This window comes from Pseudomonas sp. S34 (assembly GCF_009866745.1).
Classification (GTDB): domain Bacteria; phylum Pseudomonadota; class Gammaproteobacteria; order Pseudomonadales; family Pseudomonadaceae; genus Aquipseudomonas; species Aquipseudomonas jessenii.
Genome location: NZ_CP019398.1, coordinates 4,902,930 through 5,018,272, shown reverse-complemented (window position 1 = coordinate 5,018,272; position 115,343 = coordinate 4,902,930). Strand labels below are relative to the sequence as shown.

General features: G+C 60.0%; 102 protein-coding genes and 1 tRNA gene (1 of these 103 only partly in view). 56 read left to right on the top strand and 47 right to left on the bottom strand.

Going from position 1 to position 115,343, the window contains the following annotated elements; all coding sequences use genetic code 11:
• Positions 1-1,315, bottom strand: partial view of an ATP-binding protein gene (locus tag PspS34_RS22360; RefSeq protein WP_154860444.1) — the 5' portion only. It extends 452 nt beyond the left edge of the window; only the first 1,315 of its 1,767 coding nucleotides appear in the window; it begins with the start codon at positions 1,313-1,315; its stop codon lies off the left edge, out of view.
• A 228-nt stretch (positions 1,316-1,543) separates the two neighbouring features.
• Positions 1,544-3,067 (bottom strand): fumarate hydratase, encoded by a 1,524-nt coding sequence (locus tag PspS34_RS22355; protein WP_090457475.1) that lies wholly within the window; start codon positions 3,065-3,067, stop codon positions 1,544-1,546.
• A gap of 494 nt (positions 3,068-3,561) precedes the next feature.
• Between PspS34_RS22355 and PspS34_RS22350 the strand changes: the two genes are divergently transcribed.
• The 3 genes from PspS34_RS22350 to PspS34_RS22340 are packed head-to-tail and all read left to right on the top strand — an operon-like array spanning position 3,562 to position 6,375.
• A complete protein-coding gene (locus tag PspS34_RS22350; protein ID WP_057713488.1) occupies positions 3,562-4,668 on the top strand; it encodes a GGDEF domain-containing protein in 1,107 nt (368 codons plus the stop codon).
• Entirely contained in the window at positions 4,661-5,596 is a 936-nt protein-coding gene (locus PspS34_RS22345) for an iron-sulfur-binding ferredoxin reductase (RefSeq protein ID WP_154860442.1), read from the top strand. The genes PspS34_RS22350 and PspS34_RS22345 overlap by 8 nt, the downstream gene beginning before the upstream one ends.
• 29 nt (positions 5,597-5,625) lie before the next feature.
• The gene (locus PspS34_RS22340; RefSeq protein WP_150813325.1) at positions 5,626-6,375 is read left to right on the top strand and encodes an enoyl-CoA hydratase-related protein; all 750 of its coding nucleotides are present in this window, start codon (positions 5,626-5,628) and stop codon (positions 6,373-6,375) included.
• Positions 6,376-6,583: 208 nt separating this feature from the next.
• Here PspS34_RS22340 and pyk read toward each other — a convergent pair whose 3' ends face one another.
• The gene (gene pyk / locus PspS34_RS22335; RefSeq protein WP_007978464.1) at positions 6,584-8,035 is read right to left on the bottom strand and encodes a pyruvate kinase; all 1,452 of its coding nucleotides are present in this window, start codon (positions 8,033-8,035) and stop codon (positions 6,584-6,586) included.
• A 208-nt stretch (positions 8,036-8,243) separates the two neighbouring features.
• Between pyk and PspS34_RS22330 the strand changes: the two genes are divergently transcribed.
• Both PspS34_RS22330 and PspS34_RS22325 read left to right on the top strand, forming a co-directional pair.
• The gene (locus tag PspS34_RS22330) at positions 8,244-8,627 is read left to right on the top strand and encodes a hypothetical protein (RefSeq protein ID WP_057713491.1); all 384 of its coding nucleotides are present in this window, start codon (positions 8,244-8,246) and stop codon (positions 8,625-8,627) included.
• Positions 8,628-8,862: 235 nt separating this feature from the next.
• Positions 8,863-9,222: a PilZ domain-containing protein gene (locus tag PspS34_RS22325; RefSeq protein WP_154860441.1), complete on the top strand. Its 360-nt coding sequence runs from the start codon at positions 8,863-8,865 to the stop codon at positions 9,220-9,222.
• Between the two features lie 37 nt (positions 9,223-9,259).
• Here PspS34_RS22325 and PspS34_RS22320 read toward each other — a convergent pair whose 3' ends face one another.
• Together PspS34_RS22320 and PspS34_RS22315 are read right to left on the bottom strand one after the other, a co-directional pair.
• Entirely contained in the window at positions 9,260-10,588 is a 1,329-nt protein-coding gene (locus PspS34_RS22320) for a DUF58 domain-containing protein (RefSeq protein WP_154860440.1), read from the bottom strand.
• On the bottom strand, positions 10,585-11,586 hold the full coding sequence (locus PspS34_RS22315; RefSeq protein ID WP_154860439.1) for a MoxR family ATPase: 1,002 nt from the start codon (positions 11,584-11,586) through the stop codon (positions 10,585-10,587). Before PspS34_RS22315 ends, PspS34_RS22320 begins: the two co-directional genes overlap by 4 nt.
• 237 nt (positions 11,587-11,823) lie before the next feature.
• Here PspS34_RS22315 and PspS34_RS22310 point away from each other — a divergent pair, with 237 nt between their 5' ends.
• Together PspS34_RS22310 and PspS34_RS22305 are read left to right on the top strand one after the other, a co-directional pair.
• Positions 11,824-12,024, top strand: coding sequence for a DUF6602 domain-containing protein (locus PspS34_RS22310; protein ID WP_202982162.1), 201 nt, complete (start codon positions 11,824-11,826; stop codon positions 12,022-12,024).
• A 460-nt stretch (positions 12,025-12,484) separates the two neighbouring features.
• Positions 12,485-14,995 (top strand): EAL domain-containing protein, encoded by a 2,511-nt coding sequence (locus tag PspS34_RS22305; protein ID WP_150813321.1) that lies wholly within the window; start codon positions 12,485-12,487, stop codon positions 14,993-14,995.
• 172 nt (positions 14,996-15,167) lie between these two features.
• Here PspS34_RS22305 and PspS34_RS22300 read toward each other — a convergent pair whose 3' ends face one another.
• The 4 genes from PspS34_RS22300 to PspS34_RS22285 are packed head-to-tail and all read right to left on the bottom strand — an operon-like array spanning position 15,168 to position 19,558.
• Positions 15,168-16,295, bottom strand: coding sequence for a DUF4350 domain-containing protein (locus PspS34_RS22300; protein WP_174245555.1), 1,128 nt, complete (start codon positions 16,293-16,295; stop codon positions 15,168-15,170).
• A gap of 32 nt (positions 16,296-16,327) precedes the next feature.
• Positions 16,328-17,872 (bottom strand): DUF4129 domain-containing protein, encoded by a 1,545-nt coding sequence (locus PspS34_RS22295; RefSeq protein WP_154860437.1) that lies wholly within the window; start codon positions 17,870-17,872, stop codon positions 16,328-16,330.
• Positions 17,859-18,836, bottom strand: coding sequence for a stage II sporulation protein M (locus PspS34_RS22290; RefSeq protein WP_154860436.1), 978 nt, complete (start codon positions 18,834-18,836; stop codon positions 17,859-17,861). Before PspS34_RS22290 ends, PspS34_RS22295 begins: the two co-directional genes overlap by 14 nt.
• On the bottom strand, positions 18,833-19,558 hold the full coding sequence (locus PspS34_RS22285; RefSeq protein WP_154860435.1) for an RDD family protein: 726 nt from the start codon (positions 19,556-19,558) through the stop codon (positions 18,833-18,835). The genes PspS34_RS22290 and PspS34_RS22285 overlap by 4 nt, the downstream gene beginning before the upstream one ends.
• A 200-nt stretch (positions 19,559-19,758) precedes the next feature.
• Here PspS34_RS22285 and sbcB point away from each other — a divergent pair, with 200 nt between their 5' ends.
• The gene (sbcB, locus tag PspS34_RS22280; RefSeq protein ID WP_159390334.1) at positions 19,759-21,189 is read left to right on the top strand and encodes an exodeoxyribonuclease I; all 1,431 of its coding nucleotides are present in this window, start codon (positions 19,759-19,761) and stop codon (positions 21,187-21,189) included.
• Between the two features lie 99 nt (positions 21,190-21,288).
• Here the strand turns inward: sbcB and mvaT are convergent, their stop codons facing one another.
• Complete coding sequence (mvaT, locus tag PspS34_RS22275) at positions 21,289-21,666, bottom strand: histone-like nucleoid-structuring protein MvaT (RefSeq protein WP_007933316.1); 378 nt, start codon at positions 21,664-21,666, stop codon at positions 21,289-21,291.
• A gap of 336 nt (positions 21,667-22,002) precedes the next feature.
• Here mvaT and purU point away from each other — a divergent pair, with 336 nt between their 5' ends.
• On the top strand, positions 22,003-22,851 hold the full coding sequence (gene purU / locus PspS34_RS22270) for a formyltetrahydrofolate deformylase (protein ID WP_057713501.1): 849 nt from the start codon (positions 22,003-22,005) through the stop codon (positions 22,849-22,851).
• 86 nt (positions 22,852-22,937) lie between these two features.
• A complete protein-coding gene (locus tag PspS34_RS28340) occupies positions 22,938-23,114 on the top strand; it encodes a hypothetical protein (protein ID WP_173677941.1) in 177 nt (58 codons plus the stop codon).
• Here PspS34_RS28340 and PspS34_RS22265 read toward each other — a convergent pair.
• From PspS34_RS22265 to PspS34_RS22250, 4 genes are all read right to left on the bottom strand, one after another.
• On the bottom strand, positions 23,101-24,096 hold the full coding sequence (locus PspS34_RS22265) for a lysylphosphatidylglycerol synthase transmembrane domain-containing protein (protein WP_154860433.1): 996 nt from the start codon (positions 24,094-24,096) through the stop codon (positions 23,101-23,103). The genes PspS34_RS28340 and PspS34_RS22265 overlap by 14 nt on opposite strands.
• Entirely contained in the window at positions 24,093-24,869 is a 777-nt protein-coding gene (locus PspS34_RS22260; RefSeq protein ID WP_154860432.1) for a polysaccharide deacetylase family protein, read from the bottom strand. The genes PspS34_RS22265 and PspS34_RS22260 overlap by 4 nt, the downstream gene beginning before the upstream one ends.
• Positions 24,862-25,974 carry a glycosyltransferase family 1 protein gene (locus PspS34_RS22255; protein ID WP_154860431.1) on the bottom strand — a complete coding sequence of 371 codons (1,113 nt, stop codon included), beginning with the start codon at positions 25,972-25,974 and terminating at the stop codon, positions 24,862-24,864. The genes PspS34_RS22260 and PspS34_RS22255 overlap by 8 nt, the downstream gene beginning before the upstream one ends.
• 210 nt (positions 25,975-26,184) lie before the next feature.
• Positions 26,185-28,074 (bottom strand): methyl-accepting chemotaxis protein, encoded by a 1,890-nt coding sequence (locus PspS34_RS22250; RefSeq protein WP_150813312.1) that lies wholly within the window; start codon positions 28,072-28,074, stop codon positions 26,185-26,187.
• A gap of 188 nt (positions 28,075-28,262) precedes the next feature.
• Here PspS34_RS22250 and PspS34_RS22245 point away from each other — a divergent pair, with 188 nt between their 5' ends.
• Positions 28,263-29,741: a helicase HerA-like domain-containing protein gene (locus PspS34_RS22245; RefSeq protein WP_154860430.1), complete on the top strand. Its 1,479-nt coding sequence runs from the start codon at positions 28,263-28,265 to the stop codon at positions 29,739-29,741.
• Positions 29,742-29,862: 121 nt separating this feature from the next.
• On the opposite strand, the gene PspS34_RS22240 is transcribed toward PspS34_RS22245, so the two are convergent.
• Positions 29,863-30,318, bottom strand: coding sequence for a DciA family protein (locus tag PspS34_RS22240; RefSeq protein WP_154860429.1), 456 nt, complete (start codon positions 30,316-30,318; stop codon positions 29,863-29,865).
• A gap of 307 nt (positions 30,319-30,625) precedes the next feature.
• On the opposite strand from PspS34_RS22240, the gene secA reads away from it, so the two are divergent.
• The 4 genes from secA (at position 30,626) to PspS34_RS22220 (ending at position 36,455) form a co-directional block, all read left to right on the top strand.
• Entirely contained in the window at positions 30,626-33,361 is a 2,736-nt protein-coding gene (gene secA / locus PspS34_RS22235) for a preprotein translocase subunit SecA (RefSeq protein ID WP_150813309.1), read from the top strand.
• 120 nt (positions 33,362-33,481) lie between these two features.
• Positions 33,482-34,699: a bifunctional glutamate N-acetyltransferase/amino-acid acetyltransferase ArgJ gene (gene argJ, locus PspS34_RS22230; RefSeq protein ID WP_056726069.1), complete on the top strand. Its 1,218-nt coding sequence runs from the start codon at positions 33,482-33,484 to the stop codon at positions 34,697-34,699.
• 179 nt (positions 34,700-34,878) lie between these two features.
• Positions 34,879-35,511 carry a glutathione S-transferase family protein gene (locus tag PspS34_RS22225; protein ID WP_154860428.1) on the top strand — a complete coding sequence of 211 codons (633 nt, stop codon included), beginning with the start codon at positions 34,879-34,881 and terminating at the stop codon, positions 35,509-35,511.
• Positions 35,508-36,455, top strand: coding sequence for a Nudix family hydrolase (locus PspS34_RS22220; RefSeq protein WP_150813306.1), 948 nt, complete (start codon positions 35,508-35,510; stop codon positions 36,453-36,455). The genes PspS34_RS22225 and PspS34_RS22220 overlap by 4 nt, the downstream gene beginning before the upstream one ends.
• A 106-nt stretch (positions 36,456-36,561) precedes the next feature.
• On the opposite strand, the gene PspS34_RS22215 is transcribed toward PspS34_RS22220, so the two are convergent.
• From PspS34_RS22215 to PspS34_RS22205, 3 genes are read right to left on the bottom strand one after another with little or no spacing between them, the layout of a single operon-like run.
• Positions 36,562-37,143: a cob(I)yrinic acid a,c-diamide adenosyltransferase gene (locus PspS34_RS22215; protein WP_057713510.1), complete on the bottom strand. Its 582-nt coding sequence runs from the start codon at positions 37,141-37,143 to the stop codon at positions 36,562-36,564.
• Between the two features lie 2 nt (positions 37,144-37,145).
• On the bottom strand, positions 37,146-39,182 hold the full coding sequence (locus PspS34_RS22210; RefSeq protein WP_150813357.1) for an ATP-binding protein: 2,037 nt from the start codon (positions 39,180-39,182) through the stop codon (positions 37,146-37,148).
• A gap of 45 nt (positions 39,183-39,227) precedes the next feature.
• A complete protein-coding gene (locus PspS34_RS22205; protein ID WP_150813305.1) occupies positions 39,228-40,145 on the bottom strand; it encodes a putative 2-dehydropantoate 2-reductase in 918 nt (305 codons plus the stop codon).
• Between the two features lie 135 nt (positions 40,146-40,280).
• Between PspS34_RS22205 and PspS34_RS22200 the strand changes: the two genes are divergently transcribed.
• Entirely contained in the window at positions 40,281-40,766 is a 486-nt protein-coding gene (locus PspS34_RS22200) for a YajQ family cyclic di-GMP-binding protein (protein WP_007990750.1), read from the top strand.
• A 137-nt stretch (positions 40,767-40,903) separates the two neighbouring features.
• On the top strand, positions 40,904-41,746 hold the full coding sequence (locus tag PspS34_RS22195; protein WP_057713512.1) for a mechanosensitive ion channel family protein: 843 nt from the start codon (positions 40,904-40,906) through the stop codon (positions 41,744-41,746).
• A 144-nt stretch (positions 41,747-41,890) separates the two neighbouring features.
• On the opposite strand, the gene PspS34_RS22190 is transcribed toward PspS34_RS22195, so the two are convergent.
• A complete protein-coding gene (locus PspS34_RS22190; RefSeq protein ID WP_154860427.1) occupies positions 41,891-43,219 on the bottom strand; it encodes an OprD family porin in 1,329 nt (442 codons plus the stop codon).
• A 908-nt stretch (positions 43,220-44,127) separates the two neighbouring features.
• Here PspS34_RS22190 and PspS34_RS22185 point away from each other — a divergent pair.
• Both PspS34_RS22185 and PspS34_RS22180 read left to right on the top strand, forming a co-directional pair.
• A complete protein-coding gene (locus tag PspS34_RS22185) occupies positions 44,128-44,553 on the top strand; it encodes an HIT domain-containing protein (protein WP_150813356.1) in 426 nt (141 codons plus the stop codon).
• Positions 44,554-44,556: 3 nt separating this feature from the next.
• The gene (locus PspS34_RS22180) at positions 44,557-44,760 is read left to right on the top strand and encodes a SlyX family protein (protein ID WP_154860426.1); all 204 of its coding nucleotides are present in this window, start codon (positions 44,557-44,559) and stop codon (positions 44,758-44,760) included.
• A 64-nt stretch (positions 44,761-44,824) separates the two neighbouring features.
• Here PspS34_RS22180 and PspS34_RS28835 read toward each other — a convergent pair whose 3' ends face one another.
• Positions 44,825-45,427 carry a cold-shock protein gene (locus PspS34_RS28835; RefSeq protein WP_057713515.1) on the bottom strand — a complete coding sequence of 201 codons (603 nt, stop codon included), beginning with the start codon at positions 45,425-45,427 and terminating at the stop codon, positions 44,825-44,827.
• A gap of 512 nt (positions 45,428-45,939) precedes the next feature.
• On the opposite strand from PspS34_RS28835, the gene PspS34_RS22170 reads away from it, so the two are divergent.
• From PspS34_RS22170 to PspS34_RS22090, 17 genes are all read left to right on the top strand, one after another.
• Positions 45,940-46,275 (top strand): ribbon-helix-helix domain-containing protein, encoded by a 336-nt coding sequence (locus tag PspS34_RS22170; protein ID WP_057713516.1) that lies wholly within the window; start codon positions 45,940-45,942, stop codon positions 46,273-46,275.
• 136 nt (positions 46,276-46,411) lie between these two features.
• A complete protein-coding gene (locus PspS34_RS22165; protein ID WP_032829812.1) occupies positions 46,412-46,633 on the top strand; it encodes a zinc ribbon domain-containing protein in 222 nt (73 codons plus the stop codon).
• A 119-nt stretch (positions 46,634-46,752) separates the two neighbouring features.
• The gene (gene aspS, locus PspS34_RS22160; RefSeq protein ID WP_150813302.1) at positions 46,753-48,528 is read left to right on the top strand and encodes an aspartate--tRNA ligase; all 1,776 of its coding nucleotides are present in this window, start codon (positions 46,753-46,755) and stop codon (positions 48,526-48,528) included.
• 129 nt (positions 48,529-48,657) lie between these two features.
• On the top strand, positions 48,658-49,404 hold the full coding sequence (locus PspS34_RS22155) for a YebC/PmpR family DNA-binding transcriptional regulator (RefSeq protein WP_007995641.1): 747 nt from the start codon (positions 48,658-48,660) through the stop codon (positions 49,402-49,404).
• Positions 49,405-49,562: 158 nt separating this feature from the next.
• Positions 49,563-50,087, top strand: coding sequence for a crossover junction endodeoxyribonuclease RuvC (gene ruvC, locus PspS34_RS22150; protein ID WP_008015799.1), 525 nt, complete (start codon positions 49,563-49,565; stop codon positions 50,085-50,087).
• Between the two features lie 113 nt (positions 50,088-50,200).
• Complete coding sequence (gene ruvA / locus PspS34_RS22145; RefSeq protein WP_008052450.1) at positions 50,201-50,809, top strand: Holliday junction branch migration protein RuvA; 609 nt, start codon at positions 50,201-50,203, stop codon at positions 50,807-50,809.
• The gene (gene ruvB, locus PspS34_RS22140) at positions 50,810-51,871 is read left to right on the top strand and encodes a Holliday junction branch migration DNA helicase RuvB (RefSeq protein WP_057713517.1); all 1,062 of its coding nucleotides are present in this window, start codon (positions 50,810-50,812) and stop codon (positions 51,869-51,871) included.
• A 127-nt stretch (positions 51,872-51,998) separates the two neighbouring features.
• A complete protein-coding gene (gene ybgC, locus PspS34_RS22135) occupies positions 51,999-52,466 on the top strand; it encodes a tol-pal system-associated acyl-CoA thioesterase (protein WP_057713518.1) in 468 nt (155 codons plus the stop codon).
• Positions 52,456-53,151: a protein TolQ gene (gene tolQ, locus PspS34_RS22130; RefSeq protein ID WP_007897030.1), complete on the top strand. Its 696-nt coding sequence runs from the start codon at positions 52,456-52,458 to the stop codon at positions 53,149-53,151. The genes ybgC and tolQ overlap by 11 nt, the downstream gene beginning before the upstream one ends.
• A 23-nt stretch (positions 53,152-53,174) precedes the next feature.
• The gene (tolR, locus tag PspS34_RS22125; protein ID WP_162135951.1) at positions 53,175-53,627 is read left to right on the top strand and encodes a protein TolR; all 453 of its coding nucleotides are present in this window, start codon (positions 53,175-53,177) and stop codon (positions 53,625-53,627) included.
• On the top strand, positions 53,627-54,706 hold the full coding sequence (gene tolA, locus PspS34_RS22120; protein WP_056726036.1) for a cell envelope integrity protein TolA: 1,080 nt from the start codon (positions 53,627-53,629) through the stop codon (positions 54,704-54,706). The genes tolR and tolA overlap by 1 nt, the downstream gene beginning before the upstream one ends.
• Before the next feature lie 17 nt (positions 54,707-54,723).
• Entirely contained in the window at positions 54,724-56,004 is a 1,281-nt protein-coding gene (tolB, locus tag PspS34_RS22115; RefSeq protein ID WP_167362903.1) for a Tol-Pal system beta propeller repeat protein TolB, read from the top strand.
• A 52-nt stretch (positions 56,005-56,056) separates the two neighbouring features.
• On the top strand, positions 56,057-56,554 hold the full coding sequence (gene pal / locus PspS34_RS22110; RefSeq protein ID WP_003178634.1) for a peptidoglycan-associated lipoprotein Pal: 498 nt from the start codon (positions 56,057-56,059) through the stop codon (positions 56,552-56,554).
• Between the two features lie 6 nt (positions 56,555-56,560).
• Positions 56,561-57,394, top strand: coding sequence for a tol-pal system protein YbgF (ybgF, locus tag PspS34_RS22105; RefSeq protein WP_057713519.1), 834 nt, complete (start codon positions 56,561-56,563; stop codon positions 57,392-57,394).
• A 166-nt stretch (positions 57,395-57,560) separates the two neighbouring features.
• On the top strand, positions 57,561-58,208 hold the full coding sequence (queE, locus tag PspS34_RS22100; RefSeq protein ID WP_053155342.1) for a 7-carboxy-7-deazaguanine synthase QueE: 648 nt from the start codon (positions 57,561-57,563) through the stop codon (positions 58,206-58,208).
• A gap of 1 nt (position 58,209) precedes the next feature.
• Entirely contained in the window at positions 58,210-58,902 is a 693-nt protein-coding gene (queC, locus tag PspS34_RS22095; RefSeq protein WP_090457445.1) for a 7-cyano-7-deazaguanine synthase QueC, read from the top strand.
• Positions 58,903-58,965: 63 nt separating this feature from the next.
• Positions 58,966-59,041 (top strand) — tRNA-Lys (locus tag PspS34_RS22090).
• Positions 59,042-59,139: 98 nt separating this feature from the next.
• Here the strand turns inward: PspS34_RS22090 and PspS34_RS22085 are convergent.
• Entirely contained in the window at positions 59,140-60,096 is a 957-nt protein-coding gene (locus tag PspS34_RS22085; RefSeq protein ID WP_154860425.1) for an alpha/beta hydrolase, read from the bottom strand.
• A 352-nt stretch (positions 60,097-60,448) separates the two neighbouring features.
• Here PspS34_RS22085 and nadA point away from each other — a divergent pair, with 352 nt between their 5' ends.
• The gene (gene nadA / locus PspS34_RS22080) at positions 60,449-61,507 is read left to right on the top strand and encodes a quinolinate synthase NadA (protein ID WP_007995624.1); all 1,059 of its coding nucleotides are present in this window, start codon (positions 60,449-60,451) and stop codon (positions 61,505-61,507) included.
• Positions 61,508-61,644: 137 nt separating this feature from the next.
• Here the strand turns inward: nadA and PspS34_RS22075 are convergent, their stop codons facing one another.
• From PspS34_RS22075 to arcD (PspS34_RS22020), 12 genes are all read right to left on the bottom strand, one after another.
• Positions 61,645-62,133, bottom strand: a complete 489-nt coding sequence (locus PspS34_RS22075; protein WP_057713522.1) for an RDD family protein — start codon at positions 62,131-62,133, stop codon at positions 61,645-61,647.
• A gap of 94 nt (positions 62,134-62,227) precedes the next feature.
• Positions 62,228-62,440: a cold-shock protein gene (locus PspS34_RS22070; RefSeq protein WP_007977299.1), complete on the bottom strand. Its 213-nt coding sequence runs from the start codon at positions 62,438-62,440 to the stop codon at positions 62,228-62,230.
• Positions 62,441-62,842: 402 nt separating this feature from the next.
• Positions 62,843-63,967 carry a glycine cleavage system aminomethyltransferase GcvT gene (gene gcvT / locus PspS34_RS22065; protein ID WP_154860424.1) on the bottom strand — a complete coding sequence of 375 codons (1,125 nt, stop codon included), beginning with the start codon at positions 63,965-63,967 and terminating at the stop codon, positions 62,843-62,845.
• Between the two features lie 36 nt (positions 63,968-64,003).
• Positions 64,004-65,380 carry an L-serine ammonia-lyase gene (locus PspS34_RS22060; RefSeq protein ID WP_102670349.1) on the bottom strand — a complete coding sequence of 459 codons (1,377 nt, stop codon included), beginning with the start codon at positions 65,378-65,380 and terminating at the stop codon, positions 64,004-64,006.
• Positions 65,381-65,584: 204 nt separating this feature from the next.
• A complete protein-coding gene (gene gcvP, locus PspS34_RS22055; RefSeq protein WP_150813297.1) occupies positions 65,585-68,437 on the bottom strand; it encodes an aminomethyl-transferring glycine dehydrogenase in 2,853 nt (950 codons plus the stop codon).
• Between the two features lie 11 nt (positions 68,438-68,448).
• The gene (gene gcvH / locus PspS34_RS22050; RefSeq protein ID WP_007996035.1) at positions 68,449-68,832 is read right to left on the bottom strand and encodes a glycine cleavage system protein GcvH; all 384 of its coding nucleotides are present in this window, start codon (positions 68,830-68,832) and stop codon (positions 68,449-68,451) included.
• Between the two features lie 427 nt (positions 68,833-69,259).
• Positions 69,260-70,768: a sigma-54-dependent transcriptional regulator gene (locus PspS34_RS22045; protein ID WP_150813296.1), complete on the bottom strand. Its 1,509-nt coding sequence runs from the start codon at positions 70,766-70,768 to the stop codon at positions 69,260-69,262.
• Between the two features lie 210 nt (positions 70,769-70,978).
• Complete coding sequence (locus PspS34_RS22040) at positions 70,979-71,341, bottom strand: DUF5064 family protein (protein ID WP_090457435.1); 363 nt, start codon at positions 71,339-71,341, stop codon at positions 70,979-70,981.
• 63 nt (positions 71,342-71,404) lie between these two features.
• On the bottom strand, positions 71,405-72,334 hold the full coding sequence (gene arcC / locus PspS34_RS22035; protein WP_154860423.1) for a carbamate kinase: 930 nt from the start codon (positions 72,332-72,334) through the stop codon (positions 71,405-71,407).
• 184 nt (positions 72,335-72,518) lie between these two features.
• Positions 72,519-73,529 (bottom strand): ornithine carbamoyltransferase, encoded by a 1,011-nt coding sequence (locus PspS34_RS22030; RefSeq protein ID WP_057713529.1) that lies wholly within the window; start codon positions 73,527-73,529, stop codon positions 72,519-72,521.
• 81 nt (positions 73,530-73,610) lie between these two features.
• Positions 73,611-74,867: an arginine deiminase gene (arcA, locus tag PspS34_RS22025; RefSeq protein ID WP_159390333.1), complete on the bottom strand. Its 1,257-nt coding sequence runs from the start codon at positions 74,865-74,867 to the stop codon at positions 73,611-73,613.
• A 34-nt stretch (positions 74,868-74,901) separates the two neighbouring features.
• The gene (arcD, locus tag PspS34_RS22020; RefSeq protein ID WP_154860422.1) at positions 74,902-76,329 is read right to left on the bottom strand and encodes an arginine-ornithine antiporter; all 1,428 of its coding nucleotides are present in this window, start codon (positions 76,327-76,329) and stop codon (positions 74,902-74,904) included.
• Between the two features lie 446 nt (positions 76,330-76,775).
• Between arcD (PspS34_RS22020) and arcD (PspS34_RS22015) the strand changes: the two genes are divergently transcribed.
• Both arcD (PspS34_RS22015) and PspS34_RS22010 read left to right on the top strand, forming a co-directional pair.
• Positions 76,776-78,203: an arginine-ornithine antiporter gene (arcD, locus tag PspS34_RS22015; protein ID WP_154860421.1), complete on the top strand. Its 1,428-nt coding sequence runs from the start codon at positions 76,776-76,778 to the stop codon at positions 78,201-78,203.
• On the top strand, positions 78,200-79,063 hold the full coding sequence (locus tag PspS34_RS22010) for a DNA-3-methyladenine glycosylase (RefSeq protein ID WP_154860420.1): 864 nt from the start codon (positions 78,200-78,202) through the stop codon (positions 79,061-79,063). The genes arcD (PspS34_RS22015) and PspS34_RS22010 overlap by 4 nt, the downstream gene beginning before the upstream one ends.
• Before the next feature lie 129 nt (positions 79,064-79,192).
• Here the strand turns inward: PspS34_RS22010 and PspS34_RS22005 are convergent, their stop codons facing one another.
• The 9 genes from PspS34_RS22005 to gap form a co-directional block, all read right to left on the bottom strand.
• A complete protein-coding gene (locus PspS34_RS22005; RefSeq protein ID WP_154860419.1) occupies positions 79,193-80,542 on the bottom strand; it encodes a CoA transferase in 1,350 nt (449 codons plus the stop codon).
• 171 nt (positions 80,543-80,713) lie between these two features.
• Positions 80,714-82,852 (bottom strand): methyl-accepting chemotaxis protein, encoded by a 2,139-nt coding sequence (locus tag PspS34_RS22000; RefSeq protein ID WP_154860418.1) that lies wholly within the window; start codon positions 82,850-82,852, stop codon positions 80,714-80,716.
• 200 nt (positions 82,853-83,052) lie between these two features.
• Positions 83,053-83,442, bottom strand: coding sequence for a YbaN family protein (locus tag PspS34_RS21995; protein ID WP_154860417.1), 390 nt, complete (start codon positions 83,440-83,442; stop codon positions 83,053-83,055).
• A 161-nt stretch (positions 83,443-83,603) separates the two neighbouring features.
• On the bottom strand, positions 83,604-84,206 hold the full coding sequence (locus PspS34_RS21990; RefSeq protein WP_154860416.1) for a biliverdin-producing heme oxygenase: 603 nt from the start codon (positions 84,204-84,206) through the stop codon (positions 83,604-83,606).
• Positions 84,207-84,319: 113 nt separating this feature from the next.
• Positions 84,320-86,887 (bottom strand): TonB-dependent receptor, encoded by a 2,568-nt coding sequence (locus PspS34_RS21985; protein ID WP_057713540.1) that lies wholly within the window; start codon positions 86,885-86,887, stop codon positions 84,320-84,322.
• Between the two features lie 122 nt (positions 86,888-87,009).
• On the bottom strand, positions 87,010-87,975 hold the full coding sequence (locus tag PspS34_RS21980) for a FecR domain-containing protein (protein WP_154860415.1): 966 nt from the start codon (positions 87,973-87,975) through the stop codon (positions 87,010-87,012).
• Positions 87,976-88,096: 121 nt separating this feature from the next.
• Entirely contained in the window at positions 88,097-88,615 is a 519-nt protein-coding gene (locus tag PspS34_RS21975) for a sigma-70 family RNA polymerase sigma factor (RefSeq protein ID WP_057713542.1), read from the bottom strand.
• Between the two features lie 77 nt (positions 88,616-88,692).
• Positions 88,693-89,157 carry a methylglyoxal synthase gene (locus tag PspS34_RS21970; RefSeq protein ID WP_057713543.1) on the bottom strand — a complete coding sequence of 155 codons (465 nt, stop codon included), beginning with the start codon at positions 89,155-89,157 and terminating at the stop codon, positions 88,693-88,695.
• 150 nt (positions 89,158-89,307) lie between these two features.
• Entirely contained in the window at positions 89,308-90,309 is a 1,002-nt protein-coding gene (gene gap, locus PspS34_RS21965; RefSeq protein ID WP_007974423.1) for a type I glyceraldehyde-3-phosphate dehydrogenase, read from the bottom strand.
• A gap of 220 nt (positions 90,310-90,529) precedes the next feature.
• Between gap and edd the strand changes: the two genes are divergently transcribed.
• The 11 genes from edd to PspS34_RS21910 all read left to right on the top strand — a co-directional run bounded on the left by edd (position 90,530) and on the right by PspS34_RS21910 (position 104,285).
• Positions 90,530-92,356, top strand: a complete 1,827-nt coding sequence (gene edd, locus PspS34_RS21960; RefSeq protein WP_057713545.1) for a phosphogluconate dehydratase — start codon at positions 90,530-90,532, stop codon at positions 92,354-92,356.
• Positions 92,353-93,312, top strand: coding sequence for a glucokinase (locus PspS34_RS21955; protein ID WP_154860414.1), 960 nt, complete (start codon positions 92,353-92,355; stop codon positions 93,310-93,312). Before edd ends, PspS34_RS21955 begins: the two co-directional genes overlap by 4 nt.
• Positions 93,313-93,489: 177 nt before the next feature.
• A complete protein-coding gene (locus PspS34_RS21950) occupies positions 93,490-94,221 on the top strand; it encodes a response regulator transcription factor (RefSeq protein WP_008050538.1) in 732 nt (243 codons plus the stop codon).
• Entirely contained in the window at positions 94,211-95,680 is a 1,470-nt protein-coding gene (locus PspS34_RS21945; protein WP_008050539.1) for an ATP-binding protein, read from the top strand. Before PspS34_RS21950 ends, PspS34_RS21945 begins: the two co-directional genes overlap by 11 nt.
• Positions 95,681-95,907: 227 nt before the next feature.
• Entirely contained in the window at positions 95,908-97,167 is a 1,260-nt protein-coding gene (locus tag PspS34_RS21940; RefSeq protein WP_154860413.1) for an AGE family epimerase/isomerase, read from the top strand.
• Positions 97,168-97,284: 117 nt separating this feature from the next.
• A complete protein-coding gene (locus PspS34_RS21935; RefSeq protein WP_057713549.1) occupies positions 97,285-98,583 on the top strand; it encodes an ABC transporter substrate-binding protein in 1,299 nt (432 codons plus the stop codon).
• A 157-nt stretch (positions 98,584-98,740) separates the two neighbouring features.
• Positions 98,741-99,649: a sugar ABC transporter permease gene (locus PspS34_RS21930; RefSeq protein ID WP_007974433.1), complete on the top strand. Its 909-nt coding sequence runs from the start codon at positions 98,741-98,743 to the stop codon at positions 99,647-99,649.
• On the top strand, positions 99,642-100,487 hold the full coding sequence (locus PspS34_RS21925; protein ID WP_007974434.1) for a carbohydrate ABC transporter permease: 846 nt from the start codon (positions 99,642-99,644) through the stop codon (positions 100,485-100,487). Before PspS34_RS21930 ends, PspS34_RS21925 begins: the two co-directional genes overlap by 8 nt.
• 3 nt (positions 100,488-100,490) lie before the next feature.
• Entirely contained in the window at positions 100,491-101,651 is a 1,161-nt protein-coding gene (locus tag PspS34_RS21920) for an ABC transporter ATP-binding protein (protein WP_057713551.1), read from the top strand.
• A gap of 195 nt (positions 101,652-101,846) precedes the next feature.
• Positions 101,847-103,193 carry a carbohydrate porin gene (locus PspS34_RS21915; protein WP_090457408.1) on the top strand — a complete coding sequence of 449 codons (1,347 nt, stop codon included), beginning with the start codon at positions 101,847-101,849 and terminating at the stop codon, positions 103,191-103,193.
• Positions 103,194-103,430: 237 nt separating this feature from the next.
• Positions 103,431-104,285, top strand: coding sequence for a D-hexose-6-phosphate mutarotase (locus tag PspS34_RS21910; protein ID WP_154860411.1), 855 nt, complete (start codon positions 103,431-103,433; stop codon positions 104,283-104,285).
• 141 nt (positions 104,286-104,426) lie between these two features.
• On the opposite strand, the gene PspS34_RS21905 is transcribed toward PspS34_RS21910, so the two are convergent.
• Complete coding sequence (locus PspS34_RS21905) at positions 104,427-105,287, bottom strand: MurR/RpiR family transcriptional regulator (protein ID WP_170948639.1); 861 nt, start codon at positions 105,285-105,287, stop codon at positions 104,427-104,429.
• Between the two features lie 226 nt (positions 105,288-105,513).
• On the opposite strand from PspS34_RS21905, the gene zwf reads away from it, so the two are divergent.
• The 4 genes from zwf to PspS34_RS21885 all read left to right on the top strand — a co-directional run bounded on the left by zwf (position 105,514) and on the right by PspS34_RS21885 (position 109,373).
• Positions 105,514-106,983, top strand: coding sequence for a glucose-6-phosphate dehydrogenase (gene zwf, locus PspS34_RS21900; RefSeq protein ID WP_057713554.1), 1,470 nt, complete (start codon positions 105,514-105,516; stop codon positions 106,981-106,983).
• Positions 106,970-107,683, top strand: coding sequence for a 6-phosphogluconolactonase (gene pgl / locus PspS34_RS21895; RefSeq protein ID WP_102670323.1), 714 nt, complete (start codon positions 106,970-106,972; stop codon positions 107,681-107,683). Before zwf ends, pgl begins: the two co-directional genes overlap by 14 nt.
• Positions 107,684-107,700: 17 nt before the next feature.
• A complete protein-coding gene (locus PspS34_RS21890; protein WP_008050561.1) occupies positions 107,701-108,366 on the top strand; it encodes a bifunctional 4-hydroxy-2-oxoglutarate aldolase/2-dehydro-3-deoxy-phosphogluconate aldolase in 666 nt (221 codons plus the stop codon).
• A gap of 281 nt (positions 108,367-108,647) precedes the next feature.
• Positions 108,648-109,373: an intradiol ring-cleavage dioxygenase gene (locus tag PspS34_RS21885; protein WP_154860410.1), complete on the top strand. Its 726-nt coding sequence runs from the start codon at positions 108,648-108,650 to the stop codon at positions 109,371-109,373.
• Between the two features lie 2 nt (positions 109,374-109,375).
• On the opposite strand, the gene PspS34_RS21880 is transcribed toward PspS34_RS21885, so the two are convergent.
• Both PspS34_RS21880 and PspS34_RS21875 read right to left on the bottom strand, forming a co-directional pair.
• On the bottom strand, positions 109,376-110,557 hold the full coding sequence (locus tag PspS34_RS21880) for an aminotransferase class V-fold PLP-dependent enzyme (protein WP_150813277.1): 1,182 nt from the start codon (positions 110,555-110,557) through the stop codon (positions 109,376-109,378).
• 19 nt (positions 110,558-110,576) lie between these two features.
• A complete protein-coding gene (locus PspS34_RS21875; RefSeq protein WP_003227425.1) occupies positions 110,577-110,813 on the bottom strand; it encodes a DUF3820 family protein in 237 nt (78 codons plus the stop codon).
• A gap of 203 nt (positions 110,814-111,016) precedes the next feature.
• Between PspS34_RS21875 and PspS34_RS21870 the strand changes: the two genes are divergently transcribed.
• On the top strand, positions 111,017-111,484 hold the full coding sequence (locus tag PspS34_RS21870; protein ID WP_057713558.1) for a PA2169 family four-helix-bundle protein: 468 nt from the start codon (positions 111,017-111,019) through the stop codon (positions 111,482-111,484).
• A gap of 123 nt (positions 111,485-111,607) precedes the next feature.
• On the opposite strand, the gene PspS34_RS21865 is transcribed toward PspS34_RS21870, so the two are convergent.
• Together PspS34_RS21865 and PspS34_RS21860 are read right to left on the bottom strand one after the other, a co-directional pair.
• Entirely contained in the window at positions 111,608-112,078 is a 471-nt protein-coding gene (locus PspS34_RS21865) for a MaoC family dehydratase (RefSeq protein ID WP_007995982.1), read from the bottom strand.
• A gap of 44 nt (positions 112,079-112,122) precedes the next feature.
• Complete coding sequence (locus tag PspS34_RS21860) at positions 112,123-113,067, bottom strand: alpha/beta hydrolase (protein ID WP_057713559.1); 945 nt, start codon at positions 113,065-113,067, stop codon at positions 112,123-112,125.
• Positions 113,068-113,313: 246 nt separating this feature from the next.
• On the opposite strand from PspS34_RS21860, the gene fadD2 reads away from it, so the two are divergent.
• Positions 113,314-115,002 carry a long-chain-fatty-acid--CoA ligase FadD2 gene (gene fadD2, locus PspS34_RS21855; RefSeq protein ID WP_154860409.1) on the top strand — a complete coding sequence of 563 codons (1,689 nt, stop codon included), beginning with the start codon at positions 113,314-113,316 and terminating at the stop codon, positions 115,000-115,002.
• Positions 115,003-115,343: the final 341 nt, after the last annotated feature.

The following is a 115,343-nucleotide window of genomic DNA, read 5'->3' as shown; positions in this document are numbered from 1 at the left end:
GGTCCAGGCGTTCGCGCAAACCGCTGGGGCTCTTGCGGGCGAAGGTTTTCAGGTGGCCGGTGAGGGCCGCCATGCGGGTGAGCATTTCATCCACCGGCTTGAGCGCCTTGTAGGCGTCGTCGACGCGGCCGTTGTCGAGCAGCAGGCGCAAGGTCGCCAGCTGCATGCGCTGGGCGGTGAGCGGCTGGTTGATCTCATGGGCCAGGGCGGCGGACATCTGCCCCAGCGCCGCGAGTTTGGCCGACTGCACCAGACCTTCCTGGGCGGTGCGCAGGTCGCGGGTACGCTCTTCTACAAGCTGTTCGAGTTCTTCGCGACTGCGCTGACGCAGTTTGGCCAGGCGCCAGCGCTGGTTGAGAAACAGCAGCAGGAACACCAGGGTCAGCCATAGCCCGGCCGCGGCGAGGGCAGCATTGCGGCTGTCTTCGAAGGCGACTCGTGGGCGCCGCAGCAGGTGCAGGGTCCAGCCCTCGGTATTCAGCGGCAGGGATTCCCACAGGTAATCCGCCTTGCCGTCGGGGCCGTCGACCCGAGCCAGGTCGCTGTTATCGTCGAAGCGCCGCAACGATTGAAACTCAAGCGGCGTCAGCGGCTGCTTGTCGTACTGGCGGGTGGTCTTGAGTTCGGCATGATCGCTGTCGCTCAGCGGCTTGAGCAAGCGATAGCGCCAGCCCGGCTGGTTGGCGATGAAGATTATTCCACGTGCGTCGCTGACCAGCAGTGTGTCGCTGCCCTGGCGCCACTCGCGTTCCAGTTCGGGGAATTCCAGTTTCACCACCATGGCGCCGAGGAACCGGCCATCGTCATCGCTGACCGCGCTGGAGAGGAAGTAGCCGGGAATTCCGCTGGTCACCCCCACGGCGTAAAAGCGCCCGGTGCCCTGGGTGCGGGTCTGGTTGAAATAGGGACGGAAACCGTAGTTGTGGCCGACATAACTGCTGGGCAAACGCCAGTTGCTCGCCGCCACGGCGAGGCCGGTGTGATCGAGCAGTTCCAGGGTCGATGATTGGGCGGCGCCGTTGATTTTTTCCAGTTTGCGGTTCAATGCGTCCTGCTGTTCGGAACTGACCTTGCCCTTGAGCGCCGAGCGCAGCTCCGGGTCCAGCGCCAGCACCGCGGGCAGGGCGCGGTAACGTTCGATCAGGGTATGCAGGGACGTGGCATACAGTGCCAGTTGCTGATTGGCGCGAGCCGCGTCTTCGACCATTGACTGGCGCACGGTGTGGCGCATGGCCAGAGTGGCCGCGATGGCAGCACCGGCAATGATCAATACGGTATAGAGCGCCAGGCGCAGGGATCGAGATAACTCAAACATGCAGGGCTTACACAAGGAATACGGAGGGGGCGCACGATAACATGAGCGACTTGGCCCTTGTAGGAGCGAGCCTGCTCGCGATGGAAGTCAACGATAACGCGGGGCACCAGACAGCCCGTGTCGTCCATGCGTCCTTCGCGAGCGGGCTCGCTTCTGCAGGGGGATGGCCTGGCAATAAAAAAGGCGACAGGGATAACCCTGTCGCCTTTTCTGGAACAGTCCAAGCGCTTACTGCACTTCTACCGCCAGGCTTTCACTGATCTTTTTCTGCCAGATGGCAGGACCGGTGATGTGTACCGACTCACCTTTGCTGTCGACGGCAACAGTCACAGGCATGTCTTTCACGTCGAACTCGTAGATCGCTTCCATGCCCAGTTCGGCGAAAGCCACCACGCGGGATTTCTTGATCGCTTGCGCTACAAGGTAAGCCGCGCCGCCGACTGCCATCAGGTAGACGGCCTTGTGGTCCTTGATCGCGTCGATTGCGGTCGGGCCGCGCTCGGATTTGCCGATCATGCCCAGCAGGCCGGTTTGGTCGAGGATCTGACGGGTGAACTTGTCCATCCGCGTGGCGGTGGTAGGACCGGCCGGGCCAACCACTTCGTCACCGACCGGATCGACCGGGCCGACGTAGTAGATGAAGCGACCCTTGAGGTCCACCGGCAGGGTTTCTCCCTTGTTCAGCATCTCGACCATGCGCTTGTGCGCAGCGTCGCGGCCGGTGAGCATCTTGCCGTTGAGCAGGACGGTTTCGCCCGGCTTCCAGCTCTGCACTTCTTCCGGGGTCAGGGTGTCGAGGTTGACGCGACGGGCCGACGGGCCGGCTTCCCAGACGATTTCCGGGTAGGCGTCCAGCGGTGGCGCTTCCAGCGAAGCAGGGCCGGAACCGTCGAGCACGAAGTGTGCGTGACGGGTGGCGGCGCAGTTCGGGATCATGCACACCGGCAGCGAAGCGGCGTGAGTCGGGTAGTCCATGATCTTCACGTCGAGCACGGTGGTCAGGCCACCCAGGCCCTGGGCGCCGATGCCCAGCTGGTTGACCTTCTCGAACAGTTCCAGGCGCATTTCTTCAATGCGGTTCTGTGGGCCACGGGCCTTCAGTTCGTGGATGTCGATGGATTCCATCAACACTTCCTTGGCCATGACGGCAGCTTTCTCGGCGGTGCCGCCGATGCCGATGCCGAGCATGCCCGGTGGGCACCAGCCGGCGCCCATTTCCGGAACTGTCTTGAGCACCCAGTCGACGATCGAGTCGGACGGGTTGAGCATGGCCATCTTCGACTTGTTCTCGGAGCCGCCGCCCTTGGCTGCCACGTCCACTTCCACGGTGTTACCCGGAACGATGGAGTAGTGGATGACCGCCGGGGTGTTGTCCTTGGTGTTCTTGCGAGCGCCCGCCGGGTCGGCGAGGATCGAAGCGCGCAGGACGTTTTCCGGCAGGTTGTAGGCGCGACGTACGCCTTCGTTGATCATGTCGTCCAGGCCCATGGTGGCGCCATCCCAGCGCACGTCCATGCCGACACGCACGAACACGGTGACGATACCGGTGTCCTGGCAGATCGGGCGGTGGCCGGTAGCGCACATGCGCGAGTTGATCAGGATCTGTGCCATCGAGTCGCGGGCCGCTGGCGATTCTTCGCGCAGGTAGGCCTCGTGCATCGCCTGGATGAAATCCACGGGGTGGTAGTAGGAAATGAACTGCAGGGCGTCGGCAACGCTCTGAATCAGGTCGTCTTGCTTGATCACGGTCATGAGTCGCGCTCCTCTAAAAGACGGGAACATTCAATAAGGTGCTTGCAGCTTGGGTGCATCGGTCGGTTGCAAGCACCTTTCAAGGCACGCCGGGCAAGCTGGCGCGACGCTAAAAAGGCGCGGCAGTATACCGCGCCTCGCGGACAGGCACACGCGCCGGCAGTCAATCGTTGGTCGCATAGAAGCAGCTGCAAGCGGCAAGATTGAAGCTGCAAGAGGAGTGCGTGGCTTTTGTGGCGAGGGGGCTTGCCCCCGTTGGACTGCGGAGCAGGCCCGGTAACAGACAGGTCGTTGTGTCAGGCGGATTGTTTTCACCGTTTTTGCGGCTGCTTCGCAACCGAACGGGGGCAAGCCCCCTCGCCACAGGGCCGCGCAAGGCGCGGACCGTCGATCCCGAAAATTGAATGGTCATTTATCGGCCACGCCACTAAAGTGACATTCGGTCTGTAGAGTAGGACGCTCTGTCAGTCTCCTTTCATTTGGTGAATCAACGATTGACCCAAAACGCCATCCAGCGCCTGTTGCTCAAACGTTTCGCCCTCGCGGCCGGCACCTATGCCCTGGCATTGCTGTTGCTGTGGCTGGCGTTTTTTACCGGTCACTACAACGCGCCGCTTTCCAGTGTCGCCATCGGCAGCGCACTGGTAGTGATCAGTCAGGCCATCCTGTTCGCGGTGTTCTACAGCGGCTGCAACCTGCGCTTCGCCGACCCCAGCCTGACCGAGGCACAAGTGTTGCTGGGGCTGGGTTGGCAAACCTGGCTGATTGCCCATCTGGACGAAGCCCGGGGCGCGTTTCTGGTGTTTTACGTGCTGATCCTGCTGTTCGGCCTGTTCCATCTGTCTCGCCGGTCTTTAGTACGATGCGCGCTGCTGGTGTTTTTGAGTTTCAGTGCGATCACGCTGTGGGAGGGCTACCACTTCCAGCTGCCTGACCCGGCCATGGCGGTGTTGCAGGTCTGTGTGCTGTTCATCGTGCTGGTGTGGCTGGTGCTGTATGCCCGCTATGTCCAGGCCTCGCGACAACGCATGCGCCAGCGGCGTTTTGCCTTGCAGGCGCACCAGGACACGTTGCGCGGGATGATGCGTCAGCTCGAAGACCTGGTGGCCACCGACGAGCTCACGGGCCTGTTCAATCGTCGGCATTTCCTGCGCCTGGCGTCACGCGAGCTGAACGCCATGGACGCCGGTGTCGTGCATGGCCTGGCGCTGATCGACCTCGACCATTTCAAACGCATCAACGACCTGCACGGTCATGCCGCCGGCGATCAGGTGCTGCAAGCCTTTGCCGGCGTTGCCAGCGCGTGCCTGCGTGACGGTGACGTACTGGCTCGCTACGGTGGCGAAGAGTTCGTGGTGCTGCTGCCCGATTGCGATGCCGACAGTCTGACTTCGTGCTGCGAACGGCTGCGCATCGCGTTCACCGATGTCGAGCTGATTGGTCTGAATGTACGCAACCTCAGCCTGTCCGCCGGCATGACCCTGCTGGAATTGGGTGACGACCTCGATGATGCGTTGCAGCAGGCCGATCAGGCGCTCTATCGCGCCAAGCGTGACGGCCGCAACCGATGCGCGGCAGCGTGGGAGAACGTCGATGCCTGAGCTGCGGGTCGGCGAGCGCCATTGGTCGGTGGCGGCGGGCAGCAATCTGCTCGATGCGCTGAATCAGAACGGCGTGCCAGTGCCTTACAGTTGCCGCGCCGGCAGTTGTCATGCGTGCCTGGTGCAGTGTGTGCGGGGCCTGCCGAACGACAGCCGCCCCGATGCCTTGAGTGCACCGCAGCGTGAACAAGGCTGGCGGCTGGCGTGCCAGTGCCAGGTGGTCGAGGACTTGCAGGTGCACGCCTTCGACCCGCAAACCGATGGTCATCCGGCCGAAGTCGCGGCGGTCGATTGGCTGACTACCACGGTGCTGCGCTTGCGGGTAATCCCCCAGCGACCGTTGCGTTATAGCGCCGGGCAGCACCTGGTATTGTGGGCGGGTAGCGTGGCGCGGCCGTATTCCCTCGCCAGCCTGCCGCAGGAAGACCGTTTTCTGGAGTTTCATCTCGATTGCCGCACGCCCGGGGAATTCAGCGATGCCGCCAGGCAAATGCGCATCGGCGATCCGATCCGTCTCGGTGAACTGCGCGGCGGTGCCTTGCATTATGACCCTGACTGGCACGCCCGGCCGTTGTGGTTGATGGCGGCCGGCACCGGATTGGGGCCATTGTTTGGTGTCTTGCGCGAAGCATTGCGCCAGGATCACCAGGGCGCCATTCGCGTCATTCACCTGGCCCATGATGCCAATGAGCACTACCTGGCCAAACCCCTGCAAGCCATGGCAACCAGCCGTCCGAACCTGAGTGTCGAACTGTGGACCCCGGCCGAGTTGCCAGCGGCTTTGGCGCAACTGCGGCTTGTTTCCCGGCAAACCCTGGCCTTACTCTGCGGAGGCCCCGACAGTGTCGACGCCTTTGCCCGGCGTCTGTATTTGGCGGGATTGCCGCGCAATCAACTGCTGGCCGATGTGTTCCTGCCCCGTGGTTGAGCGCTGATTTTTCAGACGCGAGACCTGCCATGACCGATGCCATCCAAGTTGAACGCGAACGCGGCCTGTTGACCCTGCGCCTGAATCGCCCGGACAAGAAAAACGCCCTGACCCGCGCCATGTACAGCCACTTGGCCGAGGCGCTGAAACAGGCCGACAGCGACCCGAATGTCAACGCCGTGTTGATCACCGGCTCTGCCGAATGCTTCACCGCCGGCAACGACATCGCCGATTTCATCCAGCAACCGCCGAACAGTCTCGACAGCCCGGTGTTCCATTTCATGCTCAACTTGCTCGAATGCCGCAAACCGGTGGTCGCCGCCGTGGCCGGAGCGGCGGTGGGCATTGGTACGACCATGCTGCTGCATTGCGACCTGGTGTACGTCAGCCGCGACGCCCGCCTGCGCATGCCGTTCGTCAACCTTGGTCTTTGCCCGGAGTTCGGCTCCAGCCTGATCCTGCCGCGTCTGCTCGGGCAGGCCAAGGCGGCGGAGTTGTTGCTGCTCGGTGAAGGTTTCAATGGGGAGCAGGCTGCGGCGTGGGGCATTGCGTCCGAAGCGCTGGGCAGTGGCGAAGAAGCCTTGGCCAAGGCGCGGGAGATGGCCCTGCGATTCGAGTCGCTGCCGCCGGAAGCGGTGCGCATCAGCAAGCAATTGATGAAGGCGCCGGACCGGGAGCTGTTGCGCAAGGTGATTGAAGAGGAGGGGGCGTTGTTCACTCAGCGGCTGCGGTCGCCGGAGGCGTTGGCGGCGTTGACGGGGTTTATCAAGCGGCATTGAATCTTTCGCTGACTGTACCGGCCTCTTCGCGGGCAAGCCCGCTCCCACAGGGTTTTGTGTTGGTCACATGATTTGTGAACAATCCCGGTCAATGTGGGAGCGGGCTTGCCCGCGAAGGGGCCGGATCAGACAACTCAAAAAATGGATCAGAATGCAAAAAGCCCCGCCATTCACATGGCGGGGCTTTCGTTTTTCAGCAAACGGTCACTCAGACCATCGGATCGCCAACGTGCAGGATCTTCATGCCGTTGGTGCCACCGGTAGTGTGGTAGCTGTCGCCTTTGGTCAGGATGACCCAGTCGCCTTTCTGTACCACGCCGCGCTTGACCAGCTCGTCGATAGCCTTCTGGCTGACTTCGTTCGGCGCCAGCGAAGCCGGGTCGAACGGGATGGTGTACACGCCACGGAACATTGCCGCACGAGCCTGGGCTTCGCGGTGTGGGGTGAACGCGTAGATCGGCACCGAGGAGCGGATGCGCGACATGATCAGCGGGGTGTAGCCACTTTCGGTCAAGGCGATGATCGCCTTCACGCCCGGGAAGTGGTTGGCGGTGTACATGGTCGCCAGCGCGATGCTTTCGTCGCAGCGCTGGAATTCCTTGCCGATGCGGTGGCTGGAGGTCTTGCTGGTCGGGTGCTTTTCGGCACCGACGCAGATACGCGCCATGGCCTGAACGGCTTCCAGCGGGTACAGGCCAGCGGCGCTTTCGGCCGAGAGCATCACGGCATCGGTGTAGTCGAGCACGGCGTTGGCTACGTCGGACACTTCGGCGCGGGTCGGCATCGGGTTCTGGATCATCGACTCCATCATCTGGGTCGCCACGATCACCGCCTTGTTGTGGCGGCGTGCGTGCAGAATGATTTTCTTCTGGATGCCCACCAGCTCGGCGTCGCCGATTTCCACACCCAGGTCACCACGGGCAACCATCACCGCGTCGGACGCCTTGATCAGGCCGTCGAGGGTTTCGTCGTCGGCCACGGCTTCGGCGCGTTCGATCTTCGCCACCAGCCAGGCAGTGCCGCCGGCTTCGTCGCGCAGTTGACGGGCGTACTCCATGTCGGCGGCGTCACGCGGGAAGGATACCGCGAGGTAGTCGACTTCCATTTCCGCGGCGAGCTTGATGTCGGCCTTGTCTTTTTCAGTCAGGGCCGGAGCGGTCAGGCCGCCACCGCGACGGTTGATGCCTTTGTGGTCGGACAGCGGGCCGCCGATGGTCACGGTGCAGTTCAGCTCGGTGGCGGTGGCGGTATCGACGCGCATCACCACGCGACCGTCGTCGAGCAGCAGCTCGTCGCCCACGCCGCAGTCCTTGACCAGGTCCGGGTAGTCGATGCCGACCACTTGCTGGTTGCCTTCGGTCAGAGGATGGCTGGTGGAGAAGGTGAATTGATCACCGATCTTCAGCTCGATCTTCTTGTTGGCGAATTTGGCGATACGGATTTTCGGGCCTTGCAGGTCACCCAGCAGGGCGACGAAGCGGCCGTGCTTGGCAGCGAGGTCACGCACCAGCTTCGCGCGAGCCTTGTGCTCGTCGGGGGTGCCGTGGGAGAAGTTCAGGCGGGCGACGTCCAGGCCAGCCAGAATCAGCTGTTCGAGAACTTCCGGCGAGTTACTGGCCGGGCCAAGGGTGGCGACGATTTTGGTACGACGGACGGACATGCAAAGACTCCTGAGTTCAAGCGCTGAGTGAGGCTACTATGCTCCGAAGGTGTAGTCATTGTTCGTTTGCACTACTTTTCGTGAAGAGCTTGGTTTTTTCGAAGAGCCTGGTTATTGCCGTCTTTATAGAACCGCGCAACTTTGCATCCGGCAGCCTGAAGATTTCCGACCATGGGTCGATACAGCGTTCATGACAGGAGATTTTCCCATGCGTTGCGTACTCATTGCCGCCCTTGCCATCAGCGCCCTCAGCGTCACGGGCTGCACCCGTTGGTCGATGAACCATCATTTGAACAATGCCTACAAAGCCTATGACCGGGGCAATTGCGAGCAAGTCATGCTTGAACTGTCCAAAGTCGAGCGCGAAAGCCGGGCGCGACCTTATGTGTGGCCGGAAGCATCGATGATGCGCGGCCTTTGCCTGGAACGGCAGAAGATGTTTGTCGATGCGGCGCAGACGTATCAGTTCATCATCGCCTCGTACCCACAGAGCGAATACGCCTACCGCGCCCGAGCCCGTCTGGAAACCCTGCAAAGCCTGGGTCACTACCCGTTGCGCAGTGCTGCCGCGACAAAATCCACGCAGTTCTGACGGCCGCAACCCTCTGATCGCTGGCTCCCCGGCGGTGGTGAGCTATAGTCCAGGGAACCGGTTTTAGAGCGTTGTCTTTGATGAACCGGGGCAACACCTGTGACCGGCACAAGCAAGACTCTGCGCTACAAGGACTGGCGCACCGGAAGCGGGGAGAGCGGGCAAAGACTTATGCATACCCGTTCCGAAGCAGTAGTGCGGCTCTGCTTAAGAGCCTTGCATAGCGAATTTGCACATGTTCACTGACCGCCGAATCGAGCGGCATCAACTGCCGTACTTCCTGAAAGTGTTCAACGGCATCACCGGCAAACCCATCGGCTACCTGGGCAATGTCTCCGAAGACGGGCTGATGTTGATCAGCCAGCTGCCGATGATGATCGGCGCGGACTTCAACCTGCGCCTGAAAATTCCTGCCAGCGAAGGTGGTCTGCGAATCATCGACCTGCAGGCCTGTTGCCTGTGGTGCCACGAAGACGCGACCCCCCAACATTACGACGCCGGGTTCAGCCTGCAACGGGCACCGCCGGAGTATGGGCAACTGGTAGAGGCGTTGAAGCAGTATTTCAGTTTTCTGCCACTGCCGGCTTCGGCCTGAGATCAATGGGAACCTGGCTGTGAGTGATTGCCCAGGCTCAGAGTCCGGTTCTCTTCCAGCCCAGGTACCGAGTCACCAACTCTGCCCCCAACTCACCGGGCCGCGCATCCATCACCAATACGCCATGAGCGTTCAAGCGCTCATGGAGTTCGGCGCGTGCATTCAGGTAGTCCACGGTCCCGCAATAGGCCAATGCTTCGGGCAAAGTCTGCACCGGTGACTGACGCAGGGTGTCGAGCACGTCTTCGCGCAGGCTCGCGACCAATACCTGATGCTGCCGGCTCAGGCGGTGGACGGCCGGAAGCAATTCATCGTCGTCCTCTTCGCGCAGGTTGGTCACCAGCACCACCAGTGCCCGGCGTTTTTGCCGTGCCAGCAGTTGCGTGGCTGCGGCTTGATAGTCGGCGCTGCGCTGGCTGCTGTTCAAGTCATAGACGGTGTTGAGCAGGGTGTTGAGATGGCTGGTGCCTTTTACCGGCGCAAGGTAGCGTGGCTGTTCGCTGGCAAAAGTACTCAGGCCCACCGCATCGCCCTGACGTAGAGCGACGTAGCTGAGCAACAAACAGGCGTTGAGGGCGTGATCGAAGTGCGACAGCTCATCATCCTGGCTACGCATGTGCCGGCCGCAGTCGAGCATGAAAATGATTTGCTGATCGCGTTCGTCCTGATATTCCCGGGCAATCGGCGTGCGCTGGCGTGCGGTGGCTTTCCAGTCGATCTGGCGCAGGCTGTCGCCCTCGCGAAATTCGCGCAATTGATGGAACTCCAGGCCCAGGCCCCGCCGTTGTTTCTGGCGGACGCCAAGCTGGCTGAGCCAGTTGTCCACCGCCAGTAATTGCCCTTCATAGAGACGGGCGAAGTCGGGGTAGACGCGGGTGGCGTCGGGCAGGTCGAGCAAGCGTCTTTGCGACCAGAGGCCCAAGGGGCTTGGCAGGTTGATTTCGCAGTGTTCGAAGCTGAAGTGGCCGCGTTTGAGCGGGCGCAGGCGATAACCGGCCAGGCTGTACTGGCCGGGTTGCAGCTCGACTGTCAGCGGCAGGTTTTCGAAGCTCAGACCCGGTGGCACATGGTCGAAGACTTGTACCTTCAGCGGTTGCGTAAAGTCGTGTTCGACCGTCAGTTGCACCTCGCTCCATCGACCCAGCGCCAGGCTGCCGGGTAACTGGCGTTTCAGTCGGGGTGACGGCAGGCGCTTCACGCGCACCGCATCCAGCAGTGCCAGGGCCAGCAGCGCCAGGAGCAACCCCCAGTTGATCGCCATGAGATTCGTCGGAACCGAGACTTCCAATGCCACCAAAGTGCCCGACACAATGGTGCAGGCCAGCAGGATCAACAGCCAGACGAGCATCAGGCGCGAGGGTTTCACAGGCGCGGCGCCGGCACTTGGTCGAGCAACTGCTGGAGCACCTGATCGACATCCAGACCCTCGATATCCAGCTCCGGCGCGATGCGCACACGATGGCGCAGCACGGCCAGGGCGCAGCCTTTGATGTCATCCGGAATCACGAACTCACCGCCGCGCAGCAGCGCCCGGGCCCGGGCACATCGCACCAGCGCGATGGATGCGCGTGGGCCGGCGCCGAGGATCAAGCCGGGCCAGTTGCGGGTGGAACGGGCCAGGCGCACGGCGTAATCGAGCACCTGGTCGTCCAGTGCCAGGTCGCTGGCGATGCGTTGCAGGGCCAGTACATCCCTGGCCTGCAATAACGTGCGCATCGGTTGGACATCAAGCATGTCGGCCCGGGTCGAGCGGCTGACCTGACGCACCATGTCCAGCTCCTGCTCGGCGTCGGGGTAATCCATGCGCACCTTGAGCATGAAACGGTCCAGTTCAGCCTCCGGCAACGGGTAGGTGCCTTCCTGTTCGATCGGGTTCTGCGTGGCAAGCACCATGAACGGTTGCGCAATCGGCAATGGACGGCCTTCGAGGGTGACTTGCCGTTCCTGCATGGCTTCGAGCAGCGCCGCCTGGGTTTTCGCCGGGGCGCGGTTGATTTCGTCGGCCAACAACAGGTTGGTGAACAGCGGGCCTTTGCGCAGTTTGAATTGCTCGGTCTGCAGGTCATACACGGCATGCCCGGTGACATCGCTGGGCATCAGGTCCGGGGTGAACTGGATGCGTGCGAACTCGCCGCCGAAGCAGCGGGCGAGGGCGCGCACCAACAGGGTCTTGCCCAAACCCGGCACGCCTTCGAGCAGCACGTGGCCGCCGGCGATCAGTGCCGTCAGGACGTCGTCGATCACGCTGTCCTGGCCAATCACCGCTTTTTGCAGTTCTTTGCGTACGGCCTGGGCCAGATGGCCGGCACGCTGACGCTGTTGAGCGGCATGGCTCGGTGTGTCGGGCTCGATCGGTTGACTCACGACTTCCGGAGCCTTGTTAGCAGTTACATTTGTTTTATCTTCCATAAGTCAGTCACTTATCTAATCTAACTTTTTTCACGTTTTTTTTTACGCGCGGAACGAGTGAGTGACTGCCAATCTGCCTCATTGCAAACCCATGGCAACCCTTCATTTGAGCGTTCGTCAGAGGTGGAGGTTAGTCTATGACGGTCAACTGCCGACATTACCTGCCTTGCTTGGGAGAATTTGGTTCGATGAGTGAATCAAACGCTGCTGTCGGGTCTGCACGATAAGGTGCAGCAAAGCCTTGCCGTGTCGCGGCAGTCATTCGGCCATCCCGGAACCAAGGGTGATGCGAGCGAAAAAGCATGGCTGGAGCTGCTTGAAACGTATCTGCCGCACCGGTATCAGGCGGCAACGGCGCATGTCGTAGATAGCAGGGACGGGTTCAGCCAGTGACAATTTCACAGCAGAGCAAGCCTGCAACACTCCTTCTGCTTACACAGAATTCAGTTGTGTTGCATCGACCGGTTGAATCCACAGCCGAAAGCTGCCGACCATCAAGGGCTGCTAACGACCTGGAGCAGTCGGCGAACAGAATAATGGCAAATTAGTGGCTATGCTTGGTCTGCTATCGAAACTGATCAGGCAGTCCGGCAGGCGGCGCGGAAATGACCCGCAACGTGCCCTGTGTCACTCGACTATCCTGCATGAAGCATCCAGTTCAGGGGCGCAAATCCGCAACGACACTCGGGAGCTTCGCTCACGAAAACCAGCGTGAATCCAGAACAGAGAAAAAATTTGGCTGATGCTACGCGCGGTGTGTTTTCAGGTTCAGGTGTCGGCACAAAAGGTTAACTGGTTTCCGAATACCGCTTCTATTGGTCAGTTTAGAAGGATTATGTTTGGAGATTGTGAAATGGATTCTTTCAGGGACAAAAGCGCCGCAAAGCAAGCCATACCCACCAGTTCAAATAAGCCGCGCTCGACCAAATGGCACCGCATGTACTTTTTTCTTGCGGGATTCGACGTGCTGGTTGTTGTGCTGAGCGTGCTATTGAACCACCTGATCGTCGATACCTATCACCGCTCCATCAAGGCAAACCAGTCGTGGGTCCAACAGCTGTCGAGCTATTCAACGCTGGGCAGCCTGGCTTCCACAGTCAATGCGCCGGGCAATAATGTGTTCGATACACATAATGTTGAAGCCGAATCGCGGAACATGAATGAAGCCTTGCGCGCCTTCAACGAGCATTTGGCAATGGCCAAAAAACAGTTGGAAGTACGGATCGCCAATGAGGCTGAACACAGTGCAGATATACAGGCCTTTACCCTTGCATTGAAGGATGAGGTGGGCGCAGTTGATGCCGCGATGGTCGAAATGGTGAACGAGGCCTTGTTGATCTTTTCCTACTTCAGGGAGGGTCAGTCGGATAATGCCGGCAAACGCATGGCAACGATGGACAGGAAGTTTGCCCTGTTGCTCGCCTCACTCAGTACCGTGCGGGACCGCGTTGGCCTGATTCAAAGCAAGCTCCTGGAGGAGGAGCTTGAGTCGGTCGAAGAACTGCGCCGGGTCGAATACGCGATCATGGTGTTCGTGCTACTGATGGTCAGTGCGGCCGTTATCTACGGGGGCAAGATCAGGCGCGAAATGGAGTCGCAAGCAGCCGAAAGGGAAGGTTATCTGGCAGTGCTGCGCGAAAGCGAGAAGCAGGCCCGCCAGCAAGCATCGCTGCTGGACAAGGCCCAGGACGCCATTGTCGTTCACGGGATGGATAACCGCATCCTGTACTGGAACAAAAGTGCCGAGCGTCTCTACGGTCTGTCAAAGGAAGAGGCACTCGGCAAATCGGCACAGGAGTTGATCTACCAGGGTTGCGCCGCTTTCAATGCGGCCACTGACAGCCTGATAGAAACGGGTGACCGGGCGGACGAAGTTACACTTCGACGCCGGGATGGCTGCACCATCACGCTCGAAAGTCATCGAACCCTGGTGCGAGACGATGATGGCGAGCCGCAATCCGTTCTGTCGATCAATACTGACATCACCCACCGTAAGACCGCTGAGCAAGAGGTCCAGCGTTTGGCCTTCTACGATCAGTTGACCGGGCTGGCCAACAGGCGGCTCATGTTGGACCGGTTACAGCATCTGCTGGCGGGCAGCGCCCGTAGCCTGCATACGAGCGGGATAATTCTCATTGACCTGGATAACTTCAAGGCACTGAACGACACGCTGGGGCATGACAGAGGCGACATGTTGCTGCAGCAAGTCGCTCTGCGCCTTTGCGGCTGCATACGCGAGAGCGACACCGTGGCTCGCCTGGGCGGAGACGAATTCGTTGTCTTGCTGGATGGCCTTAATGAGAATCCTCCAGAAGCAGCTATCCAGGCCAAGGCTATTGGCGAAAAGATTCTCAACTCTCTGAACATTTCCTACCAGTTGGATGGATATGAGCACCACAGCACCCCCAGCCTCGGCATTGCGCTGTTCCAGGGGCAACTGAGCACAGCGGACGATATTCTGAAGCGCGCTGACCTGGCGATGTATCGCGCCAAGGCGGCGGGCCGCAATACCATGCGCTTCTTCGATCCGGAAATGCAGGCGGTTGCCACGGCACGCGCCAGACTGGAAGTAGACTTGCGCCAAGGCTTGCAGGACAACGAATTCCTTCTTCATTACCAGCCGCAGGTGAATAGTGAGGGCCGTATCATTGGCGCAGAGGCACTGATGAGATGGCAGAACCCTGAGCGCGGAGTCGTGTTTCCAGGCGAGTTCATTCCATTGGCAGAGGAAACGGGGTTGATTCTGCCATTAGGCCGTTGGGCGCTGCAGGCAGCCTGCACTCAGCTGGTTGCCTGGGCAAAACGTTCGGAAACCGCCCGACTGGGTATGGCTGTGAATGTCAGCGCCCGCCAGTTTCACCATCCGGACTTCGTCGAGGAGGTACTGCATGTACTGAGATACACGGGGGCCGATCCGAAGAAATTGAAACTGGAACTGACCGAAGGCCTGCTGATAGAGGATATGGAAGGTACTGTCGCCAAAATGATCGAGTTGAAAGAGATCGGCATAGGCCTTTCGCTGGATGATTTCGGAACCGGCTACTCGTCACTGTCATACCTGAAGAGCCTTCCGCTGGATCAACTCAAGATCGACCAGTCCTTCATCAGAGATGTGCTGGTTGATCCCAACGACGCCGCCATCGCCTGCGCGATTGTGAGCCTGAGCCAGATATTGGGGCTTTCGGTGATTGCAGAAGGTGTAGAGACAGAAGCTCAGCGCATCTTTCTGGTCAAGCATGGCTGCCAGACCTACCAGGGCTTCCTGTTTTCCCCGCCACTGCCAGCCGAACAATTTGAGGAATATGTTCACGAAAGATTAATGGCGAGTACTGATTTCACACGGACCAAGACTAAATCGCCATAACTTCGTAGGTGCCTGGGGACGTCCGCTGTCGGCTGTGGATTGAACCCAATGCGGACGATGAGAGGTCGACTCAAATGTGGCTCGCACCCGCAACTGCCGGAGGTAGCCTCGAACAGCTCGTAAGGGGCTGTCTTCTAATCCAATGGTAATCCAACACTTGTCAGGTGCCAGATCATAAGGCGTTCCTCAAGGTTTGCAGGTGGGCGACCTGGCGGCTGAATTCAACGCTGGAAAGCCGTTGTTTCGGCCGCGGGCTCATGGCCTGGCTGATGGCGCGTGTGGGTTGGCCGGTCAGGCGCGCGAGCACCAGCCATTGTTCGGCAACACCGAGCTGTTCAAAACCGGGGTGACGACGCCGTACACGCCGCAGGATGTCTTGCTGCAGGGCTTGCAGCAGGCCGGCCTGACCGTTGCGGCGCAACAGGAAGTCGGCACTGGCGCGCAGGTGCTCCTGCAATTGCCGGCGTGCTTTCGGAGCCGCTTCCAGCAGCGGTCCCTGACGCACGCCAAAGTGCCAGAAACCCAGGCCGATCAAGGCGAGCAACGCGACCAGCGCCTGGGGGAAGTAACGCAGTAGTAACGTCAGCAGGCTGTCGTGATCGGTGTTGAAGATCAGCGTCACGCGGGTGTCGGCGGTCAGGTACCAGAGCAGCCAGGCGTTGTCGTACCGGTCGATGGCCGGGGTTTTCCACAGGTCGGCATCGGTGACCACGATGATCGAACCGAGCCCGTGGTCGAGTTGCATCATGTGCGTGGCCCTGGCGCTGTTGGCCCAGGCCAGGGCGAGGTTTTTCGGGTCTTCGAGATGGAACGCGGTATCGAAACCGGCATAGGCCGGGGCGTCTTCGTCTTCCAGATAGAGCTTGGTCAGTTGCGGGTACGGATCGTCACCGACATCCGGCGGTGGGTCCTTGAGGTCTTTGCTCAAGGACTGGTGCAGTTGCACCCGGTCGAGCAGCAGGTCATTGCTATGGCCGAGTTTTTCATCCCACAGCGACTCGGCGACGAACAGAAGCCGCCCGCCGGCCCGGGTCCAGTTCATCACCTGGTCGATCTGCCGTGGGGTCATGTTGTAGCGTTCCCCGAGCAACAGCAGGCTGTGTTGATGCGGGTCGAGGCTGGGCAGGATATCGAGGCCGTTGGCGTGGCCGACCTTCAGGCCTTGCTTGCGCAGGAACAACTCGGCCGCCAGATAAGGGTTGGCATTGGCTTCGGGGGAGGGGCCGTGATCGATTTCGGTCTGGTAGGGAGTCGCCTTGAGGTACAGATAAACACTCAACGCAGCCAGCAACACGGCCATCAACGCACCGGCTATCGAACCCCGGCGCCGACTCAACGGACAGCCTCCGGACCGAACAGAACACGCCAGCCGTTACATAGTTCCTGTTGCACTTGAGCGGGCGGCAGGCGATGCCCGTAGGCCATGTTTTGCCAGTGCCCGGTCAGGTTTTGGCTGTAGGCCAGCAAGGCCGGCTGCTGCAGTAGCTCGACACGCCGAAGCACCTGGCCTTCTGTGTCGGCGGCCTTGAGCGCGATATTGAAGTCGTGCAACAGGCGGCTGAGCAGGGCGCGATAGAGCAAGCCAAGCGCTTCGCGTGGGTGGGCTTGCCAGAGGCTTTCGGCGTGGGCGGCGATGTCGGCGGGCAGGGATTCGGGCTTGAGGTCCAGGCCGAACGCCTGCTGCGGTAACGGTCGCGTGGCTTTGACATTGAGGGGCGGTCGTCGGCTGACGAACGCCTGCAGCCAGTCGCGATAGCGCCAGATCAACAGGCCGACGGCACCAATGACGATGCCCCACAGTACGATTTCGATCAGTGTCGCCAATGCCCCGAAGCGTCGCCCCTCGAACAGCTTCAACAGCGCCTTCAACCAATGTGGTGTCTTGCCGTCGTCCAAAGCTTCAGCATTCGGTTGCTCTTCGCCAAAGCGGTAGCGCGTGACCGATTCCCGGTTCTTGAAGGGCGTCTGTTCGAGGATCGCCTTGATGCTGTCCCTGGAGGCCTGGCTGGTCAGGGGCTGGTCCAGCAGGCGCGGGCTGTCGGGTGAGAGGGCCGGTTCTGTGGCCCATGCGTTGTGGGTGGCTGGCATCAGCATAATCACGGCCATCAACAGGACAGCGCCTGCACTGACCAGACGTTGGCGCATCCGGCGAAACACCAGTTCGATATCCCAGGCCTCCAGCATGGTGCGCCGGTTCAGGTACAGACTGAAACCGCAGGCGACATAGATCGGTTCCCAGACCACCAGCACCAGTGCATAAAAGGCGTTGGTCAGGTGTTCCAGCCAACGCCAGTCCTGGGTGGCCGCCGAGATCAGCGACTGCCAGCTCCAGTCGAGCGCGACCTGTTGTGGCAGCAGCAGATAGAACAACACCATCAAGCCGACCCACAATGCGCCTTCCAGGTGCGCGCCGATGATCGTCAGCCAGCGTGCGGCGCTGGCGTCTCGCTGCAACAGCACCTGTAGGCGTTGTTGCCGTTGCTGCCCGCCCAGTCCTTCGAGTTGCACCACCGGCATCACGAAACTGCGGGGCAAACTCAGGCGTCGCCAGGTCAGGCTGGCCAGCAATTGCGGCTTGAGCAGACGTGGCCATTGGCGCAGGGCCTGTTTGAGCGTGGGCGTTTCACCGAACATGGCTTTGGACAGGATGTATAGGGGAAGGCGTTCGAACGCCGGCTTCAGCCACCAGAAAATGAACACGGCGAGATCGGGCGAATCCCAGAGCCCCCAACTGAGCAGCGCGAAAACCGGCAAGGTGACCAAGGCCCAACTGGTCATCAACAGGCGTCGGTGGCGTTGACTCAGCAGCACCCCCAGGTCCATGGCTTCCCAGGTCGAGCGCGGGCGAATCACCACCGTGGCGTCACTCAGGCGCATGGCGCTGACGTCCGGCAAACACGAGATAAACCACCACCAACAGCCAGAGCGCCGCGCCAACCAGATATTTGGTCTGGTGCGAAGGGCCGGTCATTGACGACCAATAGGCTTCGATAAACGCAGCGATCAACAGAAACAGCATGACCCCGCAGATCAGCAGCACGCTCTTGCGCGCAGCCAATCGCAAGGCCTCGGCCCGTGGCAGGCGCCCCGGGGCGACCAAGGCCCAGCCCAGCTTCAGACCGGCGGCACCGGCCAGGGCGATGGCGCTGAGTTCGAAAGCGCCATGGCCGATCACGAATGACCAAAAGGTTTGTCCGTAGCCGACGTAGGTCAGGTGCCCGGCCACCGCACCGATCATCAGGCCGTTGAAAATCAGGAAAAACACGCTGCCCAGACCGAACAGCAAACCACTGGCGAAGGTCTGAAAGGCAATGCCGATGTTGTGCATGATGTAGTAGCCGAACATCGCCCAGTCCTCACTGGCGGCTCGTTCCGCCGTGCGCCCGAGGTGACCGGCAACGGGGTCGTACATGCTTTGCATTTCGCTGACCTGCTCGACGGGGATCAGGTTGTAGACCAGCTCCGGATACAGGTACACCAGCAGCGCGAAACCGGCCAGGCTGCCAAAAAACATCAGGCTGGCGGCGAGGACAAAACGCCACTGTTCGCGCACCAGTCGCGGAAAGTCGGCCAGGATGAACGCCAGCACATTGGCCCCCAAATGGCTGCGATGACGGTAAAGCTGTTGGTGTCCGCGCAGCACCTGTTGCTGCAAGGAGTCGATCAGAAAACTGCTGTAGCCACGCTCCCGTGCCAGTGCCAGGTGTTGGCAGAGGCGTCGGTAGTCCTTCGGGAAACTGCCGGCGTCGGTAGCCTTGCCGTCCCGCTCCAACTGCTCGAGCAGATGGGCGAAATGATCCCATTCGGCCTTGTGCCGACTTTCAAAAAGGCTTTGCTTCATGTCGGCCCCAACAACCCGCGGGCGATGCCGTTGAGCTCGGTCACTGCCTGCGGGGGTTCGACTTGCAAGGGGTGGGCGAGAATCGAAGCCAGTTCATTGACCCGCGCTTCGGAGAGTTCACCCTGGCGCTCGGCAAACCCGAGGATGGCCCGTTGCTCGGTGAGTGTCAGGACAAAGGCCGGGCGGCGGGGCCGGGCTTCGGGGAGCTGGGGGCGGGTGTGCGGTCGTTCGCGGTAGATCACCAGGGTCCCGGCGGCGATATCGCCGAGGCGCTTGAAGTGGGGATGTTGCAGGCAACTGATGGCCCCGAGGAAGTAACCGAACGGCAGCAGGTCGACAACCCGCAGCAGGTTGCGCAACAGCGACGCCGACCAGCCGATCGGGGTGCCATCGTCGTGCACCACCTGCAAGCCCATCCATTGCTTGCCCGGCGAGCGACCGTGGTTCAGCACCTCGAACAGCACCATGTACCACCAGCTCACCACGAACAGCAGGATCGAGCCGAGCCCGGCTCCCAGTTTGCCGAGCATCGCCAGCACAATGAACAGCACGCCCAGGACCAGGCCGCGTAAACCAAGATCAATGGAGAATGCCAGCGCACGGACCATCAACCCGGCCGGGCGCAGTGGCAGGTCGACGCCCTCCGGCGTTTCGACCTGGTACCGCGTATCCAGCGGAGGTGACAGCGGCGCATTCCGTGGCTGTGCTGTGGTCTCGAGCATGGGCAACCTGATGATGTGGCCTTATTCGGGATTGTGTATCCATTCGATGCTAGCAGCCTAATCGAGGGGCGGGGGCGGGGGGGAACGACATAACTATGTATTGCATGGTAAGTCGCGCAAGGTGCTTGAATGACAAGACTACTGGCCGGGGCGGGCGGTGAACGCCTAGACTTTGCCGATCTTCAGTTCAGGAATCGCCCGTGACCTCCATTTTCTGGTACGACTACGAAACCACTGGCATCAATCCCCGTAGTGACCGTCCGTTGCAAATGGCCGGCCTGCGCACCGACTTCGATCTCAATGAAATCGACGAGCCGGTCAATCTTTACTGCCAGCCCAGTGAGGACATCCTGCCGCATCCTGCCGCCTGCGCGATCACGGGAATCACCCCCGGGCAACTGCAAGAGCACGGCTTGAGCGAAGCCGATTTCATGACCCGGGTGCATGCCCAACTCGCGGCGCCCGGTACCTGTGGTGCGGGGTATAACACCTTGCGTTTCGATGACGAGATGACCCGCTACAGCCTGTACCGAAACTTTTTCGACCCCTATGCGCGGGAGTGGCAGGGCGGCAATAGCCGCTGGGACCTGATCGATGTGGTGCGTGCCGCCTATGCCTTGCGTCCCGATGGCCTGGTCTGGCCGACCGATGACGAGGGGCGGGTCACGCTCAAGCTCGAACGCCTCAGCGCTGCCAATGGCATCGATCATGGCAATGCCCACGAAGCACTGTCGGACGTTCGCGCGACGATCGCCCTGGCGCGCCTGATACGGGAAAAACAGCCAAAGCTGTACGCCTGGCTGTTTCAACTGCGCAGCAAGCAAAAAGTCATGGAGCAGATACGCCTGCTGCAACCGCTGGTGCATGTTTCCGGACGTTTTTCGGCCGCGCGCAACTATGTGGGGGTGGTGTTGCCGCTGGCCTGGCACCCGCGCAACAAGAACGCCCTGATTGTCTGTGACCTGCACCTCGATCCCCAGGGCCTGCTCGACCTGGATGCCGAAAGTTTGCGCCAGCGCTTGTATACCCGCCGCGACGAACTGGCCGAAGGCGAGTTGCCGGTGCCGTTGAAGCTGATTCACATCAACAAGTGTCCGGTGGTGGCACCGTTGTCGGTACTTCGCCAGGAAGATCAGCAGCGTTTGGGGCTGGATATGGCGCTGTATCAGCAGAGGGTGTCGCAGCTCAATGGCGCCCGGAAAGTTTGGCTGGATAAAATCCTGGCGATTTATGCCCGCGAAGACTTTTCCCAGAGCCAGGATCCGGAGCAACAGTTATACGATGGATTTATCGGTGATCGGGATCGGCGATTGTGTGAACAAGTCAGGGCCGTTGACCCGATGCAATTGGCACAAGAACAGTGGCCTTTCGATGACGAACGTTTGCCTGAATTGCTGTTTCGATATCGCGCACGCAACTTTCCCGACACGTTGAATCCCGAAGAGCAAGAACGCTGGCGAATATTCTGTCAGAAACGTTTGTCAGACCCTGAATGGGGGGCGCCAAATACCCTTGAAAGTTTTGTAGAAGCCGCGGCCCAATTGAGCGTTAGTGCTACTGCGTTTCAGCAGGGGGTGCTCGGTGAGTGGCAGGATTATGTCCAGGGACTGCGCCAGCGTTTGAGTCTTTGAAATCGAACATGCCAGGGCTTAAACGCCGAGCATAAAAAAACGCCAGCATTTGCTGGCGTTATTTTTTGTCACGGATCCATCTGCGACAAGCTCTGAGGCTTAGCCCAGCAGGGTTGCCCAGCCTTCCACCACGTCACCGCCCCACTTGGCTTTCCACTCTTTCAGAGTCTTGTGGTTGCCACCCTTGGTTTCGATGACTTCACCGTTGTGCGGGTTTTTGTATTGTTTAACTTTGCGAGCACGCTTGGTGCCGGTAGTTTTCACTGCACCGCCGCGTGGTGCCTTGGTTTTGGATTCTGGATCCAGCAGCGCGATGATGTCGCGCAGGGACTTGGAGTATTCACCCATCAGGGTGCGCAGTTTGCCTTCGAATTCCAGCTCGGTTTGCAGTTTGTCGTCTTGGGACAGGTTCTTCAAACGGGCTTGCAGCTCTTTGATAGCTTCTTCGGTGGCGCGATATTCGTTGATCAAGGACATGTGGACTACCTTATGTTGTGCGCTGGATGGCAGATGACAGTGCGGCAATAATAGTCACGGTGTTTCATCAAGTAAACATTTAAGGCAAGTTTATTTAATTTAATTGCCGGGGTTTTTGCGCGCATTGGTAGTGCGATTATTAGTGTGGTCCCGGTCTGTCAGATATACATAAATTAACAATTGGCCGGCACCGCAAGAGCATCTGTGCAAGCAGGCGCTGCTGGTGTCCACCCTGTCGCACTGACCTTCCGGCAGGGCGAAACGTCAACAATACTGCAGTTTTGTTGCGCAATCGCTAGAATGGCGGCCTTTGCGAAGTTCTGGAGTTCCCCCCTCATGCGCACTTTTCGTCTGGTGATTTCTTGCCCGGACCGTGTTGGCATCGTTGCCAAAGTCAGTAACTTTCTGGCATCACACAACGGCTGGATCACTGAAGCGAGCCATCACTCGGACAATCTCAGTGGCTGGTTCTTCATGCGTCACGAAATCCGTGCCGACTCCCTGCCATTTGGTATCGAAGCGTTTCGTGAAGCCTTTGCCCCGATCGCCGAAGAGTTCTCGATGGACTGGCGCATCACCGATACCGAGCAAAAGAAGCGCGTGGTCCTGATGGCCAGCCGCGAGTCGCACTGCCTGGCCGACTTGCTGCACCGCTGGCACAGCGATGAACTGGACTGTGAAATTTCCTGTGTGATTTCCAACCATGATGACTTGCGCAGCATGGTGGAGTGGCACGGTATCCCGTACTACCACGTCCCGGTCAATCCACAGGACAAGCAGCCAGCCTTCACCGAGGTTTCGCGCCTGGTCAAGCAACACGATGCCGAAGTGGTGGTACTTGCCCGCTACATGCAGATCCTGCCGCCTGAGTTGTGCAGCGAATACGCGCACAAGGTCATCAACATCCACCACAGCTTCCTGCCGTCATTCGTCGGTGCCAAGCCGTACCACCAGGCCTCCCTGCGTGGCGTGAAGCTGATCGGCGCGACTTGTCACTATGTGACCGAAGAGCTGGATGCCGGCCCGATCATCGAGCAGGACGTGGTGCGCGTCAACCACAGCGACAGCATCGAAGACATGGTGCGTTTCGGCCGCGATGTCGAGAAAATGGTGCTGGCCCGTGGCTTGCGTTATCACCTGGAAGACCGCGTGCTGGTGCACGGCAACAAGACCGTCGTCTTCTGACAGACGTACGTCACCGTTGAAATTCGAAGGGCCTGGGCGTTCAATCGCTTCAGGCCCTTCGCCGTTTTTGCACCGAGGACATGACCATGGCCGATCCACTGGACAAAGCCACTTCCAAGGCTCCCGCCACGCTGGGCGAGGGTTGCCTGAGCCGCTACGACCCGGATGACATGGGGCCTGAAACCGGTACGGAGTTTCCCGACGCCGCGCAGTTGTGGGAACAGTTGCAGCAAGAGCCCGAGGACAAACCTAAGCCTGCCTGAGTTTCATCAACTTCTTCAGCAGCGGCCGACCCAGCATCAGCAGAAACACCGGCCCACCAACCAGTAAATAGAAGTAATAGGTTACCGCCCGCCAAATCAGAATCGCCGCGGCTGCCGTGGACTTCCCGACCATGGGCGCCAGCAGCGCGGCGGACGTCAGCTCAGCCGCCCCGGCTCCGCCCGGCAGCAGGCTGAATTGCCCGGCGCTCAGTGCCAGCATCTGGATCAGAAAACTCCAGGCCCACTGCAAATCCGCGCCGAGCCCGCGCAACGCCAGGTACAGCACGCTGTAGCGCAGGCCCCAATGTACACAGGTCAGGGCGAATACCTTGATCAAGGTCTGCACGGGCAACTTCAACGTGTCGGTAAACGCCGCCAGAAACTGCAGGAGTTTGCGCGCCCAGCGCATTCGAGTGGCCGCTTTGACATTGAGTCGGGCGAGCCAGCGACCACTCAGGCGAATCAATAATCGGTGATAGCGCGCCACCATGACGCAACTGACCAGGCCGCCGAACAGCGAAACGGCGCTGACCATCAGCATCCATTCCATACGCTGGCTGAGGTGCTGGAACAGGGCGTAAATCAGAATCCCGCTCAAGGCACAGAGAAAAAACAGCAAGTCGCTCAGTTGATCCATGGCAAACACCGCACTGCCCCTGGCTGGACGCACACCGTGACGCGCCAGCAAAGCCATGATCGTCAGAGGCCCGCCACTACCGCCGGGCGTGGCGCAGTAGGCGAATTCGGCGGCCATCACCATGCCGAGGCTCCTGAGCCGGCCGACCTTGTCGCATTGATCCCCCAGCAATAGGCGCAAACGCAGGGTGTTCACCCCCCAGCACAACAGGATCATGCCGAACATGACCAGCAACCACGGCAGCGGAAAGGCGGTCAGCCGAGACCAGATTTCGCTGCCGCCCAACAGTAATGGAATCAGCACTGCCGCGAGCAGACCGACGAGCAACAGCAGTGCGCGACTCATGCGGCACGGACCAGTCGGTCGTTTTGCATCGCCAGCCAGTGGGCCTTGGTCATTGGCACCCGTCCGTTGTCGAGCAGGCGCTCAAGGGTTTTTAGCCAGTATCGGCGCGAGAACTCATGGCGCATGTCCACCGGGTGCAGGCCCAGGCGAATCACCGGAGCGTGCTGCCAGCGCTGTTCACGCCGGTCGCAGACGAGCTTCGACACACCCCGGCGCCAGGCGCTGCGCGCACTCCAGACCAGCCCCGGCGCCTGGAGCGCGGTGAAATCCGGTAGCCGGTATAAATGTTGCGAGTCGCTGGTGTAACTCAGCGGCAATTGGCGCAATGCCTGGCGAGTGCCTTGGCTCATCAGCCAGGCCGGGGCGACGAACCCTTCCAGCGGCCAGTCATGGCGGTGGAACATCTCGATGCCCGAACGCAGGCGGGCGAGGGCGTCTTCCTGCGACAAACGATAAAACTCGCCTTCGTGGGTGTAGACCCGACGCATGAACCAGTCGCGGGGATTGCGGGTCATCGGCCCCTCGTCGCAATGGAAATAGCCATGCAGTGCCAGTTCGTCGCCCCGGGCGACCCTGGCACTGAGCTGGCGGCAAAATTGCGGATGGGCGTCCAGATTGTTGTGTTTGTGCAAATCCGGCACCACCAGCCAGGTGATCGGCACGCCACCCAAAGCGTCGACGGCTTTGACGAACGGCTGGTAATCGGCCCAGGTGGGCGGCGCCACGTCGTGCAGTACCAGCAGTAAAGCGGGACTGTTCATGGGCTCAACCATTGGCTGTCAGCGGCCATTGGCTGCCGAGCACGGCGTGGTAGTGGCGCAGCAAACTGGTGACCACCGTGTCCCAGGCATAATGTCGTTCGGCATGTAATCGCGCCTGTCGGCCCAGCGCTACGCTGCCCGAGCCGAACAGTTCTCGAACCGCGGTGGCCATCGCGGCGGGATTGTTCGGCGCACAGAGCAGGCCGCAGTCCTCGGTGACGATTTCTTCGAAAGCCCCGGCCGCCACGGCTACCACCGGAATACCGCTGGCCATGGCTTCGAGTATCACCAGGCCGAAGGTTTCCTGATCGCCAGCGTGGAGCAAGGCGTCGGCGCTGGCCATCAGGCGAGCCACCTGCGCCGCCGGGCAGAACTCGTCGATCACCGTCACGTTGGAGGGCACGGCCGTGGGCATCGACGACCCAACCAGCAGCAGGTGATAGCGTCGGCCCAGGCGTTTCATGCAGTCGAGCAGCACCGGCAGGTTTTTTTCCTTGGAACCGCGCCCGGCAAAGATCAAGAGGTGGGTGTTTTCATCCAGACCCAGTTCGGCCCGCAGCCCGGAATCTCTGGCATCGGGATTGAAGGTTTGCAGGTCGACGCCGAGCGGCTGCACGAAGACATTCCTGACCCCAAGCCCGGTGAGTTTGTCGGCCATGACCCGGCTGGGCGCCAGGACCCGGTCGAAGTTGCCGTAGAGCTTGCTGACATAGGCCTCGACGTTGTTGGTCACCCAGTTGCCCATGCGGTTGCTGACCAGCAGGGGCAGGTCCGAGTGATAAAAACCGATGATCGGCACATCGAGTTGGCGCCGCGCATCCAGCGCCGCCCAAGCGGTGAGGTAGGGGTCGCCAACTTCGATCAGGTCGGGTTGCAAGTCTTGCAGGACATTGCGCCAGGGCGCCAGACGCAGAGGAAAGCGATAGCCCTTGCCGAAGGGCAGGGCAGGGGCGGGAACTGTGAAGATGCCATCCTGCTCTCCAAAGGACGATCCGGGGATCAGCAAACTGTGGCGAATGCCTGGCTTGATGCCCAGGCGACGGTGCTTGGCATCCAGATAAGTGCGCACGCCTCCGCTGGCAGGGGCGTAGAACATGGTGATGTCCGCGATATGCACGATGAACGATCCTCCGGTCCTGTTTCTCCTTTGGTTGACCTATATGAAGGATAGATGTTCGGTTGGGGTTGTGCGGGAGGGATGTCGGCGGGGGGATGTATCGTTTGGCAGGCCGCTATCGCGAGCAAGCTCGCTCCCACAGGAATCTTTGTCGCACTATAGATCTACTGTGGGAGCGAGCTTGCTCGCGATGAGGCCGGTGAGGTTGCCTTAGATCCTGAAGCTACCTACCAACTGCTTCAACCGCGCCGCCTGCTGCTCAAGGTCCGAGCACGCGCGCAATGTCGATTGCAGGTTTTCCACACCTTCCTGGTTCAGCGTGTTGATTTCGGTGATGTCGACGTTGATCGACTCCACTACGGCGGTCTGTTCTTCGGTCGCGGTGGCCACCGACTGGTTCATGCCGTCGATTTCACCGATACGCAGCGTCACGCTGTTCAGGCGCTCACCCGCAAGGTTGGCGATTTCCACGCTGTCCTGGCTGTGGCGCTGACTATCGCTCATGGTGCTGACCGATTCCCGGGCGCCGACCTGCAGCTCCTCGATCATGGTTTGCACCTGTTGCGCCGATTCCTGCGTGCGATGTGCCAGGTTGCGCACTTCGTCCGCCACCACGGCAAATCCACGACCGGCTTCACCGGCGCGGGCGGCTTCAATGGCGGCGTTGAGCGCCAGCAAGTTGGTTTGCTGGGAAATGCTGGTGATCACTTCGAGAATCTGCCCGATGTTCACCGTTTTACTGTTCAGCGATTCGATGTTGGAGCTCGATGCACTGAGCATGCTCGACAGTTGATTCATCGCCACGATACTGCGGTCCACCACTTGCTGGCCGTCTTCGGCCAGGCTGCGGGCATCGCTGGCCTGGCTCGAAGCCTGAGCGGCGTTACGGGCAATTTCCTGGGCGGCGGCGCCGAGCTGGTTGATTGCGGCCGCGACGCTGCTGGTGCGCGAGGCTTGCTGGTCGGAGTTGAACATCGACGAGTTGGAAGCGGCCACTACGCGCAATGCCACTTCGTTGACTTGCCCGGTGGCCGAAGACACTTCGCGGATCGAGCCGTGAATGCGCTCGACGAAACGGTTGAACGCGGTGCCCAGAGTGCCGAATTCGTCATTGTTCTGGATGGTCAGGCGCTTGGTCAGGTCGCCTTCGCCGTCGGCGATGTCGGCCATGGCGCGGGTCATGACGTGCAACGGCTGGATCAGGATGCGAATCAGCATGCCGAGCAGGGCGATGATGATGGCCACGGCGATGATGGTCGCAACCACAGCCGAGGTGCGGAATTCGCTGAGCATCGAGTAGGCTTTTTCCTTATCGACCGACAGACCGATGTACCAGTTGACCGATGCCAAGCCTTTGATCGGGGTGAAGGTCACGATGCGGGTTTTGCCGTCGACCTGGATTTCGCTCATGGCGCTGCTGATGGCCGGCGTGTCTTGCGGGTAGACATCCTTGAGCGCCTTCATCGCCAGCGCTTTGTCGGGATGTACCAGGATCTTGCCGTCGGAGCTGACCAGGAACGCATAACCCATGCCGTCGAAATCCAGCTTGCCAAGGCTGTCGGCGATCACTTGCAAACTCAGGTCGCCACCGACCACGCCGATGTTCTGGCCGTCCTTGATAACGCTGTCGACAATGGAAATCACCAGTTGGCCGGAGGCCAGATCAATGTAAGGCTCGGTCAATGCCGAACTGCTGCTGCTTTGCGCGCTCTTGTACCAGGGACGTGCACGCGGGTCGTAGCCATCGGGCATCTTGCTGTCCGGGCGAATGATGAAAGAGCCATCCTTGTTGCCGAGGTAGGCGCCCATGAAGGTCGAGGTCACGGCTTTTTGTACAAGCAGGCTGGAAACGTTGTCGGCATCGGGGTTGAGCGCAACAGTTTGTGACAGGTTTTCAATCAGCAGGCTGCGCCCGTTCAACCAGGTCTGGATATTGTTGGCGGTCACCGCGCCCATTTCCTGCAGATAATTTTCCAGGTCTTTGCGGATGGCATTGCGCTGCAAGTAGTCGTTGTACAGCGTAAAGGAGGCGAAGGCGGCAATCACAATGAGGGCGGCAGCAAGCAGGATTTTATGGCTGAAACGCAGATTTTTGTTCATGGCTTGGGGTTCCGCTAAGGTCTTAATGTCCAGCGCGTGCTTTTATAAAGGGACGCACGACGGGCAAGGTTGAAAGCAAGTGAATTTTCCGACTCTCCTTAGGGAAATTTCCGACCAGATCGTGTCTGACTGCTTTGTCGTTATCTCTATCGGCCGTGTAGGACCAAAGATTAATCATGGGTGACCAAATGCCTGACTCATTGCAACTCGTTATCGGCGCCGATCCAGAAGGGCAGCCGACTGCCCAGGCCATGCGCCTGGCGAACCGCCACGGATTGATCGCGGGCGCGACCGGCACCGGCAAGACAGTCACTTTGCAACGAATGGCCGAAGCCTTCAGCGATGCCGGCGTGGCGGTGTTCGCCGCGGACATCAAGGGTGACCTGTGCGGCCTCGGCGCCGCCGGCAATCCCCAAGGCAAGATCGCCGAGCGGATTGCCGGGATGCCCTGGCTCAACCACAAGCCTCAGGCTTATCCGGTGACGTTGTGGGACATACACGGTCAGTCCGGTCATCCTTTACGCACAACCTTGAGTGAAATGGGGCCGCTGCTGCTGGGCAGTCTGCTGGAGCTGACCGACAGCCAGCAGTCGGCGCTGTACGCCGCGTTCAAGGTGGCGGACCGCGAAGGCCTGTTGTTGCTTGATCTCAAGGACCTGAAGGCATTGCTCAATCACCTGCGGGACAACCCCCAGTTGCTGGGCGACGATGCGGCGTTGATGACCACCGGCTCCAGCCAGGCATTGCTGCGACGTCTGGCGACCCTGGAGCAACAGGGCGCCGAAGCCTTGTTCGGCGAGCCGGCGCTGCAACTCGAAGACATCCTCCAGCCCACGGCGGACGGGCGCGGTCGCATTCATTTGCTGGATGCCAGCCGCCTGGTGCATGAAGCGCCGAAAGTCTACGCGACGTTCCTGCTGTGGCTGCTGGCAGAGCTGTTCGAACAGTTGCCGGAGCGTGGCGATGCCGACAAGCCGTTGCTGGCGCTGTTCTTCGACGAGGCCCACTTGTTGTTCAACGGTACGCCCCAGGCATTGCGTGATCGTCTGGAGCAAGTCGTGAGGCTGATTCGTTCGAAAGGCGTGGGCGTGTATTTCGTCACCCAGTCGCCGGGTGACCTGCCGGATGATGTGCTGGCGCAGTTGGGCTTGCGCATCCAGCACGGTCTGCGTGCGTTCACCGCCAAGGAACAGAAGTCCCTGCGCGCGGTAGCCGATGGTTTCCGGCCGAACCCGGCGTTTGATGCGTTGTCGGTGCTGACCGAGCTCGGGATCGGGGAGGCGCTGGTCGGCACCCTGCAGGAAAAAGGCACGCCGGAAATGGTCCGGCGGGTGCTGGTGGCACCGCCGCAATCGCGGATCGGGCCTTTGACCGCCGCCGAGCGCACGGCGTTGATTGCCGGTTCACCTTTGCAAGGGCGTTATGACAAGCCGATTGACCGTGACTCGGCCTATGAGGTGCTGATGGGACGCAAGGGCCTGGCGCCTGAGCCTGAAGCGGAGCAGGGTAAACAGGAACCGAGCTTCACCGAACAGGCGGGAGAGTTCCTCGGCACCGCGGCAGGGAAGGCACTGAAATCGGCGATGCAACAGGCGGCGAACCAGATTGGCCGACAGTTGGTGCGCGGGTTGATGGGTTCGTTGCTAGGCAGCAAAAAACGCCGCTAGCTTGAGCGACCACAATCTAACTGTGGGAGCGGGCTTGCTCGCGAAGGGGGCATGTCAGTCAACGTTATGTTGTTTGACACACCGCCTTCGCGAGCAAGCCCGCTCCCACATGGGTTCTGTGTCAGGATTTGGATTTGGCGTGCGCCGCCAGTCGCTCCAGCGCTGCCCGCAAATTCGGGTCGCTGATCCCATCGGCCGTGGCCTGGATGGTCGCTGCCGCGTCGTTGGACAAATCCATGGTATGCCCGGCCGCACCTTGCTGAACGGTCGGCGGTTGAACTTTGAACAGGATCCGGGTCAGATTGGCGAACTCATCGAACATCTGCAATTGCCGCTGCAAACGCTTTTGCTGGTAACGCAGGCGAGTTGCCCAATGACCGTCGGTGACAATCAGCAACAAACTGCCTTCGCGCCAGGAAGCCACGTGGCAATGCTCGCGAGCGGCGGGTTGCAATTGGCTTTCGAGCAAACGTTGCAGATGACCCAGGCGTTGAGCGTGGCCGAGAATGGCCTTCAGCGGCTTGGCTTCGCGTAGTAGAACGGCAGGTACTTTGGCCGTAAGTGGGCGAAATGCCATGATCAGACACCTGAAGTAACAGAGGCGCCATGGTAGCAGAAAGCGCCGAGTGCACCCGCCCATTGCTTTTGTGGGCGCTTTACCCATTAAATCAACAACTAACTTCTGCCTTGAACGGCTTGAAGTTGAGCAAAACGCCCTTATTTTAAGTGAGCCCCGTCAAAGCGCTGTGCCAGCATCGTGGAATATCGCCACTTTCCTCTCCATCGTTTCCGGGTAGAATGCTCGTTCGCATGCGGCCATGAGGGCTGCACGGGCGACTCACGGGGCCGCCCTCCATCCCTTTAGTGTGGAAGATCCTGCCGATATGTTTGCGCCTTTGTTAAAGAAACTTTTTGGAAGCAAGAACGAGCGTGAAGTCAAACGCATGCTCAAGACGGTGCAACTCGTCAATGCCTTCGAAGAGCAAATGGTGGCCCTTTCGGACGATCAATTGCGTGCCAAGACAAGCGAGTTCAAGGCCCGCATCGCCAAAGGGGAATCCCTCGACAAACTGCTGCCAGAAGCCTTTGCGGTCGCCCGCGAAGCCGGCAAGCGTGTCATGGGCATGCGCCACTTCGATGTCCAGCTGATCGGCGGCATGACCTTGCATGAAGGCATGATCGCGGAAATGCGTACCGGTGAAGGCAAGACCCTGGTGGCAACACTGGGCGTTTACCTCAACGCGCTGTCCGGCAACGGCGTGCACGTTGTGACGGTGAACGACTACCTGGCCCGCCGTGACGCCAACTGGATGCGCCCGCTGTATGAATTCCTCGGCCTGACGGTCGGCGTTGTGACGCCGTTCCAGCCGCCGGAAGAGAAGCGCGCTGCCTACGCCGCCGACATCACCTACGGCACCAACAACGAATTCGGTTTCGATTACCTGCGCGACAATATGGCGTTCAGCATGGAAGAAAAATTCCAGCGCGAACTCAATTTTGCCGTGATCGACGAAGTCGACTCGATCCTCATCGACGAAGCCCGTACGCCGCTGATCATCTCCGGTCAGGCCGAAGACAGCTCCAAGCTGTACATCGAGGTCAACAAGCTGATCCCGCAGCTCAAGCTGCACGTTGAAGAAGTCGAAGGCGAAGTGACCCAGGCCGGTCACTTCACCGTCGACGAGAAGACCCGTCAGGTCGAACTCAACGAAGCCGGTCACCAGTACGTCGAAGAAACGCTGACCCGCATCGGCCTGCTGGCTGAAGGCGAGAGCCTGTACTCGGCCCACAACCTGAGCCTGCTGACTCACGTTTACGCCGGCCTGCGCGCGCACAAGCTGTTCCATCGCAACGTCGAATACATCGTGCAGGACGGTCAGGTCGTACTGGTCGACGAGCACACCGGCCGTACCATGCCGGGCCGCCGCTTGTCCGAAGGCCTGCACCAGGCCATCGAAGCCAAGGAAAACCTGAACATCCAGGCCGAAAGCCAGACGCTGGCGTCGACCACCTTCCAGAACTACTTCCGTCTGTACAACAAACTGTCCGGCATGACCGGTACGGCCGACACCGAAGCGTTCGAGTTCCACCAGATCTATGGCCTGCAGGTCATGGTGATTCCACCGAACAAGCCGCTGGCCCGTAAGGACTACAACGACCTGGTGTTCCTGACCGCCGACGAGAAATACGCGGCAATCGTGGCCGACATCAAGGAAAGCATGGCCGCGGGCCGTCCGGTCCTGGTCGGTACCGCCACTATCGAAACCTCCGAGCACATGTCCAGCCTGCTCGTGAAGGAAGGCATCGAACACAAGGTCCTGAACGCCAAGTTCCACGAAAAGGAAGCCGAGATCATTGCCCAGGCCGGTCGCCCGGGCGCGCTGACCATCGCCACCAACATGGCCGGTCGTGGTACCGACATCCTGTTGGGTGGTAACTGGGAAGTGGAAGTGGCTTCCCTGGAAAACCCGACCCCTGAGCAGATTGCCCAGATCAAGGCCGACTGGCAGAAACGTCACCAGCAAGTGCTCGAATCGGGCGGTTTGCAGGTGATTGCCTCCGAGCGCCATGAATCGCGCCGTATCGACAACCAGTTGCGTGGTCGTGCCGGTCGTCAGGGCGACGCCGGTTCCAGCCGTTTCTACCTGTCGCTGGAAGACAGCCTGATGCGCATCTTCGCCTCTGACCGGGTGAAAAACTTCATGAAGGCCCTGGGCATGCAGCCTGGCGAAGCGATCGAGCACCGCATGGTGACCAACGCTATCGAAAAGGCCCAGCGCAAGGTCGAAGGCCGCAACTTCGACATTCGCAAGCAACTGCTCGAGTTCGACGACGTCAACAACGAACAGCGTAAAGTGATCTATCACATGCGTAACACGTTGCTGGCCGCCGACAACATCGGTGAGACCATCGCTGACTTCCGTCAGGACGTGCTCGACGCCACCGTCAGCGCGCACATTCCTCCACAATCGCTGCCCGAGCAGTGGGACGTGGCCGGTCTGGAAGCCGCGTTGCAGAGCGATTTCGGTGTGGCGCTGCCAATCCAGCAGTGGCTCGACGAAGACGACCACCTGTACGAAGAAACCCTGCGCGAGAAACTGATGCAGGAACTGATCGCGGCGTACAACGAGAAAGAAGACCAGGCGGGCGCCGAAGCGTTGCGCACCTTCGAGAAGCAAATCGTTCTGCGCGTACTGGACGACCTGTGGAAAGACCACCTGTCGACCATGGATCACCTGCGCCACGGTATCCACTTGCGTGGCTATGCCCAGAAGAACCCGAAGCAGGAATACAAGCGCGAGTCCTTCACCCTGTTCTCCGAATTGCTGGATTCGATCAAGCGCGATTCGATCCGTGTGCTGTCCCACGTTCAGGTTCGTCGCGAAGACCCGATCGAAGAGGAGCAGCGCCTGCGTCAGGAAGCCGAGGCATTGGCCGCTCGCATGCAGTTCCTGCATGAAGAGGCTCCAGGCCTTGAACAGCCTGAAGTGTTGGGCGAAGAGGTCGATGTTGCCCTCGCTGCCGCGCCGGTTCGCAACGAGCAGAAGCTGGGTCGCAACGAGTTGTGCTACTGCGGTTCGGGCAAGAAGTTCAAGCATTGCCACGGGCAGATTCAGTAAAACCCGTTTCAATCGCTGAAATACCCGCGCCGCGACCGGCTTCTGCCGTCGCGGCGTTTTACCATTCGAACCACCGTTCTGCTGAAACGGTGCTGACATCATTTATAAAGGAGCGCATTCATGGCTGTTGGTCTTGGTCCTTTGCCAACGTTGCACCCGGTTGCCGGTTTTGAACTCGGTATCGCCTCGGCTGGCATCAAGCGCCCGGGGCGCAAGGATGTTGTGGTCATGCGCTGTGTTGAGGGCTCCACGGTTGCCGGCGTGTTCACCCTGAACGCCTTTTGCGCCGCACCGGTGATCCTGGCCAAGCAACGCGTACAAGGCCCTGTGCGTTATCTGTTGACCAACACCGGCAATGCCAACGCCGGCACGGGCGAACCTGGCCTGGCTGCCGCCGAGCGCACTTGCGCGAAACTGGCCGAGTTGACCGGTGTCGATGCCAGCCAGGTGCTGCCGTATTCCACCGGTGTGATCGGCGAGCCGCTGCCGGTCGAGAAAATCGAAGGCGCGCTGCAAGCGGCCCTCGATGACCTGTCGATCCACAACTGGGAAGCTGCCGCCACCGGCATCATGACCACCGACACCCTGCCAAAGGGCGCCAGTCGTCAGTTCCAGCACGACGGTGTGACCATCACCGTTACCGGCATCAGCAAAGGCGCCGGCATGATTCGCCCGAACATGGCGACCATGCTCGGCTACATCGCCACCGACGCCAAAGTCTCCCGCGATGTGCTGCAAAACCTGATGCTGGATGGCGCCAACAAGTCGTTCAACCGCATCACCATCGATGGTGATACCTCGACCAACGACTGCTGCATGCTGATCGCCACCGGTCAGGCTGCGCTGCCGGAAATCACCCGCGCCGAAGGCGAACTGTTTGCCAAACTCAAGCAAGCGGTGTTCGAAGTGTGCATGGACGTAGCCCAGGCCATCGTTCGTGACGGTGAAGGCGCGACCAAATTCGTCACTGTTGAAGTCAATGGTGGCGGCAACCACCAGGAATGCCTGGACGTTGGTTACACCGTGGCTCACTCGCCGCTGATCAAGACCGCGCTCTTCGCTTCCGACCCGAACTGGGGCCGCATCCTGGCCGCCGTCGGCCGTGCCGGTGTACCGAACCTGGACGTGAGCAAGATCGACGTATTCCTCGGCGACGTGTGCATCGCCAGCCGTGGTGCGCGCGCGGCGACCTACACCGAAGCCCAGGGCGCGGCGGTGATGCAGCAGGAAGAAATCACCATCCGTATCGAGTTGGGTCGTGGCGATTGCAGTGAAACCATCTGGACTACCGATCTGTCCCACGAGTACGTGAAGATCAACGCCGAGTACCGTACTTGATACACGGCTAAAGACCGAGTCGTCCCATTCGCGAGCAAGCCCGCTCCCACAGGAGATCTTCAGTGAACACAAAATGTGAGTACTGTCCGATCAACTGTGGGAGCGGGCTTGCTCGCGAAGGCTGACGACCAGACGCTGGATATTCTTGCTTGTTACCCTGACGAGAAGGCACCCCGAACATGAGCCTGCACCTGATCATCGGCGACAAACTGCTTTCTTCCTGGTCCCTGCGCGGGGCCCTGGCTCTGGATCTGACCGGCGCCTCCTACACCGAAGAACTGATCAAGCTGAATCAGCCGGACACCCGTGAGCGTCTGCTCAAGCATTCGCCAACCGGCAAGGTCCCGCTGCTGAAAACCGAACACGGTACCATCGCCGACTCCCTGGCGATTGCCGAATACCTGGCAGAACAGTTTCCCGACGCGAACCTGTGGCCCAAAGACACCGCCGCCCGTGCCCAGGCGCGTTCGGCGTGCGCGCAGATGCACAGTGGCTTTTTCGCCATGCGCGGCAACATGCCGTTCGACCTGAGCCATGACTCAGCGCTGTCGCCGGTCCCGGCCGATGTCCAGGCGGACATCGAGCGCATGTCAGCGTTGTGGGCGGAGTGCCGTGCTGTCGCGACAGAAACCGGACCGTACCTGTTTGGTCGTATCAGTCTGGCGGATGTGTTCTTTGCACCCATCGCCGTGCGCCTGCGCACCTATCGGGTGAAACTGTCCGCGGCTGATGAAGCCTATGTTGAAACCCTCTACCAATGGCCAGCGTTCAAGGCCTGGCAGAAGGCCGGACTGGAGGAAATCGAGCGGTGAAACGAGTTCATGTAGCCGCCGCCGTTATCCGTGATAACAACGGCAAGATCCTTATCGCCCGCCGTGCCGATACCCAGCACCAGGGTGGCCTGTGGGAGTTTCCCGGGGGCAAGGTCGAGGCCGACGAGTCGGTCGAAACCGCACTGGCCCGCGAACTCCATGAGGAACTGGGCATCGTGGTCGGCGCGGCGCGCCCGCTGATCAAGGTCCGGCACGATTACCCGGACAAGCAGGTGTTGCTGGATGTCTGGGAAGTCTCGGCGTTTAGCGGCGAGCCCCACGGTGCCGAGGGACAACCGCTGGCCTGGGTGACACCCCGCGACCTGTCGGATTATGAGTTCCCTGAAGCCAACCGGCCGATCGTCGCGGCCGCACGGTTACCCGAGCAGTACTTGATCACCCCGGAAGACCTGGAACCCCCCGCGTTGTTGCGTGGTATTCAGAAGGCCATTGCCGGCGGCGTCAAGCTGATCCAGTTGCGTGCACCGAACGGCTACGACCCGAAATACCGCGACCTGGCAGTGGATGCTGTGGGGCTGTGTGCCGGCAAGGCGCAATTGATGATCAAGGGGCCATTCGAATGGCTGGGCGACTTCCCGTCCGCCGGTTGGCACATTACCGCGGCGCAACTGCGCAAATACGCAGCGGCTGGCCGACCGCTTCCGGCATCGCGCTGGCTGGCGGCGTCTTGCCATAACGCTGAAGAGTTGGCGCTGGCCGAACAGATGGGGGTGGATTTCGTGACCCTGTCGCCGGTTCAACCGACCCTGACTCACCCTGGCGCCGAGCCGTTGGGTTGGGAGCAGGCATCGAGCCTGATCGAGGGCTTCAGCAAGCCGGTGTTCCTGCTCGGTGGTGTAGGTCCGTCGGAGGTCGAGAAAGCCTGGGCTGCGGGTGCGCAGGGGGTGGCGGGGATTCGGGCGTTTTGGCCTGATTCCCAGTGATGCAAATGACCTCATCGCGAGCAAGCTCGCTCCCACAGTAGATTTGTGGCGTTCACAAAACCTGTGGGAGCGGGCTTGCCCGCGAAGGGGCCCTGACAGGCGCCGATTAAACCTCAGGTTTCGCCGCAGGCTGCCAAAGTATCTCCGCCACTCCCTGACGCTTGGCAATCAACCGCGCCACAACAAACAACAAATCCGACAACCGATTGATGTACGCCAGGCCAACCCCGGCCAACGGTTCAATCGCGTTGAGCTGCTGACATCGCCGTTCTGCGCTGCGCGCCAGGCTGCGGCAGACATGGGCCTGGGCAATCAGCGTCGAGCCGCCGGGCAAGATGAAGTTTTCCAGCGGCCCCAGCTCTTCATTCCACAGATCGATCGCCGCTTCCAGTCGTTCGATTTCCGCTGCATTCAACGCCTGATACACCGGCATCGCCAGCTCGCCACCCAGATCAAATAACCGATGCTGGCAGGGGGCCAATACCTCGATCACTTCGTTCAAGTCCGGAAACTGACCCGTTTGCGCTGCCAACCCGGCCAGCAACACGCCCACCTGACTGTTCAGCGTATCGACTTCGCCAATGGCCTCGATCCGCGGGTGATCCTTGGGCACGCGACGACCATCGCCCAGCCCGGTCTCGCCTTTGTCGCCAGTGCGGGTGTAAATCTTCGACAAACGAAAGCCCATGGTTACCTCGATAGCAGATTGAGTTGTTGCGAGACAGGCGGCGTGCTCGCCAGGGGCAGGCGCAAGGTGAAGCAGGTGCCTTGGCCAAGCGTCGATTGCACTTCCATCTGCCCTTTGTGGTTATTGGTGACGATGAAGTACGACACCGACAGGCCAAGCCCGGTGCCCTGGCCGATTTCCTTGGTGGTGAAGAATGGTTCGAAGGTCCGTTTGCGCACGCTTTCGCTCATGCCGATGCCGTTGTCCTCGACCTGAATTTCCGCCCATGGCGGGTTGAGCCTGGTGCGCAGAATGATCCGTCCAGGCTCGCTGTCATCTTCGCGCTGGTGGATGGCTTGCGCAGCGTTTTTCAACAGGTTGAGCAGCACTTGCTCCAGTTCGTTGGCGGTGCCGGGGACCGGTCCCAGCGCGGGATCGAACTGACGAATGATGGCCTGGCCCTTGAAGTCGAAGCCGATCGCCAGGTCGAAATCGTTACCGGCGATCTCCACCGCCTGGTCGATCAGGGCGGGCAGGTCGCAAGGGGCCATCTGGCGGGTGCTGCGACGACTGAAGCTGAGCATGTGGGTGACGATTTTCGCCGCCCGGGCACCTGCCTGCTGGATGCCGTCGAGCAACTGTGGCACCTCGCGAACTTGCAGGTACTGGTTGACCGTCGTCAGTTCGATGCCGGCCTGTTCAGCCACTTCGAGGTTCTTCGGCAAATCGGGTGACAGGCGCCGGCGAATGTTTTGCACGTTGTGCAGGATCGCGCCCAGCGGGTTGTTGATCTCGTGGGCCATGCCGGCGGCCAGACCACCCACCGAAAGCATTTTCTCCGACTGCACCATCATCTCTTCCAGAGACAGGCGCTGGGTGATGTCATCGATCCGGATTACCACGCCACGCCCGGCACCGCCCATCAGCGGGTAGAAAGTCAGGGCGTAGTGGCGGGGCTCATCGTCCTTGAGCCAGGTGACACGTTCGATCTTGGCCACCGTATGCTGCTCGACCGTTTCCTTGAGTTGCGGCAAGAACGGCTTGAGCGGTTCGAAGGCGAGGAAGATAGGCTGGTTCAGGGCTTCATCGAGACGCGTGCCGGACAGGGCACTGGCCTCCTGGTTCCATTGCGTCACGTAGAGCTGTTCGTCGAGTGCGATCAGCGCCGACGGCATGGAGTCGATGATGCTGTTGAGGTAGTTCTGGAAACCGGTGAGCTTTTTCTCGATCTTGCTGCGCACCTGGACTTCGAGCTCCAGTTTGCGGTTGGTATGGCGGGTTTCCTCTGCCAGACCCTGGGCCTGGTCGTAGGCTGCCTGGGAGTCGTCCCTGGCCCGCTTGAGTTGCTGCTCCCTGGCCTCGATCCGCGAAAGCATGGTATTGAACGCCTCGGCGAGGCTGCCGATTTCATCGTGGTTTCCGCGCGAAGCACGCAGTGCATAGTTTTCTTCACGGGTTACCTGCCGGGACAATTCCTCGAGTTGGTGGATCGGCCGGGTAATCAAGCGCTTGATCTGGCGGGCAATGATCAGCCACAGCAGCACGCTGAAGATCAGAATCCCCAGGCTGGCCGTCAGGGTCCCGGTGTAGAACGCCACTGGCAGTTCGCTCGTGGCCACCAACAACAGGTGCCCTGGTGCCGCACCGGTGCGGGCCAGGGGGATGACCTGGTTGGTACGAAACTCGGTGGCCTGCCAGTCTTCGATATGCCGGAAACGCTTCGGCAGTTCCAGGTTGTCGCCATGCTGCAATTGCGCCAATCGCTCACCCTTTCCGTCATACAGGGCCGCCGCGCGCAACGGCGAATAGCTGTTGAGTTCATTGAGCAGGCGCTCGGCGCTTTGCGGTGACGCCAGGGCTTCGGAGGCCAGGGTCGGGTTGGATATCAGGCGGCCGATGGTCTGCAGAGCCTGGGGCGCCATGCTTTCCTGGGAGATGTAGTAGGCGGCACTGATAAAGGTCAGGTTGGCAACCAGCAGGACGGTGACCATCAGTACCAGCAGGGCGGCCAGCAGTTTCTGGCCGACGGGCAGGTTTTCAAGGCGCTGGCGCAATGGCATCGGATTCATCGCAGACAAGGAACAAGTGGCCAGCGTAGCCGCTGCTCAGTCGCTGGGCAATCCAAGGCTTTGCAGGCGAGCGATCAACCTTGCCTCAAGTTGATTGAGGTGAGGCAGGTTCAGTTGATGACGCCCGGCCACTTTGCAGGCGTAACCGAGCAGGTAGCTGATTTCCGTGCGGCGCTGGCTCGTGACGTCCTGATGCATCGAGGAGTAGTTGGCTGCGGTGGCGTGAATCACTCGTTCGACTTCCTGCTGCAGGTTTTCGGCGGCTGCCGGCTGACCACAACGCTCAAGCAACTCCGCCAGTTCGCCGCACAGGGTGGCGACCTCACATTGATGTTGCTGCAAACCGCCGTTGCGGCAATCGTGCAGCACCGTCAGCGGATTGATCGCACAGTTGAGGGCGAGTTTGCGCCACAGCCTGGTCAGAATCTCCGTGCTCCACTCGTGGGGAATGCCGGCAGCGCTCAGGTCATCGAGCCAGATCGGCGCCACCGGATGGCTCGCATCCCCCAGCCAGGTGAAACCATGCCCGGCAAACACCACGCGCCAATCGCCATCGCGGAAGGCACCTTCTGTGCTCGAGGCATAGATGCAGCGAGCCTGAGGAACCTGTGCGGCTACCGCGTCCTGACTGCCCAGGCCATTTTGCAACAGGATCAGTTCGGCGCCTGGGGCCAGGCGTGGCGCCAATCGAGCCACCGCACTTTCGGTATCGTAAGCTTTGCACGCCACCAGCAGGCGGTGGATCGGTTGCGGGCTGTCGGCTGTCTCGGCGGGCACGGCATAGTGTTGTGCCTCGCCGTGTTCCACCAGTGTCAATCCACCGGCCGCCTCATAGGCCTGCAGTCTCGCGGTGTCCCGCAGGATCAGCCTGACCGGCACGCCAGCCCGTGCCAGACGTGTCGTCCATAATGTGCCGAGGCTGCCGGCGCCCAGTACATGCCAGGTGGTGGACATCAGCTTTTTGCTCTGTTTAAGGCGTGCATCGGCAGCTCGCAGTGAATGATGGGAAAGACCCGTTATAATCAGCGCGGATTTTAACCGCAAGCCAGGCGTGCTCCATCAGTGCGCCTTTAAATTTGGAGAGATTACATGCCGTCGTTCGACGTGGTATCCGAACTGGACAAACACGAAGTCACCAACGCGGTCGAGAACGCCGTCAAGGAACTCGATCGTCGTTATGACCTGAAAGGCAAAGGCAGCTTCGAGTTCAAGGAAAAAGACCTGACCGTCAACCTGACCGCCGAAGCGGATTTCCAGCTCGAAGCGATGATTGAGATCCTCAAGCTGGCGCTGGTCAAGCGCAAAATCGACGTGCAGTGCCTTGAAGTCAAGGACGCGTTCGCGTCGGGCAAGCTGATGAAGCAGGACGCCGTCCTCAAGGAAGGCATCGACAAGGAGCTGGCGAAGAAAATCGTCGCTCATGTCAAAGATGCCAAGCTCAAGGTCCAGGCAGCCATTCAGGGCGAGCAGGTTCGCATCACCGGTAAAAAGCGTGATGACCTGCAAGAAGCCATTGCAGTGCTGCGGGCCAAAGAATTCGGTATGCCGCTGCAGTTCAACAACTTCCGCGACTGATCTTGAAAGCGGGAACCTCCTGGCGTTTGCGACGTCGCAGACCCCAGCAACGGCAGAAACGATTGAGCCCGTCGCGGTTAGATCTTTCTGCCGCTTTTTTTACGCATGCCGGGTAGCCGGAAAACAGGAGAATGTAGATGGACTTAAATGCCGAGGTAGACAATCTGGTCAAGGTATCCCAAAGCTGGATCCCGATGATCATGGAATACGGCAGCCGTGTACTGCTGGCGGTCATCACCCTGGCCATCGGCTGGTGGCTGATCAACAAGGTCACGAAAAAGCTCGGCGGCCTGATTGCATTACGTAATGCCGACCTGGCGCTGCAAGGCTTTATCAGCAGCCTGGCGAATATCATCCTCAAGATCCTGCTGGTCGTCAGCGTGGCCTCGATGATCGGTGTGGAAACCACTTCGTTTGTGGCGGCGATTGGTGCGGCAGGCCTGGCCATTGGCCTGGCCTTGCAGGGCAGCCTGGCGAACTTCGCCGGTGGCGTGCTGATTTTGCTGTTCCGTCCGTTTCGCATCGGCGACTGGATCGAGGCTCAGGGTATCGCCGGTACTGTCGACAGCATCCAGATTTTCCATACCGTACTGCGTACTGGTGACAACAAGACCATCATCGTGCCGAACGGCAATCTGTCGAATGGCATCATCACTAACACAAACCGTCAGCCGACTCGTAAAGTCGTGTTTGATGTAGGCGTTGATTACGAAGCGGACCTTCAGAAAGCCCGTGAAGTTTTACTGGAATTGGCCAGGGACCCGCGAGTATTGACAGATCCGGAACCACAGGCAGTTGTTTCTACCCTGGGTGACAGTTCGATCACGCTTTCGCTTCGTGTCTGGGTAAAGACTGCCGATTACTGGGATGTGTTGTTCATGTTCAACGAACTATCCCGTGATCGCCTGAGAGAGGCCGGCATCGATATTCCGTTTCCACAGCGGGTTATTCGTGTGGTTCAGGAGTCTGCGGTGCAGTAACAGGTCATTTGAACAATGTCTGACTCTTTGGTCAGGCATGTTCTGTAAGGGGCAGGTCGTTAAAGCAGTCAGGCGACAGCCAACAAAAAAGGCCCATCCGGAGATGGGCCTTTTGTTTTGTTACCGCAAACTAACTGGATGCGATTACAAAACCGACAGCGGGTAGTCGACGATGAAACGGAACTCTTTCACGTCGCCTTCACCTTCGTCAGCGTTAGCGAAGTGCCATGCTTGACGAATACGGAAGGAAAGATCTTTTGCCGGGCCAGACTGAACAACGTACTTGGCTTCGAAGTTGGTTTCGTTGTGCTTGCCGTCTGCACCGTAGATGCCTTCGTAAGCGCCGCCAACTGGAGCCTTGGTGCCGTCGATGTCCCAACCTTTAACGTAACGGGTCATGAAGCTCAGACCTGGAACGCCGTACTCAGCCATTTTCAGGTCGTAACGAACCTGGGCAGACTTCTCGTTCGGAGCGTTGAAGTCAGAGTACTGGATGGAGTTGGCGAGGAAGATCGAGTCGCCACCGCGGTTGTTTTTGCCCACGCCGATGTAGTCGAACGGAGTGTCACCGTTGATCTTCTGGAAGGCGAGGGTGATGGTGTGTGCTTTCATGAACGAGAAAGCGGCTGCCAGGGAGTAAGCGGTGTTGCTGATCTCGCCCGCTTTGGCGTCACCGGTATCTTTGGTGTTGTAGATGTTACCGTCCAGGTTCAGCGACTCATCGCCACCCAGCGGGATGGTGTAGTTCAGGTTGGCGTAGTACTGGTTCCAGATGTCTTCCAGCTTGGCGCCATACAGCGATGCCGACAGGTTGTCGGTGATGCCGTATTTACCACCGAAGTAGTCGATGCTGTTGGCTTCTACGCCAGCGTAGGTTGCAAACAGGCCGCCGTCACGGGCGTTGCGGTCCTGGCTGGTCGCCGAGTAGAAGTGACCGGCTTCGAGGTCAAGGTCTTTGACTTCGCTGCTCTGCAGCTGGATGCCGCTGGCAGTTTGAGGAAGGATACGGGAACCGCCAACTGCAAACACTGGAGCAGTGCTTGGCTGCATGTCGCCGACTTTCAGCTCGGTTTTGGATACGCGGAATTTAACTGCGCCGCCTGCTTTGCCCTGGCTGTCGTTGACTTCGCCATCGGCGTCGCGGCTCATGTTGCCGGTGCCGCCGGTGCCATCACCGCCGTCCAGTTTGATTGCCAGGTAACCGAATGCATCAACACCAACACCGATCAGGCCTTGGGTGTAACCGGAGCTGAAATTGCCCCAGATGCCTTGGGTCCAGTCTTTCTGGTCTCGGCCACCGTCTTTGTTATCACGGTTGAAGTAGTAGTTGCGAACCAGCAAGTTCAGCGTGCTGTCTTCAACAATACCTTTGGCTTCAGCCTGGTCACTTACGAAAGGGGCGGCCGTAGCCAATTGGGTACTGGCTGCTGCTGCAACTGCCAGTGCGATCATGCTCCACTTCATCACGCGCATCGTGATTTGCTCCTTTGGTTTTAGAAGAGTACTGCCGTCCCACCTGTTTTATTATCTGGGCGGCTCTTTCTTTTTGTGTCGGCGCAAACTTATATCACGCCGACAATGTTGGCGATACTTGCGCATCTAACCTTTCGCCTTCTTTACGACCCTGTCGCAAACAGCGTGGTAGATGTCGCAAATTTCCAGCTCCGACGCAACCGGGCGGACAACTTTAATGCTGTTTTTTGCGCCTTGTCGTCGGTAAAAAGAGTCCTGGTGAAACGTTTGAATCTCCATCGGGCTACCTTGCCACTGTTTTTTTTGCCTGAGGGCCTCCGCTTCCAGCGGGTGCGACTCGGGCGATGTTGGGTATGAATGCAACAAGCGTGCACAAAATCGTCTTTTTTTCGATTTTTTTCTTGTTGGCTGCCAGGTGCTGTAAAAACCTCATAAAACCGGGGGGTTCAAGCGCTTTTGGTTTGGGCTTGACGCCTTGCCTGACATCATGTTGCGGCCTTCTGGTCGACAGTCTGGCAACCAAAAATGTTACCGGTTCACCCCACCACTGAGTAAATGGCGGATGTCGAAGCGTTCAGCGTAGACCCACTGTGCGGTTTTGGTGCAAAAAATTTTAGCCCTGTACTGAATTCATCTCTGTCGGCCGCTTGCCTGAAGCGAACTTTTCCTTGTTGATCAGTCATTTCGGCGTTTGTTGCCTGTCGTTCGGTTCTGTAAAGGTGCGCGGCAGCGAAAATTGTCCCATTCGGGGGCGGCTGTCAGATTTCCACTGGCGCTCGTGGCTTCGATGCAAGGTTCGCCGTGAAGCCTGCGCCGTTCGCAGGTATGCTGCCGTCCGGTCGCTTGGTGCGCTGTCCCTCTGGATGGGCGCTAAGCTGAAAAATGATGGCCCGGCGGGAGTACGCGCAGTGTTCACTTTAGATCCACGACTTCAACAAGACACGTTACCGATCGGGGACTTTCCGCTCTGCCGGTTGCTGCTGTCCAACGATTCGAACTATCCCTGGTTCATCCTGGTACCTCGTCGCGAGGCTATCAGCGAGATATTTCAGTTGGATGTCGCAGAGCAGCAACAGCTTTGGCAGGAAACAACAGTGCTGTCGCAAGTGCTCAAGGACGCGTTCGATGCGGACAAGTTGAATGTGGCGGCGCTGGGCAATGTCGTGAGTCAGTTGCACATGCATGTGATTGTGCGCAAGCGCGAAGATGCCGCCTGGCCAGCGCCGGTTTGGGGTAAGCATCCGGCGAAACCCTACAGTTCGGAGCAGATCGCCGCGATTCGCGAACGTTTGCGCTTGATTTTGACCGATGAATTTACGTTTCTGGAGGGCTGAAGCATGAGCCTGGAAGAGCGCGTTACCGAGCTTGAAAGCCGTCTGGCGTTTCAGGATGACACCATCCAGGCGTTGAACGATGTGCTGGTGGCGCAGCAGCGGGTGGTCGAGCGCCTGCAGCTGCAAATGGCTGCGCTGCTCAAGCGGCAGGAGGAAATGGTCGGGCAGTTCGAGTCATTCGAAGAAGAGGCGCCGCCGCACTATTAAGAGTGTCGCAGGCATGAAAAAACCGCGGACAGCTCGGCTGTGCGCGGTTTTTTTTAGCCTTGAATCAGCGGCGCGGCAGTGCGGCGATCACATCTTCGGCTTGCAGGCCCTTGTCACGATTCATGACGGAGAACTCCACGCGCTGGCCTTCGACCAGGACACGGTGGCCTTCGCCGCGAATGGCTCGGAAGTGGACGAAGATATCGTCACCGGAGTCGCGGGAGATAAAGCCGAAGCCTTTGGATGTGTTGAACCACTTGACGGTGCCGGTATCGCGGTTGCTCATGTCGTAGCTTGGCGAGGTGGCGGCTGGTGACGACTTGTAGAAGCTGATGCCCAGGTGCAGGGTAACGGCGATCAGGGCAGCGACCAGGCTGAACAGTACGGCGGGTTGACCGGCGATGACGGGCATCGGTGCGATCAGCGTCAGGGTCTGCAGGACCACGCTCAGAACCAGCAGGGCGCTGACCAGGTTTTGCAGTTGGTGACGCGGGCCTTTGTTCCAGTAAGGGATGACAGGCGCAAGTGTGAGGTTGAGCAGACCGAAAAAGGCCAGGTACAGCGCGTCGGGTTGTTGCAGGTAAGGTAAGGCTTCGGATTGCAGGCTAGGGATGAAGGACAGCAGCAAGGCCGCTGCGCCTATCAACAGATGGACGATTTTCAACATTTTGATTAACTCACGTTAAGACAGCTCACAAGGAAGAGCTGATGGCGCACGGTTCGCTTCAAGATAATAAAGAGGCGTTGGACACGTACCCGGTATCAGCCTATGCGCCGAGCCCGGTAAAAATGGGCACTGGCGACACGCTGTCTATTTAACAGCAAAGCCGCAGGCTACTCAAATCAGGGCGTCCGGCGGCTCTTTTGGGAGGGGGATTTGCCGCGGGTTGCCCGAAGTTCCGGGGCTGCGGCACAACGGCGGGTTGTGCCAGGCACCTTGGAGTGTTGTTCGCGCTCTTCTTTCCTACGCCATTCCATAAGGTGCTTCTGAAGGGGGTATCGCTTCGCAGTGTGGGAAAATATCCGGAGTAGGACGTTCTCCAGGGTCTGCCAATAGTTGTTGGCTTATCCTACGTCGAGGGTCATGAAAGTCGTCTGGATATACCTTTGCACCTGCGTTTTTATTAGTCGACAGGCAGTTGCTCTTAAAAACCAGGATGGCAAAGGAGTGTCAGCGTTATGGTTTATGAAAGGCAGGAAGAGGGGCGATACGGTTCGCACAAGGATGTAAAGGTTGATCCGTTTGTTCGCGAGTTCGATATGGGGCTGGCGCAGCCCTTGTCCCGCTCCGTACGATTGAATGGCTTCGCCACCTGTTTGCGGCTCGAGCAGGTTTATTGGGATATTTTGGGGGGGATGGCGCGGGTCAATGGTTGCTCGGTCAACAACCTGTTGTCTCATGTGGATCGCGAAGTTCACTTGCGTCACGGCGGGGTAAGGAACTTCAGTGGATTGGTGCGGGTTGTCTGTGTCGTGCACAGTCTCAAGGAAGGGGGTTGCATCGCCACGGCCTAGTCTGGACGGCGAAAACAGCAGAGTGTCGGTCTGTGCAGTCTTACGGCTGCACAGGCCGCATTTAATGGATATAATCCCGCTCTTTGCCGCAAAACCCTGCGTTTGCGGTAGCAATCTGATCGCCGAGACAACCTCCATGCCGATGTACGATTATCAATGTGCTTCCTGTGGTCATCAGTTGGAAGCCATTCAAAAGATCAGCGATGCACCGCTGGTCGACTGCCCTGCCTGTCAGGCGCCAGAGCTTAAAAAGTTGCTGTCCATGCCGGGCTTCCGCCTCAGCGGCACGGGTTGGTACGAAACCGATTTCAAGACCGGTTCCAAGAAGAACCTGGCCGGCGGCGACAAAGCTGACTAAGGTCTGGAACCTGAGTTGAACGACACGCGTGCTCTTGCATCACCCGACGACTTTTTAAAAGGCGGGGCTGCTGCAGGATCTCCACCGAATTTCGAATTACGAGAAGTGAAACCACGACCATGATGCGCAGCCATTATTGCGGCCAACTGAACGAAAGCCTGGACGGCCAGGAAATTACCCTTTGCGGATGGGTCCACCGTCGCCGTGACCACGGTGGGGTGATTTTCCTCGATATCCGTGATCGTGATGGCTTGGCCCAGGTCGTGTTCGATCCGGACCGTGCTGAAACCTTCGCCGCTGCCGATCGCGTGCGCAGCGAGTACGTCGTGAAGATCACCGGCAAGGTTCGCCTGCGTCCGGCCGGCGCGACCAACGCCAACATGGCGTCGGGCATGATCGAAGTCCTGGGCTACGAGCTGGAAGTGCTGAACGAGTCGGAAACCCCGCCGTTCCCGCTGAACGAGTTCTCCGACGTCGGCGAAGAAACCCGCCTGCGCTATCGCTTCCTCGATCTGCGTCGCCCGGAAATGGCCGAGAAGCTGCGTCTGCGCTCGCGCATGACCACAAGCATCCGCCGCTTCCTGGACGAGAACGGCTTCCTCGACGTCGAGACGCCGATCCTGACCCGTGCCACCCCGGAAGGCGCACGCGACTACCTGGTGCCGAGCCGTACTCATGCCGGTTCGTTCTTCGCCTTGCCGCAATCGCCGCAGCTGTTCAAGCAACTGCTGATGGTGGCCGGCTTCGACCGTTACTACCAGATCGCCAAGTGCTTCCGTGACGAAGACCTGCGTGCCGACCGTCAGCCGGAATTCACCCAGATCGACATCGAGACCAGCTTCCTCGATGAAAAAGAGATCATGGGCCTGACCGAGCAAATGATCCGCAACCTGTTCAAGGAAGTGCTGGGCCTGGAATTCGGCGAGTTCCCGCACATGACCTTCGAAGAAGCCATGCGCCGCTACGGTTCCGACAAGCCAGACCTGCGTAACCCGCTGGAACTGGTGGACGTGGCCGATCAGCTCAAGGAAGTCGACTTCAAGGTGTTCAGCGGCCCGGCCAACGACCCGAAATGCCGTATCGCCGCCTTGCGCGTACCTGGCGGGGCGAGCATGCCGCGCAAGCAGATCGACGACTACACCAAGTTTGTCGGCATCTACGGTGCCAAGGGCCTGGCGTACATCAAGGTCAACGAGCGTGCCAAGGGCGTTGAAGGCCTGCAGTCGCCAATCGTGAAGAACATCCCTGAAGACAACCTCAACGTGATCCTCGATCGCGTCGGTGCGGTCGACGGCGATATCGTGTTCTTCGGCGCCGACAAGGCGAAGATCGTCAGCGAAGCCCTGGGCGCGCTGCGGATCAAGCTTGGCCACGACCTGGACCTGCTGACCTGCAAGTGGGCACCAATGTGGGTCGTCGACTTCCCGATGTTTGAAGAAAACGACGACGGCAGCTTCACCGCCTTGCACCACCCGTTCACCGCGCCGAAGTGCACCCCGCAAGAGCTGGAGGCCAACCCGGCTGCCGCTCTGTCCCGTGCCTATGACATGGTATTGAACGGTACCGAACTGGGTGGCGGTTCGATCCGTATCCACCGTAAAGAGATGCAGCAGTCGGTATTCCGTCTGTTGGGCATCAACGAAGCGGAACAGGAAGAGAAATTCGGCTTCCTGCTCGATGCCCTGAAATACGGCGCGCCGCCGCACGGTGGCCTGGCCTTCGGTCTGGACCGTCTGGTCATGCTGATGACCGGCGCCCAGTCGATCCGTGAAGTGATCGCCTTCCCGAAAACCCAGAGCGCGGCGGATGTCATGACTCAGGCGCCGGGCCAGGTGGATGCCAAGGCATTGCGCGAGCTGCACATTCGTCTGCGCGAAACGCCTAAGGCCGAGTAAGGCTGACCTGAAGGGCGCATCTGTGGATGCGCCCTTTCCTTTATAGGCAGAGCAGTTCAAGATTTTTGTTTGCCGGCCGGCGCAATGCAGCGCGGCGGGCAATGTTTCAAAGAGAATTCGGAGCGAGTTATGGCAGGTCATTCCAAGTGGGCGAACATCAAGCACCGCAAAGAACGTCAGGATGCCAAGAGGGGCAAGATCTTCACCAAGTGGATTCGTGAGCTGACCGTCGCTGCCCGTCAGGGTGGTGGTGATCCGGGCTCCAATCCGCGTCTGCGCCTGGCCCTGGACAAGGCCCTGGGTGCGAACATGAGCCGTGACATCATCGATCGTGCCGTCGCCCGCGGAACCGGCGCTGCCGACACGGACGACGTGGTCGAACTGACCTACGAAGGTTACGGTCCGGGCGGCGTGGCGGTGATGGTCGAATGCATGACCGACAACCGTAATCGCACCGCAGCCGCTGTTCGTCACGCGTTCAGCAAGTGCGGTGGCAACCTGGGGACTGACGGTTCTGTGGCCTATCTGTTCGAGCGCAAGGGGCAGATCTCCTTCGCTGCCGGCGTTGACGAAGACGCACTGATGGAAGCCGCCATGGAAGCCGACGCCGATGACGTGGTGACCAACGAAGACGGTTCGATCGACGTTTTCACCTCGTTTGCCGGGTTCTATTCCGTGCGTAACGCACTGGAAGCGGCGGGCTTCAAGGGTGACGACGCGGAAATCGTCATGTTGCCGACCACCAGCGCCGAGCTCGATCTTGAAGGTGCGGAGAAAGTCCTCAAGCTGATCGATATGCTCGAAGACCTGGATGACGTGCAAAACGTCTATTCCAACGCGGAGATTCCGGAGTCGGTGGCCGCACAGCTCGGCTAAAGGGCAACAATGTCCCATGTGGGAGCGGGCTTGCTCGCGAAAGCGGTTTAATATTCAGCAACGATGTTGTCTGATAGTCCGCATTCGCGAGCAAGCCCGCTCCCACATTTATTTTTCGCTGAGCTGAAGATCGTGTTTTTTCTTAACCCGCAGGCGTTATGACTTTAATTCTTGGTATCGACCCCGGTTCGCGCATCACCGGTTACGGTGTGGTTCGCGATACCGGCCGTGGCTGTGAGTACGTTGCCTCCGGTTGTATCCGCACCGGTGCCGGCGAGTTGCATGAGCGACTGCAGATTGTCTACCGCGGGGTGCGGGAGATCATTCAGACTTACCACCCGGTGACCATGGGGATCGAAAAGGTGTTCATGGCCCGTAACGCCGATTCCGCCCTGAAACTGGGGCAGGCCCGTGGTGCCGCGATCGTGGCGGGAGCCGAGGAAAGCCTGGAAATTGCCGAATACACTGCAACCCAGGTCAAGCAGGCGGTCGTCGGCACCGGTGCGGCCAACAAGGAACAGGTGCAGATGATGGTCATGCACATGCTCAAACTCACCAGCAAACCGCAGATCGATGCTTCGGATGCCCTGGCCATTGCCATCTGCCACGCTCATACCCGTTCCAGTCTGTTGCCCCATGGTCTGGGAGCTGCACGCAGTCGTGGCGGGCGCCTGCGTCTCTGATAGCATCAGCAATCATTTTCATGGAGTGAGGGCATTCCGCCTGTGTTGTCGGCGGTATTCCTCGCTCTATCAGTCGCTGGCCATGAGCTGGCCAACGCTCAAGGATTTGTAACGTGATTGGACGTTTGCGCGGCACCCTGGCTGAGAAGCAGCCTCCCCATCTGATCCTGGATGTAAATGGCCTGGGCTATGAACTTGAAGTGCCCATGACGACCCTTTACCGCTTGCCGTCGGTCGGTGAGCCGCTAACCTTGCACACGCATTTGGTCGTGCGCGAAGACGCACAGTTACTCTATGGTTTTGTCGGCAAGCGTGAGCGCGATTTTTTTCGTGAATTGATCCGCCTCAATGGCGTCGGGCCGAAACTGGCCCTGGCCTTGATGTCGAGCCTGGAAGTCGACGAACTGGTTCGTTGTGTACAGTCACAGGACACGTCGGCGCTGACCAAGGTCCCGGGCGTCGGCAAGAAAACCGCCGAGCGTTTGCTGGTGGAACTCAAGGATCGCTTCAAGGCCTGGGAAACCGTACCGGCCATGTTCGCCCTGGTGCCGAACCAGCCGGACGGTCCGGCCCCGGTGAACACTGCCGAGACTGACGCCGTCAGCGCCTTGATTTCCCTGGGCTACAAGCCCCAGGAAGCGAGCAAGGCGGTGTCTGCGATCAAGGAGAAAGATTTGAGCAGTGAAGACATGATCCGCCGCGCCTTGAAGGGAATGATCTAAGTGATTGAAGCTGATCGTCTGATCGCTGCCACGCACAGTCCGCGTGAGCGCGAAGAAGTCCAGGACCGAGCCATTCGCCCGGTCAGCCTGGCCGAGTACATTGGCCAACCGACCGTTCGCGAGCAGATGGAATTGTTCATTCAGGCTGCGCGCGGTCGTAATGAATCCCTGGATCACACGCTGATCTTCGGGCCGCCCGGCCTGGGCAAGACCACCCTCGCCAACATCATCGCCCAGGAAATGGGCGTGTCGATCAAGAGCACCTCGGGGCCGGTGCTGGAGCGCCCCGGTGACCTGGCGGCGCTGTTGACCAACCTTGAACCCCACGATGTGCTGTTTATCGACGAGATCCATCGCCTGTCGCCCATCGTTGAAGAGGTGCTGTACCCGGCCATGGAGGATTTCCAGCTCGACATCATGATCGGCGAAGGTCCGGCCGCGCGTTCGATCAAGCTGGATCTGCCGCCGTTCACCCTGGTGGGCGCAACGACGCGGGCGGGGATGCTCACCAACCCGTTGCGTGACCGTTTCGGCATCGTTCAGCGTCTTGAGTTCTACAATAACGCCGACTTGTCGACGATTGTCAGTCGTTCGGCGAGCATCCTCGGTTTGCCGCTGGATCCGGAAGGCGCCTTCGAAATCGCCCGCCGTGCCCGTGGCACGCCACGGATCGCCAACAGGCTGCTGCGCCGGGTGCGTGATTTCGCCGAAGTTCGCGCCAAGGGGCATATCACCAAGCCGATTGCCGACCTGGCGCTGAACCTGCTGGACGTCGACGAACGTGGCTTCGATCACCAGGACCGGCGTCTGTTGTTGACCATGATCGAGAAGTTCGACGGCGGGCCAGTCGGGGTCGACAGCCTGGCTGCCGCCATCAGTGAAGAGCGTCACACAATCGAAGACGTGCTGGAGCCTTACCTGATCCAGCAGGGTTACATCATGCGCACGCCACGGGGGCGGGTGGTGACGCGGCATGCCTACCTGCATTTCGGCTTAAACATTCCGTCACGATTGGGCGAAATGCCCGTGGTAGACGAGTTTCTTGAAGCCGCTGACGATTAATTAACATTGCGTGCTGATTTTTTCGGGCAATGTAGGGTCCCAGGACCGTACTTTCACGTGAAAGCCGCAGAACAATGAAAAACAGTTGCCATGCCGGATTGGCAACCTGAGGAGTAAGCACTAGAGTATGCGCGCGCAAAACGGGCTTGAGCCTTTCGCACATCGTTGTCGCGTTTATTACGAGGACACCGATGCGGGCGGCATCGTGTATTACGTTAATTACCTCAAGTTTATGGAACGGGCTCGAACCGAGCGGCTACGAGATCTGGGCTTTGCCCAATCGCAGCTGGCAGGGGAGGACCTGTTGTTCGTCGTGCATTCCAGCGAAGCGCGCTACCACGCGCCGGCGCGACTGGATGACGAGCTGCTGGTAAGCGCTGAAGTAATCGAATTGAACCGTGCCAGCCTGCGCTTCAAGCAGCAGGTCAGGCGAGCAACGGATAATGCACTGCTCTGCGAAGGGCAGTTTCTGGTGGCCTGTGTGCGCACTGAAAGTTTAAAACCCCGGGCCATTCCCGAAGCTCTACGAGCGGCCTTTGCCGACGTGAGCGGCGCGGGTACACACTCAAAGCAGGAGATAAAGCGTGGAAGCTAACGTCGTCGACCATTCCTCCATGTGGAGCCTGGTCAGCAATGCCAGTATCGTAGTGCAACTGGTAATGCTGATCCTGGTAGCCGCATCGGTGACCTCGTGGATCATGATCTTTCAGCGCAGCAACCTGCTGCGCGCCGGTCGACGTGCCCTGGAGAGCTTTGAAGAGCGCTTCTGGTCGGGTATCGACCTGTCCAAGCTGTACCGTCAGGCCGGAAGCAATCCGGACCCTGATTCTGGTGTCGAACAAATCTTCCGTGCCGGTTTCAAGGAGTTCTCCCGTCTGCGCCAGCAGTCAGGCGTTGATCCGGAAGCGGTCATGGAAGGCGTGGCGCGTGCCATGCGCGTTGCCATTTCCCGTGAAGAAGAAAAGCTTGAGCAGAGCCTGCCCTTCCTGGCCACCGTTGGTTCCGTCAGCCCGTACATCGGTCTGTTCGGTACGGTCTGGGGGATCATGAACTCCTTCCGCGGTCTGGCGACCGCCCAGCAAGCGACCCTGGCCACTGTGGCCCCGGGTATCGCCGAAGCACTGATTGCCACCGCGATCGGTCTGTTCGCTGCCATTCCAGCCGTTATCGCTTACAACCGTTTTGCTGCGCGCAGTGAAACCCTGCTGGGCCGCTACTACACCTTCGCCGACGAGTTCCAGGCGATCCTGCACCGCAAAGTGCACACCAGCGAAGAATAAGCAGGTAATTTCCAATGGCTTTAATCGCTCGAGCTCGCAAAAAGCGCAAGCCGGTCGCCGAGATGAACGTAGTGCCTTACATCGACGTGATGTTGGTACTGCTGGTCATCTTCATGGTGACCGCGCCGATGCTCAATCAAGGCGTGAAAGTTGATCTGCCCAAGGTTTCCAGCGAAGCCTTGCCGCAGGACAACAACACCCAGGTCCTGACCATTTCCATCAAATCCGACAAGACCTACTACTGGAACCTTGGTAGCGAAGTCGACACCGAAAAACAGCAGGATCGGGCCATGACCCTGCCGCAGATGACTGACGCGGTGACCAAGATCATTCGCGTCGGCAACGAAGGCGGCAAGCGTACCCAGGTCTTCATTCGCGGCGACAAGAGTGTCGATTACGGCTCCGTAATGGGCGCCATGGGCGGGTTGCAGAAAGCCGGGGTCGGTAATGTTGGCTTGATTACCGAGGCGCCCTGATGCAGCAACAGCGAGAGCCGTCCGCCTCGGAAAGCTACTTCTGGCCTAGTGTCTGGGCGATTGGCTTGCACGTGCTGGTGTTCGGCATGCTGTTCGTCAGCTTTGCCTTTACCCCGGAACTGCCGCCGGCCAAGCCGATTGTCCAGGCGACCTTGTACCAGCTGAAATCGAAAAGTCGGGCCACCACCCAGACCAATCAGAAGATTGCCGGTGAGGCGCAGAAATCTGCTGCGCGTCAGACCGAAGTCGAGCAGATGGAACAGAAAAAGGTCGAGCAGGAAGCGGTGAAGGCTGCGGAACAAAAGAAAGAAGAGGCTGCTCAAAAGGCCGAAGAAGCCAAGAAGGCCGACGAGGCGAAGAAAGCGGACGAGGCGAAAAAGGCTGATGAAGCCAAGAAAGCCGACGATGCGAAGAAAACCGCGGAAGCCAAGAAGGCAGAAGAGAAACAATTGGCTGATATAGCCAAGAAGAAAGCTGAAGAAGAAGCCAAGAAGGCTGCTGAAGAAGAGGCCAAGAAAGCGGCCGCTGAAGAAGCCAAGAAAAAGATCGTCGAAGACGCGAAGAAGAAAGCCGCGGAAGACGCCAAGAAGAAAGCTGAAGCTGAAGAGGCGAAGAAGAAAGTCGCCGAGGAAGCGAAGAAGAAAGCTGCTGCCGATGCTGCGAAGAAGAAATCGCAGGATGCGGCGCGTAAATCCGCCGAAGACAAAAAGGCCCAGGCCCTGGCAGATTTGCTTTCAGACACGCCGCAGCGTCAGCAGGCCTTGGCCGATGAGCAGGGCGACGAAGTCGCCGGCAGTTTCGATGACCTGATTCGTGCGCGTGCAGCGGAAGGCTGGGCTCGTCCACCTTCGGCACGCAAAGGCATGACGGTCGTGTTGCAAATCGGCATGTTGCCGGACGGTACGGTGACTTCGGTCAGCGTGTCCAAGTCCAGTGGCGACGGTCCGTTTGACGCATCGGCTGTTGCAGCGGTGAAGAATATTGGACGTTTGACAGAAATGCAGGGAATGAAGCCGAGTGATTTCGCTCCGTATCGTTCATTCAAGATGACATTCACACCTGAGGATCTAGCCTTGTGAGAAACCTTCTTCGAGGAATGCTGGTCGTTATCTGCTGCATGGCAGGGATGGCGATGGCAGATGAGAAAAACATTCTGGTTACCAGCGGCAGCGATCGGGCGACCCCGATCGCAGTCGTGCCGTTCGGCTTCCAGGGCGGTAGCGTACTGCCGGACGACATGGCGGAAATCATCGGTAACGACCTGCGCAACTCGGGTTACTACTCGCCGCTTCCAAAGCAGAACATGATCAGCCAGCCGAGCCAGGCCAGCGAAATCATCTTCCGTGACTTCAAGGCGCTGGGTGCCCAGTACGTCATGGTCGGCAGCATTGTGCCGGCGGGCGGTCGCCTGCAGGTGCAATACGCACTGTTCAACGTGGCCACCGAGCAGCAAGTGCTGACCGGCAGCGTGTCCGGCGGCGTCGATCAGTTGCGCGACATGGCGCACTACATCTCCGACCAGTCGTTCGAAAAACTCACGGGTATCAAGGGTGCCTTCTCGACTCGCCTGCTGTACGTAACGGCCGAGCGTTTCTCCGAGAACAACACTCGCTACACCCTGCAACGTTCGGACTACGACGGTGCTCGCGCCGTGACCCTGCTGCAGTCGCGCGAGCCGATCCTGTCGCCGCGTTTCGCGCCGGATGGCAAGCGCATCGCTTATGTCTCCTTCGAGCAGAAGCGTCCACGCATCTTCATGCAGAACATCGACACCGGTCGCCGTGAACAGATCACCAACTTCGAAGGCCTGAACGGTGCGCCAGCCTGGTCGCCGGATGGCAATCGCCTGGCGTTCGTACTGTCGAAAGACGGCAACCCGGACATCTATGTGATGAACCTGGGTTCGCGTCAGATCAGCCGCGTCACCAACGGTCCTGGCATCAACACCGAACCGTTCTGGGGCAAGGATGGCTCGACCATCTACTTCACTTCCGACCGTGGCGGCAAACCGCAGATCTACAAGACCAGTGCCGGTGGTGGCGGTGCCGAACGCGTGACTTTCGTCGGTAACTACAACGCCAACCCTAAACTGTCGGCCGATGAAAAGACGCTTGTCATGATTCACCGTCAGGATGGCTTCACCAATTTCAAGGTGGCGGCCCAGGATTTGCAGCGCGGTAGTGTAAAAATCCTCACTGATAGCACTCTGGACGAGTCGCCTACTGTCGCGCCCAACGGCACCATGGTAATCTACGCCACCCGCCAGCAGGGCCGGGGAGTCTTGATGCTCGTGTCCATCAATGGACGCGTAAGGCTCCCGCTTCCTACCGCACAAGGCGAAGTCAGAGAACCTTCCTGGTCCCCTTACCTGAACTGACGCGGCGCTATACGTTGTACTTAACACACTGGGGTTCATTAGGAGTTTCACGATGGAAATGCTGAAGTTTGGTAAATTTGCTGCGCTGGCACTGGCCATGGCTGTAGCTGTAGGTTGCTCGTCCAAAGGCGGCGACAATGCCGGTGAAGGCGCGGTAGATCCAAACGCTGGTTACGGCGCAAACACTGGTGCAGTTGACGGCTCCCTGAGCGAAGAAGCTGCTCTGCGCGCTATCACCACTTTCTACTTCGAATACGACAGTTCGGACCTGAAGCCAGAAGCCATGCGCGCTCTGGACGTTCACGCCAAAGACCTGAAAGCAAACGGCGCTCGCGTTGTTCTGGAAGGCAACACCGACGAACGTGGTACTCGTGAGTACAACATGGCACTGGGCGAGCGTCGTGCGAAAGCCGTTCAGCGCTACCTGGTACTGCAAGGTGTTTCCCCAGCTCAGCTGGAACTGGTTTCCTACGGCGAAGAGCGTCCAGTTGCTACCGGCAACGACGAGCAGTCCTGGGCTCAAAACCGTCGCGTCGAACTGCGTAAGTAATTCGTCATGCGAACGTGCCGTCGTGCTGTAACTGTTCTGGCTCTCAGCCTCGCGCCGCTTGCGGTGTGGGCTGCGGTTCCTGTGGTCGATAACGACTCCGGCTATAACAATAGCGGGAGCAGTTATCCGCCTGCAGGTTACGGTACGAACGGCGCCTATGCCGGGGGAGGGGTTTCGGCCCCTGTCTCGGCACAGGGCGAGCTGTTCAACCAACTGCAATCAATGCAGCAACAGATCGAGCGCCAGCAAGGTGCGATTGAAGTTCTGCAAAATGATGTAGCGCGCATGAAGCAGGAAAACCTGGAGCGATATCAGGATCTTGATCGGCGCATAGGAACCGGCGTTGCACCAGCCGCGACTCCTGAAAATTCTTCCACCGGTGGCGATTTGAACGCCCCCGGTGCAGCAGCAGGTGCAGGGGCAGCTGCCGCCCAGGCACCGGCCGCTGGTAGCGAACCGGCGGATCCGGCGAAGGAAAAGCTCTACTACGATGCTGCCTTCGACCTGATCAAAGCCAAGGATTTCGACAAGGCCAGTCAGGCTTTTGCCGCATTCCTGCGCAAATACCCGAACAGCCAGTACGCGGGCAACGCCCAATACTGGTTGGGCGAAGTGAACCTGGCCAAAGGCGATCTGCAGGGCGCAGGTCAGGCATTTGCCAAGGTTTCGCAGTTGTATCCCAAGCACGCCAAAGTGCCGGACTCGCTGTACAAGCTCGCTGATGTAGAGCGCCGCTTGGGGCATACCGACCGAGTCAAAGGCATTCTGCAGCAGGTGGTTTCCCAGTATCCGGGCACTTCCGCCGCTCAGTTGGCCCAGCGCGATCTGCAAAAAATGTAAGCCTGCTTGACCCGTTTCAAAGAAACCCGCGCTTGTCGCGGGTTTTTTCGTTAGAATTCACGCCCTTTTTATGAAACACGCTTTTGGGGGCCTGCGCTTTGCCGGGGTTCCTTCAAGTGCCTGACGGAGGCGGACAGCCTGTTTAGCTGTTACGCCCGTGGCGACTATGCAAGACACATTGAGAATCACCGAAGTTTTCTACTCGTTGCAGGGTGAAACGCGGACTGCCGGCCTGCCCACTGTTTTTGTGCGCCTGACCGGTTGCCCTCTGCGTTGCCAATACTGCGACAGCGCCTACGCGTTCACCGGCGGGACCATTCGCACGCTCGACGACATCCTCGAGCAGGTCGCAGGATTTCGCCCGCGTTACGTCTGCGTCACGGGCGGCGAGCCCCTGGCACAGCCCAACGCCATTCCCTTGCTCAAGCGCTTGTGTGACGCCGGTTACGAAGTGTCACTGGAAACCAGTGGCTCCATCGATATCTCGGCAGTAGATTCCCGGGTCAGTCGCGTTGTCGACCTGAAAACCCCGGGTTCGAAAGAAGCGCACCGCAACCGCTACGAAAACATCGAGCTGCTCACGCCCAACGATCAGGTGAAGTTTGTCATCTGCTCGCGAGAGGACTATGACTGGTCCGTTTCCAAGCTGATCCAGTACGGTCTGGACCGGCGTGCCGGTGAAGTCCTGTTCTCGCCAAGTCACCATGATCTCAATGCCCGGGATCTGGCGGACTGGGTGGTGGCGGACAACCTGCCAGTGCGTTTGCAATTGCAGCTGCATAAATATCTATGGAATGACGAGCCGGGGCGCTGAAATGACTGAACAACTCAATACTGCTGAAAAACGTGCGGTCATCCTGCTGTCCGGTGGCCTGGACTCGGCGACCGTCGTGGCCATGGCGCGCGCCGAAGGCTACAGCTGCTACACCATGAGCTTCGACTACGGCCAGCGCTCTCACGCCGAACTGTACGCCGCCGAGCGTGTGGCGCGGGACCTGGGTGTGGTCGAGCACAAGGTGATAGGCCTGAACCTGAACGGCATGGGCGGCTCGGCCCTGACCGACAGCAGCATCGATATTCCAGAGGAGCTCGGTGAAGGCATTCCCGTGACTTACGTGCCTGCGCGTAACACGGTGTTCCTGTCCCTGGCGCTGGGCTGGGCAGAAGTACTCGGCGCACGGGACATCTTCATCGGCGTCAACGCCGTGGATTACTCCGGTTACCCGGACTGCCGTCCCGAGTTCATCGAGTCGTTCGAGCGCATGGCCAACCTGGCAACCAAAGCCGGCGTTGAAGGCAATGGCTTCCGTATTCAGGCACCGCTGCAAAACCTCAGCAAGGCGCAAATCGTCCAGGCGGGCGTGAAGCTTGGCGTGAACTACGGGCTGACCGTTTCCTGCTATCAGGCCGACGATGAAGGCCGTGCGTGCGGCAAGTGCGACAGCTGCCGACTGCGTGCGGAAGGCTTTGCAGCGGCCGGAATCAGCGATCCAACCCCTTATTTTTGATTTATTTCAAAATAGGTGTTGAATAGTCCTTAAAAATCAGTATTATACGCGCCACCACACAGCGGGTCGTTAGCTCAGTTGGTAGAGCAGTTGGCTTTTAACCAATTGGTCGTAGGTTCGAATCCCACACGACCCACCATTTTTGGCGGTTTAGAAAATCCGGAAGGCCCACGCAAGTGAGGATTTCCGGGTTTTTTTTTGCCCGCAAGAACGTGCCCTTGCCACCGCTGCATTGGGCTAGTCACTCGTTGCAATGAAGGCGTCCAATGCTTGAAGCGTCTCGGCCGGGCGTTCGACCATCGGCAGGTGGTTGCACCCTTCAAGGATGACCGAGTCGTTCGCTGAACTGGCAGGAAGACCGTTGCGCAACGTGTCCAGCGCCGAGACATCAATCACTTTATCCTCGCGACACCAGATGCCGAGTACCGGCATGTTCAATTTTGTCAGCCGGTGGTCGAGGGCGAGCCATTGCGAGGAGGGGCGAATCTGCGCCAGGGTGGATTCGATAAACGCTCGCTGTGCGCGGTTGGCAAGGATTGCTTCCTGCACTTGTCGGTCAGACATCTGTGGAGGGTTCAGATAGACGAGGCGGGCAGTGCGTTCGACGCCTGCACGATCGTCGTAGATAAATGGATTGCCTCCAGCATTCAATTCCCGCATGAAATCATTGTCTTTGAAGCTCAGCCCCAGCGCGCCTACCAATACCAGCCGGCTGACGCGCTGCGGTTGATCGGCTGCATACACGCCGGCGATGGCTCCACCCATTGAATGCCCGATGAGGGTGATGTTCTCGGCTTCGAGCGCCAGGATAAAGTCACGGAGCCGAGTCGCTTGCGCTTCGATGTCGTAGTTGGAATGGTCATTGTCAGTGGAGGCTCCCCAGCCCGGGAGGTCGGGGATGATGACGTGGAAACGCGAACTCAATGCCTTGCCAGGTTCGAACCAGACTTGCTTGCTTGATGAAAACCCGTGGATCAGGATCACCGTTGGCCCCTGCCGCTCGCTTTCGTAATACGACCAGGTGCTGTTGCCTGCCTGGATCAGGCGCGCGCAGAGGGGTGGGGTTTCACAATGCCGGGTTGTCGCGGCTGGATTCAGATCAGCGCCCGCCAGGACGAGTGTTGAAGACATCAGCCATACCGTGAGCAGCAAGGTTGAGGCGGTCATGATTTTGATCAGGCGTTGGATCGACATGTGTTCAGTCCTTTGGTTGTTCCAGTTTCGGTTGGGCGGTTTCCTTTAATCGGCGTCACCCTTCTATCCGCCCTTGCGCAGGTTAGTGGCAAAGCCATTCAGGTTTTGTGCGATAACTGCAACGGCGAATGTTTTTCCCGAAGGATCAAGGCCATAGGCTTTGTATCAGGGCGCGTCTATTCATCACCCTGGTCAGAATCATCTTTTGCATCCATCGGATATTCTGTAGCCTTGCGCAGCTTCAAGGCTGTCCGTGCCTGATGAATACTCACTTTCCCGGCGGTACCCCGTAGGGTCCGGAGCCGGGTGTATACTCGACTTTCGCGCGAATGCGCCTGCAGGTCTTGCGAACATGACGCAAATTTCCGAACGCCTTCTGGTTCAAGCCCACCTCGACGCCAAACAGCCCAAGCCGCTGACTGCCGATGAAGAGGCTTATTACCGTGCTGCCATCGCTGCCGAGCTCAAGGCTCAGGACGCGGTGCTGGTGGCCCACTTCTATTGTGACCCTGTCATTCAGGCGCTGGCCGAAGAGACGGGCGGTTGTGTTTCCGACTCGCTGGAAATGGCCCGTTTCGGCAACGCCCATCCGGCCAAGACCGTGGTTGTCGCCGGCGTGAAGTTCATGGGTGAGACTGCCAAGATCCTCAACCCGGAAAAACGCGTGCTGATGCCTACGCTCGAAGCGACCTGTTCGCTCGACCTGGGTTGCCCTGTGGACGAGTTTTCCGCGTTCTGCGATCAGCACCCGGAGCGCACGGTGGTGGTGTACGCCAACACTTCGGCTGCGGTAAAGGCCCGAGCGGATTGGGTGGTGACTTCAAGCTGTGCGCTGGAGATCGTCGAAAGCCTGATGGACAACGGCGAGACCATCATCTGGGGCCCGGACAAGCACCTGGGGACCTACATCCAGCGCCAGACCGGTGCCGACATGCTGCTGTGGGACGGTGCCTGCATCGTTCACGAAGAGTTCAAGTCCAAGCAGCTTGAAGACATGAAGGCGCTGTACCCGGATGCGGCGATTCTGGTGCACCCGGAGTCGCCGACCTCGGTGATCGAACTGGCGGATGCCGTGGGCTCCACCAGTCAGTTGATCGCGGCGGCACAGAGCCTGCCGAACAAGACTCTGATCGTTGCGACCGACCGCGGCATTTTCTACAAGATGCAGCAGTTGTGCCCGGACAAGGTCTTTATCGAAGCCCCAACGGCGGGTAACGGCGCGGCGTGCCGCAGTTGTGCACATTGCCCGTGGATGGCCATGAACACCCTTGAGCGCACGCTCAAGGCGTTGAAGGAAGGGGCGAACGAGATCTTTGTCGACCCGGCACTGATTCCGCAGGCGATTCGGCCGCTCAAGCGCATGCTTGATTTCACCCAGGCGGCGCGGATGAAGCTGGCCGGTAACGCCTGAGATTATCTGTCAGCTGGTAGCAAAAACTGTGGGAGCGGGCTTGCTCGCGAAGGCGTAGTGTCAGGCAGCATTGATATCAGCTGACACTACGCCTTCGCGAGCAAGCCCGCTCCCACATTGGTTTGTGTGTTCAGGGATTACTTGGTCTTCTTCGGAATCCGCACCAGTTCGGTATTGGAGTAGATGTCATGCCAGCTGCGTTTCTGTTTGTCGAACAGCGACCAGAAGAAACCCAGGCCAACGCACAGCAACGAAGCAATCGACACCACAAAGCGCAGCAGGGCCTGCCACAGGCTGATGGACGAGCCATCGGCATTCTGCACGCGGATGCACCAGACCTGCATGCCCAGGGTCTGACCGGACCAGGTCCAGAATTTGGCGAAGAAGCCGAACAGTACGAACAGCAGGACCGTGGAGAGCAGGGGATCGCCGTCCAGCGCCCCGGCTTCGGTAAGGGTGCGCATCCTTTCTTCGCCGATGATCGCCATCTGGATCATCTTGTAGATGCCGCTGGTGACGATCAGCAGGGCGGTGCACAGCAGGAAATCATAGAACATGGCTGCCAGGCGACGACCCAGGCCAGCGGCAGGAAAGTCGCCCTGGGGGGTAAGCAGGTGTTTCGACATGGCAGGCTCTCGGCGAAAAAGAAGCCATTTTACGGATTTACGCGCACAAAAAAGCCCCTGATGTCAGCATCAGAGGCTTTTTCGTTACAGAAGATTAGGCTTCTGCTTGTACTTCGTCAGCCTGCATGCCTTTCTGGCCCTGCACGGCGATGAAAGTCACTTTCTGGCCTTCTTTCAGGCTCTTGAAGCCGTTGCCCTGGATGGCGCGGAAATGCACGAACAGATCCGGACCGCTTTCAGGAGTGATAAAACCAAAACCTTTCTCGTCGTTAAACCACTTGACGGTACCGCTCTGACGTTGGGACATTTCTTATTTCCTTTGACGCAAAAATTAATGACAGTCTCCTTCTCATGAAAGAGTACTGGGGCTGGTTGCAGGAGAGTAAGAAGACGTCGAACGGGATGTAGCTAACTTGTAGGCTACTGCCCAGGTCACGATTCCAAGCGACCCATGCAAACACAGTGAACAAACTCTACGCCAACTACGGGAGAAAAAACAAGCCCCGTGTAGGCCCCGTATTTCCTCAGGTTGATGGCAAAGTAAGTCCACTAGTGGGGCCTTATTCACTAACCTTGTTCAATTGTTTTCGATCGTTATAAGCAAAGTTCATAATCGAAGCTTATAGCCAAACAATGCACTATTTTATGGCGGTTGCGTTACACATTAGTGCACCGTTAACGCAACCGCGTTACTTATAGGAACATTCAATCAGCCGCGATAGTAGCGTTGTGGAACAAATGGCATTTTGCTTACAAGCAAAGGCACCTTTTTCCCACGAACGATCGCCCAGACCGGTGTGTCCAGTGCGATGTAAGCGCTGTCGACGTAACCCATGGCTAGCGGGCCGCCCAAGGTAGGCCCGAAACCACCGCTGCAGACGCTGCCGATGATGTCGCCGGCTTCGTTGACGATCTCGGCGCCTTCGCGCACGGGTGTACGTTCCTGTGGTAGCAGACCTACACGTTTGCGGCTCACGCCTGCCTGTTGCTGGGCGAATACGCTTTCGGCGCCAGGGAAACCGCCGGCCCGTGCACCATCAGCGCGACGTGGCTTGGAGATCGCCCACAGCAGACTCGCTTCGATCGGGGTGGTTTCAGTATTCATGTCGTGGCCGTACAGGCACAAACCCGCTTCCAGGCGCAGGGAGTCGCGGGCGCCCAGGCCGATGGCGGCCACTTCGGCTTCAGCGAGCAGGGCTCGAGCCAGGGCTTCGGCGTTGGTGGCGGGTACGGAAATTTCGAAACCGTCTTCACCGGTGTAACCCGAACGGCTGACAAAGCAGTCCACGCCCAGCAGCTTCACGCGGGCGAACTGCATGAAGGTCATCTTCGCCACTTCAGGGGCCAGACGTGCAAGCACGGTCACTGCAGCCGGGCCTTGCAGGGCGAGCAGGGCGCGCTCTTCGAACAGCGGTTCGATCGTGCACTGGTCGCCAATGTGCTTGCGCAGGTGTGCCAGGTCCTGGTCCTTGCAGGCGGCGTTGACCACCAGGAACAGTTCGTCATTACCCAGGTTGGCGACCATCAGGTCATCGAGGATGCCGCCCGTCGCATTGGTGAACATCGCGTAGCGTTGCATGCCCACTGGCAGGTCGATGATGTCCACAGGCACCAGGGTTTCCAGGGCCTTGGCGGCATTGGCGCCGGTCAGGCGAATCTGGCCCATGTGCGAGACATCGAACAACCCCGCCTGGTCGCGGGTGTGCTGGTGTTCTTTCATCACGCCCAGCGGGTACTGCACGGGCATGTCGTAGCCGGCGAAGGGCACCATGCGGGCGCCGAGTTCGATGTGCAGTGCGTGCAACGGAGTTTTCAACAGTTGTTCGGTGGACATATTCAGCTCCTGAAAAAGGGTGCAGATGAGCGCGCATCAGCACTCGATAATGTTGACCGCCAAACCGCCACGGGCGGTTTCCTTGTATTTGCTTTTCATGTCGGCGCCGGTCTGGCGCATGGTGCGGATGACCTTGTCGAGGGAGACGAAGTGTTGTCCATCGCCGCGCAGCGCCATGCGCACCGCATTGATGGCCTTGACCGAGCCCATGGCGTTGCGCTCGATGCAAGGCACTTGCACCAGCCCGCCAATCGGGTCGCAGGTCAGTCCGAGGTTGTGTTCCATGCCGATTTCCGCGGCGTTTTCCACTTGCTGCACGCTGCCGCCGAGTACTTCGCACAAGGCACCGGCGGCCATCGAGCAGGCGACGCCGACTTCACCCTGACAGCCGACCTCGGCGCCGGAAATCGAGGCGTTTTCCTTGTACAGAATGCCGATGGCTGCGGCAGTGAGCAGAAAGCGCACCACGCCGTCGTCATTCGCGCCGGGGATGAAGCGCATGTAGTAATGCAGCACCGCCGGAATGATCCCGGCCGCGCCGTTGGTCGGTGCCGTGACCACGCGCCCGCCATTGGCGTTTTCTTCGTTGACCGCCAGCGCGTAGAGGTTGACCCAGTCCAGCACCGACAGGGGATCGCGCAACGACGATTCCGGGTTCTTGCACAATTGCCGATGCAGTGCGGCGGCCCGGCGCTTGACCTTCAGCCCACCGGGCAGGATGCCTTCATTGCGGCATCCGGCGGCGACGCAGTCCTGCATCACTTGCCAGATTTTAAGCAGGCCGGCGCGGGTTTCCGCTTCCGGACGCCAGGCGCTTTCGTTGGTCAACATCACTTGGCTGATGGACAGCCCGTATTTGACGCAATGACCGAGAAGATCCTTGGCGCTTTTGAACGGAAAGGTCAGGGGGGTGGCGTCTTCGACGATGCGGTCGGCGCCGGCGGCGTCTTCATCGACCACAAAACCGCCGCCGACTGAGTAGTACTCGCGGCTGCGGATCTGCAGGCCCGCGGCGTCGAAGGCGCGGAAAATCATGCCGTTGGGGTGATAGGCCAACGGTTTGCGAATCATCGCCAGGTGTTCTTTCTCGTTGAACGCAATGCTGTGTTCGCCGAGCAGGTTCAAGCGGCCGTTGCCGCGAATCTCTTGCAGGCGCGCGGCGACGGTCTCTGTATCCACGGTGTCCGGGTGTTCGCCTTCCAGGCCGAGCAGCACAGCCTTGTCACTGCCGTGGCCCTTGCCGGTGGCACCGAGCGAACCATACAGCTCGACTTTGACGCAGGCGGTGGCTTCAAGCAGGTTTTCGCGGCGCAAACCTTCGGCGAAGCGCGCAGCGGCACGCATCGGGCCGACGGTGTGGGAACTGGAGGGGCCGATGCCAATCTTGAACAGGTCGAACACGCTTAACGACATGGTGGTTCTCCGGTTTCTTGTTATAGGTATTGGCAGAAATTAGAGGTGTGGCACAAATCCCTGTGTGAGCGGGCTTGCTCGCGAAAGCGGTGGATCAGTCACCATCAATGTTGTCTGACCCACCGCTTTCGCGAGCAAGCCCGCTCCCACAAGGGGATATGCGGTGTTCTTGAGAGGGGCGAGCAAACCCGCCCCCTCATTGGTTTAAGCGTAGCTTTCGATCGACGGGCAGGCGCAGACCAGGTTGCGGTCGCCGAACACGTTGTCGACGCGACCGACCGGTGGCCAGTACTTGCCTTCGATCAGCGACGCAACCGGGTAAACCGCTTGTTCACGGCTGTACGGGTGCGACCACTCGCCAACCAGTTCCTTGGCGGTGTGCGGCGCGTTTTTCAGCGGGTTGTCGTCCTTGTCCAGCGTGCCATTTTCCACTGCGCGGATTTCTTCGCGGATGCGGATCATGGCGTCGCAGAAGCGGTCCAGTTCTTCCTTGGATTCGCTTTCGGTCGGCTCGATCATCAGCGTGCCTGCCACCGGGAACGACATGGTCGGCGCGTGGAAGCCGAAGTCGATCAGACGCTTGGCGACGTCATCGACACTGATGCCGCTGCTGTCTTTCAGTGGACGCAGGTCGAGGATGCACTCGTGCGCCACCAGGCCGTTGCTGCCGGTGTACAGCACTGGATAGTGCTCTTCCAGGCGACGGGAGATGTAGTTGGCATTGAGGATCGCCAGCTGCGAAGCACGCTTGAGGCCCGCGCCACCCATCATACGAATGTACATCCAGGTGATCGGCAGGATGCTCGCGCTGCCGAACGGTGCCGCGCAAACGGCGCCTTCCTTGCGCTCCATCTGTGCGTGGCCCGGCAGGAATGGCGCCAGGTGCGATTTCACGCCGATCGGGCCGACGCCCGGGCCGCCACCACCGTGGGGAATGCAGAAGGTCTTGTGCAGGTTCAGGTGCGAAACGTCGCCGCCGAACTTGCCCGGGGCACAGAGGCCGACCATGGCGTTCATGTTGGCGCCGTCGATGTACACCTGGCCGCCGTTGTCATGAATGATGCCGCAGATTTCGCGGATGCCTTCTTCGAACACGCCGTGGGTCGACGGGTAGGTGATCATCAGCGCGGCGAGGTGTTCGCGGTGCTCGATGGCCTTGGCGCGCAGGTCTTCGATGTCGACGTTGCCACGGGCATCGCACGCGGTGACGACCACGCGCATGCCGGCCATTTGTGCGGTGGCCGGGTTGGTGCCGTGGGCCGACGACGGGATCAGGCAGATGTCGCGACGGTCTTCGCCACGGCTCTGGTGGTAGGCACGGATCGCCAGCAGACCTGCGTATTCACCCTGGGAGCCGGCGTTCGGTTGCAGGGACACCGAGTCATAACCGGTGGCGGCGCAGAGCATCGCTTCCAGCTCGTCGGTCAATTGCTGGTAGCCGACGCTTTGCTCGGCCGGGGCGAATGGGTGCAGGGCACCGAACTCGGCCCAGGTCACCGGGATCATTTCGCTGGCGGCGTTGAGTTTCATGGTGCACGAACCCAGCGGGATCATGGTGCGGTCCAGCGCCAGGTCCTTGTCCGCCAGTTTGCGCAGGTAGCGCATCAGCTCGGTTTCCGAGTGATAGCGGTTGAACACCGGGTGGCTGAGGATCGGCGACTGACGCACCAGCGTGGCCGGGATGGCGCTCTGCACCGAGGCGGCGAGGGCGGCGAAGTCCGGCAGGGCCTTGCCGTCGGACAGCAGGCTCCACAGGGTTTCAACGTCGGCCTGAGTGGTGGTTTCGTCCAGGGACAGGCCCAGGCGCTCACCATCGACCACGCGCAGATTGATGCGCTGGGCGTGTGCCTTGTCGTGCAGGGCGGCGGTTTGCGCGCCGGCCTTCACCGTCAGGGTGTCGAAGAAGCTGGTTTGCTCGACGTTCAGACCCAGTGCACTCAAGCCTTTGGCCAGGATTGCAGTCAGGTGATGCACGCGATTGGCGATCTGCGTCAGGCCTTTCGGACCGTGGTACACGGCGTACATGCTGGCGATGTTTGCCAGCAGTACTTGTGCGGTGCAGATGTTGCTGGTGGCTTTCTCGCGACGGATGTGTTGCTCGCGGGTCTGCATGGCTAGGCGCAGGGCCGGGTTGCCGAAACGGTCTACCGAAACACCGACCAGGCGGCCCGGCATGTCACGTTTGAATGCGTCCTTGGTGGAGAAGTACGCCGCGTGCGGGCCACCGAAGCCCAGCGGCACGCCGAAGCGTTGTGCGCTGCCGATGGCCACGTCGGCGCCGAATTCGCCAGGCGCGGTCAGCACGGTCAGGGCCAGCAGGTCGGCTGCCACGGCAACGAGGGCGTTGGCAGCGTGGAAGCGTTCGGTCAGCTCGCGGTAATCGAACACGTCACCGTTGCTCGCCGGGTATTGCAGCAGAGCGCCGAAGAACGGCGTCACGTCGCTCAGTTCACGCTCGTCGCCCACCACCACGTCGATGCCCAGAGGCTCGGCACGGGTGCGCAGTACGTCGAGGGTCTGCGGGTGGCAATGCACGGAGGCGAAGAAAGCGTGGCTGCTTTTGTTCTTGCTCAGGCGTTTGCAGAAGGTCATGGCTTCGGCAGCGGCGGTGGCTTCGTCGAGCAGCGAGGCGTTGGCGATCGGCAGGCCGGTGAGGTCGCTGATCAGGGTCTGGAAGTTCAGCAGCGCTTCGAGACGACCCTGGGAAATTTCTGGCTGGTACGGGGTGTAGGCGGTGTACCAGGCCGGGTTTTCCAGCAGGTTGCGCAGGATCGGCGACGGCGTGTGGGTGCCGTAGTAGCCTTGGCCGATGTAGGTCTTGAACAGCTGGTTTTTAGTCGCGATGGACTTGATCAAGGCCAGGGCATCGGCTTCGCTCAAGCCATCTTCCAGGCCGAGGACGCTAGTGCCCTTGATGCTGTCGGGAATCACGCTGGCGCTCAGGGCTTCCAGGGAGTCGAAACCGAGGCTGTTGAGCATGGCTTGCTCGTCACCGGCGCGCGGGCCGATGTGACGGGCGATGAATTCGTTGGCGGTAGTCAAATTGATCTGGGTCATGTCGGTGCTCCTCAGGCTTCGGCTTGGGCTTTGATCAGGCGGTCGTAGGCGTCCTGATCCAACAGTTGGCCGACAGCGGCGGCGTCGCTTGGTTTGAAACGGAAGAACCAGCCTTCGCCCAGCGGATCTTCGTTGACCAGTTCAGGGCTGCTGTCGAGCGCCGGGTTCACTTCCAGCACTTCGCCGTCCAGCGGCATGTACACGCCGCTTGCAGCCTTTACCGATTCCACGGTGGCGGCTTCGGCGCCTTTGTCGTAGGACTGCAGCTCAGGCAGTTGAACGAAAACCACGTCGCCCAGGGCGTTCTGTGCGAAAGCGGTGATGCCGACCGTGACGCTGCCGTCAGCTTCGGTGCGCAGCCATTCGTGATCTTCAGTAAAACGCAACTCGCTCATGGAAACTCCTAAGGGGCCAGACTCGTCTGGTGGACGCGATTGAAGGCTTGGGCAATGCCCAGGTTATGGAGGACTACATAGCAAGAACGCGGCCAACGTTGTTTTTATTGTTATTGATCAATGATTTAGGTGGTTTCGACAAACGCTGAAATTCACTCGTTGTAGCGAAATCGATACGGTATATGTCAAGGATAAAAGCCGAGGTGGATCAAAGCCTTGCACGGCCGTGATCGGAGAGGGGTGTAGCGATATCGTTCCGCTGTAGCGCTTTCAGTACAGGTGGAGGTCGTTTTTGGCGCGATTTTCAGACTGGAGGTGAACCTGTGGGAGCGGGCTTGCTCGCGAAAGCGGTGTGTCAGTCGATATCAATGCTGCCTGACACTACGCCTTCGCGAGCAAGCCCGCTCCCACATTGACCGAGTGTGGTTCAGGCCTTGCTCGGAATCCCGTACTTGCGCAACCGATGGGCAATTGCCGTGTGGGAGGTTTGCAGCCGGGTCGCGAGTTGCCGGGTCGAGGGGTAGCTGGCGTAGAGTTTTTCCAGCAGGGTTTTCTCGAACTCGTCCATGGCCTGTTCCAGGCTGTCGACGTCATGATCGCCTTGGCGGGCTACCGAGGTGCCGGCGATGTCGAGGTCGCCGATGTCCACCAGACTGCTTTCGCAGATCGCCGCGGCGCGGAAGATCACGTTCTGCAATTGCCGCACGTTGCCTGGCCAGCGGTTGCCCAGCAGCGCCGGGTAAGTGCCCGGCGCCAGGCGACAGATCGGTCGCTGGATCTGCGCACAGGCCTGCTGCATGAAGTAGCGGGCCAGCAGCAGGATGTCCTGGCCGCGTTCGCGCAGGGGCGGCACTTCGACGTTGAGGACGTTGAGGCGATAGAACAGGTCCTCGCGGAACAGGCCTTCGCTGACCATTTTTTCCAGGTCGCGGTGGGTGGCGCTGAGGATCCGTACGTTGACCTTGACCTCACGGTCACCGCCGACCCGGCGAAAACTGCCGTCGTTGAGGAAACGCAGCAATTTGGCTTGCAAATACGGCGACATCTCGCCGATTTCATCGAGAAACACCGTGCCCTGGTTGGCCAACTCCATCAGTCCCGGCTTACCCCCTCGTTGTGCGCCGGTGAAGGCGCCGGGGGCGTAGCCGAACAGTTCACTTTCGGCGAGGTTCTCCGGCAATGCCGCGCAGTTCAACGCCAGAAACGGTGCGCTGTGCCGGGCGCTGATGGCGTGGCAGGCGCGGGCCACCAGTTCCTTGCCGGTGCCGGTTTCGCCCTGTATCAGCAACGGTGCATCGAGGGCCGCCACCCGCTGGGCACGCGCCTTGAGGGTGCGGATCACCGGGGACTCGCCGAGCAGGGCATCGAAACCTTCGGCGTGGTCATGGTGCAGCGCGGAAAGGCGTTCGCCGATGCGGTTCGGTTGGTACAGGGTCAGCAGGGCGCCGGCGTCGGTGATCGGTGTGGCGTCGAGCAACAGGGTCTGGCCGTTGACGGTGATTTCCCGCAGCGGCAGGCGAAAGCCGTGTTCGAGCAGGGTGTCGAGCAAGGCCGGGTCGGCAAACAGGTCGGCCACGCTTTCACCGTCCGGTTCGCGGCCGTACAGGGCGATCAGGGCCGGGTTGGCCAGCAGCACCTTGCCGTCACTGTCCAGCGCCAGTACCGGGTCGGTCATGGCGGCCAGCAACGCGTCGAGCTGCAGGTGCCGGCGCTGGCCGGGCAGGATGTCGACCACCGTCACCGCTTGCACGCCACGCACGCTGAACAGGGCATCACGCAGTTCCTCGAGGACTTGCGGGCTCAGCGTCGGGGCGTCGATATAAACATTGGGCGGGACCATTTCCACCGCATCCAGGTTCAGATTGCGCCCGCCGAGCAGGGCCAGGACTTCCTGGGTGATACCGACGCGGTCGATGAAGCTGACGTGGATACGCATGGGGCGGTCTTGGGTTCTGCAGTGCGAAGGGTGGCAAGTATGCCTTGGGGCGGGCTAATGGTGAAATTTTGAAACGGATTTGCGAGTGCCCACCGAACCAATGTGGGAGCGGGCTTGCTCGCGAAAGCGTCGTGTCAGACACCATCGTTGGCGACAGATACACCGCTTTCGCGAGCAAGCCCGCTCCCACAGTAGATTGTGGTGAATCAATTATTCCAGGTGCTCGGGTTTGACCGGGTCGCCCGATTTCATGTTCAGTTGTACCCGCACGTCCTCGAACATGGCGTCGTAATGCTTGTGGATCGAACCGATGTTGCTATGGGTTTTCGGGATGCCGTGCTTCTCGGCAATCTTGGTGACGTTGCTGGCGAAGTTGTAGGCCATGTCCTTGGGCAGGAAGAACGTCTCGCTCATGTCCTTGCCCTGGATGCTGCCGTGCATCTTGAACTGCATCCCTTTGCCTTCCTTGGGGTCCTGGGCGACTTCATAGTCGATGCAGATGTTGTAGCTGACGTCATCCTTGTTCAGCGCGTGTCGCTCGATGTGCAGGTGACCCGGCTCGAACGTTGCCATTGTTGACTCTCCTTCAAAAGATCTTGAATCGGGGCCGGCTCCAGGCCTGCCCCGCCGTTTCGTTTACTGATAGCTGATGCCCGGTGTCGCCGTACTGATGCGCGTACCGGCCTTGCCCTGGACGATCGCTTCGATGTCCGAGAGCGAGCCGATCACTGCGACTTTCCCAGTATGGCGCGCGAATTCGCAGGCTGCCTGCACCTTCGGTCCCATGGAGCCGGCGGCGAAGCCGAGTTTTTCCATTTCGTCGGGGTGGGCCTGGGCGATGGCTTTCTGCGTGGGTTTGCCAAAGTCGATGAAGGCGGCGTTGACGTCGGTGGCGATCACCAGCAGATCGGCTTCAAGCTGTTCGGCCAGCAGCGCTGAGCACAGGTCCTTGTCGATGACCGCTTCGACGCCCTCGAGTTTGCCGGGGGAGGTATACATGGTCGGAATACCGCCACCACCGGCGCAGATCACGATGCTGCTTTTTTCCAGCAGCCATTTGATCGGACGGATTTCGAAGATGCGTTTCGGTTTCGGGCTGGCGACCACGCGACGGTATTTGTCACCGTCCGGGGCAATGGCCCAGCCTTTCTCGGCGGCGAGTGCTTCGGCCTCTTCCTTGGAATAGACAGGGCCGATGGGTTTGGTCGGGTTCTTGAAGGCCGGGTCATTGGCATCGACTTCGACCTGGGTCAGCAAGGTCGCGAAGGGCACTTCGAAGTCCAGCAGATTGCCCAGTTCCTGTTCGATGATGTAGCCGATCATGCCTTCGGTTTCGGCACCGAGCACGTCCAGCGGATAAGGCGAAACCGAGGTGTAGGCCGCCGCCTGCAATGACAGCAGGCCGACTTGAGGGCCATTGCCGTGGGCGATGACCAGTTGGTTGCCGGGATGGATCTTGGCGATCTGTTCGGTGGCGATCCGGATGTTGGCGCGCTGGTTGTCAGCGGTCATGGGTTCGCCCCGGCGGAGCAGGGCATTACCGCCAAGAGCTACGACGATACGCATGGTGCTAGTCCTTCTAAAAGAGAAGTAAACGGGCGACTCGGTCTGTCGATGGAACCCGATCCTGTGGGAGCGAGCTTGCTCGCGATGGGATCGCCTCGGTTTGTCAGATGCACCGCGGCGCTGCCATCGCAGGCGAGCCAGCTCCCACATTGACCGTGTTCCGTCAGTGGGAGCCAGTCAGCCGTTATAGATCAGCCAGCGTTGACACCAGAATCGCCTTGATGGTGTGCATGCGGTTTTCCGCTTGCTCGAAGGCGATGCAGGCCGGCGACTCGAACACGTCATCGGTCACTTCGATGCCGTTGCTCAGGTACGGGTACTGCTCGGCAATCTGCTTGCCGACTTTGGTATCACAGTTGTGGAACGCCGGCAGGCAGTGCATGAACTTGGTGCGCGGGTTGCCGGTGGCTTTCATCAGTTCGGCGTTGACCTGATACGGCAGCAATTGCTGGATGCGTTCGGCCCAGGCTTCAACCGGCTCGCCCATCGACACCCAGACGTCGGTGTGGATGAAGTCCACACCCTTGACCGCCGCTTTCGGGTCTTCGGTGAGGGTAATGCGCGCACCGCTTTCTTCGCCGTACTGTTTGCAGCGCGCCACCAGGTCGTCCGCTGGCCACAGGGCTTTTGGCGCACAGATGCGCACGTCCATGCCGAGCTTGGCGCCGATCAGCAGCAGGGAGTTGCCCATGTTGTTGCGCGCATCGCCCAGGTAGGCGTAGCTGATCTCGTGGATCGGCTTGTCGGCGTGCTCACGCATGGTCAGCACGTCGGCGATCATTTGCGTCGGGTGATATTCGTCGGTCAAGCCGTTGAACACCGGTACGCCTGCGAACTTGGCCAGTTCCTCGACGATTTCCTGCTTGAAGCCACGGTACTCGATGGCGTCATACATGCGCCCGAGCACGCGGGCGGTGTCCTTCATGCTTTCCTTGTGGCCGATCTGCGAGGAATTCGGGTCGATGTAGGTGACGTTGGCGCCCTGGTCATAGGCTGCAACTTCAAACGCGCAGCGGGTGCGGGTCGAGGTCTTTTCGAAGATCAGCGCGATGTTGTTGCCCTTGAGATGCTGCTGTTCGGTGCCGGTGTACTTGGCACGCTTGAGGTCGCGGGACAGGTCGAGCAGGTAGCGCAATTCGCGAGGGGTGTGGTGTTCCAGGCTCAGCAGATTGCGGTTATGGATATTGAACGCCATTTTGGATCTCCTAAGGTGTCGGTAATCCCCTTGGCCTGCGCATACCCTTGGGTAGAGGGCAGCGCGGTCCAAGGCAATAGGTTAGTAGTCAATCGGGTCGCGGATGATCGGGCAGGTCATGCAATGGCCGCCGCCCCGTCCCCGGCCGAGTTCGCCGGCGCTGATGGTGATCACTTCCACACCGGCCTTGCGCAGCAGGGTGTTGGTGTAGGTATTGCGGTCGTAGCCGATGACCACGCCTGGCTCCACGGCCACTACGTTGTTGCCGTCGTCCCATTGCTCGCGTTCGGCGGCGAAGCTGTTGCCGCCGGTTTCCACCACGCGCAACGCTTTGAGGTTCAGGGCCTGGGCCACGGTGTCGAGGAAGCTGGTTTCTTCGCGGCGGATATCGATGCCGCCCGCCTTGCTTTCATCGGGACGCAGGGTGAAGGCGACAATCTGGTTCACCACTTCCGGGAAGATCGTGACGAGGTCGCGATCGCAGAAGCTGAAGACGGTGTCCAGGTGCATCGCCGCGCGGGATTTCGGCAGGCCGGCGACGATCACTTTCTCCACGGCTTTGTTTTTGAACAGGTTCACCGCCAGTTGGGCAATGGCCTGGCGCGACGAGCGTTCGCCCATGCCGATCAAGACCACGCCGTTGCCGATCGGCATCACATCACCGCCCTCAAGGGTGGAGTTACCGTGGTCCAGGTCCGGGTCGCCGTACCAGATCTCGAAATCTGCTTTGGTGAACTCGGGGTGGAATTTGTAGATGGCGGTGGTCAGCAGGGTTTCCTGACGACGTGCCGGCCAGTACATCGGGTTGAGGGTGACGCCACCGTAAATCCAGCAGGTGGTGTCGCGGGTGAACTGGGTGTTGGGCAGCGGCGGCAGGATGAAGCTGGAGTTGCCGAGGAAGTCGCGGAACATCTCGATGGCCTTGCCACCGAAACTGGAGGGCAGATCGTCGCCCGAGACGCCGCCGATCAGGAACTCGGCGATCTTGCGCGGCTCCAGGCTGCGCAGCCACGAAGAGGTTTCATTGATCAGGCCAAGGCCCACCGAGTTGGCGATGACCTTACGCTCCAGAATCCAGTCCAGGGCTTCGGGGATAGCGACGATGTCGGTCAGCAGGTTGTGCATTTCCAGCACATCGATGTTGCGTTCGCGCATCTTGGTAACGAAGTCGAAGTGGTCGCGCTTGGCCTGGGCCACCCACAGCACATCATCGAACAGCAGTTCATCGCAGTTGTTCGGGGTCAGCCGCTGATGGGCCAGGCCTGGGGAGCAAACCATGACTTTGCGCAGTTTGCCGGCCTCGGAATGGACGCCGTACTTAACTTTTTCCGTGGTCATTACAGTGATCCTCCAGATGACAAAAACAGGGGTTTTACAGAGTCAGGAAGCCGTCATAGAGACCGTAGGCCGCCACCATGGCGCCGACGACCACCGTAGCGAAAATCAGCTTCTCGACGTTGGTGAAAACCGGTTTGTTGATTTCCAGCTTGGCCTTGGCGAACAAGATCACGCCGGGGGCGTAGAGCAGGGCGGACAGCAGCAGGTACTTGATGCCGCCGGCGTACAACAGCCAGACCGCGTAGATCAGGGCCACGGCGCCGATGATGAGATCCTTCTGCCGCTCGCCTGCGGCGCCTTCGTAGCTTTCGCCGCGCACCGCCAGCAGCAAGGCGTAGGCTGCCGACCACAGGTACGGCACCAGGATCATCGAGGTGGCGAGGTAGATCAGCGACAGGTAAGTGCTGGCCGAGAACAACGTGATGATCAGGAAAACCTGCACCATGGCATTGGTCAGCCACAGGGCGTTGACCGGTACATGGTTGGCGTTTTCCTTGCGCAGAAACTCCGGCATGGTGTGGTCCTTGGCGGCGGCGAACATGATCTCCGCGCACAGCAGCACCCACGACAGCAGCGCCCCCAGCAACGAGATGATCAAACCGACGCTGATCAGCACCGCACCCCAGTGACCGACCACGTGCTCCAGCACGGCGGCCATCGACGGATTCTGCAGTTTGGCCAGTTCCGGCTGGGTCATGATCCCCAGCGACAGCACGTTGACCAGGACCAAAAACAGCAGCACGGTGACGAAGCCGATCACGGTGGCCTTACCCACGTCGCTGCGTTTTTCCGCCCGGGCCGAAAAGATGCTCGCGCCTTCGATGCCGATGAATACCCACACGGTGACCAGCATCATCTTGCGCACCTGGTCCATCACGCTGCCCAGGTCCGGGTTCTTCAGGCCCCAGATGTCGGCGGTGAAGATGTCCAGTTTGAAGGCGAACAACGCAATCAACATGAACAGCAGCAGCGGCACGATCTTGGCGACAGTGGTCACCAGGTTGATGAACGCTGCTTCCTTTATTCCTCGCAGTACGAGGAAATGTACGCCCCACAGCAGCACCGAGGCGCCGATCACGGCAGCGGGGGTATTCCCCTCCCCAAATATCGGAAAGAAGTAGCCGAGGGTGCTGAACAAAAGTACGAAGTAGCCGACGTTGCCCAGCCAGGCACTGATCCAGTACCCCCAGGCGGACGAGAAGCCCATGTAGTCGCCGAACCCGGCCTTGGCGTAGGCGTAAACCCCGCCATCAAGATCGGGTTTGCGGTTGGCCAGGGTCTGGAACACGAACGCCAGGGTCAACATGCCGACGGCGGTGATCGCCCAACCGATCAGAATGGCGCCGACATCCGCGCTGGCCGCCATGTTTTGTGGCAAGGAAAATATCCCGCCACCAATCATCGAACCCACGACTAACGCAACCAGCGCGCCGAGTTTCAGTTTTCCGGGAGCTTCAGACATTGCATGACTCCAATGCAGGAGAAGAGAGGCAACAGACTAATTCCGTTGACTGCTCAATCAGCTGACTTAGATCACTAAATGAGAGTGTTACCAGTTTGTTGGCGGAGTGCCATCATTTACGGTGTTTCTGCCTGTAATGCCTGTTCTAGAGCCTTTTTCAGTTTGTTTTAGCACTTTTTGTATTTGTTTCGAATTATGACGCTAGTTGGGGTTTTCGAATCTGCAAGTTTTGTTTATGCGTTTTTTGTACAGAGTCGACATATTAAAAGTGCGTATAAAACAAATGAATATATCGGTGTCAAAATAGCCATTTTGTGCAAGTAAAAAAGAGGCTGGTTGGCGTTATTCAATAAACGTTATTACTCTTCATCAGTTTAGTTGACGCTCGTTATGTGACGATCTCGCGGCCGTTGCCGCCCACCAACGAAAAAAATGGAGATGCAACGATGTCGCAATCACCGAACAAGCTTCGCCTGAGCGCGCTGATCGCGCTGGTGGTGGGTTCGATGATCGGCGGCGGGATTTTTTCCCTGCCGCAGAACATGGCGGCCAGGGCCGATGCCGGGGCGATCCTGATCGGTTGGGCAATCACCGCCGTCGGCATGTTGACCCTGGCGTTCGTGTTCCAGACCCTGGCCAATCGCAAGCCGGAGCTGGACTCCGGGGTGTACGCCTATGCCAAGGCCGGGTTCGGCGATTACATGGGTTTTTCTTCGGCCTGGGGCTACTGGATCAGCGCCTGGCTGGGCAACGTCGGCTACTTCGTGCTGCTGTTCAGCACCCTCGGTTATTTCGTACCGGTGTTTGGCGAAGGCAACACGCCGATCGCCATCGCCTGCGCTTCGGTGCTGCTCTGGACCGTGCATTTTGTGGTGATGCGCGGGATCAAGGAGGCGGCATTCATCAATCAAGTGACCACCGTGGCCAAGATCGTGCCGCTGATCATGTTCATCGTGATCGCCGCCGTGGCGTTCAAGGCGGATATCTTCACCGCCGACATCTGGGGGCGCAACAACCCGGAATTCGGCAGCGTGATGGATCAGGTTCGGCACATGATGCTGGTCACCGTGTTCGTGTTCATCGGTATCGAGGGGGCCAGTGTCTATTCGGCCCGGGCGGAGAAACGTTCCGACGTGGGCCGGGCGACGGTGATCGGGTTCATTGGGGTATTGGCACTGCTGGTGCTGGTGAACGTGCTGTCGCTGGGCATCATGACCCAGCCGCAACTGGCGAAACTGCAGAACCCCTCGCTGGCGGCAGTGCTTGAACATATCGTCGGCCCCTGGGGCGCGTTGCTGATCAGTGTCGGTCTGGCGATCTCGCTGTTGGGGGCCTTGTTGTCCTGGGCGTTGCTGTGCGCCGAAATCCTGTTCGCCACGGCGAAAGACAAGACCATGCCGGCATTCCTGACCAAGGAAAACGCCAACCATGTGCCGGTCAATGCGATGTGGCTGACCAACTCGATGATCCAGTTGTTCCTGCTGATCACCCTGTTCTCCGCCGGCACCTACACCAGCCTGATTTACCTGGCGTCCTCGATGATTCTGGTGCCGTACCTGTGGTCGGCGGCCTATGCGGTGTTGTTGTGCGCACGGGGTGAAACCTATCAACAGGCACCCGCCGAGCGGGTCAAGGACCTGCTCATTGGTGGCATCGCTCTGGGCTACGCGGTGTGGTTGCTGTATGCCGGCGGCCTGAAGTATTTGCTGCTGTCGGCGCTGCTGTATGCGCCGGGTGTGATCCTGTTCGCCAAGGCTCGTAATGAGCAGGGCAAGCCACTGTTCACGGTTGTCGAGAAAGGTATTTTCACCTGTGTCATCGGTGGTGCGGGGCTGGCGGCTTACGGGTTGTACAGCGGGTTGCTCAGTCTGTGAGGTTGTTGCTGGCGTACCAGCCGCCCTATGACTGGCCGGCGCTCCTGGGGTTCTTGTCGGCGCGGGCGATCGTGGGCCTGGAAAGGGTGGACGAGGGTGTGTACTCGCGCAGCATCGACCTGGATGGCGTTCACGGTACGTTTTCGATCCAGCCTGCTACATCCGATGCACTTGAGCTGACCCTGGACTTTCCGGAGGCTGCTGCCGTGCCTGAGATCGTTGCGCGAGTGCGGCGAATGTTCGACCTGGATGCCGACCTGTCCACGATTCACCGGCACCTGGCGGTTGATCCGCTGATGGCGCGGTTGATTGCCGAACGCCCGGGCCTGCGCGTACCCGGGGCGTGGGACGGGCTGGAGCTGGCGATCCGCGCGGTACTGGGGCAGCAGATTACGGTGGCGGCGGCGATCCGCCTGGCGGGGAAACTGGTAGCGCAGTACGGCACGCCATTGAGTTCAGCGCTACCGGGATTGACCCATGTTTTTCCCCGGGCCAGCGTTTTGGCAGGCGCAGATCTGGCAGCGCTGGGCATGCCGAAAAGCCGAGGCCGGACCTTGTCGGATGTGGCTCAGGCACTGCTCGATGATCCGCGATTGTTTGAGCCCGGCCGGGAGGGGGGCGTAGCGCGGTTGCTGGCGTTGTACGGGATTGGTGACTGGACGGCGCAATACATTGCCTTGCGACAGTTGCGGGAGATGGATGGGTTTCCCAATGGTGATGTCGGGCTGATCAATGCGTTGGCGGCGCTGGAGGGGGGGCCGGTGACAGCCAGGCAACTGTTGCAGCGGGCTGAAGGGTGGCGGCCGTATCGAGGGTATGCGGCGCAGGTGCTGTGGACTTCCTTGAGTCGGGCGGACTGAGCTGATCCGGAATTTGTACTGGCAGTTCTGACGCCTTCGCGGGCAAGCCCGCTCCCACAGGGACTGCGTTTTTCCTGACTATCGCGATCAAATGTGGGAGCGGGCTTGCTCGCGAAGGCGATCTGGCCGTCACCACCAATGTGCGCGATGCGTACCCAGTTCCGTTGCCGGTAGCGCCCACTGCAACGGCGTCCCGGTTATCTTCAATGGGGCGAGCAACCGGTGCGCCGGCCCCCACGGCGTCTGCTCCACGATCAACCCCTGATCCTGCACATCTTCCGCGCGTAATGCCTCAATCGTCCCAGGCCCCCGCTCGATCAACAACTTCGCCGTACGCGCCAACGACAACCGCGCCGAGCCCCCCGTACCGTCGCTCAACCGCTGCGCCAGCAACCTGATCGCACTGGCCGCCATCAAATACCCGGTGGCGTGATCGAGAGCTTGCACCGGTAACGGCACCGGCTTGTCCGCCTGCTTCCAGCGCATGCCCGCTTCGGCAATGCCACTGCTCATCTGCACCAGGCTGTCGAAGCCCCGCCGATTTTGCCAGGGGCCGCTCCAGCCATAGGCGTTTAGACAAACATCGATCAGGCCCGGGTTCAGTTGCCGGCGCTCATTCATGCCCAGTCCAAGTCGTTCCAGTGCATCGGCACGATAACCATGAAGCAGAATGTCGGCGTCCTTGAGCAGGCATTCGAATACGGCGCGGTCGGACTTGTCGTTCAGATCAAGACGCGCACAGCGTTTTCCCAAGGTGACTTCCGGCACCACTCCAGGTTCGTTCCAGGTCGGCGGATCGATGCGCAGGACATCGGCGCCCAGGCCTGCCAGAAAGCGACTGGCGATGGGGCCGGCCAGAACCCGGGTCAAGTCCAGCACCTTGATGCCAGCCAGTGGTCGAGCCACAGAACCTGTCCACGGTTGGCGGCTCCGGCTTGGGTGGTTGGCGAATTGAATCAAGGGTTCGGCGTTTACTGCCTGGCCTTGAGGATGGACCTGCCATTGTTCCCAGGTGCGCATTTCGGCGGCACAGCCACCGGCATCGACCACAGCCTGTTCCAGATCGCTTTTCGCCCACCGAGCCACTTTGTCGGCCATCGCTGCGCGGTCGGTACAGGCACCGAGCACGCTTTCGGCAGCGGCGCGGTGATGGGGCGCGTTGGTGTGCAGGCGAATCCAGCCATCGCGGGTGGCGTAGTCACCCGCGATCGGGTCCCACAACGGCGGAACGCTCCAGCCAAGCGGGCGAATCGAGGTTGCGAACCAGAATGACGCCAGGCGTCGGTCAACTTCAAGGTCGGGCAGGCGCCCGGTTTGTTGGTGCAGCAGTTCGCTGGCAGCCTGGCCGGCGACGGCCATGCTGGCGCAGGCCAGATCAGTGACGGCAAACGCCGAGGGCAAGGCGCCACTGGACGTGAATGGAATCGGGGTGTGAGGCAAACCGAGTACGGCTTGAATGGACGTGAGCAGATCAGTCATTGAAGAGCCCTCCGGAGCGAGAGCCCGATCTTAGTCCAAAACAGGTGACAAGCCAGATGAAACCTGTGGGAGCGGGCTTGCTCGCGAAGACGGAGTGTCAGTCGACATCATTGTTGTCAGACTCACCGCTTTCGCGAGCAAGCCCGCTCCCACATTTAACTGCATTGCTTCTTAAACGCGGAACTGATCCATCAACTTCATCTGATGGGTGGTCAGGGAGTTGAGCTGGCTGCTGATCTGCGCCGATTCGGTGGCCTGGCCGGTCAGGGTTTCGGTGACGGTGCGGATCGCCGAGACGTTGCGGTTGACCTCTTCGGCGACGGCGCTTTGCTGTTCGGCGGCGCTGGCGATTTGCAGGTTCATGTCGCTGATCACGGTAACCGCATCGCTGATCTTGCCCAAGGCCTGGACGGCCTGCTGGATCTGCCCGGCGTTGCTGTGGGCCTGGGTCTGGCTTGAGTGCATGGTGGCGACCACGCCGCGGGTGCCGCTCTGGATGCGTTCGATCACCAGGCGAATTTCTTCCACCGAGTCCTGGGTGCGTTTGGCCAGGTTGCGCACTTCATCGGCGACCACCGCAAAGCCACGACCGCTTTCACCGGCACGGGCGGCTTCGATGGCGGCGTTTAGCGCCAACAGGTTGGTTTGTTCGGCGATGCTGCGAATCACCTCCAGCACCGAACCGATCTGCTCGCTGTTGACCGCGAGGGCTTCGACTTCGGTCACGGCCTTGCTGACTTCTTCGGCCAGTTGATTGATGTCGCGGGTGCTGCGCTCGATGATTTGCATGCCGTCGCGGGCCGACTGGTCGGCACCTTTCGCCGCGTTGGCCGCGTTCGAGGCGCTGTTGGCGACATCGTGGGCGGTGGCGCTCATTTCGTTGGACGCGGTGGCGACCTGGTCGATTTCGCGGAACTGCACCTGCATGCCTTCACTGGTCTGGCGGGCGATTTCCGAAGACTGGTCGGCCGTACCACGGGCATCGGTGATGCTTTGCTTGATCTGCGCGATGGTCGGTTGCAGCTTGTCGAGGAAGCGGTTGAACCAGCTCACCAGTTCGCCCAACTCGTCCTTCTTGCTGTAGTGCAGGCGCTGGGTCAGGTCGCCGTCGCCACTGGCAATCGCCTTGAGCATGTCGGCCACGCTGTTGATCGGGCGGGTCACGCCGGACGCGGTAAGCCACATCAGCAGCAGACCGATCACACCGGCAATCACTGCCACCGACAGTGCCTTGATCGTGCCGCTTTGCTGAGCATCGTCGAGTACCGCTTGCAGTTTCACTGAGTCGGCCAGCAGCACTTGCTTGGGCAGGTCGATCACCACGGCCCAGGCCTTGGCATCGGCAATCGGGCTGACCGGGTACACCGCGCGGATCAGGTCGCCTTGCTGGAGAATCTTCGGCGCGCCACTAGCGAGCAACTGCAGGATGTCCTTGCCATCGCCGCCCAGGGTGTCGCCGATGTTCTTGCCGACTTTGCCGGCGTCGACACTGTAGGCGGCCAGCACGCCAGTGCCGGAAACGATGAGCATGTGCCCGGCACTGTTGAACAGGTCGCGCTGGGAGTCGATCGCCGCCGCTTGCAGGGCGTCGAGGGCGATGTCGATGCCGACCACGCCGATGGACTTGCCATCTACCAGCAGCGGTACGGAAATGGTGGTCATCAACATTTCCTTGTTGCCGACGGTATCGGCATACGGGTCGAGCAGGCAGATGCGCTTGCTGTCCCGCGGGCAGGTGTACCAGACGTTGTACGGCGTGCCGCTGAGGTTCAGGGTGGTTTTGGTCATGTCTTCTTCGACCATGATCGTGTTCAGCGACTCACCCCCGGCGCGGCTCCAGTACGTGGCGAAACGGCCGATCTCGTTGGACTGGCGGGCGGCGTCATTGACGAATTCGCTGTCCTTGCCGTCCAGCCCATTGGGTTCGAACGCCAGCCAAATGCCCAGTACTTTGCTGTTGCGCTCGAAGGCGGTTTTCAGGCTCTGGTTCAACTCTTCTCGCAAGACGCCGGGCTCGAGGGAGCGTTTGGCGGCCAGGTTGCGCATGTCCTGGATCTGGTCCGCGAGGGCGGTCACCACCGTCAGGGTTTCACCGAAGGTCTTCTGCACCCGCACCGCCTGCTCGGCGGCCTTGGCCTGGAGCAGGTCCTGCACACTGGCAGTGAGCATTCTGCTGCTGGAATCGCTGACCAGATCATCGTTCTGATTGGTCTGGTAGATGTTCATGCCCACTATCAAGGCGACTACGCCCAGCAGGCACAGACCGGACAGCAGGACGATTTTCAGGCGGATGGACAGTGAGTCGAACATAGGGCGAGCTCGCGAATGGATGAAGTGTTGGCTGTGGGCCGTTGCGGCTCACTCGCTAAATCCATTTAGCGCCGATCAATGCACATCGGCGTGGCGTTGAGGTTACATGAGGGGTAACCCGACGAGCGGTAGTGGTTGAACGTTTGCGCAGGAAAATGTGCCGAAAAGCGCTTTAAAACGAAGAAAAACCGCGGAGTTATTCAGCAGGGTTCCGGCAGTGATTCCGGCCGTGACCAGATCCACAGATTGCCCAGCCCCATGCCGGCAATCGCCAGGTAAATCGGCCAGCCATGATCGAGCATTACCAGCATCAGACCGGCACACAACAACATGCTTACCGTGGCGCTGATTTTTGCCCGACGCGCGATGATCTTGCCGTTGCGCCAGTTATGGAGGATGGGACCGAACAGCCGATGGTTTTCCAGCCAGGCACTCAGGCGCGGCGAACTGCGGGTCGCGGCCCAGGCGGCCAGCAGGATGAACTCGGTGGTTGGCAGGCCGGGTATGACGATGGCGATCAGGCCGATGCCCAGGCTGACATAGGCCAGCAGGCCGAAGAGGAGGCGGGAGAGTCTGGAGGAGGCTGGCATGGGCTCAAGGCAACATGTGAGGCTGATCGAAATCTTACGGATTTACTTCGTTCCTTGTGGGAGCGGGCTTGCTCGCGAAGGCGGTGTGTCAGTCAACGTTGATGTTGAGGCTGACGACCTCTTCGCGAGCAAGCCCGCTCCCACAAGGGGAACGCGTTGGGTCAGGCGGCTTCGGTAGCGTAAGCCCGCTCCAGCAACACCGTAAAACGGTTGAACGCGTCGATGGCGCCTTTTTCCACTTCGGCTTCTTCCTGGGCGCTGAATGCCAGGCCGTCCAGGGTTTTGACGAAGCTCTTCCAGTCATCAGCGCGGCCGCCGGCCGGTTCGCCGAGGTGGCGGGCGCCGAAGGTTTCGCTCAGGCCAAGGCCCACGGCACGCTTGATGAGGAACGCCGCGCCGAGCTTCGAGCCTTCGGAGACGAAGATCCAGCCCAGGGCCTCAGCCTTGGTCGGGTTCTTCAGTGCACCGGCGACAGGTGCCGGCACGTCGGTGTCCAGGTCCGCGAGGTCGGCCCTGGCTGCATCGGCACGACAGCGGGCCGGCAGGTCCGGGACGATGGCGGTCAGTTCGGCATCGTTGTACAGCGACACCAGTTCCGACTGGAACAGGTACTGCGCCACCACGAAACGAGCGAAATTGGCCGGGGTTTCAAACGGGGCATGAGCCTTGACCAGGGCATCGAGCTTGCTGTGCGGCTCGTGGGTGATCTGGTTCAAACGTTGCGAACGCAGGTTGGGGCGTTGTTCGGTGGCCTGGGTAGTCATGGCAATTCCTTGGAGAAAGAGAGGCGCTTGGTAACGAGACGAACAGGAAGGCGCCTGACAGTAAAAAATCCTCACCGGGCGGCTTGATGAAACCGCCAGGCGAGCTGAGCGGATCAGATATCCCAGATCAGGTTGACCGCAAAGTTGCGACCCGGCTGGGTCAGACGGTCGAGGTTGGCCGGTTGGGTCACCGAGGCTTCGCCGACGCTGTCGTAGCCGCGCACGTCATCCCACAACCAGTACTTCTTGTCGGTGAGGTTGTAGACGCCGCCGCTGACGGTCACGTCGTCGGTCACCTTGTAGAACGCGCTCAGGTCCAGAATGCCGAAGCCGGGCGTCTTGAACTGGGTGCTGGTGCCGTCCGGGGTCTTGAAACTGGTGCTGTCGACGCGGTCTTTCTTTTTCACCAGCGTCCAGCTGAGCAAGCCGCCGTAGGTGTCCTGGTCGTAGCCGAGGCCGAATACGCCGGTCAGCGGGTTGACGCTGTTGAGCGGCTCGCCGTTGTCGTCGTTGCGACCGTAGGCATAGGCCACCGAGCCCTGGGTGTAGAGGCCTTGCGGCGCGCCGAAGGCGTCGAGGTTCAGGCGTCCCTTGACCTCGGCACCCTTGATGGTGGCGTGCTTGATGTTGTTGCTCTGGAACGTGGTCTCGGTGTAGCCCGGCGTGATGGCGTTCTCGTTAATGAAGTCGCGGTATTTGTTGTAGAACACCGCCACGTCAAACGAGCCCTGCTCGAAGTTGCCGCGCAAACCCGTCTCGTAGCTTTTGCTTTTTTCCGGTTCGAGGTCCGGGTTTGGCGCTACCCGATATCCGCCGGCGATGTTTTCGAAACGACCGTACAACGCCTTGGCGGTCGGGGTGCGGAAGCCTTCAGCGTATTTGCCGTACCAGGTGTAATGGTCGTTGAAGCTGTAGGTGGTGCCAAAATTCGGCGACAGGCGATGCCAGGTTTTGGTCTCGTCGCTCACTGTACCGTTGCCGCTCTGGTCGGCGGTGGCCAGGAACTCTTCGGTGATGTGCGGCTTGAGCTCGGTGTAGTCGTAGCGAGCACCTGGCGCAAAGGTCCAGTTGCCCCAGCTGATCAGATCCTGGGCGAACAGGCTGTAGCTGTTGACGGTCGGGTCCGGGAAGTCACTGGCGGGTGTCAGCGTGTCGGTGGCACTAGGGGCGCCAATGACCCGGCAGGATCCGGCCACGGTCAGGCAGGTGCCGGTGCCGGTACGCAGGCCGGTGATTTTGTCCTGCTTGATGGTGGTGCCATAGGTGACGAGGTGGTCGGTGTCGGCGATGGCAAACGACTTGTCAGCCTGGGCATCGAATACCCATTGGCGGTCCTTGTAGGTGGTATCGCGGTTACGCAGCACGGTTCGTGACGGCGGCGCGTAGATTTCCTCGGTGCTCTGGTCGGTCTTGGCGATCTGGTAGTTCAGCGTCCACTTGATGTTGTCGGCCAGGGCGCTGTCCAGACCGAAGCTGTGTTCCAGGCCAAAGCGTTCGCGGGTGATTGTGTCGTTACCGGTACGGGACTTGTAGTAGCCGAAACCGCGTCCGGCATTGAACGGGCCGCCCACTGCGCTCAATTGATTGGTGTCGCGGTCGTCCTTGTAATGCTCATAGGTCAGGCCCAGGCGCGCGTCGTCGGCGTAATTCCAGCCCAGTTTTGCCAGCACGCTGGTGGTGCGCGCGTCCTGGGGGTTGGCTTCAGTGCGGTTCAGCCCGGTGCCGCCGGTTTCGCCATAGGACTCTGTTTCATGACCGTTGCGCTGACTGAGATGCAACAGGCCATCGAGCTCGCCGGTGCGGCCGGCGACGGTGCCGGACGTCAGCCAGCTGTCGTCGGCGGAGCTGTAGCCGGTTTTCAGGCGCGCGCCGACATCCTTGCCCGGTTTGATGATGTCGTCCGGGTCCAGCGTGTAGTAACTGACGGCGCCGCCAATGGCATTGCTGCCGTACAAAACAGAGGCCGGGCCACGGAGGATTTCCACACGCTTGACGATTTCCGGGTCGACATAGTTGCGGTTGGTCTGGGCATAGGGGCCATTGAAGAAGCCGTCGGGTACCTGCACGCCATCGACCTGGGTCAGCACGCGGTCGCCATCGATGCCGCGAATGTTGTAGCCGGTGATACCGGCCCGCTGGCCTGCGCCGCCTACCGAAACACCAGGTTCGTAGCGCACCAGCTCCTTGATGGTATTGACGTTGTTGCGGTCCAGATCTTCGCGGGTGTAGACAGAGACCGTGCTCGGCACGCTATTCACAGACTGTTCGTTACGGGTGGCGCTGATGGTCACCTGATCGAGATTCAGGGCGCTGCTACCACTGCGCTTTTCCAGAACGATGCTGTTGTTGCCCAGTTTGCGATAGCCCAGGTTGGTCCCCACCAACAGGCGATCCAGGGCTTTCTCCGGCGACAGCGAACCACGGACGCCCGGCGAGGCCACACCTTGTGCCAGCTCTGACGACACACCGATCTGCCAGCCCGTTACGGTGGTAAAGGCATTGAGTGCCGACACCAGTGATTGCTGGGGAATGGCGAACGAGTAGTCGCCCATTTTGCGGGTCGACTGCTCGGTGGCGGTGGCGGCCATGAGCGGTGCGGTACCGGCCATCAGGATGGCGGCGGTCAGCAGCGACAGCACGCGGGAAGGTGTAGGGGCTTGGCGGGTAAGGCGAGGGGACATCGATAGCGCTCCGTGTCGCACGAATCTTTATAGGTGCTGATTGGCATGGTGAGATGCGAATCAATTGTATTGGCTATAACGAGACGTACGGGGTTTGGCTATCGAGTAAAAATAATTCTCATTCAGTTCAAGATGACCAGCGCCGGGAATTCCTGGAGCCGGGCCGAGGTGATGTGGGCCAGGGAGCGAACCACGTCCAGCGGCTGATCGAGACGGTAGTTGCCGGTCACGGTGACATCGGCCAACTGTTCGTTGTTGTTGATGATCCAGCCCGGGTAATAGCGGCGAAGTTCTGCCAGTACCTGGTTCAACGGGCAGTTTTCGAATACCAGCCGTCCCTGGACCCACGCCAGGTCAGTGGCGGCGTCGAGTTTGGCCGGGCGGTCGAAGCCGTTGGGGCCGATCCGAATGCTTTCCCCGGCGGACAAGCGTACCCGCGCGTCATCCCGAGTGGCGCGCAAGTCGACGTCGCCGCGCTGTACCCGTACCTGCGCCACGCCGTTGAGGTAACGCACGGCAAATGCGGTATCGCGAACGCTGGCCGTGACCGGGCCGGCGTCGATTTCCAGTGGTTGGCCGCGATTGGCCTGCACTTCGAAAAACGCTTCGCCCTGATACAGGCGGGCAACACGTTGCTGGTCGTTGATGGTGCTTGAGAACGCCGAATTGGTATTGAGCAGAACCCTGGAACCGTCCTCCAGTTGCAGGCGCTGGCGTTCGCCGACCACAGTCAGGTGATCGGCCTGCAGGCGCATCGGCAAACTGCTGAAACTGAACAGCCCGAGCAGCAGCACGGCGGCGGTGGCCAGTGGTTTCCAGTGCGGACGCAGACGGGCGAGGACAGTGACTTTCGCCGGACGGGCGGCCAGGCTTTGCGCGCATTGCGCCACTTGCGGGCCGTCCCAGATCGCCTGGGCCTTGGCGAACGCCTGGGCATTCAACGGATCGGCGTCGAGCCATGCCTGGAATTGGCGGCTCTGCTCCTCGTCGGGACTGCCGAGCACAATCAGCCAGTCCAGGGCCTGGTCCATCGCGCTTGCGGGGTCCTGCGCCGATGAAGGCTCGGGGGAGCGGTGGTTGTCCGTCACGGTGTTTCCTCGGCAGTGTCTGTGCACGGCTGTTTTTTTTAGTGAAGCGTAAAAGTGGGCCAAGGGTAGCAAAGCCCGATGATCAGCGCAGTCGGTCCAGGTAAGCGCAGGGCCTTGGCGCTCAGTTGGCGTTCAAGCGATCGGCAACCCCGATGCAGATCGACATGATCAGTTTGAGTTCTTTCTGCACGGTGCTGAGGGACACGTTCAACTCCTCGGCGATTTCCTGGTAACTGTGACCGTGCAGGCGGCTGAGGATGAAAATCCGCTGTTGGCGGGCGCTGAGTTCACTGAGGCTCACGTTCAAACGCTCCAGCAATTGTTCGGCGTGGGCGGCGTCTTCGGCGCTGCTGGTGGCGGCGGCGATGCTGTGCATCACCTCCTGCGGCACGTCGTCGACCATCGTGCGCGAATGGATGCGCCGCGCGCGCAAATGGTCCAGCGCCAGGTTGCGCGCCGTCTGGAAGACAAAGGGCTCAAGATGATCGATGGCCCGTTCGCTCAATGCCCGGGTCACCCGCAGGTAAGTTTCCTGCAAAAGGTCTTCAGCGGTGCTGTGATTGTTGACCATCCGCTCCAGCGTGCGCAGCAGAGAGGTGCGCTGGGTGAGGAAAACGTGGTTGAAGCGCGACTGACTCACGGGAGAACCTGATCCATTTCGAGTAGATGATAATGCTTATCATCTACTCGAGTGGTCAAGCACTGATTTGTGACGCTTTACGCGCGACCCTGCAAATAGGTGGCGTAATCGGGAATCCGATGGAGGTGCGCCTGATCCATCAGCGGGCTGCTGAGCAGGTAGTCGGCGCTGCATTCGTTGCACGCCACCGGGATGTTCCACACTGCCGCGACCCGCAGCAACGCCTTGATATCCGGGTCGTGGGGCTGTGGCTCGAACGGGTCCCAGAAGAACACCAGCATGTCGACCCGCTGCTCGGCGATTTGCGCACCGAGCTGCTGATCGCCGCCCAGTGGCCCGCTGATCATGCTTTGCACCGGCAGATCGAGGCGTTGTTGCAACAACAACCCCGTGGTGCCGGTGGCGACCAGGTCATGCTGGGCCAATCTGTCTTTTTGTCGTTCGGCCCAGTCCAGCAAGAACACCTTGCAGTGGTCATGGGCAACCAGGGCGATACGCTTGCGCGCCGCCATGGTCTTTTGCGTAAAGCTGATGCCGATCATCGATGCTGGCTCCAGAAATGACACGCACCCTGTAGGAGCGAGCCTGCTCGCGATGGACTGTAGAACACCGCGGGGCATCAGGTTCCCCGCGTTATCGTTCACGACCATCGCGAGCAAGCTCGCTCCTACAAGAAGGAAGGGACGTGCTGCTTATTCGGCGTTGCACAGCGCCAGGCAGTTATCGAGCATGCGGTTGGAGAAGCCCCACTCGTTGTCATACCACGCCAGTACCTTGAGCAGCTTGCCGCTGGATTTGGTGTGGTTGGCGTCGAAGATCGACGACAGCGGGTTGTGATTGAAGTCGCTGGAGACCAGCGGCAGGGTGTTGTAGCCAAGGATCTTCGAGTGCTGGCTGGCTTCTTTCATCAGCGCATTGACCTCATCGGCCGACGCTTCGCGCTTGAGCTGCACCGTCAGGTCCACCAGCGATACATTGATGACCGGTACGCGCACCGACATGCCGGTCAATTTGCCCGCCAGTTCCGGCAGCACCAGGCCGACGGCTTCGGCGGCACCGGTCTTGCTCGGGATCATGTTCTGGGTGGCCGAACGGGCGCGGTACGGATCGACGTGATAGACGTCGGTCAGGTGCTGGTCGTTGGTATAGGCGTGAATGGTGGTCATCAGACCGCTTTCGATGCCCAGCTCGCGGTGCAGCACCTGGGCCACCGGAGCCAGGCAGTTGGTGGTGCACGACGCGTTGGAAATGATCTGGTGCGATTGGCGCAGAATGTCGTGGTTCACCCCGTAGACGACAGTGGCGTCGGCGCCTTTGGCCGGTGCAGAGATAATGACTTTGCGCGCGCCCGCCGTAATATGCGCGGCGGCTTTGGCCCGGTCGGTGAACAGACCGGTGCATTCGAACACCACATCAATTTTTTCCGCGGCCCAGGGCAGGTCGGCCGGGTTGCGGATGGCGCTGACCGAAATGCGGTCGCCGTTGACCGTCAGACTCTCCTGATCGTGCTGGACATCGGCATCGAATGTGCCGTGAACGGTGTCGTACTTGAGCAGATGAGCGTTGATCGCGCTGTCGCCCAGGTCGTTGATGGCGACGATCTGCAGATCCTGACGGTAGCCCTGGGTATAGAGTGCGCGCAGGACGTTACGGCCGATGCGGCCAAAACCATTGATTGCGATTCGAAGAGTCATAGTGCGGCGCTACCGTCGTTTTGTTGTTGGAATTACAAGATTATTCGTAAAAAAATAGAAAACAAGCCTTTTTGATGGCAATATTTTGTTCGATCTACAACGAGTGACCTGAATCAACTGGTCCGAATGGTCAAATAAACCGTCTGTCATCCCATCGACACCGGCCTTTGATCAGCATAGACAATCAGGTCGCCACATCCGTTAGCCTGGAGTTCTACACATGCATCCCCGCGTCCTTGAGGTCACTGAACGGCTTATCGCCCGCAGCCGCGCCACGCGTGAGGCCTACCTTGCATTGATCCGCGGTGCGGCCAGCGACGGTCCGATGCGCGGCAAGCTGCAATGCGCCAACTTCGCCCATGGCGTGGCCGGTTGCGGCAGCGACGACAAGCACAGCCTGCGGATGATGAACTCCGCGAACATCGCGATAGTTTCGTCATATAACGACATGCTCTCGGCGCACCAGCCCTACGAAGTCTTCCCCGAACTGATCAAGAAAGCCCTGCGCGAAATCGGCTCCGTCGGTCAGTTCGCCGGTGGCACGCCGGCCATGTGCGATGGCGTGACCCAGGGCGAGCCGGGCATGGAACTGAGCCTGCCGAGCCGCGAAGTGATCGCGTTGTCCACCGCCGTGGCGCTGTCTCACAACATGTTCGACGGCGCGCTGCTGCTCGGCATCTGCGACAAGATCGTGCCGGGCCTGATGATGGGCGCGCTGCGCTTCGGCCATCTGCCGATGATCTTCGTGCCGGGCGGGCCGATGGTGTCGGGCATTTCCAACAAGCAGAAAGCCGATGTGCGCCAGAAATACGCCGAAGGCAAGGCGACTCGCGAAGAGCTGCTGGAATCGGAAATGAAGTCCTACCACAGCCCCGGCACCTGTACCTTCTACGGCACCGCCAACACCAACCAGTTGCTGATGGAAGTCATGGGGCTGCATCTGCCGGGCGCGTCCTTCGTCAACCCGAACACGCCGTTGCGCGATGCCTTGACCCGCGAAGCCGCGCACCAGGTCACGCGCCTGACCAAGCAGAACGGCGACTTCATGCCGATCGGCGAAATCGTCGACGAGCGTTCGCTGGTCAACTCGATTGTCGCGTTGCATGCCACGGGCGGTTCGACCAACCACACCCTGCACATGCCGGCCATCGCCATGGCGGCGGGTATTCAATTGACCTGGCAGGACATGGCCGACCTCTCCGAAGTCGTGCCGACCCTGAGCCACGTCTACCCGAACGGCAAAGCCGACATCAACCACTTCCAGGCCGCGGGTGGCATGTCGTTCCTGATCCGCGAACTGCTGGAAGCCGGGCTGCTCCACGAAAACGTCAACACCGTAATGGGCCATGGCCTGAGCCGCTACACCCAGGAGCCGTTCCTCGACAATGGCCAACTGGTCTGGCGTGAAGGCGTGACCGACAGCCTCGACGAAAGCATCCTGCGTCCGGTCGCCCGCGCGTTCTCGGCCGAAGGTGGCCTGCGGGTGATGGAAGGCAACCTCGGTCGTGGCGTGATGAAAGTCTCCGCCGTGGCCGTGGAAAACCAGATCGTCGAAGCGCCGGCCATGGTGTTCCAGGATCAGCAGGACCTGGCCGATGCGTTCAAGGCCGGTTTGCTGGAGAAGGATTTTGTCGCGGTGATGCGCTTCCAGGGCCCGCGCTCCAACGGCATGCCAGAGCTGCACAAGATGACGCCGTTCCTCGGCGTGTTGCAGGATCGCGGCTTCAAAGTCGCGCTGGTGACCGACGGGCGCATGTCCGGCGCGTCGGGGAAAATCCCGGCGGCCATCCATGTCAGCCCCGAAGCTTATGTCGGCGGCGCTTTGGCGCGGGTACAAGAGGGCGATATCATCCGCGTCGATGGCGTCAAAGGCACCCTGGAGCTTAAGGTGGACGCCGAAGAATTCGCAGCGCGCACGCCGGCCAAGGGCCTGTTGGGCAACAACATCGGCACCGGTCGCGAGCTGTTCGGTTTCATGCGCATGGCCTTCAGCTCGGCGGAGCAGGGCGCCAGCGCCTTTACTTCTGCCCTGGAGACGCTTAATTGAAACTGGCTTTGGTCGGTGACATCGGTGGGACCAACGCACGTTTCGCGTTGTGGAAAAACCAGCAGCTGGAATCGGTCCAGGTGCTGGCAACGGCAGATTTTCCCAGCCCGGAAGAAGCTATCAGCCTGTACCTCAATGGTCTGGGGCTGGCGCCGGGTTCGATCGGTTCGGTGTGCCTGTCGGTGGCGGGCCCGGTGAGTGGTGACGAATTCAAGTTCACCAATAATCACTGGCGCCTGAGCCGCAAGGGCTTTTGCCAGACCTTGCAGGTGGATCAGCTGTTGTTGGTCAACGACTTCTCGGCCATGGCCTTGGGCATGACCCGTTTGCAGCCCGGCGAATTCCGCGTGGTCTGCGAAGGCACGCCGGAGCCGTTGCGCCCGGCGGTGGTGATTGGCCCGGGCACCGGCCTGGGCGTCGGCACCTTGCTCGATTTGGGCGCGGGCCGTTTTGCCGCGTTGCCGGGGGAGGGCGGTCACGTCGATCTGCCATTGAGCAGCCCGCGTGAAACCCAACTCTGGCAGCACATCTTCAACGAAATTGGCCATGTCAGTGCGGAAACAGCCTTGAGCGGTGGCGGCTTGCCCCGTGTCTATCGGGCGATCTGCGCGGTGGACGGGCACACGCCTGTGCTCGACACACCGGAAGCCATCACCGCTGCCGGGCTGGCGGGCGACCCGATTGCCGTGGAAGTGCTTGAGCAGTTCTGCTGCTGGCTCGGTCGCGTGGCCGGCAATAACGTACTGACCACCGGTGGACGCGGTGGCGTGTACATCGTGGGCGGGGTGATTCCGCGCTTTGCCGATTTCTTCCTCGAAAGCGGTTTCGCCCGCTGCTTCGCCGACAAGGGTTGCATGAGCGATTACTTCAAGGGGATTCCGGTGTGGCTGGTGACGGCGCCGTATTCCGGGTTGGTTGGCGCCGGAGTAGCCTTGGAGCAATCTCTCCCAGCTTGAAATACGATCAAAATGTGGGAGCGGGCTTGCTCGCGAATGCGGTTTTATATTCAACACATTCGTTGACTGACACACCGCTTTCGCGAGCAAGCCCGCTCCCACAGTTGTTTCTGTGGTGTTTGCAGTTTCGGTGCTTAAGGCATAATCCGCCCAATTCAAACAACAAGGACGCCGCCCGTGAGCTCAGTCAACAAGTCGATTTTGTTGGTCGATGACGATCAAGAGATACGCGAGTTGCTGGATACCTACCTGACCCGCGCCGGGTTCCAGGTACGTACCACGCCCGACGGCGCCGGTTTTCGCCAGGCGCTGAACGAGGCGCCGAGTGATCTGGTGATCCTTGATGTGATGTTGCCCGACGAAGACGGCTTCAGCCTGTGCCGCTGGATTCGCCAGCATCCGCGCCAGGCGCAGGTGCCGATCATCATGCTCACCGCCAGTTCCGACGAAGCCGATCGCGTCATCGGCCTGGAACTGGGCGCCGACGATTACCTCGGCAAGCCCTTCAGCCCACGGGAGTTGCAGGCACGGATCAAGGCGTTGCTGCGCCGCGCGCAGTTCGGTCAGGAGCGCAGTGGCGGTGAGGTGCTGGCCTTCGATGACTGGCGGCTGGACATGGTCAGCCATCGGCTGTTTCACATCGACGGCGAAGAGGTGATTCTCTCGGGCGCCGATTTCGCGCTGCTGAAACTGTTCCTCGACCATCCACAGGAAATCCTCGACCGCGACACTATCGGCAACGCCACCCGCGGCCGCGAACTGATGCCCCTGGATCGCATCGTCGACATGGCGGTCAGCCGTTTGCGCCAGCGCCTGCGCGACACGGAAAAACCGCCACGGCTGATCCGCACCGTGCGTGGCAGCGGCTACCAACTGGCGGCCAACGTGGTTGCCAGCAATGGTCACTGAGACTTTGCGCAAGCTCGCCGCCAAGGTGCCGATGCCGCGTTCGCTGCTCGGGCGGATGTTGCTGCTGACCCTGCTGGCGGTGTTGTTCGCCCAGGCATTGTCGAGTGTGATCTGGGTGTCGCAACTGCGCGCCACGCAGCTCGAGGGCCTGGTCACCAGTGCCCGCAGCCTGGCCCATTCAATGACCGCCAGCGTCAGTTATTTCCGTTCGTTGCCGGTGGCGTTTCGGCCCCTGGTGCTCGATCAATTGCGCAGCATGGGCGGCACCCGGTTCGTGGTGACGCTCAACGACAAACCCCTGGGCATGGAAGTGCTGCCCATCACCCCGCGTAAAGAGGCGGTGCTCAAGGCGGTTGACGAAGTGCTGCGCCAGTCCCTCGGCCAAGACACGGACATCTCGGTGACCTTCGTCAGCCCGGAAGACCTGCGCATCTTCAATGGCGGCCTGAAGCTCGATGAGTTGCCACGTTCCTGGGCGCACTACGCGCTGACCCTGGAACCGGTGAACCCGCCAGTGCTGGTCACGCAGATCCAGATGGCACCGGGGGAATGGCTGTACATCGCCTCGCTGTTGCCCGAGCCCTACACCAGTCTTGAAGAGCAGGGCCTGCCGGCGCAGCAGGTGTGGTTCATCGTCCTGACCAGCAGCTTTTTGCTGTTGTTCATCGGCCTGCTGGTGCACTGGCAGAGTCGTCCGCTCAAGCGCCTGGCGCGGGCGGCGCGGGACCTGTCGTTGGGTGCCGACGTGGAACCGGTGGCCGAGGGCGGTGGCAGCGAAGTGGTCGAGGTCGGGCGCGCCTTCAACACCATGCGCGAGCGCATCAGCCGTTACCTGACCGAACGCAGCCAGTTGTTCAGCGCCATTTCCCACGACCTGCGCACGCCGATCACCCGCTTGCGCCTGCGGGTTGAATTGCTCGAAGACGAAACACTGCAAGCCAAGTTCGGGCGCGATCTGGACGAGCTGGAGTTGCTGGTCAAGGGCGCGCTGCAATGCGTGAAAGACACCGACATCCACGAGAACATCGAGCCGGTGGATCTCAACCATGTGCTCGACTGTCTGGTGGAACCCTATCTCGCGCCGAACGGCAACGGCCGCGTGACCCAGCAGGGGCGGGCACTGGCGGCATACCCGGGCAAACCGCTGGCGCTCAAGCGCTGCATCGGCAACCTGATCGACAATGCGCTGAAGTACGGGCAGAACGCGCACCTGCACATCGATGACGACGAAAGCGCGTTCATCCTGCATGTCGATGACGAGGGGCCGGGCGTGCCGGAGCAGCGCCTGGAGCAGGTGTTCGAACCGCACTTCCGCCTGGCCGGGCAGCAGCAGGGTTACGGCTTGGGGCTGGGGATTGCCCGCAACATTGCCCATAGCCATGGTGGTGAGGTCAGCTTGCAGAATTTGCGTGAAGGCGGGTTGCGGGTAACGTTGCAGTTGCCCCGCAGCGTTGACTAGTCAGACCGCGTTATCGTTCTTCGCGAGCAAGCCCGCTCCCACATTTGATTCGTTCACGACGCAGAACCAATGTGGGAGCGGGCTTGCTCGCGAAGGCGTCAGATCATTCAACACATCTTCCAAGGGAATGTCACAAGTTGGTGACATAACCCACCCCCTTCGTTACAAGCCGACCTTCGTCCGTTGTTTATGCTGCCCCACAGTCATAACAACAAAAAAGGTACGCCATGGACACCTTCCAACCGGCCTTCAGCAGTTGGCTGAACGCACCTGCCCATCAGCAATGGCTCGCCACCGAAGGCTTGCGCCTGCTGGCCTTCGCCAAGGCTTCGAAACTGCCTGAAGGCTTTGGCAACCTCGATGAAAAGGGTCGCCTCCCGCCTGATGCGCAAGCCCAGACCATGAACACCGCGCGCATGACCCACAGCTTCGCCTTGGCCCACATTCAGGGTTTACCGGGCTTTGCCGAACTGGTGGATCACGGCGTTGCCGCACTGCGCGGGCCGTTGCGCGACGCGCTGCATGGCGGCTGGTTCGCGACTGCCGAACATCGCGACGGCAACACCGGCAAGAACGCCTACCTGCATGCCTTCGTCGCGCTGGCCGCCAGTTCTGCGGTGGTCGCACAGCGTCCCGGTGCCCAAGCCTTGCTCGATGATGCCATCGATATCATCGACACTTATTTCTGGAGCGAAGAAGAAGGCGCGATGCGCGAGTCTTTCAATCGCGACTGGAGCGAAGAGGAGGCGTACCGGGGCGCCAACAGCAATATGCACGCCACCGAAGCTTTCCTCGCCCTGGCCGATGTCACCGATGACAACCGCTGGCTGAGCCGCGCCCAACGGATTGTCGAGCGCGTAATTCATGGCCACGCCGCCGCCAACGATTACCTGGTGATCGAGCATTTCGACCGCGCCTGGCAGCCACTGCGGGACTACAACCGCGACAATCCGGCCGACGGCTTCCGCCCCTACGGCACCACCCCGGGCCATGGTTTCGAGTGGGCGCGGCTGTTGCTGCACCTCGAAGCTTCGCGGGTGAGAGCCGGGATGCTCACGCCGGGCTGGCTGGTCACCGATGCGCAAAAACTGTTCGAGCACAATTGCCTCCATGGCTGGGACGTCGATGGCGCGCCGGGCATTGTCTACACCCTGGATTGGGGCAACAAAGCGGTGGTCCGCCATCGCCTGCACTGGACCCATTGTGAAGCCAGTGCCGCCGCCAGTGCGCTGCTCAAACGCACCGGTGAAGAGCAATACGAACACTGGTACCGACTGTTCTGGGAATTCTGTGACAGTCATTTCATCGACCGCGATGGCGGCAGCTGGCATCACGAACTCGACCCGCAAAACCGCCCGAGTGCCGATATCTGGCCCGGCAAGCCTGATCTTTACCATGCCTGGCAAGCCGTGCTGATTCCGCGCCTGGCGCTGGCGCCGAGCATGGCCACGGCGCTGGCGCAGCCGTCCCAGAGCGGTTCTATGTAACCATGCGGTGACATTCGCGCATCCCTTCGTTACCTGCGAGGGGATATCCCCTGTTTAGAATCTTATGCAGCGCAAGCAACAGACTTGCATGCATAACAACAAGAAAGGTGCTCCTAGATGAATGCGATTTCTCGCCTCGCTACTGTCATTTCTCTCGCTTCCCTGTCTGCGCTCCCCCTCAGTGTCCTGGCCGCCGAATCCAAAGGTTCCGTTGAAGTCGTTCACTGGTGGACTTCCGGTGGTGAAAAAGCAGCGGTCGATGTCCTGAAGGCTCAAGTCGAAAAAGACGGCTTCACCTGGAAGGACGGCGCGGTCGCCGGCGGTGGCGGTTCCACGGCCATGACCGTACTCAAGAGTCGCGCCGTAGCCGGCAACCCGCCGGGCGTTGCCCAGATCAAAGGCCCGGACATCCAGGAGTGGGGCAGCACTGGCCTGCTCAGCACCGACGCGTTGAAAGACGTTTCCAAGGCGGAAAACTGGGATGGCCTGCTGTCGAAGAAAGTCTCCGACACCGTGAAGTACGAAGGTGACTACGTCGCCGTGCCGGTGAACATCCACCGCGTCAACTGGCTGTGGATCAACCCTGAAGTGTTCAAGAAAGCCGGGATCGAAAAAGCCCCGACGACCCTCGAAGAATTCTATGCCGCCGGCGACAAGCTCAAGGCCGCCGGCTTCATCGCGCTCGCCCACGGCGGTCAGCCTTGGCAGGACAGCACCGTGTTCGAAGACGTGGTGCTCTCGGTCATGGGCGCCGACGGTTACAAGAAAGCCCTGGTCGACCTGGACCAGAAAACCCTGTCCGGCCCGGAGATGACCAAGTCGTTCGCCGAGCTGAAAAAAATCACCGGCTACATGGACCCGAACCGTGCCGGTCGTGACTGGAACATCGCCGCCGCCGACGTCATCAGTGGCAAGGCCGGCATGCAGATGATGGGCGACTGGGCGAAAAGCGAGTGGACCGCCGCGAAGAAAATCGCCGGCAAGGACTACCAGTGCGTAGCGTTCCCGGGCACCGAAAAAGCCTTCACCTACAACATCGATTCGATGGCGGTGTTCAAGCTCAAGGCCGATCGCAAGGGCGACATCGCTGCCCAGCAAGACCTGGCCAAGGTCGCGTTGGGTACCGACTTCCAGAAAGTCTTCAGCATGAACAAGGGTTCGATCCCGGTGCGTAACGACATGCTGAACGAAATGGACAAGCTCGGCTTCGACGAGTGTGCCCAGAAGTCGGCCAAGGACTTCATCGCGGACGACAAGACCGGCGGCCTGCAACCGAGCATGGCGCACAACATGGCCACCTCCCTGGCCGTGCAGGGCGCGATCTTCGACGTGGTCACCAACTTCATGAACGACAAGGACGCTGACCCGGCCAAGGCCAGCGCCCAACTGGCCTCGGCTGTCAAAGCTGCCCAGTAATCCCTGACACAGCCTGACCCGATGTGGGAGCGGGCTTGCTCGCGAATGCAGACCGACATTCAACATTGATGTCGACTGACACACCGCTTTCGCGAGCAAGCCCGCTCCCACAAGGGATCACTGCGTCGATTCATTTCTCTAAACCTGGATTATCCCGATGAGCTCTGTGGCGGTTTTCAGCAAAGCCTCACCGTTCGATGCGCTGCAACGCTGGCTACCCAAGTTGGTACTCGCGCCGAGCATGCTGATCGTGTTGGTTGGCTTCTACGGTTACATCATCTGGACGTTCATTCTGTCCTTCACCAACTCCAGCTTCATGCCGAGCTACAAGTGGGTCGGCCTGCAGCAATACATGCGCCTGATGGACAACGACCGCTGGTGGGTCGCGAGCAAGAACCTCGCGGTGTTCGGCGGCATGTTCATCGGCATCAGCCTGGTGCTGGGCGTGTTCCTCGCGGTGCTGCTGGACCAGCGCATTCGCAAGGAAGGCTTCATCCGCACCGTCTACCTGTACCCGATGGCGCTGTCGATGATCGTCACCGGTACCGCGTGGAAATGGCTGCTCAACCCGGGCCTGGGCCTGGACAAGATGCTGCGCGACTGGGGCTGGGAAGGCTTCCGTCTCGACTGGCTGGTGGATCAGGATCGCGTGGTGTACTGCCTGGTGATCGCCGCCGTGTGGCAAGCCTCCGGGTTTGTCATGGCGATGTTCCTCGCCGGCCTGCGCGGTGTCGATCAATCGATCATCCGTGCTGCGCAAGTCGATGGCGCGAGCCTGCCGACCATCTACCTGAAGATCGTCCTGCCGAGCCTGCGCCCGGTGTTCTTCAGTGCCTTCATGATCCTGGCGCACATCGCCATCAAGAGCTTCGACCTGGTCGCGGCGATGACTGCGGGCGGTCCGGGTTACTCCTCCGACCTGCCGGCGATGTTCATGTATTCCTTCACCTTCAGCCGTGGCCAGATGGGCATCGGTTCGGCCAGCGCCATGCTGATGCTCGGCGCCGTGCTGACCATCCTCGTGCCGTACCTGTACTCCGAGCTGCGAGGCAAACGCCATGACTAATCAACTCGGAAAATCGGGTATCAGTTTCAGCCGCATCGCGATCTACGCAACTCTGTTGCTGGCGGCAGCGGTGTACTTGATCCCGTTGGTGGTAATGCTGCTGACCAGCTTCAAATCCCCGGAAGACATCCGTACCGGCAACCTGCTGAGCTGGCCGACCGTGATCGACGGCATTGGCTGGATCAAGGCCTGGGACGTGGTCGGCGGCTACTTCTGGAACTCGGTGAAGATCACCGTGCCGGCGGTGCTGATCTCCACGTTCATCGGGGCCATGAACGGCTACGTGCTGTCGATGTGGCGCTTCCGTGGTTCGCAACTGTTCTTCGGCCTGTTGCTGTTCGGCTGCTTCCTGCCGTTCCAGACAGTGCTGCTGCCAGCCTCGTTCACCCTCGGCAAGTTCGGCCTGGCCAACACCACCACTGGCCTGGTGCTGGTGCACGTGGTCTACGGCCTGGCGTTCACCACGCTGTTCTTCCGCAACTACTACGTGAGCATTCCGGATGCGCTGGTCAAGGCCGCACGGCTCGATGGCGCGGGCTTCTTCACGATCTTCCTGAAGATCCTGCTGCCGATGTCGATCCCGATCGTGATGGTCTGCCTGATCTGGCAGTTCACCCAGATCTGGAATGACTTCCTGTTCGGCGTGGTGTTCGCCAGTGGCGACGCCCAGCCAATTACCGTGGCCCTGAACAACCTGGTCAACACCAGCACCGGGGCCAAGGAATACAACGTTGATATGGCCGCCGCGATGATCGCCGGGCTGCCGACACTGCTGGTCTACATATTCGCTGGCAAGTATTTCCTGCGCGGGCTGACGTCCGGCGCGGTCAAGGGGTAGAACATGGCAACTCTCGAATTACGCAACGTCAACAAGACCTACGGCCCCGGTTTGCCGGACACCCTGAAAAACATCGAACTGAAAATCGATGACGGTGAGTTCCTGATCCTGGTCGGCCCGTCGGGCTGCGGCAAGTCGACCTTGATGAACTGCATCGCCGGCCTTGAAACCATCAGCGGTGGCGCGATCCTGGTGGACGACGCCGACATCAGCGGCATGAGCCCCAAGGATCGCGACATCGCCATGGTGTTCCAGTCCTACGCGCTGTACCCGACCATGAGCGTGCGCGACAACATCGCCTTCGGCCTGAAGATCCGCAAAATGCCGACTGCCGAAATCGACGAAGAAGTCGCTCGGGTTTCCAAGCTGTTGCAGATCGAACACCTGCTCAGCCGCAAGCCCGGCCAACTCTCCGGCGGCCAGCAACAGCGCGTGGCGATGGGCCGTGCCCTGGCGCGGCGACCGAAGATTTATCTGTTCGACGAACCGTTGTCCAACCTCGACGCCAAGCTACGGGTCGAGATGCGCACCGAAATGAAACTGATGCACCAACGCCTGAAAACCACCACGGTCTACGTGACCCACGACCAGATCGAAGCCATGACCCTGGGCGACAAAGTGGCGGTGATGAAGGACGGGATCATCCAGCAGTTCGGTACGCCGAAGGACATCTACAACAACCCGGCCAACCTGTTCGTGGCGAGCTTCATCGGTTCGCCGCCGATGAACTTCATCCCGCTGCGCTTGCAGCGCAAGGACGGTCGTCTGCTGGCGCTGCTCGACAGCGGCCAGGCCCGTTGCGAATTGCCGCTGGGCATGCAGGATGCCGGTCTTGAAGACCGCGAAGTGATCCTCGGCATCCGCCCTGAGCAGATCATTCTGGCCAACGGCGAAGCAAACGGGTTGCCGACCATTCGCGCCGAAGTCCAGGTCACCGAACCGACCGGGCCCGACACCCTGGTCTTCGTCAATCTCAACGACACCAAGGTCTGCTGCCGCCTGGCGCCGGACGTGGCGCCGGCCGTGGGCGAGACCCTGACCCTGCAATTCGATCCGGCGAAAGTGCTGCTGTTCGATGCCAAGACCGGGGAGCGTTTGGGGGTTGCCGGCGTGCCGAAAGCCGAGGCGCATGCTGACAACGTGGCGCAATTCAAAGGTCGCTGAAGAACAAGAAATGTGGGAGCGGGCTTGCTCGCGAATGCGTACTGACATTCAACAACTATGTCGACTGATACACCGCTTTCGCGAGCAAGCCCGCTCCCACAGGGGGGACATGTGGCGGATGGATTGTTATCCGTCGCAACTGATGTAACCGCGTTAAAGAAGAAAAGTTAATAACAATAAAACGAGGAAGTAGGGATGAAGATGAAGAACAAGGCCCGGTTGATCTGCCAGGTTTCAGCAGCGGCAGCACTGGTTCTGGCCGGCAATGCGATGGCCGATGAAGCGTTCAGCTCCGACTCCAGGTGGATGACGGGCGATTGGGGTGGCGAGCGTACCAAGCTGATCGAGCAAGGCATCGACATCAAGATGGACTACGTCGGTGAAGTCGGCGGCAACCTCCATGGCGGCTTCAATGATGACAAGACCGCGCGCTACGCCGACCAGTTTGGCCTGGGCGCGGCGCTGGACCTGGAGAAGCTGTTTGGCTGGGATAACACCCAAGCCAAGATCCAGCTCACCAACCGTAACGGTGAGAACATCTCCAACGACCGTATCGGCGATCCGCGTGCCGGCACCTTGAGTTCCTCCCAGGAAGTCTATGGTCGTGGCCACATGGTCCGTCTGACCCAGTTGTGGATTCAGCACCAGTTCTTCGACAACAAGCTGGACGTCAAGGCCGGTTACTTCGGTGAAGGTGAAGACTTCAACACCTTCCCGTGCGAGTTCCAGAACCTGGCGTTCTGCGGATCCCAGGTGGGTAACTGGGCCACCAACATCTGGTACAACTGGCCGGTCAGCCAGGCGGCGATCCGTGTGAAGTACAACATCAATGACGAGCTCTACGCTCAGATTGGCGCGTACAACCAGAACACGTCGCAACTGGAGCACGGTAACGGCTTCAAGCTCAGCGGCAGTGGCACCAATGGCACCGTCCTGCCGGTCGAGCTGGTCTGGTCGCCGAAGGTCAACAACCTGCCGGGTGAATACCGTGTCGGTTACTACAAAAGTACCTCTGATGCCGACGACGTTCTCAAGGACGACAACGGCCAGAACGCAGCGACCACCGGCAACCCTTATCGCGTCCACGATAGCAAGCATGGCTACTGGTTCGTCGCGCAGCAGCAACTGACCAGCCACAATGGCGATGCTTCCCGTGGTCTGAACATCGCGGCCAACGCAACGTTCCACGACAAAGACACCAACTTCATCGACAACTACCAGTCGCTGATGTTCGTGTACAAGGGCCCGTTCGACGCGCGTCCGAAGGATGACGTGGGCATCGGTTTCGCCCGTATCCATGTCAACGATGACGTGAAGAAAAACGCTGAACTGACCAACGCGGCCAACGGTGTTTCGGAATACGACAATCCGCTGTTCTCGCCCATTCGTGAAACCGAATACAACTACGAGATCAACTACGGCTTCCACGTGACCAACTGGCTGACCGTACGTCCCAACCTGCAATACGTCACTCATCCGGGTGGTGTGGATGAAGTCGACAACGCGCTGGTGGCCGGCCTGAAAATTCAGTCGGTGTTCTAACGCTGTTGCGATAAGCTCTCCTCAATGTGCGCATTTTTGCGGACAGCCCTGGCTGTCCGTTTTTTTTTGTGTGGCGAGGGGGCTCGCCCCCGTTGGACTGCGCAGCAGTCCCTTTTTGGGGCCGCTTCGCGACCCAACGGGGTGATGCGGCATTCCGACAAGCCCCCTCGCCACAAAAAGCGCTCTACAGGATTGTGAGAATGTTGAGTACACCCATGTTTTTCAGGACCGTGGCACATGCTTGAGCATCCGCTACAACGCTTCTTCAAATCCTTGCGCGAACGACCGGTGTTCGCGTGGGAGCGCTATCAGACGCGCGATGTGCTGGTGATCGATCATCCGCTGTGTCAGGCGGTGTTCAGTCGTCAGGGCGCGCAGTTGTTGCACTTCCAGCCCAAGGGCCAGAAACCCTGGCTGTGGTGCGCGGCAAAGTGGCCGCAGGTCGGCGCCATTCGCGGCGGCGTGCCGGTGTGTTGGCCGTGGTATGGCCGGCATCCGAGCGAAAACGCCTGGCCGTCCCATGGCTGGGCGCGGTTGCTCGACTGGAAGCTGCTCGACAGCAACAGTGACGACGATGGCGTGCGATTGCACTGGCAACTGAAGTTGTGCGACTGGCAGGTGGACCTGCACGCGCACCTGGGTGAGCGCATGGAACTGCGTCTGAGCACCGAGCATCAGGACGACATGCCGTGCCAGTTGAGCCAGGCTTTGCACGCTTACTGGCGTATTGGCGATGTCAGTGAGATAGCGCTGTCTGGACTCGAAGGCGCGCAGGGTTACGATCAGTTGAGCCGACAGGTTTGTCAGCAGGAAGGCGAGTTACGCGTTGATGGCGGGTGTCAGCGGGTGTTCCAGCACGACGGCGAATTGCAGTTGAACGACCATGCCTGGCAGCGGGCGTTGTGCATCGACACTGGCGAAACGGCAGACACCGTGGTTTGGCATCCTGGTTCACGTCCGTTGCTCGGCGTGACCTGGAACGAGATATCCGAATTCGTTTGCGTAGAGGCCGCAAGCGGCGGTACCGACAGCCTGTGCCTGAAACCAGGGGAGCGGGCGCATTTGAGTTTGCAGGCGCGGGTGGGGGCTTGATTCTGCGGTGTTGCTGCTGGCCCCTTCGCGAGCATGCCCGCTCCCACATTCGACCACATTCCAACTGAAGGAATCTGGTCACCTGTGGGAGCAGGCTTGCTCGCGAAGGCGTCCTTTCAAGCAGTAAAGATTCAGGATCGGTCAGTTGAACTCATCTCCCACCGGATACCGGCTGGCATTCAAGCTTTCCTTGATCTTGCGCAAATGCGGCTGGAAGTCCACGCCACGGCGCAAGGTCATGCCGGTGGCGAGTACGTCCAGCACGGTCAGCTGGATGATCCGCGACGTCATCGGCATGTAGATGTCGGTGTCTTCCGGCAGCGGAATGTTCAGGCTCAGGGTGCTGGCCTTGGCCAGTGGCGAGTTCTCGGCGGTCAGGCCAAGCACCGAGGCGCCGTTTTCCCGGGCGATGCGCGCCACTTCCACCAGTTCGCGGGTGCGACCGGTGTAGGAAATGATCACGAACAGCTCGCCGGTATGGGCCACCGAGGCAATCATGCGCTGCATCAGCACATCCGCGTGGGCCGTGACGGCGAGGTTGAAACGGAAGAACTTGTGCTGCGCATCCAGTGCCACCGGTGCCGAGGCGCCGAGGCCGAAGAAGTGGATCTGCCGGGCCTGAATCAGCAGGTCGACGGCGCGACTGATCAGGTTCGGGTCCAGTGCCTGGCAAGCGCTGTCCAGTGAGGCGATGGCGCTGCCGAAGATCTTCTGGGTGTAGGCCTCCGGATTGTCATCGGCCTCCACCGCACGGCTGACATAGGCGGCGCCACTGGCCAGGCTCTGGGCCAGTTGCAGTTTGAGCTCGGGGTAGCCGCTGACGCCGAACGAACGGCAGAAACGGTTGACCGTCGGCTCGCTGACCGAGGCGGCCTGGGCGAGGGCGGCGATGCTGAAGCGGGTGGCCTGCTGCGGGTTGAGCAGGATCACCTCGGCGACTTTGCGTTCGGCCTTGTTCAGCTCTTCAAGGCGATTCTGGATTTGCTCCAGTAAATTTCGCACGCGGTCCATATAAGTATCCTTTACACCTGCGCCAACAAGCGCGCGGCTAATGCAAAAAGGGCCTTTGGTGAGGCCCGTAACGGTGGCCTATCCTACTGATGGCTCCGACCGACCACCACTCGGAATCTGTATTTTGCGAAAATGTTGTGGTTATTACTACATTTTCCCTTGAGTGATGCCTTGAAAAAAGGTATTTGTAGCTTAACTTGATAAAAGAACAAACATCATGCTCTCGATTACGGTTGAACCGTGCACCTTTGCCTTGTTCGGCGCCCTTGGCGACCTGGCCTTGCGCAAGCTGTTTCCTGCCCTCTATCAACTCGACGGCGCCGGCCTGTTGCACGAGGATACGCGGATCATCGCGCTGGCCCGTGAGCCGGGCAGCGAGCAGGAACACCTGGCGTTCATCACCTCCGAGCTGCGCCGCTATGTCGGTGCCAAAGAGCTGGACGAAGCCGTGGTCGAGCGTTTTCTGGCGCGCCTGAACTACCTGCACGTCGACTTCCTCAACCCCGATGATTATGTGGCCCTGGCCGAATCCGCCGGCAGTTCGCAGCGTGTCATCGCCTACTTTGCGACCCCTGCCGCCGTGTATGGCGCGATTTGCGAGAACCTGGCCAAGGTCGGCCTGGCGCAAAACACCCGTGTGGTGCTGGAAAAACCCATCGGTTCGGATCTGGAATCCTCGCGCAAGGTCAACGACGCCGTGGCGCAGTTCTTCCCGGAGAACCGCACCTACCGCATCGACCACTATCTGGGTAAAGAGACCGTCCAGAACCTGATCGCCCTGCGTTTCGCCAACAGCCTGTTCGAAACCCAGTGGAACCAGAATTACATTTCCCACGTGGAAATCACCGTGGCCGAGAAGGTCGGTATCGAAGGCCGCTGGGGTTACTTCGACAAGGCCGGCCAGCTGCGGGACATGATCCAGAATCACCTGCTGCAACTGCTCTGCCTGATCGCCATGGACCCGCCGGCCGACCTGTCCGCCGACAGCATCCGCGACGAGAAGGTCAAAGTGCTCAAGGCCCTGGCGCCGATCAGCCCGGAAGGCCTGACCACTCAAGTGGTGCGCGGCCAGTACATCGCCGGCTACAGCGAAGGCAAGGCAGTACCGGGGTACCTGGAAGAACCCAATTCCAACACCCAGAGCGACACCGAAACCTTTGTCGCCCTGCGTGCCGACATCCGCAACTGGCGCTGGGCCGGCGTGCCGTTCTACCTGCGTACCGGCAAGCGCATGCCGCAGAAGCTGTCGCAGATCGTCATCCACTTCAAGGAACCGTCGCACTACATCTTCGCTCCCGAGCAGCGCCTGCAAATCAGCAACAAGCTGATTATCCGCCTGCAACCGGACGAAGGCATTTCCTTGCGTGTCATGACCAAAGATCAAGGCCTGGACAAGGGCATGCAGCTGCGCAGCGGTCCGTTGCAGCTGAATTTTTCCGACACCTGGAGCAGCGCACGGATTCCCGATGCCTACGAGCGGTTGTTGCTGGAAGTGATGCGCGGCAATCAGAACCTGTTTGTCCGTAAAGATGAAATCGAAGCCGCGTGGAAGTGGTGTGACCAGTTGATCGCCGGGTGGAAAAAATCCGGTGATGCGCCCAAGCCGTACGCGGCCGGGTCCTGGGGGCCGATGAGCTCCATTGCACTGATCACGCGGGACGGGAGGTCGTGGTATGGCGATATCTGATTTGAAACTGCCGCAGGGCGTCAGCGCCCATGCATACAAGAGCCCGGTGCTGCTGGCTGAAAGCCTGGCACTGAACGTGGCGAAACAACTGAGCGACGCGATCGACGCCCAGGGCACTGCGACCCTGGTGGTGTCCGGTGGCCGCAGCCCGGTGGCGTTTTTCCAGCACCTGGCCAAGCAGGCGCTGGACTGGTCGAGCGTGGTGATCAGCCTGGCCGACGAGCGCTGGGTGCCGGTCGAACACGCCGACAGCAACGCCGGCCTGATCAAGCGTTACCTGCTGCAAGGCCAGGCGGCCAAGGCGCAGTTCCTGAGCCTGTACAGCGCCAGCGCCAACCTGGAACAGGCGGCCGAGCAGGCCGACCGCTTGCTGTCGGAGTTGCCGGTGATCGACGTGCTGATCCTCGGTATGGGCGATGACGGCCACACCGCATCGCTGTTTCCCAACAGCCCGAACCTTGCCGAGGCATTACAGGTCGATGGCGTTCGTCGTTGCTGGCCGATGCTGGCGCCGACCGTGCCGCATCAGCGCCTGACCATGAGCCGCGCGCTGCTGGCTTCGGCCAAACATAAAATTCTGTCGATCTCCGGTCAGTCCAAGCTGACCACCCTGAGTTTCGCGCTGGCCGGTGACGATGTCGCCGAAATGCCGGTGCGCGCGTTTCTGCAACCCACGTTAGAGATTTACTGGTGCCCATGAGCCAAGGAACAGCCGCTATGACAAACCCATCCCCGACCGTTTCCATGGCGGACAAAGTTGCCCTGATCGACAGTATTTGCGCGAAAGCGCGGATTCTGCCGGTGATCACCATTGCCCGCGAGCAGGACGTTCTGCCGTTGGCCGACGCCCTCGCGGCCGGTGGCCTGACGGCCCTGGAAGTGACCCTGCGTTCGCAATTCGGCCTCAAGGCCATCCAGATTCTGCGTGAGCAGCGTCCGGAGCTGGTGACCGGTGCCGGCACCGTGCTGGATCGCCACATGCTGGCGGCGGCGGAAGCGGCCGGCTCGCAATTCATCGTCACGCCGGGTATCACCCGCGACCTGCTGGAAGCCAGCGTCGCCAGCCCGATTCCACTGTTGCCAGGCATCAGCAATGCCTCGGGCATCATGGAAGGCTACGGCCTGGGTTATCGCCGCTTCAAGCTATTCCCGGCCGAAGTCAGCGGCGGCGTCGCGGCCATCAAGGCTCTGGGCGGCCCGTTCGGCGAAGTGAAATTCTGCCCGACCGGCGGCGTGGGACCTGCCAATATCAAGAGCTACATGGCATTGAAAAACGTCATGTGCGTGGGCGGTAGCTGGATGCTTGATCCGGAGTGGATCAAGAACGGCGACTGGGCCCGCATTCAGGAATGCACCGCCGAGGCTTTGGCGCTGCTGGACTGATCGCTTCACCCTACACCTCGTTGTGTGTTCTACGGCTTTACGGTGCGCTTGGTCGGTGCACCGTTTTTTTTTGCCCGGAACAAACAGGTACGACTCGAAACCTGTGGGAGCGGGCTTGCTCGCGAAGGCAGCGTGTCAGGCAACAATCATGTCGACTGATACTCCCCCTTCGCGAGCAAGCCCGCTCCCACAGGGACAAGGACATCATGCGATACATAGTTACCGCATAACGAAAATCGACCGGTGCTAGCCTGCGTTCATCTTATGGAAGAGAGAACGTCATGGACGCTACCACCTCAGCTGCACCCCCGGCACCGGTCTACCTGCTGTCTCCCGAACAGATTGCCGGCCCGTATTTCCGCAACCCCAAACTGATCCGCAGAAACATCAGCGAAGGCGCCGAAGGCGTTCCGTTGGTGCTGCGGCTGACCATTGTCGATGCCATGACCGGCGAGCCGGTCCCCGATGCGCTGGTGGATATCTGGCACTGCAATGCCCGCGGTGCCTATTCGGGCTGGAGCAAGATCAACCCGGACGTCGAGGTCGATACCGGTGATATCGGCGCCGTCCCGCGCACCGATGACGATACCTATCTGCGCGGCGGGCAGTTCACCGACAAGTCGGGCGTCGTGCGCTTCACCACGATCTATCCCGGTTTTTACGCCGGTCGCGCATTGCACATTCACGTCGCCGTGCGCATCACGGCCGGCAACAACTATCTGCAAGAACGGCATGTCGCCTGGGTCGGGCAGCTTTATCTGCCTGAGGTGGCCTCTCGTTCGGTGCTCGGTAGCCGACCGTACAGCGGCCGAACAGTGCCGGTACTGACCAACGCCCAGGACTATTTTTATTCAACCATGGGCGGTGAAAAATCGACCTTGAGTGTGCACACCCTGGGGCGGGATTCGGCTGAAGACGGCTACTTCGGGCAGATGACCATCGGCATCGACACCTTCGCCGTGTCGACACAGATCAAACCCGAGGACTTTGACAAGTACACCGTCTGAGGTCAGCCCAGTTCGGTCAGCGCCCTGACCAGCACATCCATGTCGGCCGCGGTGGTGGTAAGCCCCGGTGTAATGCGGATGCACGGACCGCATGCCGCGCCACTGCGGGTCACGGTGAACAGGTTGTATTCATTGAGCAGGCGCTCGACCATGGTTTGCTGGTCGGCATGCCGGGTAAAGCGCATTGAGGTAATGCCGCAATACAGGCGTGGGTCATCCGGGGTCAGGACTTCGACGCCCGGCAACTGCCGCGCCGCAGCGACCCAGCGGTTGCGCAGATAATTGAGCCGCGCGCCCTTGGCCGCGGCACCGCCCATCGCCCAATGTTCTTCGAGCACCAGCGGCAGGGTCATCAGCGCCGGGATGTTGGGGGTGCTGTACGAGGTACGGGCGCGAATGTCAGTGGGCGGAAAATGCATCTCGCCCATGTCCGGGTCGATGTCGGCCAGGCGTTCGGGTGCGATGTAGATAAAACCGAGCGTCAGCGGTGCGCCGATCCACTTGTGCAGATTGAAGCCGGCGAAGGCGATACCGAGCTCGGTCAGGTCGAATTCAAACTGGCCGAGGGCATGGGCGCCGTCGAGGATGACGTCGATGCCCTGTTCCTTCGCAGCGGCTGCAATCGCCTGCACCGGCATCACCAGGCCCGTGCGATGGGTGACGTGGGTCAGGGCCATCAGCTTCAGCCGCGGATAGCGCGCGAAGGCTTCCCGATAGGTATTGAGCAAGCTGTCGAAGGTTGCCGGGTGTGCGTGTTCGATCTCGATCACTTCGACACCGCGATTACGCGTCAGCCAACGCATGGCGCCTTTGACCGTGTCGTATTCCAGATCGCAAACCAGTACCTGGTCGCCGGGCTGCAGCCGGTTGTAGTTGCGGATCAGCGACTGCAAACCTTCCGAGGCGTTACGGGTCAGGGCGATGCTGTCGGCGGGTACGCCAATCAACCTGGCCAGTTGCGCGCGGATCTTCAGGCTGTCGCCCTGTTCGAAACGCTGGCGCACGTACACCGAATTGCTGCGGTTGATCAGTTCGATGTTGCGCTGGTATTCCTCGACCACCGTGCGTGACATGCGTGCGAAGTAACCGTTCTCCAGGTTGAGCGGGCCGGGTTCGACATCGTAGCGGTCGGCAAAGGTTCGCCAGAAAGCTTCATCACGGGCGCGGCGGGTGTTGTCGGGCATGGGGTACTCGGTAGGTGATTCAGTGGCGCGGGGCCGGCTTGCCGTGTTTGGCGCGCAGCGGTTCGAGCAAGTCCGACAAACCGTTGTGATCGATCTCCTGCATCAGGGCCAGCAGGCCGCCCAACTCGCCATGGGGGAAACCCTCCCGGGCGAACCAGTTCAGGTAAGGGCCGGGCAGGTCGGCAATGATTCGACCCTTGTATTTGCCGAAAGGCATTTCACGGGTGATCAGCAGTTCGAGCTTTTCAGGGTTCATCGATCGGTCGTCTTGATTCAGTCAGTCTGGAAAATACAGGCATTCTGCATGCAGGCCAAATGACAGATCATGCAAATAAAACGGATACAGATTTTTTGATAATGGATAACTATTTGAAAAGTAAAGAATAGTTAGACAATTCCGAGCTGGCATGCAGAGTGCAACGTTCCTTGCACCGTTCATCCGTCGTAAGGAATTGAAAAATGACCGACATCAAAAAAGAAGCGATTTCTGTACTCAACGACCTGATTGAAACCAGCAAGGACGGTCAGGCCGGGTTCAAGACATGCGCTGAAGACATCAAGCACCCTGAACTCAAAACCCTGTTCATCAATCGTGCGAGCGATTGTGGTACGGCCGCTGCGGAGTTGCAGTCTGCCGTGCGTTCACTGGGTGGCGATCCGGAAACTTCCACCAGTGTCAGCGGCGACTTGCACCGTCGCTGGGTCGACGTGAAGTCGATGTTCACCGGCAAGGGCGAGGAGGCCGTGCTCAATGAAGCCGAGCGCGGTGAAGACCATGCGTTGAAGGCTTACCGCGACGCCATGGAGAAAATCAACAAGCACAATCTGGTGGGCATTCGCGACCTGGTTGAGCGTCAGTACCACGGCGTGCAGCGTAACCACGATCAGGTCAAGGCCCTGCGCAACCAGGCGCGTGCACGTTCGTAAGCCAAACCGGTAGATCCTGTGGGAGCGGGCTTGCTCGCGAAAGCGATCTGCCAGTCGCCATTAATAGTGACTGACACGCCGCCTTCGCGAGCAAGCCCGCTCCCACAATTATTATGCGGTGAATCAGCCGATGCTGATTGCCGGCAGTGTGGTCAACGTCACACTCTGTTGCTTGCGTGGCGCGAGGATTTCCGCCTCGCCATCCACCACCAGTTCATCGCGCTGGTTGAACACGCGAGTGGCGATGCGCACGCGAAACTTCGGCAGTTTTTCCAGGATTTCCAGGCGCACGGTCAGGGTGTCGCCGATCTTCACCGGTTTCTGAAAGCTCATTTGCTGGCCGATGTAGATGGTCCCCGGGCCAGGCAGCTCGCAGGCGACCGCCGCGCTGATCAACGCGCCGCTGAACATGCCGTGGGCGATGCGCTCCTTGAACATGGTGCTGGCGGCGTATTCGGCATCCAGGTGTACCGGGTTGTGGTCGCCGGACATCGCAGCGAACAGCTGGATGTCGCGCTCTTCGACCGTCTTGCTGAAACTGGCGGTCTGGCCGACTTCGAGGGCTTCGTAAGGGGTGTTGGTAACCTGGGTCATCTGTCTCAATTCCTGTGACGAATTAAAAAATTCACAAAAAAAATCTATTCGGACCGGTGCGGCCGAGGAGCGCTCAAGGCCTGTGCGATCCAGTTCAGCACATCGGCGATGATTTCATCGCGGTTGCTCTCGTTGAACAGTTCGTGCCGCGCCTGTGGGTAAACGGTCAGTTGCAGGTGCTGGCTGCCGGCCGCCCGCAGCGCGTCGGCCAGATCCTTGAGACGTTTGCCTTCGCTCACCGGATCACATTCGCCGCCAATCACCAGCAGCGGCAGGCCCGGGTCGATCTGGGCGAGATTGGACGCTTTGCTGATTTGCTGCAAGCCGCCGAGCAAGTCGATCCACAGTTGATTGGTGCAACGGAAACCGCAGAGCGGGTCGTTGACGTACAGATCGACCTGCGCCGGATCACGGCTGAGCCAGTCGAACGGTGTGCGTGCCGGCTTGAATTTGTTGTTGAACGAGCCGAACGACAGCCATTCGATCAATGCGCTGCGTCCTGTGCGGCCCTGGCGCAGTCGTTCGAGACGGGCGATTTGCCGTGCCGCGCGATAAAGCGCCACAGGCTGGAAGTTCGAGCCGCTGAGGATTGCCCCGTGCAGGCTGGCACTGTGGTGCAGCAGATAGGCCTGGGCGATGTAACTGCCCATGCTGTGACCGAGCAGCACGATCGGGACGCCAGGGTGCTGCTGGCCGATGTGCTGGTTGAGGCTGGCCAGGTCGCTCACGACCTTGCACCAGCCATCGTCATCGGCGAAATGCCCGAGTGTCCCGTTTTCGGCAGTTTTGCCATGTCCACGCAGGTCCGGCGCACACACGCCATAGCCCTGGTCACAGAGCTTTTGCGCAAGGGGGCCATAGCGACCGCTGTGTTCGGCCATGCCGTGGGCCAGCAGAATCATTGCCTTGAGGCTGCCCTCGGGTAGCCACTGGTTGACGAAGAGGCGGCTGTGGTCGCTCGTGGTCAGCCAGAAAGTGTCATGGATCATGGCGGTTCCTTTGCATGAGGCTGCCTGGTCGCAAACAGCTCGTTGCAGTTTATAGCGCATCCTTGGCCGGGCGTCTGATCAGCCTACGCCACGGCAAGAAGATTCATACGGTCAATGACGGCCGTGGGCATATTTGCCTGCTACGTCATAACTGCTAGTGTCCGTGAAGCTCCGCTTTTTGCATTTTTTTTGAAAAATGACAGAAAAGTGGCCCCGGATAGATTCAGGTCAAAGAGGACAAGAACAATGCAACCTGATTTCTGGAATGACAAACGCCCGGCCGGTGTACCCCTGGATATCGATCTGGGAGCCTACAAGTCGGTGATCGAGGTGTTCGAGCGTTCCTGCAAGAAGTTTGCTGACCGCCCGGCGTTCAGCAACATGGGCGTGACCCTGACCTACGCCGAGCTGGAGCGCCAGAGCGCTGCCTTCGCCGGCTACCTGCAAGCCCACACCGACCTGGTGGCGGGGGACCGCATCGCGGTGCAGATGCCCAACGTCCTGCATTACCCGATTGCCGTGTTCGGTGCCTTGCGCGCCGGGTTGATCGTGGTCAACACCAATCCGCTGTATACCGCGCGGGAAATGCGCCATCAGTTCAAGGACTCCGGTGCCCGGGCGCTGGTGTACCTGAACATGTTCGGGCAGAAAGTCCAGGAAGTACTCTCCGACACCGATATCCAGTACCTGATCGAAGCGAAGATGGGCGACCTGATGCCCACCGCCAAGGGGTGGCTGGTCAACACGGTGGTGAGCAAGGTCAAGAAGATGGTCCCGGACTATTCCTTGCCCCAGGCCGTTTCCTTCAAGAGTGCGCTGCGCATGGGCCGTGGCCTGGGCATCAAGCCGTTGAAGGTCGGCCTCGACGACATCGCCGTGCTGCAATACACCGGCGGCACCACGGGCCTGGCCAAGGGCGCGATGCTGACCCACGGCAACCTGGTGGCGAACATGCAGCAGGCACGGGCCTGCCTCAGCCAGTCGGCCAGCGACGGGCAACCGCTGCTGCGCGAAGGCCAGGAAGTGATGATCGCGCCGCTGCCGCTGTACCACATCTATGCCTTCACAGCGAACTGCATGTGCATGATGGTGACGGGCAACCACAACGTGTTGATCACCAACCCACGGGACATCGCCGGCTTCATCAAGGAACTGAAGAACTGGCGGTTCTCGGCGTTGCTGGGGCTGAACACATTGTTCGTTGCGCTGATGGATCATCCGGACTTCAAGACCCTGGACTTCTCCAGCCTCAAGCTCACCAACTCCGGCGGCACTGCGCTGGTCAAGGCCACCGCCGAGCGTTGGGAACAACTGACCGGTTGCCGCATCACCGAAGGTTACGGCCTGACCGAAACTTCGCCGGTGGCCTGCACCAACCCCTATGGCGACCAGTCGCGGATCGGCACGGTCGGCCTGCCGGTGCCAGGCACCACGCTGAAAGTCATCAATGATGACGGTGTCGAACAACCGTTGGGCGAACGCGGCGAGCTGTGCATCAAGGGCCCGCAGATCATGAAGGGCTACTGGCAGAAACCTGATGCCACGGCCGAGGTGCTGGATGCCGAGGGTTGGTTCAAGTCCGGTGACATTGCGGTGATCGACCCGGATGGCTTCGTGCGCATCGTTGACCGCAAGAAGGACATGATCATTGTTTCGGGCTTCAATGTGTACCCGAACGAAATCGAAGACGTCGTGATGGCTCACCCGAATGTCGCCAACTGTGCGGTCATCGGTGTGCCCGACGAGCGGTCGGGGGAGGCGGTGAAGCTGTTTGTGGTGGCCCGTGAAGCAGGGGTCAGCCTTGAAGAGCTGAAGGCTTATTGCAAGGAGAACTTCACGGCGTACAAGGTACCCAAGCACATCGTGCTGCGGGAGTCCCTGCCGATGACGCCGGTGGGCAAGATCCTGCGACGGGAGTTGCGTGATATCGCCTGATCGGTGAATGGCCGATCCTTGTAGGAGCGAGCTAGCTCGCGATGGACGTCAAGATAACGCGCGCTGTCTGAATAATCGCGTTGCCCGGACGTTTTTCGCGAGCAAGCTCGCTCCTACAGGTTTAAGCGAAAGCCCCGGATTTCGGGGCTTTCAGAGGTGTATAGAATTTTTGCTCTAAAATGACCAATCGCTAGTCTTGAGTCACAAATGTGACCGTAGAGGCCGCTTTTGGCTCTAGTCGACCCTTGGCAAAGCTGCTACTCTCGGCGCGCTTTGTGACTTCTCGGCCTTCTATCAGCCAGATTCACCAATGACCAAACACCAATAATAATCGCATCAAA

Bases quoted from the DNA above. Each gene is read 5' to 3' on its own strand.
- PspS34_RS22355 (WP_090457475.1), bottom strand. From the start codon at position 3,067: ATGACCGTGATCAAGCAAGACGACCTGATTCAGAGCGTTGCCGACGCC.
- PspS34_RS22345 (WP_154860442.1), top strand. From the start codon at position 4,661: ATGCCTGAGCTGCGGGTCGGCGAGCGCCATTGGTCGGTGGCGGCGGGC.
- PspS34_RS22340 (WP_150813325.1), top strand. From the start codon at position 5,626: ATGACCGATGCCATCCAAGTTGAACGCGAACGCGGCCTGTTGACCCTG.
- pyk (WP_007978464.1), bottom strand. From the start codon at position 8,035: ATGTCCGTCCGTCGTACCAAAATCGTCGCCACCCTTGGCCCGGCCAGT.
- PspS34_RS22330 (WP_057713491.1), top strand. From the start codon at position 8,244: ATGCGTTGCGTACTCATTGCCGCCCTTGCCATCAGCGCCCTCAGCGTC.
- PspS34_RS22325 (WP_154860441.1), top strand. From the start codon at position 8,863: ATGTTCACTGACCGCCGAATCGAGCGGCATCAACTGCCGTACTTCCTG.
- PspS34_RS22305 (WP_150813321.1), top strand. From the start codon at position 12,485: ATGGATTCTTTCAGGGACAAAAGCGCCGCAAAGCAAGCCATACCCACC.
- PspS34_RS22300 (WP_174245555.1), bottom strand. From the start codon at position 16,295: ATGGCCGTGTTGCTGGCTGCGTTGAGTGTTTATCTGTACCTCAAGGCG.
- PspS34_RS22295 (WP_154860437.1), bottom strand. From the start codon at position 17,872: ATGCGCCTGAGTGACGCCACGGTGGTGATTCGCCCGCGCTCGACCTGG.
- PspS34_RS22290 (WP_154860436.1), bottom strand. From the start codon at position 18,836: ATGAAGCAAAGCCTTTTTGAAAGTCGGCACAAGGCCGAATGGGATCAT.
- PspS34_RS22285 (WP_154860435.1), bottom strand. From the start codon at position 19,558: ATGCTCGAGACCACAGCACAGCCACGGAATGCGCCGCTGTCACCTCCG.
- mvaT (WP_007933316.1), bottom strand. From the start codon at position 21,666: ATGTCCTTGATCAACGAATATCGCGCCACCGAAGAAGCTATCAAAGAG.
- purU (WP_057713501.1), top strand. From the start codon at position 22,003: ATGCGCACTTTTCGTCTGGTGATTTCTTGCCCGGACCGTGTTGGCATC.
- PspS34_RS28340 (WP_173677941.1), top strand. From the start codon at position 22,938: ATGGCCGATCCACTGGACAAAGCCACTTCCAAGGCTCCCGCCACGCTG.
- PspS34_RS22265 (WP_154860433.1), bottom strand. From the start codon at position 24,096: ATGAGTCGCGCACTGCTGTTGCTCGTCGGTCTGCTCGCGGCAGTGCTG.
- PspS34_RS22260 (WP_154860432.1), bottom strand. From the start codon at position 24,869: ATGGTTGAGCCCATGAACAGTCCCGCTTTACTGCTGGTACTGCACGAC.
- PspS34_RS22250 (WP_150813312.1), bottom strand. From the start codon at position 28,074: ATGAACAAAAATCTGCGTTTCAGCCATAAAATCCTGCTTGCTGCCGCC.
- PspS34_RS22245 (WP_154860430.1), top strand. From the start codon at position 28,263: ATGCCTGACTCATTGCAACTCGTTATCGGCGCCGATCCAGAAGGGCAG.
- PspS34_RS22240 (WP_154860429.1), bottom strand. From the start codon at position 30,318: ATGGCATTTCGCCCACTTACGGCCAAAGTACCTGCCGTTCTACTACGC.
- secA (WP_150813309.1), top strand. From the start codon at position 30,626: ATGTTTGCGCCTTTGTTAAAGAAACTTTTTGGAAGCAAGAACGAGCGT.
- argJ (WP_056726069.1), top strand. From the start codon at position 33,482: ATGGCTGTTGGTCTTGGTCCTTTGCCAACGTTGCACCCGGTTGCCGGT.
- PspS34_RS22225 (WP_154860428.1), top strand. From the start codon at position 34,879: ATGAGCCTGCACCTGATCATCGGCGACAAACTGCTTTCTTCCTGGTCC.
- PspS34_RS22215 (WP_057713510.1), bottom strand. From the start codon at position 37,143: ATGGGCTTTCGTTTGTCGAAGATTTACACCCGCACTGGCGACAAAGGC.
- PspS34_RS22210 (WP_150813357.1), bottom strand. From the start codon at position 39,182: ATGCCATTGCGCCAGCGCCTTGAAAACCTGCCCGTCGGCCAGAAACTG.
- PspS34_RS22205 (WP_150813305.1), bottom strand. From the start codon at position 40,145: ATGTCCACCACCTGGCATGTACTGGGCGCCGGCAGCCTCGGCACATTA.
- PspS34_RS22200 (WP_007990750.1), top strand. From the start codon at position 40,281: ATGCCGTCGTTCGACGTGGTATCCGAACTGGACAAACACGAAGTCACC.
- PspS34_RS22195 (WP_057713512.1), top strand. From the start codon at position 40,904: ATGGACTTAAATGCCGAGGTAGACAATCTGGTCAAGGTATCCCAAAGC.
- PspS34_RS22190 (WP_154860427.1), bottom strand. From the start codon at position 43,219: ATGCGCGTGATGAAGTGGAGCATGATCGCACTGGCAGTTGCAGCAGCA.
- PspS34_RS22180 (WP_154860426.1), top strand. From the start codon at position 44,557: ATGAGCCTGGAAGAGCGCGTTACCGAGCTTGAAAGCCGTCTGGCGTTT.
- PspS34_RS28835 (WP_057713515.1), bottom strand. From the start codon at position 45,427: ATGTTGAAAATCGTCCATCTGTTGATAGGCGCAGCGGCCTTGCTGCTG.
- PspS34_RS22170 (WP_057713516.1), top strand. From the start codon at position 45,940: ATGGTTTATGAAAGGCAGGAAGAGGGGCGATACGGTTCGCACAAGGAT.
- PspS34_RS22165 (WP_032829812.1), top strand. From the start codon at position 46,412: ATGCCGATGTACGATTATCAATGTGCTTCCTGTGGTCATCAGTTGGAA.
- aspS (WP_150813302.1), top strand. From the start codon at position 46,753: ATGATGCGCAGCCATTATTGCGGCCAACTGAACGAAAGCCTGGACGGC.
- PspS34_RS22155 (WP_007995641.1), top strand. From the start codon at position 48,658: ATGGCAGGTCATTCCAAGTGGGCGAACATCAAGCACCGCAAAGAACGT.
- ruvC (WP_008015799.1), top strand. From the start codon at position 49,563: ATGACTTTAATTCTTGGTATCGACCCCGGTTCGCGCATCACCGGTTAC.
- ybgC (WP_057713518.1), top strand. From the start codon at position 51,999: ATGCGCGCGCAAAACGGGCTTGAGCCTTTCGCACATCGTTGTCGCGTT.
- tolA (WP_056726036.1), top strand. From the start codon at position 53,627: ATGCAGCAACAGCGAGAGCCGTCCGCCTCGGAAAGCTACTTCTGGCCT.
- tolB (WP_167362903.1), top strand. From the start codon at position 54,724: ATGCTGGTCGTTATCTGCTGCATGGCAGGGATGGCGATGGCAGATGAG.
- pal (WP_003178634.1), top strand. From the start codon at position 56,057: ATGGAAATGCTGAAGTTTGGTAAATTTGCTGCGCTGGCACTGGCCATG.
- ybgF (WP_057713519.1), top strand. From the start codon at position 56,561: ATGCGAACGTGCCGTCGTGCTGTAACTGTTCTGGCTCTCAGCCTCGCG.
- queE (WP_053155342.1), top strand. From the start codon at position 57,561: ATGCAAGACACATTGAGAATCACCGAAGTTTTCTACTCGTTGCAGGGT.
- queC (WP_090457445.1), top strand. From the start codon at position 58,210: ATGACTGAACAACTCAATACTGCTGAAAAACGTGCGGTCATCCTGCTG.
- PspS34_RS22085 (WP_154860425.1), bottom strand. From the start codon at position 60,096: ATGTCGATCCAACGCCTGATCAAAATCATGACCGCCTCAACCTTGCTG.
- nadA (WP_007995624.1), top strand. From the start codon at position 60,449: ATGACGCAAATTTCCGAACGCCTTCTGGTTCAAGCCCACCTCGACGCC.
- PspS34_RS22075 (WP_057713522.1), bottom strand. From the start codon at position 62,133: ATGTCGAAACACCTGCTTACCCCCCAGGGCGACTTTCCTGCCGCTGGC.
- PspS34_RS22070 (WP_007977299.1), bottom strand. From the start codon at position 62,440: ATGTCCCAACGTCAGAGCGGTACCGTCAAGTGGTTTAACGACGAGAAA.
- gcvT (WP_154860424.1), bottom strand. From the start codon at position 63,967: ATGTCCACCGAACAACTGTTGAAAACTCCGTTGCACGCACTGCACATC.
- PspS34_RS22060 (WP_102670349.1), bottom strand. From the start codon at position 65,380: ATGTCGTTAAGCGTGTTCGACCTGTTCAAGATTGGCATCGGCCCCTCC.
- gcvP (WP_150813297.1), bottom strand. From the start codon at position 68,437: ATGACCCAGATCAATTTGACTACCGCCAACGAATTCATCGCCCGTCAC.
- gcvH (WP_007996035.1), bottom strand. From the start codon at position 68,832: ATGAGCGAGTTGCGTTTTACTGAAGATCACGAATGGCTGCGCACCGAA.
- PspS34_RS22045 (WP_150813296.1), bottom strand. From the start codon at position 70,768: ATGCGTATCCACGTCAGCTTCATCGACCGCGTCGGTATCACCCAGGAA.
- PspS34_RS22040 (WP_090457435.1), bottom strand. From the start codon at position 71,341: ATGGCAACGTTCGAGCCGGGTCACCTGCACATCGAGCGACACGCGCTG.
- arcC (WP_154860423.1), bottom strand. From the start codon at position 72,334: ATGCGTATCGTCGTAGCTCTTGGCGGTAATGCCCTGCTCCGCCGGGGC.
- PspS34_RS22030 (WP_057713529.1), bottom strand. From the start codon at position 73,529: ATGGCGTTCAATATCCATAACCGCAATCTGCTGAGCCTGGAACACCAC.
- arcA (WP_159390333.1), bottom strand. From the start codon at position 74,867: ATGACCACGGAAAAAGTTAAGTACGGCGTCCATTCCGAGGCCGGCAAA.
- arcD (WP_154860422.1), bottom strand. From the start codon at position 76,329: ATGTCTGAAGCTCCCGGAAAACTGAAACTCGGCGCGCTGGTTGCGTTA.
- arcD (WP_154860421.1), top strand. From the start codon at position 76,776: ATGTCGCAATCACCGAACAAGCTTCGCCTGAGCGCGCTGATCGCGCTG.
- PspS34_RS22005 (WP_154860419.1), bottom strand. From the start codon at position 80,542: ATGACTGATCTGCTCACGTCCATTCAAGCCGTACTCGGTTTGCCTCAC.
- PspS34_RS22000 (WP_154860418.1), bottom strand. From the start codon at position 82,852: ATGTTCGACTCACTGTCCATCCGCCTGAAAATCGTCCTGCTGTCCGGT.
- PspS34_RS21995 (WP_154860417.1), bottom strand. From the start codon at position 83,442: ATGCCAGCCTCCTCCAGACTCTCCCGCCTCCTCTTCGGCCTGCTGGCC.
- PspS34_RS21990 (WP_154860416.1), bottom strand. From the start codon at position 84,206: ATGACTACCCAGGCCACCGAACAACGCCCCAACCTGCGTTCGCAACGT.
- PspS34_RS21985 (WP_057713540.1), bottom strand. From the start codon at position 86,887: ATGTCCCCTCGCCTTACCCGCCAAGCCCCTACACCTTCCCGCGTGCTG.
- PspS34_RS21970 (WP_057713543.1), bottom strand. From the start codon at position 89,157: ATGATCGGCATCAGCTTTACGCAAAAGACCATGGCGGCGCGCAAGCGT.
- gap (WP_007974423.1), bottom strand. From the start codon at position 90,309: ATGACTCTTCGAATCGCAATCAATGGTTTTGGCCGCATCGGCCGTAAC.
- edd (WP_057713545.1), top strand. From the start codon at position 90,530: ATGCATCCCCGCGTCCTTGAGGTCACTGAACGGCTTATCGCCCGCAGC.
- PspS34_RS21945 (WP_008050539.1), top strand. From the start codon at position 94,211: ATGGTCACTGAGACTTTGCGCAAGCTCGCCGCCAAGGTGCCGATGCCG.
- PspS34_RS21940 (WP_154860413.1), top strand. From the start codon at position 95,908: ATGGACACCTTCCAACCGGCCTTCAGCAGTTGGCTGAACGCACCTGCC.
- PspS34_RS21935 (WP_057713549.1), top strand. From the start codon at position 97,285: ATGAATGCGATTTCTCGCCTCGCTACTGTCATTTCTCTCGCTTCCCTG.
- PspS34_RS21930 (WP_007974433.1), top strand. From the start codon at position 98,741: ATGAGCTCTGTGGCGGTTTTCAGCAAAGCCTCACCGTTCGATGCGCTG.
- PspS34_RS21925 (WP_007974434.1), top strand. From the start codon at position 99,642: ATGACTAATCAACTCGGAAAATCGGGTATCAGTTTCAGCCGCATCGCG.
- PspS34_RS21920 (WP_057713551.1), top strand. From the start codon at position 100,491: ATGGCAACTCTCGAATTACGCAACGTCAACAAGACCTACGGCCCCGGT.
- PspS34_RS21915 (WP_090457408.1), top strand. From the start codon at position 101,847: ATGAAGATGAAGAACAAGGCCCGGTTGATCTGCCAGGTTTCAGCAGCG.
- PspS34_RS21910 (WP_154860411.1), top strand. From the start codon at position 103,431: ATGCTTGAGCATCCGCTACAACGCTTCTTCAAATCCTTGCGCGAACGA.
- zwf (WP_057713554.1), top strand. From the start codon at position 105,514: ATGCTCTCGATTACGGTTGAACCGTGCACCTTTGCCTTGTTCGGCGCC.
- pgl (WP_102670323.1), top strand. From the start codon at position 106,970: ATGGCGATATCTGATTTGAAACTGCCGCAGGGCGTCAGCGCCCATGCA.
- PspS34_RS21890 (WP_008050561.1), top strand. From the start codon at position 107,701: ATGACAAACCCATCCCCGACCGTTTCCATGGCGGACAAAGTTGCCCTG.
- PspS34_RS21885 (WP_154860410.1), top strand. From the start codon at position 108,648: ATGGACGCTACCACCTCAGCTGCACCCCCGGCACCGGTCTACCTGCTG.
- PspS34_RS21880 (WP_150813277.1), bottom strand. From the start codon at position 110,557: ATGCCCGACAACACCCGCCGCGCCCGTGATGAAGCTTTCTGGCGAACC.
- PspS34_RS21875 (WP_003227425.1), bottom strand. From the start codon at position 110,813: ATGAACCCTGAAAAGCTCGAACTGCTGATCACCCGTGAAATGCCTTTC.
- PspS34_RS21870 (WP_057713558.1), top strand. From the start codon at position 111,017: ATGACCGACATCAAAAAAGAAGCGATTTCTGTACTCAACGACCTGATT.
- PspS34_RS21865 (WP_007995982.1), bottom strand. From the start codon at position 112,078: ATGACCCAGGTTACCAACACCCCTTACGAAGCCCTCGAAGTCGGCCAG.
- PspS34_RS21860 (WP_057713559.1), bottom strand. From the start codon at position 113,067: ATGATCCATGACACTTTCTGGCTGACCACGAGCGACCACAGCCGCCTC.
- fadD2 (WP_154860409.1), top strand. From the start codon at position 113,314: ATGCAACCTGATTTCTGGAATGACAAACGCCCGGCCGGTGTACCCCTG.